Origin of the sequence: Mucilaginibacter sp. P19 (assembly GCF_050632265.1) — a bacterium.
GTDB classification, from domain to species: domain Bacteria; phylum Bacteroidota; class Bacteroidia; order Sphingobacteriales; family Sphingobacteriaceae; genus Mucilaginibacter; species Mucilaginibacter gossypii.
The window spans coordinates 1038090-1153432 of record NZ_CP192586.1; the positions used below are offsets into that span (position 1 = coordinate 1038090).

Annotated in this window: 112 protein-coding genes and 2 pseudogenes (2 of these 114 cut by a window edge); 70 read left to right on the forward strand and 44 right to left on the reverse strand. The window is 42.6% G+C overall.

What is annotated here, in order from left to right:
- From ACQ86K_RS05010 to ACQ86K_RS05060, 11 genes and pseudogenes are all read left to right on the forward strand, one after another.
- Positions 1 to 488: pseudogene (locus tag ACQ86K_RS05010) on the forward strand (NADH-quinone oxidoreductase subunit N) (it extends 896 nt beyond the left edge of the window).
- Positions 489 to 543: 55 nt separating this feature from the next.
- Entirely contained in the window at positions 544 to 1149 is a 606-nt protein-coding gene (locus ACQ86K_RS05015; protein ID WP_431199918.1) for a DedA family protein, read from the forward strand.
- 70 nt (positions 1150 to 1219) lie between these two features.
- Positions 1220 to 1768: an inorganic diphosphatase gene (locus ACQ86K_RS05020; protein WP_091175807.1), complete on the forward strand. Its 549-nt coding sequence runs from the start codon at positions 1220 to 1222 to the stop codon at positions 1766 to 1768.
- Between the two features lie 4 nt (positions 1769 to 1772).
- A complete protein-coding gene (locus ACQ86K_RS05025; protein ID WP_091175810.1) occupies positions 1773 to 3113 on the forward strand; it encodes a hemolysin family protein in 1341 nt (446 codons plus the stop codon).
- 14 nt (positions 3114 to 3127) lie between these two features.
- Complete coding sequence (locus ACQ86K_RS05030; protein WP_431199919.1) at positions 3128 to 3721, forward strand: RsmE family RNA methyltransferase; 594 nt, start codon at positions 3128 to 3130, stop codon at positions 3719 to 3721.
- Entirely contained in the window at positions 3687 to 3836 is a 150-nt protein-coding gene (locus tag ACQ86K_RS05035) for a 16S rRNA (uracil(1498)-N(3))-methyltransferase (RefSeq protein ID WP_431199920.1), read from the forward strand. Before ACQ86K_RS05030 ends, ACQ86K_RS05035 begins: the two co-directional genes overlap by 35 nt.
- Positions 3836 to 4498, forward strand: a complete 663-nt coding sequence (locus tag ACQ86K_RS05040) for a DUF4159 domain-containing protein (RefSeq protein WP_176844586.1) — start codon at positions 3836 to 3838, stop codon at positions 4496 to 4498. Before ACQ86K_RS05035 ends, ACQ86K_RS05040 begins: the two co-directional genes overlap by 1 nt.
- A gap of 244 nt (positions 4499 to 4742) precedes the next feature.
- Positions 4743 to 5243, forward strand: a complete 501-nt coding sequence (locus ACQ86K_RS05045) for a biotin/lipoyl-containing protein (protein WP_091175814.1) — start codon at positions 4743 to 4745, stop codon at positions 5241 to 5243.
- A gap of 152 nt (positions 5244 to 5395) precedes the next feature.
- On the forward strand, positions 5396 to 8425 hold the full coding sequence (locus ACQ86K_RS05050) for a SusC/RagA family TonB-linked outer membrane protein (protein ID WP_223266284.1): 3030 nt from the start codon (positions 5396 to 5398) through the stop codon (positions 8423 to 8425).
- 16 nt (positions 8426 to 8441) lie between these two features.
- Complete coding sequence (locus tag ACQ86K_RS05055; RefSeq protein ID WP_091175817.1) at positions 8442 to 9848, forward strand: RagB/SusD family nutrient uptake outer membrane protein; 1407 nt, start codon at positions 8442 to 8444, stop codon at positions 9846 to 9848.
- A 3-nt stretch (positions 9849 to 9851) separates the two neighbouring features.
- Positions 9852 to 10211: a hypothetical protein gene (locus tag ACQ86K_RS05060; RefSeq protein WP_431199921.1), complete on the forward strand. Its 360-nt coding sequence runs from the start codon at positions 9852 to 9854 to the stop codon at positions 10209 to 10211.
- A 220-nt stretch (positions 10212 to 10431) separates the two neighbouring features.
- On the opposite strand, the gene ACQ86K_RS05065 is transcribed toward ACQ86K_RS05060, so the two are convergent.
- On the reverse strand, positions 10432 to 11853 hold the full coding sequence (locus ACQ86K_RS05065; RefSeq protein WP_431199922.1) for an SUMF1/EgtB/PvdO family nonheme iron enzyme: 1422 nt from the start codon (positions 11851 to 11853) through the stop codon (positions 10432 to 10434).
- The gene (locus ACQ86K_RS05070; protein ID WP_431199923.1) at positions 11780 to 12094 is read right to left on the reverse strand and encodes a hypothetical protein; all 315 of its coding nucleotides are present in this window, start codon (positions 12092 to 12094) and stop codon (positions 11780 to 11782) included. Before ACQ86K_RS05070 ends, ACQ86K_RS05065 begins: the two co-directional genes overlap by 74 nt.
- 242 nt (positions 12095 to 12336) lie before the next feature.
- On the opposite strand from ACQ86K_RS05070, the gene porV reads away from it, so the two are divergent.
- Positions 12337 to 13506 (forward strand): type IX secretion system outer membrane channel protein PorV, encoded by a 1170-nt coding sequence (porV, locus tag ACQ86K_RS05075; RefSeq protein ID WP_091175822.1) that lies wholly within the window; start codon positions 12337 to 12339, stop codon positions 13504 to 13506.
- Complete coding sequence (gene ispF, locus ACQ86K_RS05080; RefSeq protein ID WP_091175825.1) at positions 13506 to 13988, forward strand: 2-C-methyl-D-erythritol 2,4-cyclodiphosphate synthase; 483 nt, start codon at positions 13506 to 13508, stop codon at positions 13986 to 13988. Before porV ends, ispF begins: the two co-directional genes overlap by 1 nt.
- Before the next feature lie 327 nt (positions 13989 to 14315).
- Here ispF and ACQ86K_RS05085 read toward each other — a convergent pair whose 3' ends face one another.
- From ACQ86K_RS05085 to ACQ86K_RS05130, 10 genes are all read right to left on the reverse strand, one after another.
- Positions 14316 to 17771 carry a glycosyltransferase gene (locus ACQ86K_RS05085; protein ID WP_091175827.1) on the reverse strand — a complete coding sequence of 1152 codons (3456 nt, stop codon included), beginning with the start codon at positions 17769 to 17771 and terminating at the stop codon, positions 14316 to 14318.
- A 66-nt stretch (positions 17772 to 17837) separates the two neighbouring features.
- Positions 17838 to 18017, reverse strand: coding sequence for a FeoB-associated Cys-rich membrane protein (locus ACQ86K_RS05090; protein ID WP_243770706.1), 180 nt, complete (start codon positions 18015 to 18017; stop codon positions 17838 to 17840).
- A gap of 41 nt (positions 18018 to 18058) precedes the next feature.
- Positions 18059 to 19252 (reverse strand): hypothetical protein, encoded by a 1194-nt coding sequence (locus tag ACQ86K_RS05095; RefSeq protein ID WP_091175832.1) that lies wholly within the window; start codon positions 19250 to 19252, stop codon positions 18059 to 18061.
- Between the two features lie 63 nt (positions 19253 to 19315).
- Positions 19316 to 19453: a hypothetical protein gene (locus ACQ86K_RS05100; RefSeq protein WP_431199924.1), complete on the reverse strand. Its 138-nt coding sequence runs from the start codon at positions 19451 to 19453 to the stop codon at positions 19316 to 19318.
- Between the two features lie 10 nt (positions 19454 to 19463).
- Positions 19464 to 19841, reverse strand: a complete 378-nt coding sequence (locus ACQ86K_RS05105) for a glutamine amidotransferase-related protein (protein WP_431199925.1) — start codon at positions 19839 to 19841, stop codon at positions 19464 to 19466.
- Positions 19841 to 20179: a hypothetical protein gene (locus tag ACQ86K_RS05110; RefSeq protein ID WP_431199926.1), complete on the reverse strand. Its 339-nt coding sequence runs from the start codon at positions 20177 to 20179 to the stop codon at positions 19841 to 19843. The genes ACQ86K_RS05105 and ACQ86K_RS05110 overlap by 1 nt, the downstream gene beginning before the upstream one ends.
- Positions 20180 to 20414: 235 nt before the next feature.
- Positions 20415 to 21512 (reverse strand): carboxylate-amine ligase, encoded by a 1098-nt coding sequence (locus ACQ86K_RS05115; protein ID WP_090533867.1) that lies wholly within the window; start codon positions 21510 to 21512, stop codon positions 20415 to 20417.
- 126 nt (positions 21513 to 21638) lie between these two features.
- Entirely contained in the window at positions 21639 to 22559 is a 921-nt protein-coding gene (locus tag ACQ86K_RS05120; protein WP_431199927.1) for an ATP-grasp domain-containing protein, read from the reverse strand.
- A gap of 68 nt (positions 22560 to 22627) precedes the next feature.
- Positions 22628 to 22855 carry a hypothetical protein gene (locus tag ACQ86K_RS05125; RefSeq protein WP_431199928.1) on the reverse strand — a complete coding sequence of 76 codons (228 nt, stop codon included), beginning with the start codon at positions 22853 to 22855 and terminating at the stop codon, positions 22628 to 22630.
- Between the two features lie 138 nt (positions 22856 to 22993).
- Positions 22994 to 23701, reverse strand: a complete 708-nt coding sequence (locus tag ACQ86K_RS05130; RefSeq protein WP_091175839.1) for an alpha/beta fold hydrolase — start codon at positions 23699 to 23701, stop codon at positions 22994 to 22996.
- 165 nt (positions 23702 to 23866) lie between these two features.
- Between ACQ86K_RS05130 and ACQ86K_RS05135 the strand changes: the two genes are divergently transcribed.
- From ACQ86K_RS05135 to typA, 4 genes are all read left to right on the forward strand, one after another.
- Complete coding sequence (locus ACQ86K_RS05135) at positions 23867 to 24655, forward strand: alpha/beta hydrolase (RefSeq protein ID WP_431199929.1); 789 nt, start codon at positions 23867 to 23869, stop codon at positions 24653 to 24655.
- Positions 24656 to 24695: 40 nt separating this feature from the next.
- On the forward strand, positions 24696 to 24911 hold the full coding sequence (vapB, locus tag ACQ86K_RS05140) for a type II toxin-antitoxin system VapB family antitoxin (protein ID WP_091175845.1): 216 nt from the start codon (positions 24696 to 24698) through the stop codon (positions 24909 to 24911).
- 113 nt (positions 24912 to 25024) lie between these two features.
- The gene (locus ACQ86K_RS05145; protein ID WP_091175848.1) at positions 25025 to 25294 is read left to right on the forward strand and encodes a type II toxin-antitoxin system VapC family toxin; all 270 of its coding nucleotides are present in this window, start codon (positions 25025 to 25027) and stop codon (positions 25292 to 25294) included.
- Between the two features lie 91 nt (positions 25295 to 25385).
- A complete protein-coding gene (gene typA / locus ACQ86K_RS05150) occupies positions 25386 to 27197 on the forward strand; it encodes a translational GTPase TypA (RefSeq protein ID WP_091175853.1) in 1812 nt (603 codons plus the stop codon).
- A gap of 32 nt (positions 27198 to 27229) precedes the next feature.
- Here the strand turns inward: typA and ACQ86K_RS05155 are convergent, their stop codons facing one another.
- From ACQ86K_RS05155 to ACQ86K_RS05215, 13 genes are all read right to left on the reverse strand, one after another.
- Positions 27230 to 30040 (reverse strand): S8 family peptidase, encoded by a 2811-nt coding sequence (locus tag ACQ86K_RS05155; RefSeq protein ID WP_176844587.1) that lies wholly within the window; start codon positions 30038 to 30040, stop codon positions 27230 to 27232.
- A gap of 96 nt (positions 30041 to 30136) precedes the next feature.
- Positions 30137 to 30967, reverse strand: a complete 831-nt coding sequence (locus ACQ86K_RS05160) for a M57 family metalloprotease (RefSeq protein WP_091175858.1) — start codon at positions 30965 to 30967, stop codon at positions 30137 to 30139.
- Between the two features lie 248 nt (positions 30968 to 31215).
- Positions 31216 to 31689, reverse strand: a complete 474-nt coding sequence (locus ACQ86K_RS05165) for an aspartyl protease family protein (RefSeq protein ID WP_431199930.1) — start codon at positions 31687 to 31689, stop codon at positions 31216 to 31218.
- Positions 31690 to 31947: 258 nt separating this feature from the next.
- Positions 31948 to 32460 (reverse strand): LuxR C-terminal-related transcriptional regulator, encoded by a 513-nt coding sequence (locus tag ACQ86K_RS05170; RefSeq protein ID WP_431200793.1) that lies wholly within the window; start codon positions 32458 to 32460, stop codon positions 31948 to 31950.
- 189 nt (positions 32461 to 32649) lie between these two features.
- Entirely contained in the window at positions 32650 to 33447 is a 798-nt protein-coding gene (locus ACQ86K_RS05175) for a sensor histidine kinase (RefSeq protein ID WP_431199931.1), read from the reverse strand.
- Positions 33448 to 33452: 5 nt separating this feature from the next.
- Positions 33453 to 34775, reverse strand: coding sequence for a two-component regulator propeller domain-containing protein (locus tag ACQ86K_RS05180; RefSeq protein WP_431199932.1), 1323 nt, complete (start codon positions 34773 to 34775; stop codon positions 33453 to 33455).
- A gap of 5 nt (positions 34776 to 34780) precedes the next feature.
- Positions 34781 to 35029 (reverse strand): hypothetical protein, encoded by a 249-nt coding sequence (locus ACQ86K_RS05185; RefSeq protein ID WP_431199933.1) that lies wholly within the window; start codon positions 35027 to 35029, stop codon positions 34781 to 34783.
- Positions 35030 to 35216: 187 nt separating this feature from the next.
- Positions 35217 to 35402: a two-component regulator propeller domain-containing protein gene (locus ACQ86K_RS05190; protein ID WP_431199934.1), complete on the reverse strand. Its 186-nt coding sequence runs from the start codon at positions 35400 to 35402 to the stop codon at positions 35217 to 35219.
- A gap of 394 nt (positions 35403 to 35796) precedes the next feature.
- Entirely contained in the window at positions 35797 to 37926 is a 2130-nt protein-coding gene (locus ACQ86K_RS05195; RefSeq protein WP_431199935.1) for a BamA/TamA family outer membrane protein, read from the reverse strand.
- Positions 37919 to 38077, reverse strand: a complete 159-nt coding sequence (locus ACQ86K_RS05200; RefSeq protein WP_431199936.1) for a hypothetical protein — start codon at positions 38075 to 38077, stop codon at positions 37919 to 37921. Before ACQ86K_RS05200 ends, ACQ86K_RS05195 begins: the two co-directional genes overlap by 8 nt.
- Before the next feature lie 4 nt (positions 38078 to 38081).
- Positions 38082 to 40373, reverse strand: a complete 2292-nt coding sequence (locus ACQ86K_RS05205) for a translocation/assembly module TamB domain-containing protein (protein WP_431199937.1) — start codon at positions 40371 to 40373, stop codon at positions 38082 to 38084.
- Between the two features lie 17 nt (positions 40374 to 40390).
- On the reverse strand, positions 40391 to 42802 hold the full coding sequence (locus ACQ86K_RS05210; RefSeq protein WP_431199938.1) for a hypothetical protein: 2412 nt from the start codon (positions 42800 to 42802) through the stop codon (positions 40391 to 40393).
- Positions 42803 to 42825: 23 nt separating this feature from the next.
- Positions 42826 to 43251 carry an AsmA family protein gene (locus ACQ86K_RS05215; RefSeq protein ID WP_431199939.1) on the reverse strand — a complete coding sequence of 142 codons (426 nt, stop codon included), beginning with the start codon at positions 43249 to 43251 and terminating at the stop codon, positions 42826 to 42828.
- A 206-nt stretch (positions 43252 to 43457) separates the two neighbouring features.
- On the opposite strand from ACQ86K_RS05215, the gene dnaE reads away from it, so the two are divergent.
- From dnaE to ACQ86K_RS05230, 3 genes are all read left to right on the forward strand, one after another.
- Complete coding sequence (gene dnaE / locus ACQ86K_RS05220; protein WP_091172660.1) at positions 43458 to 47042, forward strand: DNA polymerase III subunit alpha; 3585 nt, start codon at positions 43458 to 43460, stop codon at positions 47040 to 47042.
- Between the two features lie 65 nt (positions 47043 to 47107).
- Complete coding sequence (locus ACQ86K_RS05225; protein WP_091172657.1) at positions 47108 to 47338, forward strand: addiction module protein; 231 nt, start codon at positions 47108 to 47110, stop codon at positions 47336 to 47338.
- A 41-nt stretch (positions 47339 to 47379) separates the two neighbouring features.
- Positions 47380 to 47649 carry a type II toxin-antitoxin system RelE/ParE family toxin gene (locus tag ACQ86K_RS05230; RefSeq protein ID WP_091172655.1) on the forward strand — a complete coding sequence of 90 codons (270 nt, stop codon included), beginning with the start codon at positions 47380 to 47382 and terminating at the stop codon, positions 47647 to 47649.
- A 26-nt stretch (positions 47650 to 47675) separates the two neighbouring features.
- Here the strand turns inward: ACQ86K_RS05230 and ACQ86K_RS05235 are convergent, their stop codons facing one another.
- Positions 47676 to 48086: a winged helix-turn-helix transcriptional regulator gene (locus ACQ86K_RS05235; RefSeq protein WP_091172653.1), complete on the reverse strand. Its 411-nt coding sequence runs from the start codon at positions 48084 to 48086 to the stop codon at positions 47676 to 47678.
- Positions 48087 to 48218: 132 nt separating this feature from the next.
- Here ACQ86K_RS05235 and ACQ86K_RS05240 point away from each other — a divergent pair, with 132 nt between their 5' ends.
- The gene (locus ACQ86K_RS05240) at positions 48219 to 48983 is read left to right on the forward strand and encodes an SDR family oxidoreductase (RefSeq protein ID WP_091172651.1); all 765 of its coding nucleotides are present in this window, start codon (positions 48219 to 48221) and stop codon (positions 48981 to 48983) included.
- A 95-nt stretch (positions 48984 to 49078) separates the two neighbouring features.
- Here the strand turns inward: ACQ86K_RS05240 and ACQ86K_RS05245 are convergent, their stop codons facing one another.
- Positions 49079 to 49420, reverse strand: a complete 342-nt coding sequence (locus ACQ86K_RS05245; protein WP_091172648.1) for a hypothetical protein — start codon at positions 49418 to 49420, stop codon at positions 49079 to 49081.
- 597 nt (positions 49421 to 50017) lie between these two features.
- On the opposite strand from ACQ86K_RS05245, the gene trxA reads away from it, so the two are divergent.
- Both trxA and ACQ86K_RS05255 read left to right on the forward strand, forming a co-directional pair.
- A complete protein-coding gene (gene trxA, locus ACQ86K_RS05250; protein WP_090531998.1) occupies positions 50018 to 50338 on the forward strand; it encodes a thioredoxin in 321 nt (106 codons plus the stop codon).
- Positions 50339 to 50440: 102 nt separating this feature from the next.
- Complete coding sequence (locus tag ACQ86K_RS05255) at positions 50441 to 51361, forward strand: DUF58 domain-containing protein (protein WP_091172645.1); 921 nt, start codon at positions 50441 to 50443, stop codon at positions 51359 to 51361.
- 177 nt (positions 51362 to 51538) lie between these two features.
- On the opposite strand, the gene ACQ86K_RS05260 is transcribed toward ACQ86K_RS05255, so the two are convergent.
- Together ACQ86K_RS05260 and ACQ86K_RS05265 are read right to left on the reverse strand one after the other, a co-directional pair.
- Positions 51539 to 52870 (reverse strand): sensor histidine kinase, encoded by a 1332-nt coding sequence (locus ACQ86K_RS05260; protein ID WP_091172642.1) that lies wholly within the window; start codon positions 52868 to 52870, stop codon positions 51539 to 51541.
- A 13-nt stretch (positions 52871 to 52883) separates the two neighbouring features.
- The gene (locus ACQ86K_RS05265; protein ID WP_091172639.1) at positions 52884 to 53561 is read right to left on the reverse strand and encodes a response regulator transcription factor; all 678 of its coding nucleotides are present in this window, start codon (positions 53559 to 53561) and stop codon (positions 52884 to 52886) included.
- A gap of 325 nt (positions 53562 to 53886) precedes the next feature.
- Between ACQ86K_RS05265 and ACQ86K_RS05270 the strand changes: the two genes are divergently transcribed.
- The 3 genes from ACQ86K_RS05270 to ACQ86K_RS05280 all read left to right on the forward strand — a co-directional run bounded on the left by ACQ86K_RS05270 (position 53887) and on the right by ACQ86K_RS05280 (position 56077).
- A complete protein-coding gene (locus tag ACQ86K_RS05270) occupies positions 53887 to 54372 on the forward strand; it encodes a hypothetical protein (RefSeq protein ID WP_431199940.1) in 486 nt (161 codons plus the stop codon).
- 59 nt (positions 54373 to 54431) lie between these two features.
- The gene (locus ACQ86K_RS05275) at positions 54432 to 55235 is read left to right on the forward strand and encodes a hypothetical protein (protein WP_431199941.1); all 804 of its coding nucleotides are present in this window, start codon (positions 54432 to 54434) and stop codon (positions 55233 to 55235) included.
- A 173-nt stretch (positions 55236 to 55408) separates the two neighbouring features.
- A complete protein-coding gene (locus ACQ86K_RS05280) occupies positions 55409 to 56077 on the forward strand; it encodes a hypothetical protein (protein ID WP_091172635.1) in 669 nt (222 codons plus the stop codon).
- On the opposite strand, the gene ACQ86K_RS05285 is transcribed toward ACQ86K_RS05280, so the two are convergent.
- Entirely contained in the window at positions 56074 to 56757 is a 684-nt protein-coding gene (locus tag ACQ86K_RS05285) for a phosphatase PAP2 family protein (protein ID WP_091172633.1), read from the reverse strand. The two genes, ACQ86K_RS05280 and ACQ86K_RS05285, sit on opposite strands and share 4 nt — an antisense overlap.
- An 80-nt stretch (positions 56758 to 56837) precedes the next feature.
- Between ACQ86K_RS05285 and ACQ86K_RS05290 the strand changes: the two are divergent.
- Together ACQ86K_RS05290 and ACQ86K_RS05295 are read left to right on the forward strand one after the other, a co-directional pair.
- Positions 56838 to 58771 (forward strand): annotated as a pseudogene (locus ACQ86K_RS05290) (amino acid permease).
- A gap of 5 nt (positions 58772 to 58776) precedes the next feature.
- Positions 58777 to 59190 (forward strand): DUF5655 domain-containing protein, encoded by a 414-nt coding sequence (locus ACQ86K_RS05295; protein WP_256337512.1) that lies wholly within the window; start codon positions 58777 to 58779, stop codon positions 59188 to 59190.
- Between the two features lie 139 nt (positions 59191 to 59329).
- On the opposite strand, the gene ACQ86K_RS05300 is transcribed toward ACQ86K_RS05295, so the two are convergent.
- A complete protein-coding gene (locus ACQ86K_RS05300) occupies positions 59330 to 61279 on the reverse strand; it encodes a KUP/HAK/KT family potassium transporter (protein WP_091172629.1) in 1950 nt (649 codons plus the stop codon).
- Positions 61280 to 61548: 269 nt separating this feature from the next.
- Here ACQ86K_RS05300 and ACQ86K_RS05305 point away from each other — a divergent pair, with 269 nt between their 5' ends.
- The 14 genes from ACQ86K_RS05305 (at position 61549) to ACQ86K_RS05370 (ending at position 74181) form a co-directional block, all read left to right on the forward strand.
- Positions 61549 to 61992, forward strand: coding sequence for a T9SS type A sorting domain-containing protein (locus tag ACQ86K_RS05305; protein ID WP_431199942.1), 444 nt, complete (start codon positions 61549 to 61551; stop codon positions 61990 to 61992).
- A gap of 207 nt (positions 61993 to 62199) precedes the next feature.
- A complete protein-coding gene (locus ACQ86K_RS05310; RefSeq protein ID WP_091172625.1) occupies positions 62200 to 62811 on the forward strand; it encodes a fumarylacetoacetate hydrolase family protein in 612 nt (203 codons plus the stop codon).
- Positions 62812 to 62842: 31 nt separating this feature from the next.
- Positions 62843 to 64531, forward strand: coding sequence for a M23 family metallopeptidase (locus ACQ86K_RS05315; RefSeq protein WP_431199943.1), 1689 nt, complete (start codon positions 62843 to 62845; stop codon positions 64529 to 64531).
- A 15-nt stretch (positions 64532 to 64546) separates the two neighbouring features.
- On the forward strand, positions 64547 to 65008 hold the full coding sequence (gene bcp, locus ACQ86K_RS05320) for a thioredoxin-dependent thiol peroxidase (protein WP_090531973.1): 462 nt from the start codon (positions 64547 to 64549) through the stop codon (positions 65006 to 65008).
- A 52-nt stretch (positions 65009 to 65060) separates the two neighbouring features.
- Positions 65061 to 65906 (forward strand): transketolase, encoded by an 846-nt coding sequence (locus ACQ86K_RS05325; RefSeq protein WP_090531971.1) that lies wholly within the window; start codon positions 65061 to 65063, stop codon positions 65904 to 65906.
- A 101-nt stretch (positions 65907 to 66007) separates the two neighbouring features.
- Entirely contained in the window at positions 66008 to 66973 is a 966-nt protein-coding gene (locus ACQ86K_RS05330; protein WP_090531969.1) for a transketolase family protein, read from the forward strand.
- Between the two features lie 31 nt (positions 66974 to 67004).
- The gene (locus ACQ86K_RS05335; protein ID WP_090531966.1) at positions 67005 to 67559 is read left to right on the forward strand and encodes an RNA polymerase sigma factor; all 555 of its coding nucleotides are present in this window, start codon (positions 67005 to 67007) and stop codon (positions 67557 to 67559) included.
- A 51-nt stretch (positions 67560 to 67610) separates the two neighbouring features.
- Positions 67611 to 68654 carry a hypothetical protein gene (locus tag ACQ86K_RS05340; RefSeq protein WP_091172621.1) on the forward strand — a complete coding sequence of 348 codons (1044 nt, stop codon included), beginning with the start codon at positions 67611 to 67613 and terminating at the stop codon, positions 68652 to 68654.
- 17 nt (positions 68655 to 68671) lie between these two features.
- Positions 68672 to 69178, forward strand: a complete 507-nt coding sequence (locus tag ACQ86K_RS05345) for a hypothetical protein (RefSeq protein WP_091172619.1) — start codon at positions 68672 to 68674, stop codon at positions 69176 to 69178.
- Between the two features lie 193 nt (positions 69179 to 69371).
- Positions 69372 to 70505, forward strand: coding sequence for an aspartate aminotransferase family protein (locus ACQ86K_RS05350; protein ID WP_431199944.1), 1134 nt, complete (start codon positions 69372 to 69374; stop codon positions 70503 to 70505).
- A 464-nt stretch (positions 70506 to 70969) separates the two neighbouring features.
- On the forward strand, positions 70970 to 72541 hold the full coding sequence (locus tag ACQ86K_RS05355) for a glycosyltransferase (RefSeq protein WP_431199945.1): 1572 nt from the start codon (positions 70970 to 70972) through the stop codon (positions 72539 to 72541).
- Positions 72526 to 73176 (forward strand): hypothetical protein, encoded by a 651-nt coding sequence (locus tag ACQ86K_RS05360; RefSeq protein ID WP_431199946.1) that lies wholly within the window; start codon positions 72526 to 72528, stop codon positions 73174 to 73176. The genes ACQ86K_RS05355 and ACQ86K_RS05360 overlap by 16 nt, the downstream gene beginning before the upstream one ends.
- A complete protein-coding gene (locus tag ACQ86K_RS05365; RefSeq protein ID WP_431199947.1) occupies positions 73177 to 73770 on the forward strand; it encodes a hypothetical protein in 594 nt (197 codons plus the stop codon).
- Between the two features lie 123 nt (positions 73771 to 73893).
- The gene (locus ACQ86K_RS05370) at positions 73894 to 74181 is read left to right on the forward strand and encodes a glycosyltransferase (RefSeq protein ID WP_431199948.1); all 288 of its coding nucleotides are present in this window, start codon (positions 73894 to 73896) and stop codon (positions 74179 to 74181) included.
- A 77-nt stretch (positions 74182 to 74258) separates the two neighbouring features.
- Here ACQ86K_RS05370 and ACQ86K_RS05375 read toward each other — a convergent pair whose 3' ends face one another.
- From ACQ86K_RS05375 to yihA, 6 genes are all read right to left on the reverse strand, one after another.
- Positions 74259 to 75962 carry a M3 family oligoendopeptidase gene (locus ACQ86K_RS05375; RefSeq protein ID WP_091172610.1) on the reverse strand — a complete coding sequence of 568 codons (1704 nt, stop codon included), beginning with the start codon at positions 75960 to 75962 and terminating at the stop codon, positions 74259 to 74261.
- Between the two features lie 179 nt (positions 75963 to 76141).
- Positions 76142 to 77068, reverse strand: a complete 927-nt coding sequence (locus tag ACQ86K_RS05380; protein ID WP_091172607.1) for an NAD-dependent epimerase/dehydratase family protein — start codon at positions 77066 to 77068, stop codon at positions 76142 to 76144.
- A gap of 161 nt (positions 77069 to 77229) precedes the next feature.
- Positions 77230 to 77835 (reverse strand): Crp/Fnr family transcriptional regulator, encoded by a 606-nt coding sequence (locus ACQ86K_RS05385; protein ID WP_091172604.1) that lies wholly within the window; start codon positions 77833 to 77835, stop codon positions 77230 to 77232.
- The gene (locus ACQ86K_RS05390) at positions 77823 to 78677 is read right to left on the reverse strand and encodes a UbiA-like polyprenyltransferase (RefSeq protein ID WP_091172602.1); all 855 of its coding nucleotides are present in this window, start codon (positions 78675 to 78677) and stop codon (positions 77823 to 77825) included. Before ACQ86K_RS05390 ends, ACQ86K_RS05385 begins: the two co-directional genes overlap by 13 nt.
- Before the next feature lie 41 nt (positions 78678 to 78718).
- The gene (locus ACQ86K_RS05395; RefSeq protein WP_091172600.1) at positions 78719 to 79069 is read right to left on the reverse strand and encodes a hypothetical protein; all 351 of its coding nucleotides are present in this window, start codon (positions 79067 to 79069) and stop codon (positions 78719 to 78721) included.
- Between the two features lie 9 nt (positions 79070 to 79078).
- Positions 79079 to 79711 carry a ribosome biogenesis GTP-binding protein YihA/YsxC gene (gene yihA / locus ACQ86K_RS05400; protein WP_431199949.1) on the reverse strand — a complete coding sequence of 211 codons (633 nt, stop codon included), beginning with the start codon at positions 79709 to 79711 and terminating at the stop codon, positions 79079 to 79081.
- A 148-nt stretch (positions 79712 to 79859) separates the two neighbouring features.
- On the opposite strand from yihA, the gene ACQ86K_RS05405 reads away from it, so the two are divergent.
- Complete coding sequence (locus ACQ86K_RS05405; protein ID WP_091172596.1) at positions 79860 to 80348, forward strand: VOC family protein; 489 nt, start codon at positions 79860 to 79862, stop codon at positions 80346 to 80348.
- Between the two features lie 224 nt (positions 80349 to 80572).
- Here ACQ86K_RS05405 and ACQ86K_RS05410 read toward each other — a convergent pair whose 3' ends face one another.
- The 4 genes from ACQ86K_RS05410 to ACQ86K_RS05425 form a co-directional block, all read right to left on the reverse strand.
- Positions 80573 to 80782, reverse strand: a complete 210-nt coding sequence (locus ACQ86K_RS05410; RefSeq protein WP_431200794.1) for a family 16 glycoside hydrolase — start codon at positions 80780 to 80782, stop codon at positions 80573 to 80575.
- 29 nt (positions 80783 to 80811) lie between these two features.
- Positions 80812 to 81309, reverse strand: a complete 498-nt coding sequence (locus ACQ86K_RS05415; RefSeq protein WP_431199950.1) for a 3-keto-disaccharide hydrolase — start codon at positions 81307 to 81309, stop codon at positions 80812 to 80814.
- Between the two features lie 23 nt (positions 81310 to 81332).
- Positions 81333 to 81731, reverse strand: coding sequence for a hypothetical protein (locus ACQ86K_RS05420; RefSeq protein ID WP_431199951.1), 399 nt, complete (start codon positions 81729 to 81731; stop codon positions 81333 to 81335).
- A 152-nt stretch (positions 81732 to 81883) separates the two neighbouring features.
- On the reverse strand, positions 81884 to 82702 hold the full coding sequence (locus ACQ86K_RS05425) for a Gfo/Idh/MocA family protein (protein ID WP_431199952.1): 819 nt from the start codon (positions 82700 to 82702) through the stop codon (positions 81884 to 81886).
- 310 nt (positions 82703 to 83012) lie between these two features.
- Between ACQ86K_RS05425 and ubiE the strand changes: the two genes are divergently transcribed.
- The 6 genes from ubiE (at position 83013) to ACQ86K_RS05455 (ending at position 87673) form a co-directional block, all read left to right on the forward strand.
- Entirely contained in the window at positions 83013 to 83744 is a 732-nt protein-coding gene (ubiE, locus tag ACQ86K_RS05430; protein ID WP_129568464.1) for a bifunctional demethylmenaquinone methyltransferase/2-methoxy-6-polyprenyl-1,4-benzoquinol methylase UbiE, read from the forward strand.
- Entirely contained in the window at positions 83741 to 84475 is a 735-nt protein-coding gene (locus ACQ86K_RS05435) for an outer membrane beta-barrel protein (RefSeq protein WP_129568465.1), read from the forward strand. Before ubiE ends, ACQ86K_RS05435 begins: the two co-directional genes overlap by 4 nt.
- A 175-nt stretch (positions 84476 to 84650) precedes the next feature.
- Entirely contained in the window at positions 84651 to 85409 is a 759-nt protein-coding gene (locus ACQ86K_RS05440) for an SDR family oxidoreductase (RefSeq protein ID WP_431199953.1), read from the forward strand.
- Positions 85410 to 85570: 161 nt separating this feature from the next.
- Positions 85571 to 86020: a GatB/YqeY domain-containing protein gene (locus ACQ86K_RS05445; RefSeq protein WP_091172583.1), complete on the forward strand. Its 450-nt coding sequence runs from the start codon at positions 85571 to 85573 to the stop codon at positions 86018 to 86020.
- Positions 86021 to 86236: 216 nt separating this feature from the next.
- Positions 86237 to 87010, forward strand: a complete 774-nt coding sequence (locus ACQ86K_RS05450) for an alpha/beta fold hydrolase (RefSeq protein WP_091172581.1) — start codon at positions 86237 to 86239, stop codon at positions 87008 to 87010.
- Complete coding sequence (locus ACQ86K_RS05455) at positions 87011 to 87673, forward strand: CBS domain-containing protein (protein ID WP_091172579.1); 663 nt, start codon at positions 87011 to 87013, stop codon at positions 87671 to 87673. It abuts the gene before it with no gap.
- A gap of 113 nt (positions 87674 to 87786) precedes the next feature.
- Here ACQ86K_RS05455 and ACQ86K_RS05460 read toward each other — a convergent pair whose 3' ends face one another.
- A complete protein-coding gene (locus tag ACQ86K_RS05460) occupies positions 87787 to 88449 on the reverse strand; it encodes a response regulator transcription factor (protein WP_091172576.1) in 663 nt (220 codons plus the stop codon).
- 259 nt (positions 88450 to 88708) lie between these two features.
- Here ACQ86K_RS05460 and ACQ86K_RS05465 point away from each other — a divergent pair, with 259 nt between their 5' ends.
- From ACQ86K_RS05465 to ACQ86K_RS05550, 18 genes are all read left to right on the forward strand, one after another.
- A complete protein-coding gene (locus ACQ86K_RS05465) occupies positions 88709 to 89590 on the forward strand; it encodes an NAD kinase (protein ID WP_091172573.1) in 882 nt (293 codons plus the stop codon).
- A gap of 9 nt (positions 89591 to 89599) precedes the next feature.
- Positions 89600 to 90385 (forward strand): DUF6089 family protein, encoded by a 786-nt coding sequence (locus tag ACQ86K_RS05470; protein ID WP_091172570.1) that lies wholly within the window; start codon positions 89600 to 89602, stop codon positions 90383 to 90385.
- A gap of 162 nt (positions 90386 to 90547) precedes the next feature.
- Positions 90548 to 91069, forward strand: coding sequence for an ExbD/TolR family protein (locus tag ACQ86K_RS05475; protein WP_091172568.1), 522 nt, complete (start codon positions 90548 to 90550; stop codon positions 91067 to 91069).
- Between the two features lie 380 nt (positions 91070 to 91449).
- A complete protein-coding gene (locus ACQ86K_RS05480) occupies positions 91450 to 92190 on the forward strand; it encodes an isoprenyl transferase (RefSeq protein ID WP_090531922.1) in 741 nt (246 codons plus the stop codon).
- Between the two features lie 63 nt (positions 92191 to 92253).
- The gene (gene bamA / locus ACQ86K_RS05485; RefSeq protein WP_091172566.1) at positions 92254 to 94806 is read left to right on the forward strand and encodes an outer membrane protein assembly factor BamA; all 2553 of its coding nucleotides are present in this window, start codon (positions 92254 to 92256) and stop codon (positions 94804 to 94806) included.
- Positions 94807 to 94822: 16 nt separating this feature from the next.
- Positions 94823 to 95353: an OmpH family outer membrane protein gene (locus ACQ86K_RS05490; RefSeq protein ID WP_090532069.1), complete on the forward strand. Its 531-nt coding sequence runs from the start codon at positions 94823 to 94825 to the stop codon at positions 95351 to 95353.
- 48 nt (positions 95354 to 95401) lie between these two features.
- Complete coding sequence (locus ACQ86K_RS05495; RefSeq protein ID WP_090531918.1) at positions 95402 to 95914, forward strand: OmpH family outer membrane protein; 513 nt, start codon at positions 95402 to 95404, stop codon at positions 95912 to 95914.
- A 224-nt stretch (positions 95915 to 96138) separates the two neighbouring features.
- Complete coding sequence (locus ACQ86K_RS05500) at positions 96139 to 96651, forward strand: OmpH family outer membrane protein (protein WP_090531916.1); 513 nt, start codon at positions 96139 to 96141, stop codon at positions 96649 to 96651.
- 66 nt (positions 96652 to 96717) lie between these two features.
- A complete protein-coding gene (murI, locus tag ACQ86K_RS05505) occupies positions 96718 to 97563 on the forward strand; it encodes a glutamate racemase (RefSeq protein ID WP_091172563.1) in 846 nt (281 codons plus the stop codon).
- Between the two features lie 172 nt (positions 97564 to 97735).
- On the forward strand, positions 97736 to 98806 hold the full coding sequence (locus ACQ86K_RS05510; RefSeq protein WP_091172560.1) for a complex I subunit 1/NuoH family protein: 1071 nt from the start codon (positions 97736 to 97738) through the stop codon (positions 98804 to 98806).
- A gap of 132 nt (positions 98807 to 98938) precedes the next feature.
- A complete protein-coding gene (locus tag ACQ86K_RS05515; protein ID WP_091172557.1) occupies positions 98939 to 99529 on the forward strand; it encodes a 4Fe-4S binding protein in 591 nt (196 codons plus the stop codon).
- A gap of 26 nt (positions 99530 to 99555) precedes the next feature.
- Positions 99556 to 100074 (forward strand): NADH-quinone oxidoreductase subunit J family protein, encoded by a 519-nt coding sequence (locus tag ACQ86K_RS05520; RefSeq protein ID WP_256337510.1) that lies wholly within the window; start codon positions 99556 to 99558, stop codon positions 100072 to 100074.
- Complete coding sequence (gene nuoK / locus ACQ86K_RS05525; protein WP_090531905.1) at positions 100071 to 100376, forward strand: NADH-quinone oxidoreductase subunit NuoK; 306 nt, start codon at positions 100071 to 100073, stop codon at positions 100374 to 100376. The genes ACQ86K_RS05520 and nuoK overlap by 4 nt, the downstream gene beginning before the upstream one ends.
- Positions 100377 to 100476: 100 nt before the next feature.
- A complete protein-coding gene (gene nuoL / locus ACQ86K_RS05530) occupies positions 100477 to 102585 on the forward strand; it encodes an NADH-quinone oxidoreductase subunit L (protein WP_091172551.1) in 2109 nt (702 codons plus the stop codon).
- A gap of 5 nt (positions 102586 to 102590) precedes the next feature.
- Complete coding sequence (locus tag ACQ86K_RS05535) at positions 102591 to 104195, forward strand: complex I subunit 4 family protein (RefSeq protein WP_091172548.1); 1605 nt, start codon at positions 102591 to 102593, stop codon at positions 104193 to 104195.
- Positions 104196 to 104202: 7 nt separating this feature from the next.
- Complete coding sequence (locus ACQ86K_RS05540; RefSeq protein WP_091172546.1) at positions 104203 to 106185, forward strand: mucoidy inhibitor MuiA family protein; 1983 nt, start codon at positions 104203 to 104205, stop codon at positions 106183 to 106185.
- Between the two features lie 7 nt (positions 106186 to 106192).
- A complete protein-coding gene (locus ACQ86K_RS05545) occupies positions 106193 to 107686 on the forward strand; it encodes an NADH-quinone oxidoreductase subunit N (protein WP_091172543.1) in 1494 nt (497 codons plus the stop codon).
- 148 nt (positions 107687 to 107834) lie between these two features.
- Entirely contained in the window at positions 107835 to 109088 is a 1254-nt protein-coding gene (locus ACQ86K_RS05550; RefSeq protein WP_431200795.1) for an ammonium transporter, read from the forward strand.
- A 231-nt stretch (positions 109089 to 109319) separates the two neighbouring features.
- Here the strand turns inward: ACQ86K_RS05550 and ACQ86K_RS05555 are convergent, their stop codons facing one another.
- Complete coding sequence (locus tag ACQ86K_RS05555; protein ID WP_431200796.1) at positions 109320 to 109583, reverse strand: dihydrofolate reductase family protein; 264 nt, start codon at positions 109581 to 109583, stop codon at positions 109320 to 109322.
- A gap of 40 nt (positions 109584 to 109623) precedes the next feature.
- The gene (locus ACQ86K_RS05560) at positions 109624 to 111633 is read right to left on the reverse strand and encodes a KUP/HAK/KT family potassium transporter (protein ID WP_091172535.1); all 2010 of its coding nucleotides are present in this window, start codon (positions 111631 to 111633) and stop codon (positions 109624 to 109626) included.
- 315 nt (positions 111634 to 111948) lie between these two features.
- Here ACQ86K_RS05560 and ACQ86K_RS05565 point away from each other — a divergent pair, with 315 nt between their 5' ends.
- From ACQ86K_RS05565 to ACQ86K_RS05575, 3 genes are all read left to right on the forward strand, one after another.
- On the forward strand, positions 111949 to 112557 hold the full coding sequence (locus ACQ86K_RS05565) for an alpha-ketoglutarate-dependent dioxygenase AlkB family protein (RefSeq protein WP_091172529.1): 609 nt from the start codon (positions 111949 to 111951) through the stop codon (positions 112555 to 112557).
- A 118-nt stretch (positions 112558 to 112675) separates the two neighbouring features.
- Positions 112676 to 114655, forward strand: coding sequence for an amidohydrolase family protein (locus tag ACQ86K_RS05570; protein WP_176844540.1), 1980 nt, complete (start codon positions 112676 to 112678; stop codon positions 114653 to 114655).
- A gap of 173 nt (positions 114656 to 114828) precedes the next feature.
- Positions 114829 to 115343: the 5' end (the start) of a class II glutamine amidotransferase gene (locus ACQ86K_RS05575; protein WP_091172525.1), read on the forward strand. The gene runs 1393 nt beyond the window's last position; only the first 515 of its 1908 coding nucleotides appear in the window; the start codon lies at positions 114829 to 114831; its stop codon lies beyond the right edge, outside the window.

Here is a 115343-nt window from a genome sequence, read left to right on the forward strand (position 1 = left end):
CTACCTATTATTTGCAATCGTGTCATTAGGCGCTGCCTCAGGTAATTCGGTATTTGTATATGCGACAGCATACTCGATAGCTTCAATCATTGCGTTTGGCGGTTTAATATTAGTACAGCAACAAGGTGGAAGTGATAACTTTGAAAGCTTTAATGGTTTGGGTAAGAAGAACCCGTTCCTTGCCTTTGTGTTAACTGTAGCCATGCTTTCATTGGCGGGGATTCCGCTTACTGCGGGCTTCATCGGTAAATTCTTCATGTTTTCGGGAGCGGTAAGCCGTTATCATATCGGTTTAGTTATTATAGCTGTGATTAACGCTATCATTAGTATCTTTTACTATTTCAGGGTCATCATCGCCATGTACTTCCGTACCGACGAGACGCGCAGAGCTTACTGTGCCGGTTTATTATAAAGTAGTATTCGCGCTTTCAGCTCTCGCCACAATCCTTATTGGTGTTTATCCCGATCTTATAGCCCGTTTCATATAATCGGTATTGATAACTGCAAATTGATATAATATTTGTAGTTTTACAGATATAGTGAATGGAAAGTTTCTGGGAATACCTTCAAAATTTAACTGACGCACAATCCATAATAAGCAGGGGTGGTTTTTATCTCTTGCTTATTGTTGTTTTTGCTGAAACCGGTTTATTCTTTGGTTTCTTTCTGCCCGGCGATTACCTGCTGTTTATGGCTGGTTTATTGTGTGCCGCTGGTAAAGTTGATGTTTCTATAACTACGCTGGTATTGTCATTGATAGGCGCCGGAGTATTAGGCAATTTTACAGGCTATTGGTTTGGTTACCGAACGGGGCCGGTATTATTCAATAAAAACGACTCACTATTTTTTAAGCGGCGCTACGTAGTACTGGCCAGTGAGTTTTACAACAAACATGGAGGGATGGCGCTTATTTTAGGGAGATTTTTCCCTATTGTTAGAACATTTGCTCCTATATTTGCAGGTGTTGTTAAGGTTGATGTAAAAAGATTTTCAGTTTATAACCTTATTGGCAGCGTAGCCTGGGTATGTGTATTTACGCTGGGCGGTTTTTTTAGGGCGAAGGTTCCCTCAACTGAAGGATTATCTGCAATACATTGTACTGGGACTGATTGTAATTACAACAATTCCGCTGGTTATTGCTTATGTTAAAAAGAAACTTCGTGAAAAAAACGAAAAAATAGATTAGTTAATAATTTTATATACTATATAATAAAGATAAATGAGTACTCTGCATCCATGGCACCAGGTTTCACCAGGTGATAATATCCCTGAAATAGTAAACGCTATTATTGAAATTCCAAAAGGATCAAAAGCGAAATATGAAATTGATAAAGAGTCAGGCTTACTGAAGCTCGATCGTGTATTATTTTCATCTGTAATGTACCCGGCTAACTACGGCTTTATCCCTCAAACCTATTGCGATGATAAAGATCCTTTGGATATCCTTGTACTTTGCTCAATTGACGTTTTCCCTATGTCTATCATTGAGGCTAAGGTAGTAGGTGTAATGCACATGGTTGATAATGGTGAGCAGGATGATAAGATCATTGCAGTGGCTAAAAATGACATGTCGGTAAATTATATTAACGACTTAAACGAATTGCCTCCACATGCCATGACCGAAATTGTTCGCTTTTTTAAAGACTACAAAAAATTGGAAGGCAAAAACGTAACCATCGAACATTTGTTAGGTGTACGTTATGCGCATAAAGTGATAACCGAGAGTTTGGAGCTGTACAAGTCTACGTTCCCTGTGTATCAATCATAAATAAATGGACCCCGCACATTACGAGATTAGTTTATTTTACATTTTCGCTACCATGTTTTTGGTTTTACTCAATGGCTTTTTTGTAGCCGCGGAGTTTGCCATGGTAAGGGTTCGGGGTTCGCAAATTGAAATTAGGGCCAAAGGCGGCAGTGGCGTAGCCAAAGTTGCCCGGGGCATATTGCATAATTTAGATGGTTACCTGGCTGCCACACAGCTGGGTATTACCATTGCTTCGCTGGCGCTCGGTGTTGTAGGTGAGGAGGTTGCCACTAACATCGTTATCCGCGCTTTCCTGAGCGTCGGCATAACCCTTTCTCCCGGTTATATCACGGCCAGTCATATCCTGGCTTTTAGCGTTATTACCATCATGCACATTGTTTTTGGTGAGCTTGCGCCTAAATCGTTAGCTATCCAAAAATCGGTACGTACAGTGATGGCTGTTTCATTGCCACTCAGGTTCTTCTTTGTAGTTTTCAGGCCATTTATATGGGTACTTAATAATTTTGCAAATTTCATTCTGAAATTATTGGGTATAAGCACCGTTGAAGGCAGTGAAACCCATCATAGTTCGGAAGAACTGCAATACTTGTTGGAGCAAGGTAAAGAGACCGGCGCACTTGACTCAAATGAGCACGAACTGATCCAGAACGTGTTTGATTTTAACGAGCGTGTGGTAAAAAACATCATGGTACCGCGTACCAAAATCTCGGGAGTCGATATCGCTTCAACCAAAGAAGAGCTGCTGGATATGATCATCAACGAAGGTTATTCGCGGATGCCGGTTTATGACGATGTGATAGATAAGATCATCGGTATTGTACACGCCAAAGATATTTTGCCACTACTGGCCCGTAATGAAGAGATCGTACTGAAAGATATTATCCGCAAACCGTATTTCATCCCCGAAACCAAAAAGATCAACGATCTGATGGCCGAATTGCAGCAAAAGCGTATCCAGATAGCTATTGTACTTGACGAGTTTGGCGGCACGGCAGGCATGGTTACATTGGAAGATATTGTTGAAGAACTGGTGGGAGAGATCCAGGATGAGTATGATGAAGAAAAGCCAATTGTTGAAAAGGTAAACGAACGTGAGTTTATAGTAAATGCACTTGCATCTATTTATGATGTAAATGAGCATTTACCGCATGATTTACCTGAAGATGGCGACTTTGATACCGTATCGGGCTGGCTTGGTGATATCTTCGGAAAGATCCCCGATGTTGGTGAGCAAAAAGAATCCAACGGGTACAATATCACCGTGTTGAAAAAATCTGACCAGAATATAGAATCAGTTAAACTCGAATTACTGATAAATGAAGAAGATGCAGTAGATTTACATTAATCTGCTTATTCATAATGCAACTTTTTTATACACCTGATATTGATGCCTCGCATCCCCAATATTTTCTGAGCGAAGAGGAAAGCAAACACGCCATACGTGTACTGCGCCTTGAAACAGGCAGCGAGGTACAATTGATTGACGGAAGAGGAGGCTTATATACAGCTCAGATCCATGATGCACACCCTAAGCGTACCATTCTAAAAATAACATCGGTAAACACCGAGTTTGAAAAACGTAACCATTACCTGCATCTTGCGGTAGCACCAACAAAAAATATCGAACGCCTGGAGTGGTTTTTAGAGAAAGCTACAGAAATAGGTATTGATGAGGTGTCATTAATTATCACCCAGCGGTCGGAACGTAAGGAAGCCAAAACAGAGCGTTTAAATAAAATTATTACGGCGGCTATCAAGCAATCCCTTAAGGCCTATCACCCCATATTAAATGAGCCTGTAACGCTAAATCAACTACTTGATAAACCTTTTAAGGGGCAAAAATTTATTGCTCATTGCGAGCCCGGAGAGAAATTTAATCTGAAAGACGAGAATAACCCCGCAGGGGCGTTATTTAATATTGATAGGCCCGGAAGGGGATTTTGCTCCGGCTGAGATTGATAAGGCTTTACAAAACGATTTTAAACCGATATCTTTAGGTACAAGTCGCCTGCGTACGGAAACGGCTGCGCTGGAGGCTTGCTTTGAGGTGAATTTTTTAAACAGGTGATGAAAAAAATAAGGTTAGCATTGGTTGTTTTATTTGCAGCTATAGCAATGAGCAGCTTTAATGCCCCTGCCTATAAAATTGCACGCCTCAAATACAGCGGTGGCGGTGATTGGTATGGCGACCGTACAGCGTTACCTAACCTGATCAAATTCTGTAACGAAAACCTCAAAACCAATTTTGATGATGATGATGAGGTGGTTGAAGTAGGCAGTGCTTCTTTATTTAATTATCCTTTCACTTTTATGACAGGGCATGGTAACGTGATCTTTTCCGATCAGGAAGCCCGTAACCTGCGTAAATACCTCACCGGCGGCGGCTTTTTGCATATCGATGATAATTACGGGCTCGACCAATATATTCGGCCGCAAATGAAAAAGGTGTTTCCTGAGCTCGATTTTGTTGAGTTGCCGGTAAATCACCCCATTTACCATCAAAAATATGCCTTCCCGAACGGCCTGCCCAAAATTCATGAACATGACGGCAAGCGCGCCCAGGGTTTTGGTTTGATATACAAGGGCAGACTGGTTTGCTTTTATACCTATGAGTGCGATTTAGGCAATGGCTGGGAGGATTATGGTACCTATGCCGGCGATACCCAGGAAGCCCGCCAAAAAGCTCTTAAAATGGGCGCAAATTTAATTCAGTATATTTTTACTCAATAGTAGCTGCTCTTACCTGAAGCTTTCATACGGTGATTCTTTTTAGCACTATCAGTTTAGGGTTTAATTTACTCGTTGCTGTATTGCAAGTGAAATTATACGGGATTTATTAAAGGTTTTATATAAAGCAATTGAATAATAATAAGCTTTTTGCATTTTGCTTTCAGCTTATATATAATATGTTTAGCTTTATACCAATCCCCTAAACAAATAATAAATAAACCGCTTATCCTCAAATCCAAATCCTATGTATAAATTGAGTATTAATGAACGCTACAGTATTGAAGCTGAAAGAACCGTTGCTGCAGGCTTACTTATTAACGGGTTTAAAAGTGAAGCCGATATTAAACAGTTAAGGCCGGGAATCTATCATGTTATTGAAAGCAACCGCTCATACAATGTCGAGATAGTTAATTTTAACGGTGACGAAAAAACTGCTGAAGTAAAGGTTAATAATCATATTTATCATATTACCGCTAAAGATCAGTTTGATATATTACTTGATAAGCTTGGATTTAGTGATTTAAACAGTGCCAGGATTAGTGAAATAAAAGCCCCCATGCCAGGTTTGGTTTTAAAAGTATTTGTAAATAAAGGAGATATCGTAAAAAAAGGTGATAATCTCTTTGTGCTTGAAGCCATGAAAATGGAAAATATTATTAAATCGCCGGCCGATGTTGTTGTAGAAAAGATATTAATAAAATCAGGAGATAAAGTTGAAAAAGGGCAAATCTTAATGTCGTTTTAACTAAGTGTTATCGCTTAAATATGCGATAATAACATTTTTGCAATGAACTGAACGTAATTTTAAGGCTTTTGTTGTTTCTGCACATTTTTTTTACGAACTTACTTTCTTAATTAACAATATTAACTTTTATGAAGAAACATCTACTAACAGTCATGTTACTGTTTTCTTGTATGGCTATGGTTTTTGCTCAAAACCGGGTTATTACAGGTAAAGTAACCGACCAGAAAGACGGCTCGCCCTTACCGGGAGTAAGCGTAACCGTAAAAGGCGTAACAGGAGTGGGCACCCAAACCGACATTAATGGAAGTTACAAATTAAGTGTACCTGCTACCGCCAAAGTTTTGGCTTTTAACTTTTTGGGATACCTCCCTCATGAAGTTTCAATAAATGGAGCCAACGTAAATGTGCAGTTAACCACCGATTCAAAAGTGCTTAACGAAGTTGTAGTTGTAGGATATGGTACACAAAGCAAGCGTTCGTTAACAGGCTCTGTTTCAAAAATTAAGGGCGGCGATATAGAGAATATTCCTGTACCAAGCCTTGAATCGGCTATACAAGGCCGGAGCCCTGGTGTGTATATCCAGGCCCAAAATGGTAAATTAGGGCAGGGCATCCAAGTCAGGGTACGTGGTGCATCTTCTGTATCAGCGGGCAGCCAGCCATTATACGTTGTTGATGGGTTACCGATCACCGTAGATGATTTTTCAAGTAACGGAGCATCCACCAATCCACTTGTGGATTTGAACCAAAATGATATTGAGTCTATTGATATCTTAAAAGATGCTTCTGCTGCAGCTATATATGGTTCCAGAGCATCAAACGGTGTTGTTTTGGTTACCACAAAAAAGGGTAAAGCAGGTTCAACAAAAATTACTTATAACCAATATTATGGTTTTAGTAAGCCGACCCGTGAGCGTGAATTTTTAAACTCAAAAGAATATCTAAATCTTGTTCAATCAGCTGCTGTTGCGGGTGGTTTGGAAAGTTATGCGAAGACCCGCTTAATCAGGTATGCAGCAGGAAATACAGATTATGCAAATACAAGTGTAAATACCAATTGGCAGGATCAGATTACCCAACATGCTCCCGTTCAAAACTATAACCTCGTGTTTTCGGGAGGAACTGAAAAAACAAAGTTTTACATATCTGGCACGTATAATGATCAAAAAGGCTGGATACTGAAAAACCAGATCAATCAATACAGCCTACGTACAAATATCGAGAACCAGGCTAACAACTGGTTGACAATTGGGGCTAATTTGAGTGTTTCGCGTACGCAAAACCATCGTTTGGATAATGACAATGCTTTTTCTACTCCTGAGCAAATCGTAGCCTTGTCGCCTATAACGCCAGTAATTGATCCGCGTACCGGTTTATTAAGTGGTCAACTTGACCCGGCTACGGGATTACCTAATAGTAATTTTCCGGTATATTTTAATCCGCTGTTAAATTCCGAGAATAGCTATTTCATTACTACTGACTACAGAAATCTCGGTAATGTTTTTGGAGAGATTAAAATATTACCGTCTTTGACTTTCAGGAGTGAAGTTGGAGTTGATATTTTAAATTCAACTGAGGATAATTATTCAGGTAGCTTGACAGCGCGTAATTCAGGTACTAATAATGGAGTAGGCTTTAACTCATCCATAACTTCTATTAATTTCAATACCAATAACTTTTTGCATTTCTTAAAAGATTTTGGAAAGAGCACTATTGACGCGGTTGGCGGTATGACTTACCAAAGACAGCAAAACGATCTGAATTCGTTAAATGGTGAACAATTTCCAAGTGATGCTTACAAGAAATTAACCAGTTCGGCAAGTATCACCAGCGCTTTGTCTTCTTCAACAGCTTATTCATTGCTATCTTATTTTGCAAGGGCTAATTATAAATACCATGATAGGTACCTGTTATCAGTAAGTGGTCGTATCGACGGATCTTCGAGGTTTGGCGCTGATCACCGATATGGTTTCTTTCCTGCAGGTTCTGTTGGGTGGATAGTTTCTGAAGAAGGTTTCATGAAAAAGCAGAGGCTGATATCCGATTTAAAATTAAGGGGTAGCTATGGTTTAACAGGTAATTCCGAAATAGGCAATTTCCCTGCACGGGGGCTGTATACAGAGTTTGGCTACGCTGGTGTTGCCGGTGCAAGGCCTACACAATTACCAAACCCCGATTTAAAGTGGGAAACTACTGCTCAAACGGATATAGGTTTGGATATAGCTTTCCTCGGAGGTCGTTTAGCAGGGCAGTTTGATGTTTATCTGAAGAAAACAAAAGATCTGCTGTTGAATGTACAGGTACCGGCAACTTCCGGATTTACTACCATTACACAAAACCTTGGCAAATTGCAGAACAAGGGGTTAGAAATCCAAATAGATTCAAAAAATCTTGTGGGTAAAGTAACCTGGAATACAAGCTTTAATATCTCATTCAACCGCAATAAAATTACAGACCTTAAAGGACAGATAATAACCGGTAGTGGTGATGCTGTTAACCGCGCTATGGAGGGTCAGCCTTTGGGCATATTTGTAGCGCCGGAGTTTGCCGGTGCTGATCCTGCAAATGGTGATGCCTTATATTACAAAAATGCCGATTTAGGCAACGGTAAACGAGACCGTACCAAAACTAATGATTATAACCAGGCGGTTCCTGTTGTAGTTGGTAATCCGAATCCTAAATATATCGCAGGCTTAAATAACAGTATCAGTTACATGGGTATAGATTTTAGTTTTCTGATACAATCAGTTAATGGGAACCAAATTTATAACGGCGGTGGCCAGTACATGTCAGTTGGTTTTAATAATGGTTTTGATAACCAAACCCGTGATCAGCTGCAGGCCTGGACTAAGCCCGGACAAATTACCAATGTACCCCAAGCTCGTTTGTTTGGTGGAAATGGTGTTAATCCGAGCTCAAGGTTCCTGGACGACGGTTCATATGTGCGTTTGAAAAATGTTGTGTTAGGGTATAACTTCCCGAAAGCTTGGATAAGCAAGATTAAATTATCGAGCTTAAGAGTTTACGCTCAAGCTACTAACCTGGCCACCTGGACAAAATACAAAGGCTGGGACCCGGAGCTGAATTCGGATGCATTTTCGGGAAATATTACCCAAGGGTATGATTTTTATGCAGCACCTCAGGCTAAAACTATAACTTTTGGTATAAACGTGGGATTTTAATTTAAGCTGAAGAACAATGAAAAAAACTAAATATACAATTATAGCATTGAGTACATTAGCAATGCTATATAGTTCCGGCTGCCAAAAGCAACTGGATATAAAACCCCAGGATTCTGTTGAGCAGGACCTTGCAATTAAAACTTCAAAAGATGTTCAGGGCGTACTTGTTGGTGCTTATACGGCCGCCGGCTTAAGGGGCCTATATGGAGGCCGGTTTCAATCAACCACCGACTTTTTAGCTGACGATGGCGACTTTTCATATTTCGGAACTTTTTCAGAATATACCGAACTGGCAAATAAAGCGATAACCGTTAATAATATTTTTGTTGAAGGTGTTTGGGATAGCGGGTATAATGCTATTAACGTGTGCAACAACGTTTTGACCAACTTAAATCTGGTTGATGCTGCCAATAAGGACAGAGTGGAGGGTGAAGCGAAGTTTTTGCGGGGGATGATCTATTTTGATTTGGCAAGGGTGTTTGCTAAAGCATGGAATGATGGGACGCCGGCTTCAAATCCGGCTGTACCAATAATATTAACTCCAACAACTTCAATCCCTGGTATTCAGAAGCCTTCACGCAACACAGTTGCTGAAGTTTATGCACAAGCCATAAAAGATCTTACAGACGCCGAAGCAAAACTGGATACGTATAAAACATCATTCGCTAACTCACCCGATGCTTCAGCGGTGCTCGCGCGGATATATCTCACACAGGAAAAATTTGAACTTGCCGAACAGGAAGCTACTAAGGTAATAAGTTCAGGTTTATACTCTTTGGTACCTGTTTTTAAGGACGAGTTCCAAAATTATGAACAGGCGACACGCGTATTCAACTCAAGCGAAGATGTGTTTGCTATCCAGATATCACCTCAATCAGGTTTCAATGCATTAAACGAGGTATTTGCAAGTGCTGATTTTGCAGGCAGGGGTGAAACCGTAATCAACGACCAGCACTTCGCCCGATATGAACCGGGGGACGCAAGGGCTGATGAGTTTTATAATGATGGGGATAATTACACCGCTAAATTTAACAATAAATTTGGCAACGTGATTGTGATGAGGCTTGCCGAAATGTATTTGATCAGATCAGAAGCCAGGTCGCAAAAAACTACCCCCGATTTTACAGGTGCTAAATCTGATTTGAATGTTGTAAGGAACCGGGCCGGATTAGCCAATACAACTGTTGCAAGCGGTAAGCAGGCGTTACGTGATGCAGTAGAGAATGAACGCCGTGTGGAACTCCCTTTTGAAGGTTTCAGGTTGTTTGATTTAAAACGCTACAAAGGGAGTACAGTTACTACAGATGAAGACGGAAATGTGGCAGATACTTTTGAGTGGAACTCGCCAAAACTGGTCTTCCCGATCCCAAAACGTGAGCGTGATGCTAACCCCAACTTAACACAAAACGAAGGGTATCAATAACAATTGTATTCTTTTAGATATTTATATCCCGGTGACTATCAATCATCGGGATTTTTTGTTAATCGAGATATCCAAAATCCAATACCATGGACAGAACAACAAATACCTGTCGCCCTGAATGCTCACTGGCAGGCATCGGCAGCCGGGGAGATACACGCAGAGCATGAAATCTACCATGATGATGTGATCTGTGATTATCCCCAGTCGGGCGAGCGGATTTTTGGGCGCATTAATTTACAGGCCTTGCGCGGGCATCATCCGGGTAAGCCATCGGGTTCCGTGTCAGGAGGATGCTGGGAAAAGGTGATACCTGGGTCACGGGATATACTATTAACTATCAGGAGCAGCTGGCTTACACGGTAAGCATTATGGAATTTCGTGAGGACAAGGTAATACGTGAAACACAGTATTTCGCGGATCCCTTCGAAGCCCCGGCCTGGCGAAGTCAATGGGTTGAGCCGATTGACGGATAGCCCATTGTTGAGCAAGATCTATACTGATTGGTGATAATGCATTTTGGTTAAACAAATAAGGCCTCTCATTACTGAAAGGCCTTATTTGTTTCAAATATCTGTTATAAAAATTATCGTGTTTTAAACGGCTTAGCTTTTTTAACCGGGTAATGTGGTTTGCCATTAGGGTTAATTTCAGGAGCGCCAACCAAGGTCATTGCACAGCGGAAACCAACCTCTGCACTCGCCTCGTCCTGATCCATAAAACGACGGGTAGCTGGATTTAGCCAAAACGCCATATCGTTCCATGATCCACCTTTGTATACTTTAGAATGGTCGTTAACCAGCGTGGTTGCACCGTAAAGAGCTTTATTAACTTCGTCTTTTTCGCCCCTCGCATCCGGATTGTAAGCTTTACCCGAGTTTTTAGGTAGCAATGAATCAGCCGGCAATGAACCTGTTTGAGGAGTAGTTGCAACCGGCGCGTTTGGATTGGCGCTTTGCGCGACGGTATTTTGTTGCTGTAAAGCTAAAAGTTCGCTGTATTTTAGCTTCTTATTAGCATGTGCCGGATCTTTAATTGGCTTGCCGTATTTATCTTTTGCATAAAGTCCTTTGCTTGGATCTGCAAGGCGTTTGTTTGAAAACTCATTACCGCGGAAAGGGTTAAAATCTTCAAACTCCTCAAATGATGTTTGGCGGTAAGTATCAGCAACCCATTCGTTAACATTACCCGCCATGTTATATAAGCCAAAATCATTAGGTGCATATGAACGTACAGGGGCGGTAATGTCTGCCTTATCGTTCAGGTAACCGCCAACACCGGCATTGTCACCGTTGCCGCGTTTAAAGTTTGCCATGATTAGGCCGCGTGTTTTCTTTTTTGCCGAACGTACACCCATACCGTTCCATGTATATATTTTGCCATCATCGATGTTTTCAAACTGGGTGTTTCCCGCAAGGGCCAATGCTGCATATTCCCATTCGGCTTCTGATGGTAGGCGATACGCTTGCTTAAGGATCCCGTCTTCCATACGTACAGGCCTAACGGCTTTGCCGCCCTTACCTGTACCTGCCTGGGCATTAGGGCTCAGGTTAGGCATCATTTTTTTGCCATCAATGCCTGCCCCGGTCATCTGGCCGTTCAGGTAAATATCAGTATTAAAAGGTTGTCCGTTTGCTGCAATGCCGGCGTCACCGCCACCACCTTTTTTGCCCATATCTTTCCACGCTACCATTTTTCCGGTTTCGCGTAAAATATTTTCGTTGGTACGGTCGGTGCGCCATGAGCAATAATCCTGTGCCTGGTCCCAGGTTACGCCTACAACAGGATAATCCTGAAAAGCAGGGTGACGCAGGTAGTTATCTACATATGGCTCATTATAAGATAAGGGATGGCGCCAAACCAATGTATCAGGCACCGCATTGTAATATAACTCGCGATCCTGCGGGAAAGTAATGTTTATCCAATGCAGGTAATCAAGCCAATCCTGATTTGATACTTCGGTTCTCGTCCATGTAAAAAGAGGGTACGGTAACCCTGCGGCGTACATTATTATAATCGTAAGTTATGTCCTGGTCGGCACTGCCTCCCATAACAAAAGTACCACCCTCAATAGGCACCAGTCCGGGGCCCGGAGATGGATGGCTTTGCCTGAAACGCTCATAACCGCCGTTGTTTTTATCGTTATAAGTTATACCCGTTTTTTGCGATTGCTCACGTTTACTGCAGCTACTCATCACGGCACCTAAAGCCAACAATCCCAGAGCAGTTTTAGTAAAAAGTATTTTCATATTTTTACAGTTATATTAAGTGGTAAATTTATAAAAAAATGGATACAGTGCTTATGCTAATGAACCATTATTTAGAAATAAATACTACAATTATCGGGGGTTTTAACGAAAAATTAATGAAATTAGTTGCGTTGATTTAAATTTTTGATTTAACTTACAGCAAAAGTGCAGACTTGAAAATGTGAAGCAAGTCATGGTCCTATATTTATAAAATACAAATTGTTAAAACCTAACTCCTACAAATGAAGTTTTTTACATTTCGAGGCCTTGCTATTATTACCCCATTTTTATTGCCACTTGCTGCAACTGCGCAAACAAATCCTAACGGAAGTAGTATCAATGCAATTCCCACCGAAGTGCCTTTTTTAAATATTTCACCTGATTCGCGTTCGGGGGCTATGGGGGATGCAGGCGTGGCTTTGTCGCCGGATGTAAATGCAAATTTTTGGAATCCGTCAAAGCTTGCATTTTTAGAAAGTAATGATGCGTTGTCTGTATCATACAGCCCCTGGTTAAGGCACCTTGTTCCTGATATCAGCTTATCATACCTGAGTTATGCCCATAAAATTGATGAGCGGAATACAATAGGCGCTTCGCTCAGGTATTTTAATTATGGTTCCATTCAGCTTACCGACGATAATACAAACGACCAGGGTACTTACACACCAAACGAGTATTCGTTAGATGTGTCATTTGCCCGTAAGTTTGGGGATAATTTTTCGTTAGGCCTTACTGCGAGATACATTCATTCTAATATATCAAGTATCTCATTCGCTACCGGCTCAAGCCAGGCAGCAAAGGCGGGGAATGCCTTTGCTGCAGATGTTTCATTGTACTATACAGCGCCTTATGGTGATGGCAATACTTTTGCATTTGGAACACACATTTCAAATATTGGTACAAAAATCAGCTACAGCGATGTGGGCAACAAGTATTTTTTGCCGGCCAACTTGAAATTAGGTGTGGCTAACACCTGGCAGTTAGATGATGTTAATGAGTTTACAGCAACCTTTGACATCAACAAACTGCTGGTACCAACCCCGCCGCTGCGCGATCAGGATGGTAAGATCATCAAAGGCAAGGATGATAATGTATCGGTGCCGGCGGGTCTTTTTCAATCGTTTGGCGATGCACCGGGTGGTTTCAGTGAAGAGCTGAAAGAGATCAGCTTTTCGCCGGGTGTTGAATATTGGTACAACAAACAGTTTGCTGTACGGGCAGGCTATTTTTATGAAAACCCCAACAAAGGCGACAGGCATTATGTTACCATGGGTATTGGGTTTAAGTACAGTGTTTTTGATTTTGACTTTTCATATCTGGCAGCCAGCCAGCAAAATAGTGCCCTGGCCAATACTTTGCGCTTCACTTTGTCGGCAAATTTTGGCGGTACAACAAATGCTTCTAAAAGATAATGGGTAAAATTAAGGTAGGTTTTGGGTTTGATGTGCACCAGTTAAAGGAAAATCACCCCTTCGTTTTAGGCGGGGTTAAACTTGAGCACCACGCTGGTGCTTATGGCCACTCAGACGCCGATGTATTGTTACACGCCATTTGCGATGCCCTGCTGGGGGCGGCAAACCTGCGCGATATAGGTTTTCACTTTTCAAATAAAGACGACCGTTGGAAAGGCATCAGCAGCCTGGTCCTTTTGCAGCATGTGGTTGCCCTAATCAAAGAAAAGGGTTTCACCATCGGCAATATTGATGCTATGGTATGTCTTGAAGCTCCGAAGATCAACCCGCATATCCCTGCAATGAAAACATACATAGCAGAAGCTGCGGCTATTAGCGAAGAAGATATTTCCATTAAAGCTACCACAAACGAGCAAATGGGTTTTATAGGTCGTGAAGAAGGTGTTGTGGCTTATGCGGTTTGTTTGATTGAAAAGGAGTAGGGCACTTAAATAAGGCATTAATGAAGCTGTTCTCCATGGCTATACCTTTATTATGGCTTTTTTTACTACTATATTGTGTTTTAGCTCTTCAAAAAAAATTCAACTCATTGACTTTATTCAGATTAACAATGTCTGATTTTTGATTGTCCGAGGCAATCAAAAATCAGATCGGTAAAATCGGTATAAGGTTTTAACTGTGTTATAATGTCTTTTCTCAGAGATATAAACAACTGGTAGCGAACTAAAGTTTTTAGTTGGTCACCAATTTTGATGAGTTTGCACGCAGCAAAACTCAGTCTATGTATTTGTAAGCCACAGGCTGTTTGTTTAACTGTAATGTTTATATAATAAATACACAATTGCCGCAATTATCGCTACGCCAATTACCATATATATCGGCTGTGCTTTTTTGCTTCCCGAGCCATCAACTTTCACATTACCGGTGCGCTTAAGCACTCCCCATCCGCTCAATTCGCCTTTCAATGCTTTTCGTAGCGATTTAAACAGCACGTAATACATTAACTGCCGCCACATAAAACGCTGCGGAATGATATAGATGAGTTTCTTGTAGTCTTCCTTTTCCATCCGGAAAGCGATGATACCCACTATAAAATCAACCACCACAAATGCTACGTAATAAAGCAGCATCTTTTCGGGTTTCTCACCGAACAGGGCGAATAGCATCATCAAGTCTGCCAGAGGGGAGAACAGCGGTAATATGATTTGGAAAATCAGGATGTTAGGCATCCCCACCATTCCAAAAAACTTGTACTTTTTGTTAAACAATGCATCCCGGTTTTTCCAGAAGCTTTGCATTACGCCAAAACTCCAGCGGAAACGCTGTTTCAGTAGCATATTTATTGTTTCGGGCGCTTCGGTATATGCAATGGCTTCGGCACAATTACGCACCACGTAGCCTTGTTTAAGTATGCGCATGGTAAGGTCGCAATCTTCGGCAAGGGTATCGTAAGTGAAGCCGCCCGCACGGAAAATGGCCGATTTACGGAATGCCCCAATGGCCCCGGGAACAACGGTAATACTGTTAATGAGGTCGAACGCACGGCGGTCCATATTTTGCGCAGTGATATACTCTATCGACTGCCAGCGCGTAATGATATTTGTTTCGTTTCCAACTTTAACGGTTCCGGCAACCGCGCCAATTTCCTCATCGGTAAAGTAGGTCATGAGCTGGTAAACCGCATCTGTTTTGAGTTGGGTATCGGCATCAATACAAACCACAAAATCATTTTGGGCATGGGTGATACCAAAGTTTAACGCTGATGCCTTACCTCCGTTTGGTTTGGTTAGGATCTTGATGAGCGGATTACCTTTATAGGCGGATTCTACAACCTCAAATGTTTTATCTTTTGATCCGTCATCAACAAAAATAATCTCGAATGATGGATAATCGGTTTTAAGCAAGCTTTGTATTGTTGCTACTGCGTTAACTTCCTCGTTGTAAGCAGGAACTATGATACTCACGGCAGGCATCACATCGGTATTGCGATCAAGCTTTTTGGATTTTTTATCCACGCTTCGCTGCCTTACAGCCAAAATGCCAATAAGCACAATGCGGCCAATAGCCAGGAATATGGCCGACAGGAATATATAGATCAGCGCCCAGTTTACATAGTAATAACCATGGATAAAAACATCATAGGCGGGCCCGAAAATGCCTGTGCTTGGATCTGGTTTAATCGGCGGCATCAGATCATCCTTAGTTTTGCCCAGTACATCGGCAATGGTGGTAAACTGGTATCCTTGCGATTTAAAGTAATGAATGATTGCAGGAAGGGCTTTAACGGTCTCTTCACGGGTATCACCTCCTGCGTCATGCAGTAATATCATTGATCCGTTATCTTTTTGCCTTATGGTGCGGGCAATAATGCTATCGGCAGTAACGCCGGGCTGCCAATCCCAGGGATCGATAGATTCGCCGATGGTAATATAGCTTTGACGGCGGCTTTCTGCAACCGGAATAACCTCGGCAAGGGTTTGCGGCTCGGCATCGGCATTAAATGGCGGGCGGAACAGGATAGTGCTTCGGCCGGTTACCGATTCAATAAGTTTGCGCGTGGAGTTAAGCTCCAGTATCACCCGTTTTAAGCTGATGGTTGAAATATCAGGATGAAAAAAGGTGTGGTTGCCTATTTCATAACCTTCTTCATATTCGCGCCGCAGCAACTGTATGTTTTTTTCGGCCATGGAACCCACAACAAAGAATGCTGCCGGTACCTTTTCGGCTTTAAGGATATCTAAAATACGTGGGGTAAAATCGGGGTCGGGGCCATCATCAAAAGTTAAAACTACTTTCTTGGGAGCATAACCATACCTGCGAATTACATATTTAGTGGGAAGTTTTATATAATGCTGATCGAGAATAGTAAATGTAGATGTATCCATTTTTACATCAATTACCCCGGTGGTAGGAGTGGTAATGAGGTCAAGCACCTCGCCATCACCATCGTAGTCAACATTTACACGGTTGTTTAAACCTACAGATGTAAGTTTCCGCATATCCACACCTGTTTTTTTCAATGAGTCTATCGACAGGTTTTTCTGGAAAAATGTCCACAAACGCGGATCTTCGGCACCTAAGCGCCATAAAGCCACGCCGCCGGTGGCCCAGTCGTCGGCCATGCGGATTACGTTAAAGTTTGTTGCCGCGTCTGTAAAGTAAATGGTATGGTCAAGGCTGTCCTTGTCCATATAAGTGAAGTGTAAATTTGCCGAATTTGGATCAAAGGTGATCTTGCTTTTTTGCTCTTCGGCGGTACTGATAGCCTGCTGATAACCTATAGTTTTACCTACACTGCCTTCGGGCCAGTCGTAGGCGCCGCCTGCGAATGTTAAAATTATTTTTTCTGACGGAACTTTCGAACATACATCATCGAGGATTTGCTCAACCCAGCGCTGATTTGAAAGATCGCCGGCATTGGTTGCTTCATAATGTTCATCAATAGCCATGATGAACAGGAAATCGTTTACATGCTGGAGCTTTGTGATATCAAAACTTTCATCCTCCGGCACTACGTTTTGAGTAACCAGGAAACCTTTGGCATGCAAGGTTGTATAAAGCTCTTTTTGAAAGGCTATGTAATTTTTACTGTTTCGGTCCCTTAGCTCATCAAAATCAACATTGACACCCTTCAACTTGTTTTTGGTAAGCGAGTTAGCTATGCTGTTAATAAAATTACTACGAAGTGTTTTATTGTTAACAATACGGTCTACATCTTTAGTATCATAGCCGCCATGTGTGTTGTTGTAGTTTACGTAGTTTGACAGTGATACAATAATCGGCTTGTTGTATTTTTTATTGAGGTTCATCAGCCCGGTATCGAGCTTGGTTACAACGGTATCAGTTTTAGGTAATATAGAAAAGCCTTCGCTCACTACCATATCCAGGTGGCCAATATTCACCACCAGCGAGTTATAAGCCTGAGGTTCCCACGCACGATAAAAAGCGGCGTTTATACGGTCTTTATTATTAGGTTGTTTAAGCTGGTGTAATTTTTTAGCCCTCTCAAGTGCTTCTATTTCAGATTTTTGAATTTTGAACGATTTGAATTTCGTTGACTTTTTTAATTGCTCAAGTTCCTCCCTGGTCATTTTTTTGGGAGCAGGGTTAAGGTTGGGAAGCTCGGGGTAATAGGTTGAGCGGATGGTAACAATAACGGCTATTATACCAATAATCAATGCAGCCAGTAGTACACGGCTCAACCATTTAAAACGGTTCCACCTACCGGGATTATCAGCCTGAAAAACTTGCTTGCTTGATGACATTAAGAAAAATTACTTTATTAAAAGTATAGGTTACTTATGAAGATTGTATGAAATAAGAATTGGGCATTATTTGGTGGTTTTTCCGGGTTCGATACCTGAAAAATCAACACCGCATTTGCAATTGCCGCCGCAGCTTTTTTTAGTAGTAAGCGCCCTGTACATCATACGGCCAATGTAAAAAACAGCGCCTGCAAAAAGTATCGCGATAATGATGATCTGCATATTCATAAAGACAAAATTAAGCATTATTTAATATATACGTACAGACAGGGTAATTAGTACAAAGTTTAACGGGGCATAAAAGCAACCGTGCCGCCAACCCAGTTGTAATCTTTATTATAACGTACGCCTATCATTTTTCCACGGCTTAACCGTGCAAGGTTTGTTGCAAGTGTGGGTTTTTTATCCCCATCGGGCCAGAGATAAAGCAACCTGATCTCGGCCTTTACGCCACCTTCCGGCGATTGCACAACAGGCTCGTAATTCACCTTTTCCTGTAAGATCCAGTTTTCAGGATCTGTAATGGTTTCTATGTCTTCCTTACTAATATCGATAATCACACCCTGACCTGCAAAGGAGAACAATGGTTTAAGCACATAGTTTTCCAAATTAGCAGGGATTTGCTTTAATTGGTGCAAAAACTGAGTTTTGGGAATGTAATTGCCTGTTAAAAAAGGCATGGTGAATTTACTGACCCGATAAAACCAGTTGGGGTGTGTGATCCATTCAACCTCAAGGGGCTGCCTGATATCTGCCACTTTGGTAAAAATATCCGGATCACCGGCTATTTCATCAAAAATAAGGCGATTGTAGATGCGCTTAATTAGCTTCTTTTGATCGCCTGCCATGTAATAAAGCTTTTTGCCATCCTGGATCAGGTCGCTCAACGATACAACCGGCGTACCAATGTATTTTTGTGTGAGATAAAAATCAACTGCTGTTTTTTGTTCTGGGGCGTTTACGTCCATTAATACAACTTCATCGGACTGGTAAGAGCCAAGAATAGTTTTTTTGAGCAGATCGAGGTAACTTTCCTCCTTCAGTCCCCCAAAAAAGATGGTTTCATCCGCGGGGATATCATAAACCTCCTGATAAGTATCTCCCAGATGCACCTGGAAACTGTAAAGTGAAGGAAATCCCTGCAATTCAATAAGTTTTGGCACGATATTACCCTGCTCATCTTTACAGATCCCAAAATCAAGTGCGATAAAATGAGGATGATCATTTTCATTGGATACCCGCCAAAAATCAGGTATGGCCCGCTCTGTAAGTTCTTTGAAATTGGGCTTGAGGATAGTATCAACAATATCATTGCCGGCGGAGATAAGCTTATCACGGAAATCAGCAGTTAAAAAAACGGGGGTTTCCGCAACACGGAAAGGAACGGGTTCTTTTAAGTCACTATTGAGTTTATCAAGAAACTGGCTGTACTTTCCTGTGCTAAACTTTTCGTTGAATACTTTTCTGATTGATGGAATCATGATTAGCCCCTCTAAATCTCCCTTTCATGGGAGATTTTCTTATTATAATTTATAATAAACTATTTATTCTTCTTTAACCTCTAAAAGCCCTCTGCTTTTAGGGGAGGGTTGGGTGGGGCTAACCGCCATATCCAAAAAATTAGGGATCAGTGTACGCTGAGTATACGTTATTTTATCCGGATCGTCGAGGCGTTCAAGCATCTCATGATATTTAACCTCTCCGTGCTCGCTGATCACTTCGTCTTTTTTCTTCGCGAAGCAACATCCCCTTCATCCCTCCGGCATCGGCTTCGGGGTGAAATTGTGTAGCAAAGAAATAATCATTATACCTGATGGCCATCATCGCCCTTGGCAAATCAACATGCGGCCGTTCTTTTTCTATAGCCACCAGTTGCATACCCAGCTCTTTAAAGCGTTTTTCATCCGGGTTGATGACCTGCCAACTGCGGGAATCAACCGCATAAAATGGTTCGCCTAAACCTTTAAATAATTGCTCGTTTAATCCAAGCCCGGTTTTATTTACCGGCAGTACGCCAAATGACGGGGAGCGCCGCATATTGATATCGCCCAGCTTGTAATGACGGCACATTAACTGAAACGAGTGGCACACAAAGAAAACATTTTTTTGTTGCTGTTGTTGGACAGGTTATAATCTTCCAGCTTATCAACCAGGTTAAAGTATTTCTTCTCCCATTCGGTACCTTCTGTTTCCAATGGGTTACCCGGGCCTCCGCTTGAAATATAAATATCAAAACCGGTGCCCGGCATCTCGCATTTACGGCGTACATCAAAGATCTGGTAACTTAAATTTAAATTGTGTTCAGCCCTGTAACGTTTTAAAATATCCTGGAAACCACGCATTCCCTCGTTCGCTATCCCATCATACAAGTCAAGTATGGCTACTTTTATTTCCGGTTTCTCAGTCATCTGCTGCATCTTTCTAATATTATCCTTGCTTTAGGATTCCGTATTTACCAATTTAAAATAATTGTCATTTCGACGAGACCAGTTGGGATTAAGCGTTGGTTGTGAGGAGAAATCTTATACAATATGCGCTGAGCAATTATGTATTTGTATGGTGTATAAGATTTCTCTTTTGCCCCATCGGCTCAGCCACGGTTGCTTTATCGAAATGACGTTGTTATATAGTCGCTGAGGGGGCTTACAACCCCTTCAATGTTTGTGAGGTGATATAATCCACCACGTCAGCAAAGTTATTGTTTTGCTGATAAATAGCCAGCTGCCTGTCGGCTCCGGTGCCATGCTCCAGGATATTGTGTACATATTGAAGGTCATCGCGTGAGCCAAGCTCATCAACTACGTCATCTACAAAATCAAGTAGCTCCAAAATCAGCGAACGGGTGTTTACCTCCATTTCCTTACCAAAATCTATCATTTTGCCGTCGATACCGTACCGGGCTGCACGCCATTTATTTTCGTTAATGAGCGCGCGCGAATAGTTAATAAACTTCATGTTTTGCGCCCTGAGCTTGTACAATTTGGCACATAAAGCCTGGAATAAAGCGGTAAACGCAATGGTTTCATCAACCAGCATAGGGCAGTCGCAAATGCGGAACTCAATAGTTTCAAAGAAAGGATGTACCCGGATATCCCACCAGATTTTTTTGGCGTTATCAATGCAATTGGTTTTTACGAGCAGCTTTATGTAGCGGTCATACTCCTCTATACTGCTAAAATAATCGGGGATACCGGTGCGCGGAAACTTATCAAAAACCTTGGTACGGAATGATTTGAAGCCCGTGTTCCGCCCTTCCCAAAATGGCGAATTGGTTGAAAGGGCATACACATGCGGCAAAAAATAGCGCACCTGATTGGCAATGTGAATAGCCATATCGCGCGACTGGATGCCAACATGCACATGCAAACCAAAAATGAGGTTGGAGCGGGCCGCCTCCTGCATCTCATCCACAATTTCAAAATACCTGGGGTTATCGGTAATCAATTGATGCTGCCAGTGCGAAAACGGGTGTGTACCCGCGGCGCCAATTCGCAGACCAATATCACCCGCCAGTTGCGCTACCGTGGTACGAAGCTTACTTACCTCCTTGCGGGCTTCCTGGGTATTGCGGCAAATATGGGTACCCACCTCAACCACGGCCTGGTGCATTTCGGCTTTTACCTGGTCTTCATGGATTTTTTGGGCTGCATCCACAATTTTTTGCTCATGCGATTTTAGCTCCCGCGATACCGGGTCAATCACCATAAATTCTTCTTCAACACCTAAGGTAAATTCGTTCATAATTGGTTAGGGTTATTACTTAAAAAAACGGTTGTCATTTCGACCGTAGGGAGAAATCTTATACGAATAGCTTATCGCGCGTACGAGATTTCTCCTCGTTCCTCGTTCGAAATGACAACCTTTTATTTATTTCTTAGCTGCCTTTTTAGGCTTAGGCGCTGCTTTTTCTTTTACGGCTGTAGCTTTGGCAACAGGCTCTTTTACCACAGCGGTTTTTACTGCCGTTTCTTTCACTGCGGCAGCTTTTACCGCCGGTTCTTTTGCCATAGCTGCTTTTGCTGCGGGTGCTTTGGTTGTTTTGGTTTTCTTCGGTTTGCCCTCGTCTTCAATAGCATGGTCAACCATAGCCACGGAAACATCTGCTTTAACGGCCGCTTTTTTTGCAACTGCTACCAACGGCATTTTTGCTGCCGAAGTTTTTACAAATTCGCCCCAGGTAAGGTTGTCAAAGCCGTCTTTTTGTTTTTTTGCGCGTTCAATGGCATAATCGGCGGCTGTTTCAACCACCCATTCAAAGTTTTCCTGGCCTACGCTGGTAACTTCGGCGTCGGGGGCGGGGTTACAAAAATCAATAGCGTAAGGTATGCCATCGCGTACAGCAAACTCCACTGTATTAAAATCGTAACCTAAATATTGGTTTAGTTTTATGACATAATCTTTAATGGTGTCCAATAGCTTTTTAGATGCAGGTGCTTTACCATGCTCATAGCGCAGGTGGTGAGGGTTGCGCGGCTCATACTGCATAATGCGCACATGCTTGCCGCCAATGCAATAGCAGCGAAAGTAATCGTCAAAAACAACCTCTTCCTGCAGCATCATTACATACTGTTTGGTTTTATCGTATTTGCTGAAAAAATCTTTCTCATTTTCCAGTTTATAAACTTCTTTCCAACCGCCGCCGTCAAAAGGTTTCATATAGGCTGGGAAACCTACATAGTTGAAAATGCCATTCCAATCTAACGGGTAGGCCAGGTTGCGGAATGATTTATTGGTGGTATCATCAGGAAGTTCCTTTGATGGCAGAATTACGGTTTTAGGTACAGGCACTCCAATTTTTACAGCAAGGGCGTTGTTAAAAAACTTTTCGTCGGCACTCCACCAAAAAGGGTTGTTGATTACCGCTGTACCGCAAATAGCCGCATTTTTAGGGCTGCGCGATAGTAAGGCACATCCTGCGAAATCCGGTCGATGATCACAGCATAGTCAAGCGGTTCGGCCTGCATTACTTTATCGAGCCGTACAAACTCGGCACTGATGCCTTTTTCTGCTTTTTGGTTTACACGGTCAACAAATGCCTGCGGAAACGAATCTTCCTGTCCGAATAAGATACCGATTTTTTTCATGATAGTAGGTGTTTATATGTTTGTTTTTCTTTGGGTTTCAGGTTGATGTAAGTCTTGCTCTTTATTTTTTCATTTTTTTCCTGTCTCTTAAACTCTTGCCTTTTATTTTCTTGTTTCTTGAATCCTGATCTCTTGTTTCTATTTAATCGTTGATAAATAATGCGGGAACATTTCGCGCCAGATGGGCCAGTCGTGATTGGCAAAGGGGCGGATATCCAGCCAGTGTTTAATATCTTTTTGTTTTAAAATGTTTGAGAGCTGGATGTTATATCCTTTGCATATGTCATACTCGGATGTGCCGAGAACAATATTCATTTGCCAAAGGTCATGATGGTTGCTGCCCGGCAAAAAATCGACCGGGTTGTTATAAAAAATGTTATCATCATAATAACCATCAGTAAACATTTTGATATCAAAAGCGCCGCCCATGGTAAACAAATGCCTAACCTTTTCAGGATGTTTGAATGCGAAATTGGCGGCATGATAGCCCCCAAAACTACAGCCGGCAAGAGCTACGTTGCCAACGCCTGTTTCGTGCATGGCCCAGGGGATGAGCTCGTTTACCAACATGCGATCGTACCCTGCATAAGTTTTGGCCCTGTCGGCCGGGTGAATGCTTTTGTTGTACCAACTGCGGTCGTCGATGGTATCGGGGCAATAGATCTTCACCAGGCCATTATCAACAAACCATTTTACACTCCCGATCAGGCCAAAATCTTTGTTTTGATAGTAGCGGCCTTTGGTAGTAGGGAAAACGATCACAGGATAACCGCGGTCGCCGAATACCAGCATTTCAAGGTCGGTATTGGTGTTGGGGGAGTGCCAGCGGTGAAATTTTTCGGTCAAAGCAGTGTGGTTTTTATAATGACTGTAAGTTAGGAGGTTTGTTTGAAATAGGCAACAGCCTGATAATATTAATCCTTAGCTGTCAAAAAGTAAAAAGTATAACTTATTTTTGCGCCCTTAATTTTAATTTAGAAAGAGATGTACCCGGGCTGGCTTGATACTGAAATGACGATAACCGAACATGAAATAAATATAACCTCTGCGCTGATTGAGCGGGAAGTGACCTTAACCATCCTAAAGCCGGAAGACAGTGATATCGCCGAACCGCTAAACCTGCTGCTGCTTAATGACGGACAGGAGCTTGAAAACCTCGGATTAAAAACCACGCTCGAAACATTATATAACACCAATCGCCTTAAGCCGGTGCTGATCGTAGCTATCCATGCCGGAGATAGCCGCCTGGATGAATATGGCATTGCCGGTAAACCCGATTTTAAAGGCCGGGGTGCTAAGGCTGGTTTATATACTCAATTTATAAAAGAAGAATTGCTGCCGCAATTACAAGCTTTGACAGGCTTTAATGAGTTTGATATAACAGCTTTTGCTGGTTTTTCGCTTGGTGGTTTATCTGCTTTTGATATTGTTTGGAATAACCCGGTGTTATTTGATAAAGCGGGCGTTTTTTCAGGTTCGTTTTGGTGGCGGGGAAAAGACCTGGCCAAAGGCTATACCGATGCCGACAGGCTGATGCACCAGGTGATCAGGGAAACCAAAACCAAGCCGGCTATCAATGCCTGGCTGCAAACCGGCACTAAAGATGAAACCAGTGATCGAAATAAAAACGGCATTATTGATGCCATTGACGATACCATCGACCTGATTAAAGAAATGGAGATTAAAGGCTTTAAACGTCCTGAAGAAATTCGATATGTTGAAGTAGTAGGAGGTACCCATGATACAGCTACCTGGCGAAAAGCGATGGCTAAGTTTTTGGTTTGGGCTTTTGGAAGATAACGTATAGTTTTTGTAAATCAGCTTAATTAAGTTTAAGAACATGGTTAGTGTTGCACCTATAAAAAAGCTTGATCAATTGCCCCCTGATTTACAAACTCAGATAGAGAAAGATGTGGATAGGCTTTTGAAAAAAATTACTAATGCTGAATTGGTAAACAGCGATCAAACTATAAGAGGATATGGAAGTTTAAAAGGGAAAATTTGGGTGTCGGAAGACTTTGACGAACCGCTTGAGGATTTTAAAGATTATATGTAATGCAATTGCTTATAGATACACAAGCAATTCTTTGGTGTCAAGCTTCTGATGACAGACTATCTAATACAGTCAAGCAATCAATTGAAAACCCCGATAACCAATGATATATAAGCATGGCATCACTATGGGAGATGGCTATCAATGTTGCTTTAAAAAAGCTTAATATCGAAATTGGTTATGGGAATTTTTATAGCTATTTGATAGGGAAGCAATTTGAGGTTCTTGATATAGCATCTTATCATTTAAGTAAATTAATATCTCTGCCTCATCATCACGGAGATCCTTTTGACCGCCTTGTTATCTCGCAGGCTATCTCTGAAAATCTTACGATCATTTCCGCTGATCAACCCTTCAAAGCCTGCCCTGCAAGCTTACTTTGGTAAACTCAATGTTAATTGTAAACAATAACCGCTAAATGCTTTATAATCTCATAATTTAACCTTACCTTTGCGCCAAATTTAGAGAGGCATTTTCATGCAAAAAATCAGAAATATTGCGATCATCGCGCACGTTGACCACGGTAAAACTACTTTGGTTGATAAAATCCTGCACAGCTGTGCCATTTTCAGGGACAATGAGCAAACCGGAGAGTTAATCCTTGACAACAATGACCTTGAACGTGAGCGTGGTATTACCATCGTTTCAAAAAACGTATCTGTAAGGTATAAAGATGTTAAGATCAACATTATTGATACCCCTGGTCACGCCGATTTTGGTGGCGAGGTTGAGCGTGTATTGAAAATGGCCGATGGTGTATTATTACTTTGCGACGCTTTTGAAGGTGCCATGCCTCAAACTCGTTTCGTAACTCAAAAAGCTTTGGCTTTAGGCCTTAAGCCAATTGTGGTTGTAAACAAAGTTGATAAAGAGAACTGCCGCCCTGAAGAAGTTTACGAACAGATTTTTGAATTATTCTTCAACCTTGAAGCTACCGAAGAGCAGCTGGATTTCCCGGTTATCTACGGTTCATCAAAACAAGGCTGGATGAGCACAGATTGGAAAAAACCAACGGAAGATATATTCCCGTTGATGGATGCTATCCTGGAAAACATTCCGCCTGCACCTATCGCTGAAGGAACACTGCAAATGCAGATCACTTCGTTAGATTATTCATCTTTCGTAGGTCGTATTGCTATCGGCCGTGTTGCCCGCGGTACTATCAAAGAAAACATGCCGGTGTCGTTGGTAAAACGTGATGGCACTATCCAGAAATCAAGGATCAAAGAACTTTACACTTTCGAAGGTTTGGGTAAAGTAAAAGCTACCGAAGTAAAATCGGGCGATATCTGTGCTGTAGTTGGTATTGACGGTTTTGATATCGGTGATACCATTGCTGATTTTGAAAACCCTGAGCAATTAGAGGTGATCAAAATTGATGAGCCAACCATGAACATGTTGTTCACCATCAATAACTCACCTTTCTTTGGTAAAGAAGGTAAATTTGTTACCTCACGCCACGTACGCGACCGTCTGTACAAAGAGATGGAGAAAAACCTGGCACTTAAGGTTGTTGAAACTGAATCGCCTGATTCATACCTGGTTTATGGCCGTGGCATCCTTCACTTGTCGGTATTGATCGAAACTATGCGCCGTGAAGGTTACGAGTTACAGGTAGGTCAGCCGCAGGTTATCGTTAAACACATTGACGGCGTTAAATGTGAGCCGGTTGAAACCCTGATAGTTGACGTACCTGGCGAAGTTGCCGGTAAAGTAATTGAACTGGTAACACAACGTAAAGGTGACCTGTTGATCATGGAGCCAAAAGGTGATTTACAACACTTAGAGTTTGAAATTCCTTCACGCGGTATCATCGGTTTACGTAACAACGTATTAACTGCTACTGCCGGTGAAGCTATCATGGCGCACCGCTTTAAAGCTTACGAGCCATGGAAAGGGCCAATCCCTGGCCGTTCAAACGGTGTATTGATCTCGATGGAAAAAGGCAACACAACTGCTTATGCAATTGACAAACTGCAGGACCGTGGCCGTTTCTTCGTTGATCCGGGTGTTGATATTTACGAAGGTCAGATCCTTGGTGAGCACATCCGCGATAACGATTTGGTGATCAACGTTGTTAAAGGTAAACAGTTAACCAACATGCGTGCATCAGGTAGTGATGACAACGTTCGTATTGCACCGGCTATCAAATTCTCGTTAGAAGAATCGATGGAGTATATCCAGGCTGACGAATACATCGAAGTTACGCCGCAAAGCATGCGTTTACGTAAAATCTACTTAACCGAAAACGAGCGTAAAGTAAACGCTAAAAGGTTTGTTAATCAATAATTTTCAATAAACAAGTATATAAAGCCCTCCGGTTAACCGGAGGGCTTTTTACTTATCAGCTTACCGTTATAAACTACTTTGCCATTTAGTTCGATGGTATAAACATACACGCCTGCCACGAGATTTACGGGGATGGTGTTTTGTAATTCATTGATGCTTTTAACCAGGGTTAACTTACCGTCGATGCTGTATAGTTTAAATTCGTAATTATTGATATCGCCGCTGATGATATTGATTTGGCCGGCAACAGGGTTGGGGTATATAACAAATTGGTTGGGCTGTAAATAAACAGCATCGGCTATGTTGGAGTAAATGATATCGCCGTTAATTGTGGTGAGTTTTGCCCGGTAATATTGTTTGCCCCGTCGGGGATTATTGTCGGCGTATATGTAATCCACCGCTGTACTAAGCGGGATTGTATTTAAAGTAACGTATTGGCCCGCAGCTGTTGTTTTTTCCCAGGTGATGGATTTAAGATTATAAACGCTGCCCAACTGCAGGTTGAGCACAATGGTATTGTTAACCACGTTTGCAAGTAGTGTTTTTACATAGCAGCCAACTCCCTGCGTGGTAGCATTAATGGTATAACTTTTTAGGCCTTCAAAGCTATTACCTGTGGCGCTCACCGCAAAATAAGTTGAAGTTTGTTGTTGCGCGGGTATAATGATGCTGGTATCGGCTGTTGATACAAGTTTTTGAAGCAGGTTATCTTTAATTGTATAAATGTTGTAGCCTATGCTTCCTGGCTGGGGTTTCCATTGCAGGAGTGTGCCACTGACGCAATTATACCCTATATCAAGTGTTAAAGGCTTTGAAATGCTGAACTCCGCGCTGGTAAAAGTTTGCCCCCCGATATCCATTTTAAGCATGGTTTTGGTAAAAACATCGGGCGTTGTCCAGGTATAATAGCGGTTTTCAAGGGTGGCATTATTAATGGCCTGCCAGGTTTGGCCATGATCGTAGCTAACGCTTATTGTGCCCGATGTGGTATTGAAAGAGCTTTGCCATCTCAGGTAATTATCCTCGCCGGCAAAAAGCTGGTCGCCAACCGAGGGGTAGATCCATTCGAACAGGTTTGATATGGTCTCCTGATGAGCAATATGAAATTTTTGAGCACTGTTAGTAATCCTTCTGCCTTTAACATGCACTATGTATGTGCCGGCTGCCGGGTTTTGTAAAATTACCTGTTCTGCATTGTTTAAGGTATCTGTTCGTCTTTTTGCCGGGGCAGATAACGAATCGGCAGAGGGGAAGCTGCTGAGCACCCATGGTAAAATTTGCTGCCCGGATGGTGTGGTGACAGTAAGATCGAGATCATTTACCAATGCCCATGGTGCATTAACGGCTGCTGCGGGGTCATTCCAGGCTAACGAAACTTTAAGCTCCCTGCAATTTACTGGGACAGTTATGGAATAGTCTGTTTGTGTAGCATTGCTAACCGAACCGGTAAAAATGCGTTTTTCATTGATGGTGCGTAATGCTTCCAATGCATTCAACGAACCATAGCCTGTTTTATGGTTGGGGCCGGATGAGCCTGTTTCATCGGCCGAGTTGATGAGTACACTTTTTATAAGCGCGGCAGATGGCATCTGTTTGTATTGCGTTCTATAAGCTTGTTGCAGCAAAGCTACCGTGCCTGATACCAGGGCTGCCGCGCCAGACGTGCCATCTTCACCATCCGCGATCAATTCGGGTTTGATGCGGCCATCGTATGCTGGGCCGGCCGAGCTTAAGGATTCGGGGACACCCGTCCTGCCGGTACCGCCAACCACCAATACATTTTTAGCCTGCTTAAAGTCGCCGGAGAGATTGGCTACCCCGCTTATACCGCTGTAAACTCCGCTTTCAGGTGCCGAATTGCCGATATTGCCCGATGAAAATACATGCACCAGCGAATCATTTTCAAAAATCTGCTGATCGTAAGCGGCACTTTCGGCCCCATAATAATTTTCAATGCCGGTACCGTACGAGTGGTTTTGTACCGAAATTCTGAATGATTTAAAAATGGTAGTGCTGTCGGGCATTAATTGCGCAAAAGATGATGAGGTGAAATTTACCTTAGGAGCAACTCCCAGGCCTTTGATATATGAGTTGCCGTTGCCGCCTATGAGTGTTGCCATGGTGGTAGCATGGCCCGATGTGATATCAGAGGCTTTAAAGGATGTAAAGCTACGGCCTAACAGGTCGAGATCATTATCATAGCGGTCTTCTTTTACCGAAATGTTAATGCCGGAGCCGGTTATGCCCGGAAAATTAGCCACTATGGCCGACATGGTATTTAAACCAAGATCAATATCGCTAATGGCAAGTTCTGCATGAGGTTGGCGCACCTCATTGGCAAATAATATATAGTCCTGCTGAAGTAAGGCAGGCAGGTTTTCTAATTTGATGTTAAGACGTATTAGGTTGCCGGTTTGACCTGTAATGGCTCCGGATTGTTGGATGTGGTTGATAACCGTGTCATTGACAGCGGTAACGGCAACCTCAACGGCTTGTGTGCGTGCCGGATGCTGCTTCCAGTTCTTCGCAAGGTTATCCGAAGCTTTCCAGATGGGGGAAGCGGCGCTGTTATTTATAATATTAGCATCGCTTTTGATAGCCGAGGCTGATGATACTACATAATAGTTATAGGAAACCCGTTTGATGATATTGTATTTCCGGTTATCGATATGTGCTGGATCTTTAAATTTTACAAGGTAATACTGGTTGGAATTTTTTTGCGGAGATAAAGATGTTGCATTATAAAGTGAAACAATTGCCTCGTCGCTCATGTGTTTTTGTGACCATGACACTTTAAAGCATAAAAAAAGGAGTAATACGGTAACAGGTATTCTTTTTGTCATAGGCGGTAATGTGATCAAACCAATAAAGGGGAGCTGCAGCATCCCCTTTATTGATAAAGCTATTTAGTTGAAATGTAAAAACAACTATAGGCGTTATTAGTATAAATAATTTAAAGCTATCTGATCGTTGGCATTAAACGTACGGTCGGTACCGCTTGAGCAGGCTAACATCCAAGAGCCGGCATCCGCCTTGGTTGGTGTGCCCGGAATGTTGATAGCGCCTATGCCTGCCGAACCTTCGTTTACATGTCGGCCGCCGCAGCTGAACGCGCGGTTCATATAGTCGGTATGACGGAAACCGATACAATGGCCCAACTCGTGTTGAATAACTGATGTTACATAACCCAGATCAGGGTTTGTGCCATAAGCTTGTTCGTTGGTGTTCATCTGGATCTGGTTATACGGGTCGCCCGATGAAGTCGGGAAGCCTGATGAACCTAAGGTGATATAACCACCGCTTGGCCCCTCGTTAAAGCCGATGATGTCGATTGTGCCGCCGCTGCTAACCATTTGAAATTTAAGCGTGAGGTTTAAAGCATTGTAACGTGCAACTGCCGCGGTAGCCGCGTTAAGGTAAACAGTAGGCAGGTTTGTAACTGAGACGGTTACTGTTCTGGGCAGATTTTTAACCAGGTTTGTGGTACGGTACTGCTCAACATCGGCAATTCTTAAAGTAGGGCTGGTGCTTGCTTCGGCTAAATTGGCTTTAGTGAGCAGGATATCACCTTCAACAAGATAGCCATCGCCCTGCCTGCGCACTTCATCTGTGCTGAACCCTAAGTTTGTAATGCTTTTCAGTACATCATCCGGGATAGCGGTTGGGCTGGTAGTTGTAGTTTTTGCAGCCTTGTCTTTTGAACAGGAGAATAGTACAGAGATTCCGACAAGCACGCTTAGTCCGATCCCTAATAATAGTTTTCTTTTCATTGTTTTCGTTACGTTTTAGATGTAAAAGAAGAATTAATTTCAGCAGCCGGCCAGCGCTTTTAACTTATACGCAATATATAAATAAAATGTTATGGATTTAATAATAGAAAATAACAAAAAAATATTCTTTTTAGGAATTATTATCTTTTTATTTGATTAATATCGAAATTATAATTGTCATTTTGACTATTATGGCAATTATAGCTTTGTTTTAACCGAGCGGGTGTTTTGGGAACAAACCCTGTTGATCAATTAAAATTTACCTTCGGATAGATAAGGTACCGCGTTTGCTTGACAGATTTTTTTAGTTTTAGCACCCGTTTCCCATAATCAATAACGGCTTTATATTTCATTAAAATATCTCCGCCCAAAACACCCAGTACCTGCGGGTGCCCCATTTGGCCGTATGCGGCATTAATAGTGGAAAGATCAAGTACAGCTACTTCAAATTCGGCTATAGGCAAGTCGCCGATGTGGAGGTCACTTACTGTTGCGGTAAAAGATTCCATGGTATTGGTGCCGAGGCCCGTGGAGAGTTTATCGCTGGCTAAGATGTTCATGGTTTCATTGGCTTCGGAAAGCACCGTTTGATCAAAAGCAGTTTTTGACGCGCCGGTGTCCAGCACCATGATAAAAGTTTTTTCAAACAATACGACTTCAACCAGTGGGTGGAAACCGTCGTCATGCAGGTCGATAATACGGAGCGGGACAGATATAATCATTGCAGGTATGCCAATTACAGATGTGCAAATGTGCAGATTAAAGCAGTGATAATTATTGGTCCTGTTAGAAAAAAATCCGGCAGTAGTTTTAGGATTTAATTAGATGACATCTTTCACGGTGTGATCTTTCAATTGTGATAAGGTTTAGGCTTTAAAGATCACCAACAGGGAAGTTAATTTTAACAAGGCCTTTTAGTTTCTTTATAGCGCTAAATTAGCATTAACCATTAAGCCCTGCAATACTGAAAAAGTGGTATATCAGATTGCGCGAAATTTATTAATAGCTTCTACTTTATTTTGTACCTGCAGTTTGATGTAGGTATTGCGGATGTGTTTTTTAACGGTTCCGGTAGAGATATCAAGGCGGTCGGCGATTTCCTTGTACTGGAGGCCGCGGGCTAGGTGGTTAAGTACTTCAACCTCGCGGTCCGTAAGGCTTTCGGCAGCAGGGGCAGGCGGTTTATCGGCGTCGGCATTGAATGATGCTATGACCCTTCTCGAGATATAGGCGCTCATGGGCGAACCGCCGGCCGCGATTTCGATAATGGCATTCCTGATCTCATCGGCCGAAGATTCTTTGAGCATATAGCCGGTTGCGCCGCTCTTTAAGGATTCAAAAATATTGGTGTTGTCGTCGTTGATGGTGCACATCAAAAATTCGGCATCCGGGACAAAGGGCTTGGCCCGCCGTATAAATTCAATGCCCGACATGCCTTCGAGGTTTATATCCACTATAAAGATATCCGGTTTAAGCAGATCAATTTTTTTAATACGGCTTCGGCATTGGGATAAGAACCAATTAAAGTTACGCCGCTCATATCATGAATAATCTGTTCCAGCCCACGCCGGTAGTGTAAATTATCCTCTAACAAAATTATCTGGAGCATGCTTTGCAGTAAATATAAAATGCTAATTTCCTAAATTATCCCGGGTTTCTTAATACCTATTATGGGGTATACGCTAAAGGTTTAGTTTAAGGCTGATGGAGGTGCCTTTACCGTGGGCGGTATCAATTTTGAGTTCGGCGTTCAATCTTTTTGCCCGGGCGTAAATATTCCGGATGCCCATGGTTTCGTGTTTGCGCACATCAGGGTCAAATCCGCGCCCGTCATCACGGATGTTGATCTGCAGCCGGTTTTTGTAAAGGTTGATTTCCAGAAACGCATTTTGTGCCTCCGAATGTTTGACAATATTGTTTAATACTTCCTTAACAAGGAGGTATATCTGGCGCCTTTTTTCGCCGCTGATGGTAACCGGGGTTTCGCTAACGGAGGTATTTACATGAAGGTCAATATTGCTGTATTCAAATATTTTAATGGCTTGTTTATGAATAAAGCCTGCCAGGTTGCTTACTTCGTCGTTTTCGGCATCAAGACTCCAGATAATTAACCTTACCTGGGTAGATATATCGGTGATGGCTTCATGAATAGCGTCTATCTCCTTAAAAGCGGGCTGATCGGCCGTTTTGCGGCTGAGCAATTCGGTCCTGAGCTTAATGCCGGAGATGCTTGCCCCTAAATCATCATGCACCTCACTGCTGATCCGCTGTCGTTCGCGCTGCAGGGCAAGTGCATTTTCATAGTCCTTTTTTTGTAAGCCGATGATGGATTGATAATATTTCCGTACCAGCAGGAAAGCGATGATTATGGCACTTAATACAGCCACCACCTGCAGCCATAACTGTTGATACCATAAAGGCATAACGTCAAATTTAAAAATGAGCGGCTGGCTTAACTGGTTAAAACGGTCGGCAGCCACGGCTTCTAACTCATAGTTTCCGGGGGCAGCAGGTCGAACCGTTTTTCGCCGGAAGGCGCGACGCTCCAATTTTTATCAACCCCCTTAAGCCTGAAGCGGTATTGTATTTTACCCATGCTTTTGTAGGATAGGGCAACGCAGTTAAATATAACAGGCCTGCCGTAAGTAAAGCTGCTTTGAGTTCCGGGTATCCCGTCGTTAATCAACACCGGTTTAGGCAGGCTCGTATTTCCTAAATTTTGAGTAACGGCTATGCCCTGATCGGTGGCTATGTAATAATCATGCCCGTTCTGCACTACATCGGCAACGTTATCAGAGGGGAGCCCGTTACTGGTATTGAGCAAACTTATGCGGTAATTTTGATAATGATTATGGAAGCTGATAATGCTTACACCGTTTGCGGTACAGACCCATAAAGTATTGTCATCTGTCCATACCAGTTTACGGATATCGCCTGAAAAAATAGCAGGAGATCTAAACTGAACAATTTTTTCGCCGGCCAGCAAAAACATCCCCTGAGCTTCGGTACCTATGGCGCATACATCATTATTTGATGCCAGGCTCTTAACAACATTTATTCCTTTATCGGCCAATATCCGCACATAGGTAATATCATCAGTAGTGGGCATTAACTGGTATAACCCATAAAGTGAACCTATCAGCAGCCTGTTTTTATACCAGGTAAGAGATGTCATGCGTATAGGCTTGAATCTATAACCTTTTAGACGTTTGAACTGATTTGATATTACAACAACGGCATTTTGTGAAATAAAATACACTGTACCATGTTGATGGGTGATCCCTTTTATAGGGCCATCAAATTTTACAGGGCCATCAAAATAACTTTCTGGATGCCATGATAACGGGTTCTTATTGGAAATATCTAATCTGAATATGCCATTATCGGTACCTATGACGAGAGTGTTGCCCGGGATTGTAAGCAGATTGGTTATCCGGTTAAAGTCAGACCTGTCTTGATTTATAGTTATAGTGCCTATCGACGGCGTTTGATTTGCGCCAAGTTTCATATAGCTGAGGGTGCTTAAAACATGCCCCGTAAAAAGGTAGCCTCCCGCAATGGCCAGTTTTAAAACATCTTCATTGGCCAGCCCGCTTTCTTTGTTAATGATTTTTATTTCGGGGTTAGTACTTAAAAAGAAGCCTTTGTCATAGCTGCCAAACCATAAATTATTTTCCCGGTCAATAACCGTAGCGGTAGTGATGTTATTATTAAGGTAATTTTTCCGTTCGCCGGTAAGATAGTTAATAATGTAGGTGCCCTGTTTTACCGTTGTAACGGCAAACGTATTTTTGCCGGTAAGATACACTGAAGTTACATTCCCGGTAAAAAGATTTTACTGAGCGGGATGATCCCGCTTTTTTGATACCGATAAACATGTACCCAGTCTTTAGTTATCAATAGTAAATAATTTTGATGTAAAGCCAACCGGTAGGGTTTGATATTGGTATTGGCGGTTTGAAAGTTTAACTGGCCGGCCTTAAGCTCTTCTTCGAGGATGTCAAGGTCGTTTTCAGATAGGATGATTTCTTCTCCGTCAGAACCATAAATGTACCCGTTCAAATGCCGGATGGCATGTCTTTTCGATTTTAACTCTTCAAAATGGTATACTTTGGTACTAAGCCTGTAATTTACACAGAGCTCATTATAGCGGTTAAAAAAGAAATTGGCGAAGGGTAAAACGATTACTTTTTGAGATGAATTAAGCTTATGTATAAGCCCGTTTTCATAATAACAGACCCTGTAGTTATTACAGTAAAAAAATCCGGTGATAATTATCCTCGGCAATCCGGAAACACTCGTTGTTTTCCAGCCCGTCGGCCGATGTGAAGTTTTTAAAGTGCTGGCCGTCAAACCTGCTCACGCCTTTATCGGTGGCCAGCCAGATAAAACCCTTGCTGTCCTGCATTAAATAGTTAACCCTTGAACTGGGCAAGCCATCAGGCGAGCTATAATTTTTCAGGTAAACTAACTGATATGGAATGTCGGCATATCCCCGGCCCGGGAATAGAAACAGTGCTATTATTAAAAGTTTAAAAAAAGGCTTTTTAGCGGCATTCTATAATTTGTATACATCGCTGCTTTTATCAATATGCAATGATACGGTGTATGGCTTTGTTTTGTTGTATCACCGATAAATTTAAAAAGAAATGATTTGTATTTAAATACAGTTTGAAAACGGCGAGGGAGCCGATCCAGTGTAAAACAGACGCGTATATGTATGATTGATTGTCTATTAAAGCAAACAGCACAATAGCTTTTGGCTAATTGTGCTGTTTGACGCTATGCTATATGCTAAGCTTAACTTTCGTTATATTTAGACTGTAAAATTAAAACGGATACCCGATTGCCAGGTTAAACACACTCCGGTTAAAGTTGAAATCCCAGCGTGGCTCATTAACACGTACATATGGTGTACGAAGAGGGATACCTAAATCTGTACGTAATACCAGTACGGTTAAATCAAACCTTAAACCAAAGCCGGCATCAACGGCAAAATCATTTAAGAAGCTTTTGGTAAACACGGCGCCCGGCTGTGATCCGTTGGAGTGCAGTAGCCAGATGTTACCCGCATCAACAAATAAAGCTCCGCGTACTATGCTGAATAGCTTTGGCCTGTACTCAATGTTAGCTTCTATCTTGATATCACCAGATTCATCGGCAAGGAAGCCGCCTGTGCCTACACCGCTGCTTGGGTCAAATGAACCCGGCCCTATGGCCCTTGCCCTGAAACCCCGTAAGCTGTTAGGGCCACCAATAAAGAATTGCTGGCTATAAGGTAACTGTGTTGAGTTGCCATAGGGTAAACCTACACCCACAATAAGCCTGCTGGCTATAGTGCTGTTTTGCCCTGTTTTATGAAAATACCTGATCTCGTTTTCGAGTTTCACAAACTGGTTAAATATGGCGCCGAACAATTTTTTAGGTTTTCCACCGGCACTATCTGCACCGGTAACTAAGCCGTAAATATTGTTTGAAAGGCTGATCTTTCCATTATAATAAAGCGTATTGGTACGATAATCCTCGTTGGTATTGGTATAAGTGAAGCTATAGCTTGGGCCCAGGATGAACTGTTTATCGATAACATGCTTTAAGGCTGGGTTTACCGGAACGTCTTTCCTGTCGATACTGTCTTTATATTTCTGCGACACGCTCAGCGGATTTACAAACTGAAAATTGATGAGGTTAAGCTCATGTGACCGGTGTTCTGTTTCGCGCCACTGATAACCGAATGATAAGTTATATGAATTTAAGTTATAGAGTTTTTGACGGTTTACTATTGAATATCCCAAGCTCAGATTAGTATGTGGGATATAGGCATCGGCCGCTTTTGGGTAGATAGGTCCGATAAAGCGCGGCCATGAAAGCGTTGTCTGGATACCGGCCTGATACACATTATAGCCTGCATTTTGGCCCCCCACCTGAACATCGGTACTCCCAAAAAGTGTTACCTTTAAAGCCTCGGCACCTTTAAAGGCGTTACGATTAAGCCAGTTTAAATTTACCTGTGTACCAGTGTAGTTAGCCGATGTGGTGCGGCCTAAAATATCAAGCGACAGCGATTTCTTTTTGTATTGGGTTAAAAAATAATAAACATCCAGCTTCGATGAATCGGCAGATACATCTTCAAACCTGTTTTTAACAAATTTATACGGACCCAGATTAATGAAGCGGTTAAGCGAGTTGTTATGTGCAGTACGGTTGTAAACCTGGCCCGGGCGCATCAGCACCGTATTGGCAAAAGTATAGGTATGTACGGTGTTACGACGCTCAACAATATTATACCATTTATAAAAAACAGCTTTATCCTTCATCAGCGAGGTGTCCCTTAACGAGTAACTCGGATACACATAAATATTGTTGATGGTATAAATGTTTTGGGCGCGGCCAGGTGTTTCATTTTTAACAGCCACAAAAATATCAACCTGATGCCCGGCTATAGTGCTATCTACGTGCATGATCAAATGTTCGGGTGAGAAATAATAAAAGCCTTCTTCTTTCAACCGGGCATCAATACGCAGGCGTTCGGTTTTAATAACATCAAGGTTATATTTATTGCCGACTTTTAGCAGCGTTTTTGCCGATGTTCCGGCTACTGCGGTATCGATAGTGCGGGTACCCCGCGGAAATACCACCTTCCTGATCTTATAGCCAGGCCCGGTTACTGCTGTATAAACCGCCTTGGCAACTTTTGATGTTGGCTTTTTGCTCACCGTATCGCCGCTTACCTGCGCCTGAAAATAGCTTTCGTTTTGCAGCCTGTTTTGCAGGATCTTGCTGTTTTGCTCAAGGTTAACAGAACTAATAAGCACAGGAGGCTCACCCTTTTTATTAAGCCAGTGGGCAAGGCCTTTGCTTTTATTGGTTTTTGTTTTAAAGTACAGCCACAATTTAAAACGCATACCTAATATGGTACTGTTGGGTATAGGTCTTAATAAAGCGCCAAGTTCCTCACTCAAGGCTTTTTTTCGCTTTTTTCAAAACCGAGTCTTTGATTACTACCTCGCCGCCGGTGTATAACTTTTGGCCCGGCGCCAAAAACTTGGTGGTACTGCAGGCACTCAGTAAAACACATGATGAAAGCAGTATATATTTTAAATGTTTGGTCATGGGCTTAGTTTGAAGTAGTTTGCGGTTTGTTTTCCTGTTGCTGCTGCATATTCTTTTGCTCCAACGCTTTATCCGCCTCGTCCTGTTTTTCTTTTTTCTCTTTTTGTTCCTGCTGATATTGGCGGCGTAACCTGCGTTCTTCAGGGGTACGCTTGCGGAAGATCTCGCGGAAACGGTTATAATCAACAGTTAGGGTAAAGCCTACGCCAGTTTCAATGATCTGTCCCTGTATCACAATAAATTCGTCGCGGCGGTAAGCACGCAGGGTGTAGCGGCCGTCTTTACTTAGTTTATAGGCTATGGATACGTCGCCCGCGATGTTCGATGCTTTTTGACCGGGTTGATTACCTTCCAGGTTAAAATTATTGCCAACACTTACGGTAAGCCTGTCATTCAGGAAGCGCTTGGACAGGCCAACGTTGAGGTCGGTACGATTGGTGGCCGTGCCCGATGAGTAATCCTCACCTGAGGTTAAACCGAAATTCAGATCAACTCCTGATATTAAACTTCCTGCAAGCCTGTTTAACTGGTCAGATAACAGGCTGCTTACGCTGTTACGGATGGTGCCCTCTACGGTAGTACCCGCACCCTGGCTTTGCAGCGGATTATCGCCAATAAAGTGCCCCAGTACAAGTACACCTAATACCTGCTTGTTTAGTTCGTTAGGGTCCTGGCGTATCTGGGTAAGGCGGGTATTAACCGTACTTACCACTTCGGATGACACAGAATAAGAACTGTCTGGCAGTACAATGTCAAAGCTGATAGTTGGTGTGAGCAGCTGATCTTTCAGGTTAAGGTTAACATTGAAAGGTAGCTTTTGCTTATACATCGTACTATTTTGCGCATCCGAAAGCTGGTTTGAAACCAGGTCAATTGGTGGTACATTGGCTACGTAAATAGCGGTAAGATCAATATTGGCACTGGTTGGGTCTCCAGTCCAAACAATAGTACTGCCTTTTTTAAAGTTAAAAGTGCGCTTAACAGTTGCATAGGCCAGGTTGTACGAGCCTGAGTTAACCACATAAGTACCGGTAAGGTTTATTTTGCCGCTTGGGTCAATGCCGCCATTCAGGCTGGCCTCGCCTTTAAGGTGTACGATATCGCCGTTTCGCTCATCAACTACAATAGTAAACGCAGCATTTTTATTTACGTTGATAGTTGCAGAAACATCCAACCCTGTAACATCCGATTTTTTGAGCGAATCCAGTTGCCTGGCCAGCAGGATGGAATCCATTTTAGGGGCATTTTTATCAATAAAGTCAACCACTCCCTTCCGGTCTTCCAGCGCCGGGTCATTGGTAGGCAGCACAAAAGTCATATCGGTTTTGTCGTTAACAGTAAGGTTGGCATCAACCACCGGCTTAGTCATATTGCCGCGGACCTTGATGCGGGTATCCACATACAGTTTGCCGTAGTAAAGTTTGTTATCGGCCTGGGTTGAGTTAGTAACTCTGAAGTTATTGGCATTAATATCCATGCCGAAGGCAAAATCGGTGTAAGTTTTGGTGTAGATACTGCCGCTTACTATGGCCTTGTTGCCAGTTGAATCAACCAACGTAAAATCATTAAAGCGGATCCCTTCGTTGTTGAAAGTAATGCTTTCCTGCGGCATCCTGAAATAGGAGTTAAGCATAGCCACGTTAAAGCCTACTTTGTTAAAGTTGATATCTCCCCGTACAGAAGGCGCATCTGTAGTGCCTGATATTTTAAGTGCTCCGGTAATATTACCTGTGGCATTACGCAGGCTACCAAAGCTAAATCCCTCGATGCTCTTCATGCTCAGGTTCACGATATTCAGGTCGAGATCAAAACGGCTTTCGGGCGTGGTGTAATACGTTCCATTCAAATCAACCTGATTGCCTTTGCCGGTAATGCTCATTTGAGCGGCGTAGGCATTCTGCGTTTGGTTATTTACTTTGAGGGCTATATTGCCCACCGTATCTCCTTTAAAATTAAAATTATCAACGTTTATGGCAGCGGTAAATACAGGACTGGTTTGGAAGTTGCTTACGGTAGCATCACCATTAATGATACCACCCACCTGTAACGAGTCCTGTTTGGCCATTTTAGTAAGCGCCTCAATATGGAAATTATTGAACTTGATATTCAGCGGGCTGTTAAACTCTTGTGTGCTGCTGTTAACGCTAAGGATCTGGTTGTTGTTGCTAATAGTGAAGTTATGCGCCAGGATTCCTTTTGGCCCGTATTGTAAAAAGTTATCATCACTAACCGCCCATGGCAAATAATCCAGCAATAAGCCATCTTTATTAAAGCTAAACTGGTATTCATTTGGCAACAGACTGAAAGTACCCGCTATACGGAAACGTTCTTTTTTGCTGCGTCGCGGATTTGAACGCTCAAGCCTGCTTTGTTATCCTGTGCGGCACCTGAGATGCTGGTATACAACAGATCGACAGAACTTCCCACCTTCACTTCATCAACAGAAAAATTATAATTGAGCGCATTATTAGCAGTGTTAATGTTAAGCGATGCTTTGTTAACTGTGTTGGTGCCGTAAACAACTTTTGGTATGGAGCCTTTAACAACAAGTTCGCCGGTTTGACTATTAAAGCTGCCGTTCAGCAAAACCGGGTCAAGCTGTTTCAGGTCGGGGGCAAACTGGGTAAGCAATGGCGTTTTAACCAGTTTGGCTTCAAACGTAAACTGCTGCGGAGAATATTTAACCACAGGTGCGGGTTTGGCTTTTATCGTTTTGCCGCCTTTAGTTTTAACAGCTACCTGCTGCCCGCCTGCAATAGCGGTGTTGAAATATTTATTGATCACATCCTGCAGGGCCGGGGCTATCTGGGTAAGTTTATACTTGCCGGCCATGTGGGCAGACATGACAGGAGTTTTCAAGCGTAATGTACTGCTATCGGCGCTGGCTGTCGAGATGAGGCTGATAGTGTCCATCCGGATGCGCTGGCCTTTGTTTACTACCAACAGGTCGGTTGCTTTAATATCGGCGTTCAGGTAATCGGGATCGGCAGTTGGTACATCAGCCACAATCTTGCCATGAAAACGCATATCGTCCTTGACAAAATTCAGGTTTTTGAGGTTGATGCTATCCACACTTAACGTGGCCTTAACTGCCGGGTATTTTTTGTTGAGATTGGCTTTAGCATCCAGGCTGAAATTAATGTTAGGATCTTTCATGGTAGCAACTGCTGTATAGGCCCCATTGCTTGATGTACCTTTCATTACCAGGTTTTGGTAAGTGTAGCCTTTAACATAAGCTTTTGCAATATTGCCGTTAAAAGCTATGCTTGCCTTTTTAGGATCGAGGCTGGCACCTTTTAAATTAGCATTCATGGTAATGCGGCCAACCATTTGTGGTTGTTTGGTAAGCGCGCCAAGGTTAAGCTCGTTAACTTTAATATTGGCTGTATAAGTTGCCGTGTTTTTGTTTTGCCCATTCTTCAAAGTCGCAATCAGATCAACAGCGCCATAGCTCGAGCGCAGGCTCATTTTGGTATTAAAGCTGTACATGCTTCCTTTAAAATTACCTTTCAAGCTCATTTTTTCGGGGATGCTCACATTTGGCGGAATACTACCTGCTGGAGCAAGCTTGGCTATATCACTGTGACTGGTACTGAAATCGGCAATACTAATATCAAATGTAGCTTTGTTTACATCGGGCAGGCCTTTCATTTTTGCCGAGGCCTTGATATGCGTACTGCTTAAGCCGGTTACTTCCAGGTTAGGGATCTCGAGGTTGTTTACCTGCCCACTCACCCGGCCGTTGATTTTGAATACCGTACCCGGTGACGATTTAAAGGGTTCTATGCTGGCCATGCTTGGCATCAGCAGTAAAACATCCTTTAGACCCAAACGGATGCCATCTAAATTGGCATTGATACCCAGCGCGCCAATGTTTTTGGTGATGGCATCAATAGAAGGGTAACGTACCTGTACCGACTTTTGTAGTGTGGTATTCGGCGTTTCCAGCAACAGGTCATTCATATAAGCATTAGTTGGCCCGTACAGGAATGCCGTATGAAACTTATTGATCTTTAAACCGCTTTTTTCGGCAAAGGTAAAGGAGTTAATTTTGCCCGAAATGGTATCAGGGCTATAGGAAATATTTTCAGCTTCGGCATTAAGACTTCGGATGTCCATATGGCCAAAATCGAGACCTTTAAGGATAGCCTTCTGCGCTTCATTATCGAACTTAATATTATCGTTAGTAAAAGTTACTTTTCTAATTGTTGCCCGCCAGGCAGATTTGGTAGGAGAGGATACCAGCGTATCCAGTTTTTTAATGGTTTTAACAACTTCTTTAACCACAGTTTTAGGCTTGGCTAAACTAAGGCCTGCTTTGGTATCACTCAGTTCGATGCTTTTGATGCCTACCTTTTGATTCTTTAAGTCTATCTTGTCCATCTCCACCAAAAACTTGCTTAGGTCCACCTTGGCACCCATTTCGGCACTTCGATAATCAACCTTAATTTTAGAGATATCGATCACCCCTAAATTCAAATCCATATTCAAAGGTGTGGTAGCGGTATCAGGTGGTGGGATGGCGTTGGTCGGCGATTGGATGATCTTAGCATTTACATCGCTCAGGGTAATTTTCGGTATGGTGAACTTCATCTTATCCATATCAAAATCCTTAACGCGGGTGTCAAAATGGCCAAGCAAAAACTTTACATCGTTGCCTGTAATGGCATCCTTGTATTTTATGTTGATCTTATCGAGAACGATCTTATCAACAGAAAACTTCATGGTTGATGTAGTATCGGTAGGTTCTACTTCTTTTTTTGTTCGCCAACAAAAGCCTTGATAATGTAATCGAAGTTAAACACACTGTCGGCCCCACGGTTTACATTGGCCGTAATGCCCTGCAGGTTTACTTCGTTTACTTCAACCTGGCTGTGCAGCAGCTTGAGCATGCTGATATCAACCTTTAATCTTTCGCCGGCTATGAGGGTGTCTTTTTTCTGATCTTCAAAATACACGTCCTCCAAAACTAACAGTTTAGGCAGGCCAAGGCTGATATGGCCAATCTTAACTTTGGTGTGGATTTTATTCTGTAAAAAAGTTACGGCTTTGTCTTTCGCGAAGTTTTGAACAGCAGGAACCTGTATCAAAATTACTACAAGGATAACCAGCAGAACTACACTTACCAGTATCCAAAGTATCGTTTTAAGGGTTATTCGTAGTATTTTTTTCAATTGTATTTGTATTTCAAAGGTGAAGATGCTGTTGATCAATATAAACAAATAACATGCTAAGTATAGCAGTTTGCTGTGTGTTGTTGTATAATTTACAAAATGGGGCGGCTTTAATTAAATTTCCACAGCGCTACTTTTTAACAGTCTACATCCCTAACTTGTTTTAACTTTGTACCTCATAAAGATTTTGTTGAAACGGATTTACTATGCCTGATTTTTCACACCTCCACGTACATACCCAATTCTCCCTGCTTGATGGGGCAGCCGATATTTCCAAGCTGTATAAAAAAGCCGCTAAGGATGGGATGAAGGCCCTTGCTATTACCGACCACGGCAACATGTTCGGCGTATTTAAGTTTGTAGCCGAAGCCGGTAAACACAATGTAAAACCCATTGTAGGTTGCGAGTTTTACGTGGTTGAAGACAGGCATAAAAAGCAATTTACCAAAGAAAATAAGGATGTTCGCCGCCATCAACTGATGCTGGCTAAAAACCCTACGGGCTACAAAAACCTGGTTAAGCTATGCTCATTGGGATATATGGAAGGGCTGTATAGCAAATGGCCTCGTATTGATAAGGAACTGATCTTAAAATACCACGAAGGTATCATTGCTACTACCTGTTGTATTGGGGCTTCGGTACCACAAGCCATTTTAAGGGATACGCCCGAAAATGCCGAAAAGGAGTTTAAATGGTGGCTGGATTTGTTTGGTGAGGACTTTTATATCGAGTTACAGCGTCACGAAATCCCGGAGCAGCAAATTATCAATAATGTGCTGCTCACTTATGCTAAAAAGTATAACGTAAAAGTGATTTGTTCAAACGATTCGCATTACGTGGATCAGCAAGACTCAAACGCGCACGATATTTTGCTTTGCGTAAACACAGGCGATATGCAAAGCACCCCAATAGCTACCGACGAGGAAGGTGGTAAAGGCTATCGTTTCGGTTTCCCTAACGATCAGTTTTACTTTAAAACACAGGAGGAAATGGGCAAGCTGTTCCATGACCTGCCCGAGTCACTGGATAATACCAATGAAATTGTTGACAAGGTGGAGGTGTTAAAGCTAAAACGCGATATCCTGCTGCCTAATTATGTAATTCCTGAAGAGTTTAAGATCCACAAAACACCCGATGCCGATACTTTAAATCAATGGGAATACCTGAAGCACCTTACCTTTATGGGCGCCAAGGAGCGTTATCGTGATATTAGTCCGGAAACCGAAGAACGCATCAATTTTGAGTTGTTCACCATTCGTACTATGGGTTTTGCAGGGTACTTCCTCATCGTGGCAGACTTTATAAAGGCTGGCCGCGATATGGGCGTGTTCATTGGCCCGGGACGTGGTTCGGCGGCGGGATCGGTAGTGGCTTACTGTACCGGGATCACGAATATTGATCCGATGAAGTACAACCTCCTGTTTGAGAGGTTCCTAAACCCCGACCGTAAATCGATGCCCGATATTGATACGGACTTTGATGATGCCGGTCGCCAGCGGGTTATTGACTATGTGGTTGATAAATATGGCAAAAACCAGGTAGCGCAGATCATTACCTATGGCTCGATGGCTGCCCGCACCAGTATCCAGGACGTGGGCCGTGTATTGGATATGCCACTGGCCGATGTAAGTGCCATGAAGAAACTGGTGCCTGAAACCCTGGGTATCACCCTCAAAGATGCCATTGAACAGGTGCCGGAACTAAAAGAGATCCTGAACGGTAACGACCTAAAAGCACAGGTATTGCGTGAAGCCGAAAAACTGGAAGGATCGGTACGTAATACCGGTGTACACGCCGCAGGTATCATCATTGCCCCTTATGACCTTACCGAGATTGTACCGGTAGCGACAGCAAAAGATTCGGACTTACTGGTTACCCAATATGATGGCCGCGTAATTGAGGATGCGGGTGTAATTAAGATGGATTTTTTGGGTTTAAAAACCCTTACCATTATTAAGGATGCCCTGCGCATGATCAGGCAAAATCATGGTGTGGTGATCGATATCGACTACATCCCGCTTGATGATATTAAAACTTATGAGCTTTATCAGCGCGGCGATACCAACGGTACTTTCCAGTTTGAAAGTGATGGTATGCAAATGTACCTGCGCGAGCTTAAGCCCGATAAGTTTGAGGATTTAATTGCCATGAACGCCCTTTACCGTCCGGGCCCGATAGAGTATATCCCAAACTTTATTGCCCGTAAGCATGGCCGCGAACCGATAGTGTTCGATTTACCTGACATGGAGGAATACCTGGGTGAGACCTATGGTATTACTGTGTACCAGGAACAGGTGATGCTTCTGTCGCAAAAGTTAGCAGGCTTTAGTAAAGGTGATGCCGACGTTTTGCGTAAGGCGATGGGTAAAAAGCAGATTGAGGTACTGAACAAGATGGAAGCCCAGTTCATGGACGGGGCGATAGCTAAAGGCCATCCAAAAGATAAGCTTACCAAAATCTGGACCGACTGGAAAGCATTTGCCCAGTACGCGTTCAACAAATCGCACTCTACATGTTATGCTTTCGTGGCATACCAAACAGCTTACTTAAAAGCACACTATCCGTCAGAGTACATGGCGGCGGTTTTGAATAACCAGAACAATATTGAAAAAATTACCTTCTTCATGGAGGAGTGCCGCCGTATGGGCGTTGAGGTATTAGGGCCGGATATCAACGAGTCGGACATGGCGTTTGCGGTGAACAAGCGTGGCCAGGTACGTTTCGGGTTAACCGGCGTAAAAGGTGTGGGTGATAAAGCGGTGGAAAGTATCATTGAAGAACGTAATGCCAACGGCCCGTTTGAAACAGTATATGATTTTGCAAGGCGTTCCAATACCCGTAGTGTCAACCGTAAATCTTACGAGAACCTTGTTTATGGTGGTGCGTTTGATGGCTTTGGAATTCCGCGTGCACAGTTTTTTGCCAAAACCGAGTTGGGTACATTAACAGGTGTTGAACGCCTGATCAAATATGCTAACGATTATCAGAATGTACAAAGCAGTTCGCAATCGTCATTATTTGGCGGTTCGGTGGCATCTTATGTACCAGAGCCTGCTATGCCTGATGTTGAAGAATGGCCGCTGATAGAAAAGCTGAAGTACGAAAAAATGGTTATCGGAATTTATTTGACCGGTCACCCCTTGGATAATTATAAGGTTGAACTTAAACGTTTTTGTAACGCAAACATCAGCGATTTGAAACTGATGCAAAAAGCCCGGTCAGGTGAAGGCGGCGAAGATGTAACTGCGGCGTTCAATGAACTACGCCGTCGCGGTGAGTTAAGGATAGGTGGCCTGGTATCAAGCGTTCAGCATAAAATGACTAAAACGGGTAAGCCATTCGGCACATTTGTGTTTGAGGATTACAATGAATCGTATGAGTTTGCGTTGTTTGGTGATGATTATGTAAAATTCCGTAATATGATGATGGAAGGCTACTTCCTGCATATTAAAGGAAACATTGAAGAAAAGTTCCGCCAGAAAGATAACTGGGATTTGCGCATCATGGTGATGGACCTGCTATCAGAAATGCGGGATAAACTTACCAAATCATTAACTGTTTGCATTGATGTACAAATGCTCAACAGTAAACTGCTGGATGATATCCAGCACATGATAGATGATAACAATCAAAAGTATCCAGTTAAAAATTGTAAGCTCCGTTTCCAAATCAAGGATAGGGAAGAGGTTATGCTTGTTGAACTGTCATCTAAATCATTCAAGGTAAATCCAAGCGATGATTTTATGGCGGGGATACATAGTTTGACTAATGAGGAGCCGGTGCTGAGTTAAGGTAGTTATGAAGCTTGATATAGTTAAATTTATAGGTTAAATTTGTTTAACAAGTGATCGTTATTATGGAAACAGAAGTTATTAGGGAAAGACTGCAAGAGTATATCCGTTTTGCTGACGATAAAAAAGTAGCCGCGATATATACCATGGTTGAGAGTGAGATACAAGATGAGCTTGATTTATGGGAGGATCAGGATTTTTTAAATGAAATGAAAAGCCGCGTAGATGATTATGAAAGTGGCAGAGTTGTTGGAATTCCCTGGGAGCAGGTTAAGAAAAATGCAAGAGCACGGTAGTTCTGATGAGATATAACATTTAATTACTTCCGAAAGCCGAAATAGAATATCAGAAAGCATACAGGTGGTATGAGGAGCAATTAACCGGATTGGGAGATCGTTTTGAAACCTCTGTTGAGCGAAAATTAAATAGTATAAGTAATAATCCTCTTTTTTATCCTAATAAAAGCGGGAAAATACGGGAATGTAAAGTGGATGACTTCCCTTTTTTGATCATTTTTAGAGTTTACTCTGAAAAGGGTCTCATCTTTGTTTATTCAATATTCCATACCAGTCGCCGTCCTGGTAAAAAATACAAGAAAAGCCTGTAGAGATATCGTTTTACAACATCTACATTTTACACTTCCACTTTCACCACCTCATCATCCTGTTTCACTAAAGTATAACAAGTATAATCAGGCTTAATTACTTCGCCATTAGCATTAGTTACAGTCATGTAATGGCTTCCCCATCTTTCGAGGGTGTAAAATATAGATGATAGTTCTTCGCCGATAGGGGTGAGGGAATATTCAACCCTTGGCGGTACTTCGGGAAAAATATGGCGGGATACTATGCCGTCTTCTTCCAGTTCGCGGATCTGTTGCGAAAGCATCTTTTCGGTCATGCCGGGGATGGCCCGGTTTATCTCGCTGTAACGCTTCTGACCGCTTAATAATTGGTTTATTATACTCAGTTTCCACTTACCACTAATCACGCTTAGGGCTGCTGCCATAGCGCAGGAGTGATCGGAATGTCTGTTTTTTGTCATAATGAAAAAGGCGATATGTCGATTGCATCAAACCGGTCCATAACCTACCAAAAAGTATGTTGCACACAAAATGGTGCATTCTTGTGGGTAGCTATAACTCACTGTACCTTTGATGTATCAATAACAAAGATAATGAAAAAGTTACAAGGAAAAACAGCAGTAATAACAGGCGGCAACAGTGGTATAGGCCTGGCCACAGCACAAGAATTCATCGCACAAGGTGCAAAAGTGATCATCACCGGCAGGAACCAAAAATCAATCAACGAAGCAATTGAAACACTTGGTGCTGATGCTCAAGGTGTAATTGCAGATAGCGGCGACATCAACCAGGTTAAGCAATTGGGTGAAAAGGTAAAAGCTATTGCCGAAAAAATTGACATCGTATTTGCTAATGCAGGTATTGGCCAGTTCAATTCAACTGAGCAAATGAGCGAGCAGATGTTTGATGATATCATGAACATCAACTTTAAAGGTGCCTACTTCAGTATTCAGCAATTGTTGCCTTTAATTAATGATGGCGGCTCTATCATCCTGAATACATCAATTAACGCACATATTGGTATGGCCGGAGCAACTGTTTATGCAGCAAGTAAAGCAGCATTGCTTTCATTAGCTAAAAACATTTCGGCCGAGTTGTTGCCACGTCGCATCAGGGTTAACTCTGTAAGCCCTGGTCCGGTTGTAACACCTTTACACACTGCCGATAAATTAGGCTTAACCCAGGAACAATTGGAAGGCATGGGTTCCGAACTGATCAAACAGATCCCAATGGGCCGTTTTGGTTTGGCCGAAGAAATTGCCAAAACAGTTACCTTCTTCGCTTCTGACGATTCAACATTTATAACCGGTGCCGAATTGATTGCTGACGGCGGTATGGCTACTTTGAAAGGTGCATAAACCCCTCTAAATCTCCCCTGAAGGGGAGACTTTTAAAAACCTATCTTCCGTGAAAATTTGATCAAGATATAATTCATGGAGGCATGATAAATTTATTAACTGATGACCGGCGGCTGTGGCTTCCGGTCATTTTTTGTTTTGATGAGGTAAATAATATAACTGAAGATACCAATAGATAAGGCGACTACCCCATCAATGAAAATGCCGCCGAAAAGTACGGCCATCTCGGGCATACCACATCGCCCGGCCGGGTGAGAGGATGAGGGTGGTGGTGGCGGAACAAGATACGGAAGGGCTGCAACTGTTAACGCTATGCCCAATCCCCATGACAATACGGTACTGCCTATTATAGGTAATATGATCCGACCCTTTATCCTTAATGATGAAAGGATCATTTGTACAACCGGGGCAATAAGCCAAATTAAAAAGATAAGCATTTCGATATAATTATATTGCTGCCTTTTCTTACATTAATTTATAGTACGTTATAAAACTACAAACTCCAATAACCGGAACTATAAAGCCTACATTTAAGATACCTATTGATATAAATATAGTGCATCCTATAGCACATTTGATATCGGCAGGTACGCTATATAGCGAAATCATAAAAGAAAGGGTGGCTAAGCCTGCTGCCAGCAAAAGCGACAAAAATATAATTATGGATAAAGGCAATTTGATTTGACCGTTTATCCTGCGTGATGATAGCTTAAACTGGAGTATCGGCGTAAAGAAGTTAAGTAACAGCGGGATAATAATCGTAAACATAATTCTATAGCTATGTGTTAATTAATACCCCCAATGTTAAAAAGTAACCCGCCGCTATAGTTGTAAATATGCTTTGGAAATAGGTAATTTGTGTTAATACGTCATGTCGCAAGGAGGTATTTAAGGGTGTAAATGCGACAAATGGTCATGCCTGCGTTAAGGCTGCGTATTATAATAATATAATTGTCACATTGTCAGTAGTACACTTGTGGCAAGCAATTTGAATAGCATATATTTGTAAGTACAAAATTTAAAAAATAGAAATCATGGCTTTAGAAATAACTGATGCAAACTTTGACGAGCTTGTCCTGAAATCAGACAAACCGGTATTAATTGACTTTTGGGCAGAATGGTGCGGTCCGTGTAGGATGGTAGGTCCGGTAGTTGAAGATATTGCTAAAGAATATGAAGGCAAAGCTGTTGTTGGTAAAGTAGACGTTGACAACAACCCAGGTATATCTGTAAAATATGGTATCCGTAACATCCCTGCCTTATTGTTCTTCAAAAATGGCGAAATTGTGGATAAACAAATCGGTGCTGTGCCAAAATCAGTATTAACTGATAAACTGGTAAAACAGTTAGCATAACCCTTAAGCTTATTTAATGCTACACATTGTAGCATTAACACAACATACTTTTTGAAAGAGCGTTGCAATTTTGCAGCGCTTTTTTTATGCCTATATTAGCCTATGACCAAATTAAACGATGATCAGCAAATAAGGCAGCTGGCGAATCTTGAATTGCTGGCCCGGCAGGTGGTTGAAGGTTTTATTACTGGTTTGCACCAAAGTCCCTTTCATGGCTTTTCGGTTGAGTTTGCCGAACACCGATTGTATAACAACGGCGAATCGGTAAAAAATATCGACTGGAAGCTGCTGGCCCGTACCGATAAATTGTTTGTAAAGCAGTTTGAGGAAGAAACCAATCTTCGCTGTTTTTTGCTGCTGGATACTTCATCATCCATGAACTTTCCTGAAACGGGTACCAATAAACTCCAGTTTTCTGTTTATGCCATAGCATCGCTCATGTACCTGTTTAAAAAACAACGCGACGCTTTTGGACTTTGTCTTTTTTCGGATAAAATAGACTGGATCAGCGCGGCGAAATCAACCACTACACACCTGTTTTATTTATATGCCGAGCTGGAAAAAATGTACGCCAGTCCAAAAGTAAATACGCAAACCAATATTACCAATGTGCTGCATCATATAGCCCAGGAAATCCATCAGCGTTCGTTGGTGATCATTTTTAGCGATATGCTGGAAAATAATCTGGATGCCGAAAAACAGCAGGCTTTGTTTGCTGCTATCCAACATTTGAAATTCAATAAACATGAAGTGGTGATTTTCAACGTTACCGATAAGCAAAAAGAGCTTGAGTTTAATTTTGATAACCGCCCTCATCATTTTATTGATATCGAAAACGGTGACGAACTGAAAGTGAACCCGGCCCGCATCCGCGACGCCTACAAGGCATCGTTAAAGGAGTATCGCCATCAGCTGGAGTTAAAATGCGCACAGTATCATATTGATCTGGTTGATGCCGATATCCATGAAGGCTATCATCATATCCTGAACACTTACCTGGTTAAGCGGAATAAGATGATATAAGAGATTATTTTGTAAAAAAGGCGTCATTGCTTCGTACCTCGCAACGACGGTAGTTTTTTGATTGGGTTTTCTTGAAAACAAAAAAAGGCCATTCCCATCTGGAAAACGGCCTCTATAGTTAAATAGGGGATCTACTTACAAAATAAACTTTGTAAATGTATTGATACAATGTGAAGATTAAGTGAAGTCAAGCTCGCGGTTAAATATGAGATAGATACTGGTACCCCTGTCTTTTACCGAATCTATTTTTACCCGGATGCCATGAAAAGCGGTAATACTTTTCACAATAGCTAAACCAAGGCCGTAGCTTTCTTTTTCTTCAGTCTCAAATTTTTCAAAACGGTTAAAAGCGTTTTCTATTTGTTGTTGGTTCATCCCCGCACCTGTGTCTGTAATTTCCAGTATATAAACATCTTCCTTCAATTCATCGGCAACGGTAATACTGCCTTTGGGTTTATTGTATTTAATTGCATTGTTTATCAAATTGAACAATAGGGTATGCATTAGGGGGCGGTTACCCATAATGGAGTAGATGTATTTAATGTTATTGTTGAAGGTGAGATGCTTTTCTTCCAAACGGTCTTCCAGTTCTTCCTGTATCTCCATAATTACGCCTGCTATCATCACCACATCGGTCTTGGCATACTGGTTATTTTCAACTTTTGATATTAGCAGCAGGCTATTGATGATAGATTTAAGCCGGTTTAATGTTTTCAGCGAGGCGTGCATTTTGTTTTCGCTGGCTTCGCTGAGTTCTTCCTGCAATAAAATATTCTCCAACCGCGAGCTGATAATTGATATGGGCGTAAGTAACTCATGCGATACATTGGCAATAAACTGTTTTTCCAGAGCAAACAGGTTACTGATCTTTTTCATGAGTGTGCTGATACTGTCATCAAGCAGTTCGAAATCCTGTGTGGTGGTCTGGATCTTTTCATAATCAAAGTTCATAGGATCATTTACTTTGATCAGCTTGCGGTCGATGATCTTATAAAAGGGCGCAAGCAAAAATTTGGTAAACACCAGGTCGCTTACCAGCGTGAGGGCGAGTGCTATTATCAATGTCAAAAGGGTAAACCTTTTAATGATGGATTTTAATTCCTCAACAGAGGTAACCGCTACGCCAATTTCAAGTAAATAGGTATGGTTATTAAAATTAAACTGATGAGTAAGTATGCGATAAGTTTGCGTTACACTTTCATTAGTTCGGATTTCTGTAGTAAACTTTGCATCTTCGGTAACTGTGGGTTCAAACTTAACCGGTTTTATAATAATAAATTCCTCTTTTAAAATATTGTAGTCCTTATACGTTCTTTGAGTTGATAGATAGCCATTGATCTCTTTTGAACTTAGGTTTTTGAGTATTTCCTTTTCATCATCCTCCAATCTAAGCTCAACATGGTCATAAGAAATTTTTTCGATAGAAAGCAGGATAAGCAGGCCAGTGAAAAGTATAATGGCTAATTTGGTTAATGTATTATAAAGGGCCAGTTTTACCTGTAATTTCATGAGGCTGTCAATTTCAGATGTTGATACGGTAGCCGATGCTCCTTACGGTTTCAAACCAATCTATAGGAATATATGCCGATAGCTTTTTACGCAGGTTTTTAACGTGCACATCCACAAAGTTAGAGTCGGAATTTATTTCCAATACATCGCCCCAAACATGTTCGGTGAGGTTGGTGCGCGATATTACCCTGTTTTTGTTAAGCACCAGGTAGTTGAAGATCTCGAACTCTTTTTTGGTGAGGGTTATGCGCTCATCGTTGTAAGTAACGGTACGGTTTTGTATGTTGATCTTTAAGCCTTTAACATTGATATCATTACTCTCCAGGCGGTGTTTGCGTCGGGTGATGGCGTGCATGCGGGCTAATAGCTCGTTTAATGAAAACGGCTTTGCCAGGTAATCGTCGGCACCCTGTTCAAGGCCCGATACCCGGTCGTCAACAGCGCCGCGTGCGGTGAGGATAATTACAGCATCTTCGCGCTCGTTCATGCCTTTCAGCATTTTAAGCAGGTCAAAGCCGTCACCGTCGGGCAATCCCAGGTCAAGCAGGATAAAGTCATAATTGTTTACGAAGATTTTTTCCGATGCCGATTTTTTAGTGCGGGCATGTTCAACCGTAAAACCTTCGTGGCTTAAAAATTCATCAACCTCAAGCGCAAGGCCTTTTTCGTCTTCAACAATTAGTACGTTCATAATTGTGCATTTACAGGAACTATCAATAAGGGTTACAGGATCAAGATTATTCACGGCGGGCAAAATACCGTACCGAAGATTAATAAAGTATGAAGATAGGCTTTTATAGCGTCCTGTAAAGTGCCATTTTTTTAAATCTTGCGTTTAAATTAAAAAAGCTCAAATCAATTTGCGCCGATTGGTGTTACAAACTAAAAGCTACCACTTCATTGTATGAGACTTTCTATCGAACGCAAACCCATCCGGGTAAATCCAGATCCGAAACGTGTAATAGCAAGATTTTTTTAATGGGAACGATCGCGCCAAAGAGGTTATTGAGCGTGTAATGTTAATCAGCGAAGATGATGCTTTTGGCATTGTATCGCCCTTGCTGCAGGAATATTCCAAAAGGCACCGTAATATTACCCGGGTGCTCAACAGGCATTGCAGCAAGCTTAAGCCTTTGTTTTTAGAGCTCAATATTGATTTTGATACGCTTACCGTTTACCGCAAGCTGCTCATTGGGTCTTATTTTACGCATGAGTATTCTATTGAATCGGCCGCCTTCTTTAATCCCTCGATAGTTGAAGATCCCGACCAAACTGAGCTTGAAGACGGCCAGCGCAGGGTGATCATCAGTTTCCGGGCGGTAGGCGAAGGGCATATCTCTTCCATAACTTTTCGCCGGGCCTTGATAGATAAGGATAACAACATCAGCATACAACCTGCGGGCAGTTACATTGATGAGGCCGAAATTGTGAGAAATGCCGTTTATAATAAAAAGCTTTTTTTGAAAAAGCTGCCATCACCCAAATTAATATTGATGTTATAAGTGAGCTGGAATCAAAACTCGATCATCATTTTGAGTACGCCAACCTGCGCCGGATCATTATGGATTCGCAAAAACTGCAGGAAGACGATATGAAGCGGCTGGAGTATGACAAGGTACTTTGGCTTGCAGATTCCTATTATGAAATTGTTTTTTCACTGGATACCGATATTTCCGACAGGGTGATCTTCCCGATATCCGAATATGAACGTAAGGGTATTGAGGATGCCCGTTTTGTACAGTTTACCAACGATGACGGCAGCAAACTGTACTATGCTACTTATACCGCCTACGATGGCTCCCTGATTATGCCTAAGCTGCTGCAAACAACCGACTTTTATAATTTTAAGATCATGCCTTTGTACGGTGCGGGTGCACAGAATAAAAACCTGGCCTTGTTTCCACGCAAAGTGAACGGCAAGTATGTGATGATATCGCGGATAGACGGCTGCAATAACTATATCATGTATTCGGATAAGATCAATATTTGGGAAAAGCCGGTGATGCTGCAACAGCCTAAATTTAGCTGGGAGTTTGTGCAGATAGGTAATTGCGGCTCGCCCATTGAAACACCCGATGGATGGATCATGATAACCCATGGCGTTGGTCCCATGCGCCGTTATGTGCTGGGTGCAAGTCTGCTTAAACTGGATGACCCAACGGTTGAAATTGGCCGCCTGCGCGAGCCTTTGCTGATCCCCAACAGTGATGAGCGGGAAGGCTATGTACCTAACGTGCTTTATTCATGCGGGGTAATTGTACACAACAATAAACTCATTATTCCATACGGTGTTTCAGACTCATCAACTGCCTTTGCCGAAGTATGCCTGGATGAGCTTTTGAATAAACTTAAAGCCTTTATTTAAGCGCAAAGCCGAAGGCTGAAAGCGAAAAGCTTTGTGTTTGAAAAGCTTTCAGCCTTAAGCTTTCAGCTTTTAGCTTGTATTTATATTGTTGATTATAAGTCATTTAACTTTCATATAAATCTCATAATGTATTATTAGTTAAAACTTATTCTTCTTTTTCAAGTTAAATAAATATGAAAAAGATAATTTTAAGCTTAAGCATAATACTGTTTTCGCTTACAGGTTTTAGCCAGGCACTTAAACCTGTAAAGATAGATAGCCTTGTCACGGTTTCATTACCCGAAGGCTTTACTAAAAAGGATACATTAGGCCAGCAGATATACCAGGGTAGTGCATCATTAGGTAATATTCTTGTTTTACGCGTGCCAAACGCTAATACAAAACCTTTAAACAAGGAGAGCGACTTGAAAGATGTATTTAAAACCTACATCAAAGGTATTCAAAAACAATCTGTTAATGGCAGTGTAATGTATCCGCGTGATACCACTATCGGTAAACTGGAAGGAAAGGTATTCACCCTCAGGATTGATAACAGCGGTTCAACCGGCGAATCTCCGGAGTTAAGAAATTTTATCCTGCTGTATACCCAGGACGTAACCTATACTTTTGAATATAACTATCCGGAGCAGAGACTTGATCTGGCAAAGGCCGAACTGAAACAATTTTCCAGTTCTATCAAAATCGCACCTACTTTGGATCGCCGCGATCAGTATTTGTCTGACGCAAAAGGCATGTCCGCCCCGGCCAAAATAGGTATTTATGGCGGCGGCGCCGTTATAATATTGATTATCGTATTAACCGTGATCAAACGTAAAAACAGTCAGTTGGAAGCTGGAGTTTAATTAGCGACAGGGGCTTTTTTGAATACGTTATCGAGCAGGCCCCGGTTCCATTTGGCCGAATTGATGAACTGCTTACCATCAAGCCATGTTAGCCAAAATATAGTAACAAACACACCAATAGCCGAGCCGGCAAGCACGTCTTCATAAAAGTGCTCGGTTAAATAAATTCTTGAATAGCCAACCATTATGGCAACAAACAAGGCTGGGATTCCCCAGCCTTTGTTTTTACAGAGGTACGTTATGACCAGCGCGGCAGAAAAAGCACTCACCGTATGTCCGGACGGAAAACTGTATTTCTCCAATATATAAACACCTTCTACGGTATGTACCCTGCTCCACTGGCTGGCAAAGTATAGCTTTGGCCGGGGGGCGATATAAATGTATTTAAGGATTTGTGCCGCGACGGATGTTATGGCATAGCTGGAGGCCATTAACAGCCAGCTGCGGTAACTGAATAAAAGCATAGCAAGTGATACTATCACGGCTGTGGTGCCGTCGCCGATATCTGTAACATAAGGCTCAATGGTATCAAGCCAGGGGTGGTGCCAACCATTAACCGTAAAAAAAATAGCTTCACGGGTAAATAGCAGTTTGATAGTCAGGCAGGTGGCTAAAAGGATAAGGTAAAGGATAAAAAAAGGGCGGATCCTGTGCAACACGTCTTTTATTCCTATCTTCATGTTGCAAAGTAAGCATATACTTATTCAATGCAAAAAAATGATTAATTTTGAGATTGGTTAGCACTTATTAATTAAACTACATGTCGAAAAGTATCTTTCGTAAAAAGTCGGTAGCAAAAATTTTAAATGATGTTGAATGTGGTTTTAGTGATAGTGAGCATCCCGGTACAACGTCATCCCAACTCAAAAAAGAACTTAACGTAAAAGACCTCACCCTCATGGGCATAGCCGCCGTTGTGGGGGCAGGTATATTTTCGACAATTGGCGAAGCCTCTTTCCACGGCGGCCCTGCGGTTTCCATCCTGTTTATTTTAACCGCTGTTACCTGCGGCTTTTCGGCTCTTTGTTATGCCGAGTTTGCCTCGCGTATCCCGGTTGCGGGCAGTGCGTATACCTACGCTTATGCCTCTTTTGGTGAATTGATAGCATGGATCATTGGCTGGGACTTGTTAATGGAATACGCCATTGGCAACATCGCAGTAGCCATTTCCTGGAGCGAATACTTTGTAAACCTGCTGGAGGGCTTTCATATCCATATGCCCAAGTTTCTGACTATGGACTATGTTTCGGCCCTGCGTGGGCATGAGCAGGTTCAGGCAGCAGGTACAAACCTGGCTGATATCAGTGATAAAGTAAAAGCAGAAGCACTGGCCTGGGATCAGGCGCCGGGCATAGGCGGTTTTAAGCTCATTGCCAATTTACCGGCCCTTTTAATTGTTATCATCATCACCTACCTTGTTTATATTGGTATCCGCGAAACAAAAAAGGCCACCAATGCCATGGTGGTTTTAAAGATAGTGATTGTTATAGCGGTTATAGTGGTGGGTTTTTTTACGTAACACCTGCCAACTGGCACCCGTTTATGCCTAACGGTTTCAGTGGTGTTATGAAAGGGGTATCAGGGGTGTTTTTTGCTTATATCGGCTTTGACGCCATCTCAACCACAGCCGAAGAATGTGAAAGGCCCCAGCGCGACCTGCCCCGCGGCATGATCTATTCGCTGGTGATTTGTACAGTATTGTATATCCTGATAGCATTGGTGCTTACCGGCATGGTAAGTTATAAAGACCTGCAGGTTGGTGACCCACTGGCCTTTGTTTTTGCAAAGGTGGGCTTAAATAAGATTAGCTATGTGATCTCCATCAGTGCAGTTGTTGCTACAGCGAGTGTATTGCTGATATTCCAGTTAGGCCAGCCCAGGATCTGGATGAGCATGAGCCGCGATGGTTTATTGCCTAAAGCATTTTCACGTATCCACCCAAAATATCAAACACCTGCTTTTGCCACGGTAGTAACCGGTTTTGTGGTGGCTATACCGGCTCTGTTCATGAATCTTACCGAGGTGACCGATTTGACCAGTATAGGTACCCTGTTTGCATTTGTACTGGTTTGCGGCGGTGTGCTGTTGCTGCCGCGTGAAGAGGCTGTTAAAGGCAAATTCCATTTACCATATGTGAATGGTAAATTTATTATACCAATTATCACACTGGTGATTTTAGGCTCGGTTGCCTGGTTTAAACCGGCCGCGCAGGTTGAAATGATGCAGTTTAAGAAGCTAAAAGACCGTAGCGATATCATTGATAACATGGACAACAATGACAAGCTGAGCCTGCTTAAAACTACCAATCAGCTTTATAACGCTAATGTAACTGTCCAGCCCGACTCGGCTAAAAAATATTTTAAGGATATAGAAGAGGATAAATTCAATACCGCACTAAGGCAAACGAACGATATCAGCGATGCTAAGAAGTATTATTTAGGTTTTGACGGCTTCCTGTATAATTTCCCTAACTATCTTTTCTTTATACTAATCATTATTATAGCGGTTTATAGCTTTATTAAAAACTTCTCGCTCATCCCTGTTTTGGGGCTGATGAGCTGCTTTTACCTCATGACCGAGCTTGGCTATACCAACTGGCTCAGGTTTTTGATATGGCTGGTGATTGGCTTAGTGATTTATGCCACCTACAGTTATAAAAACAGCGTACTGGGGAAAGAACCCAAAACCGCTTAAAACCTATGTGGAACTGCCCCTTATGCGAACGTGAATTTACCGCTACCAACCAGGTGCATTCATGCTGCGACAGGGAGCTATCGGAAGCGCTAAGCGGCAAAACGGCCCATACCATAGCGCTGTTTGATCATTTGGTTGACGAGTACCTGCAAATTGCCGAAATTAAAGTTTATCCTACCAAAAGCATGATCGCATTGGGAGCAAGGATAAACTTTGCTTATGTTGCCCAATTAGGTAAAAACTTTATTGATGTGGTATTTCCGTTTAAACAGGTTTATGACGATAACCTGTGCTTCAGTAAAATAAAACAAGTGCCCGGCACCGATCAGTATAATCACTACTTCAGGATGTATTTTAAGGAAGATATTAATGATGAGGTGCGGAAATATATGCGGATGGCCTGGGAGAAAAGCAAGTGACTATATAACTACCGCAGGCTTTCAGACTGTGGGTGGCATAGTGTAAGCTTTCAGCTTACACACTTGAGCTGAAAGCCCGTAGTAGATTGAAAAACAAAAGCCTCCCGTTTCCGGAAGGCTTTCAATATTAAAGGGGAATTTAATTAACCCGGTGAATTTCAATCGCCTCAGGTATAGCAAGCACCAGCGGCACTTTCTCTACCGTTACAAAGCTCAGGTCGAGGCCAAAACCGCGCTCTTCGGATAAGCTCACTTTTTTAAGCTGCTTGTAGTAATCCATTATAAATCTTTCGATGAATGACAGGTTGTGTGAGCGTGAGAAGATCTTTTCGATCACCACAAAACGGAAATCGCCGACAATTTTATGCCTGTTCAGTGACTTGTAGGTACTGGTAATATCAACCTCGCCTTTTTTAACAAGATCTTCTACCACTTTCCTGAATAGCAGGTTTATTTGCTGTTCAACGCGGAAACCGAGCTTAAAGTCAATCCGGATGAGTTTGTTTGGCACTAAATGGTCAACTTCGTATTCGCGTTTGTAAGGTTCGTCCACTACGTCAACGTGTACAAGCCAATAAACATCTGCACGTTTAGGCTGTTTTTGCAGTATGGAATAAACAATTTTTGATTCAATTTCTGAATTGAAGTTGGCGCTGGTTAAATAAACCAACTGCGAAGCATATTTAGGCACACTTTCATCAGAGCTTAGCTCCTTTATTATATCAAAATAGTCTTCTATCTCAACAAACTTCACATAGCGGTTCCTGATCTTGCGGGCGGTATGCCATGTCCACATTACGGTGAACAGCACAAAACCGATGGAGAGGGTAAACCAACCACCATCTAAAAACTTGTGCAGGTTACCGGTAAGGAAGGTTCCTTCAATAAGCAGGTAAACCGCCAAAAACGTATTGATGATATAGTTAGGTACTTTTTTGCGTTTCAGGAATTTGGATACCAGTATGGTGGTCATGAGCATGGCTACGGTGATACTTAAACCGTAAGCAGCCTCCATTTTATCCGAGTGTTTGAATATTAGCACCACACCTAAACAACCGGCCCAAAGGAGCCAGTTAACACTGGGTACATATAACTGTCCTTTTTGCTCTGATGGATAGTTGATCCTAACTTTTGGCCAAAGATTAAGCCTTACAGCTTCGGCAATGAGCGTAAACGAACCTGATATCAGCGCCTGGCTGGCAATGATAGCCGCTACTGTAGCTATGCCGATGCCATATATCAGGAACCATGTTGGCATGATTTGGTAAAAGGGGTTTTGAGCATTAAGGTCCATAACGTGGCCGTTACGCTGTAGCAACCAAACTGCCTGGCCTAAATAGTTTAGGATAAGACAAATTTTTACATACACCCAGCTTACGCGGATATTGGCTTTACCGCAGTGGCCAAGATCGGAGTACAATGCTTCGGCACCTGTGGTACACAGAAACACGGCACCCAATATAATGAAGGCGCCATCGCTTGAACTCGACGTAAGCAATTTAATGGCATAGTACGGGTTTAACGAGCGGATGATCCATGGATCATGTACGATATAGGTAACACCTAAAAAGCCCATCATCGTAAACCAGACGAACATGATAGGCCCGAATGCCTTACCTACCAGTGACGTACCGAATTGCTGTATGATAAATAAAGCGGTAATAATGGCCATTACCACATATACAGTAGGCAAGTTAGGGTAATAGGTTTGCAAACCTTCAATAGCCGATGATATGGTAATTGGCGGGGTAATAATGCCATCGGCCAAAAGGGCGCAGCCTCCTACAACCGCCGGTACAATAAGCCATTTTGCTTTACGCCGTACTAATGAAAACAGCGAGAAAATGCCGCCTTCGCCCTTGTTATCCGCCCTTAGGGTTATCACCACATACTTTAAAGTGGTTTGCAGGGTTAATGTCCAAAAAATGAGCGAAACACCTCCAAGAATTAATGTTTCTGAAATTTGACGCTGGCCAACTATAGCCTTGAATACGTATAATGGGGAGGTACCAATATCACCGTAAATTATTCCTAAACTGATTAGAAAGCCCGCGGCTGACAGTTTATGCAGATCTTTATGATTTGACACTTTTATGATTTAGAGATGGCAAAAATATTAATTTTTTTGGTTAAACCATTACAATGATTAAACGTATAAGGAAATTATGTGTCTATTATACAATAAGGCTGTGCATTTTGTTAAAATTTGTTAAAAAGTTTTACAAAAACACTAATATTTAATGGGATGAAGGCATTATTTATACTTTTGTAGAATCATACTAAATAATGAGGCGAAATTTTACATATTCTTATGTTTATACCTACACATGGGTCGTGATAATTGCGATGGCAATTTTCGTGAACTTCGCCTTTGTTGCCGATGGTCATTCGCTAAAGTCTGATACCGTGTATCTTAGGGGTAAAACTAAAGCTGCCAAAACCTCTTATTTGAAGAATGGCTTGCACCTCTCGCTTCCTCCATTAAAACCCGCTGTTACTTCAAGTGTAAAATTGAATGTATCCCGGCCCGATGATAAACTACTAAGCGATGTGCAATTGTACCCTAACCCGGTAACCGACCAGATCAATCTTAAATATTCCATTTCGCGCAATGCCAACGTAACCATTAAAATAATGGATGTGCTGGGCAACGATATTTCTACCCTGTTTTCTCAAAGGGTTGAATCCGGCGATCATAATCTGAATTACCCGATCAGCAATAAGCTGGTCCGTGGTTTTTACTTTGTCCGCGTTGTTGCCGGTACCGAATCCGTTATCAAAAGGATTTCGGTTATTAATTAAATTCGATTAAAATTAATTTTTTCACTTTTGACTGCCCCAGCGGGGCAAAAGGTTTGTAGCAATTGAATGAACCCTATTTGGGTGTGCCAGAGGTACTTGCCTGCGTAAGTTTTACTTGAGGGGAACGTCAAATTATTAATACAACATTATAAACCTTCTCCTCAAACCCATCAAATTTTTTAGCTTTGGCGATTATAGCGTTCATTTATGAAAATTATTGCCATTGGCCGCAACTACGCCGAACACGCCAAAGAACTCAATAACCCGGTACCCACAACGCCGGTTATCTTCATGAAGCCCGATACGGCCTTATTAAAAGAGAACAAGCCTTTTTATCATCCCGATTTTTCGGAAGATGTACACCATGAAATTGAATTGGTTTTGAAGATCAGCAAAGAGGGCAAGCACATCAGCGAAAAGTTTGCCGCTAATTACTATGAAGAAATTGGCTTAGGTATTGACTTTACTGCACGCGATGTTCAGGCACGCCACAAAGAAAAAGGCCTTCCCTGGGAACTGGCTAAAGCCTTTGATGGCTCGGCGCCCGTCAGCACTTTTGTGCCTAAAACCAAGTTTGAATCTGTTTATGATATCAACTTTAAGCTGGATATTAACGGTGAAACCCGTCAGCAGGGCAACACCCGCGATTTGCTTTTTTCGTTTGAGAGCATCATTGCCTTTGTTTCAAAATACATCACCCTAAAAAAGGGCGACCTAATATTTACCGGCACCCCACCAGGTGTATCAAAAGTAAAAATCGGCGACAGACTTGAGGGATACCTCGAAGATGAGAAAATGCTCGATTTTTACGTTAAGTAAGCATGATAAAAAAATATTGGTTACAGGGGCAATGTGTTTAGCGCTTTATTCAAACGCATTTGCTCAAAATATTATACAAAGCAGGGCTTACCCGCAAAACTATTTCAGGTATCCGCTTGATCTTACGCCGCCCACTACAGCCGGTTCATTTGGCGAGTTAAGGCCGTCACATTTCCACTCCGGGCTCGATTTTAAAACCAACCAGCGGACAGGCTACCCTGTACATGCCGCTGCCGAAGGTTACATATCAAGGGTACGTGTACAGTTTGGTGGGTTTGGGAGGGCTATTTATATTACCCATCCCAATGGGTATACTACGGTTTACGGCCATTTGCAAAGCTTTAGCCCGGCGGTTATTGATCTGGTAAAGAAATACCAGTACGAGCACCAAACCTTTGAGGCTGATTTTAATCTTACACCAACACAGGTGCCGGTAAAAAAGGATGAGGTTGTAGCTATTTCAGGAAATGCCGGTGCATCGGCCGGGCCGCATGTGCACTTTGAGATCAGGGACAGTAAAACAGAGGAAACTATCAATGCACAGCTATTTGGTTTAACCATTCCTGATAAAGTGCCGCCTACAATTACCGCTATTGGTATCTATCACCTCAACGGAAAACCGTTCAGCGAAAAAACACCTAAAGAGTTTTTAGGCGTTACGGGCTCAGCAGGTAATTATCATCTCCTTAAACCACAAACGCTGGAACTAAGCGGTAATATCGGATTCGGGATTAATACCAGCGATATGAACAGCACGTCGTTTAATCATAACGGCGTTTATTCAATAGAGCTAAAACTGGATGGCAAAACCGTGTATACCTTTGCGGTTGAACGTTTCGCGTTTGATCAGACCCATGCTATCAATGCATATATAGATTACCCTGCATTTGAATCATTCCGCAGGTGGATGCAGAAATGTTTCATTCTGCCCGGCAGCCGGATTTCATTGTATCCGCAATCGGTAAATAACGGCATCATTACGTTTGATGATAACGCGACGCATGATGTGGAGTATATTGTAAAGGATGTGGCTGGCAATACAGCATCGCTTAACCTGAAGGTTAAATCATCGCCGTTTACAAACCCACAGCCTGTGAAACCTATCGGTACTATGTTTTACTATGACAAGCGGAGTGAGTTTAGCAACGACAAAGTGAAAGTGGTCATTATGCCAGGTAACCTTTATGATGACCTTGATTTCCAATATTCAGCATCAGCCAAACCCGTGGGGGCTTATTCGGCCATGCACCATATCCATAACCGGCTTACACCCATTCATGATAGCTATGAGATCTGGATTAAGCCCGATGTTGACCTGGGTAAGTACACTGATAAGGCGGTTATTGTAAGTTCTTGGGGCGGCTGCCAGGGTGGTTACTTTAAAGATGGCTATGTGATATCGCAGGTGAGCGCCTTTGGCGACTATTGTATCAAAGTAGACACTGTGCCGCCCGTTATCCATCCGCTTAATATTAAAAATGGCAGTAATATGAGGGCTGCGCGCAGTATTAACTTCAGGATGAGTGATAATTTATCAGGAATTAAGAGTTATACCGGTACCATTGATGGCAAATGGGTGCTGATGGAGCACGATTATAAAAGTAAAATATTAAGTTACACCTTTAATAGCGATATTGCACCCGGTAAACACGTGTTTAAGTTGACTTTAGTTGATAACAAGAATAATTTTTCGGAATTTTCCGCCGATTTTTCCAGATAAGTACCTAAATAAGCCATGACAACATTAAAAGAAGGCGATAAAGCTCCTGCTTTTACCGCTAAAGATCAAAACGGCAAAGAAGTATCCCTTGCCGATTACAAAGGGAAAAATGTGATCCTTTACTTTTATCCTAAAGATGATACCCCCGGCTGTACTGCCGAATCATGCGATTTCAGGGATAACTATCAATCACTTTTAAGCAAAGGTTTTGAGGTGATAGGGGTAAGCACCGACGACGAAAAATCGCACAAAAAATTTGAAACCAAATATAGCCTGCCATTTACCCTGATAGCCGATAATGAGCTTAAAATTGTAGAAGCTTACGGCGTATGGGTTGAAAAAAACATGTACGGCAAAAAATATATGGGTACAGCCCGTACCACATTTATAATTGATGCAGAAGGGGTTATTACGCATGTGATCAGTAAGGTTGATACTAAGGCCTCGTCACAACAGGTGCTCGATCTTATAAAATAAGTGTTAAAAACACAATCAAAATAGCTACTTTAGCAGTTCCTAAATTCCATTAATGAAAGCAGACTTACAAACATTAGAAAAAACCGCGTCACAAATCAGGCGCGACATTGTACGCATGGTACATGGCTGTCAATCAGGCCACCCGGGCGGCTCATTGGGCTGTACCGATTTCTTTACCGCATTGTATTTTTCGGTAATGAACCACGATCCTAAATTTAATATGGATGCAGTTGGCGAAGATATTTTCTTCCTGTCAAACGGCCATATTTCCCCCGTGTTTTACAGCACATTGGCACATGCCGGTTATTTTGATAAAGCCGAACTGGCAACTTTCCGTAAACTGAATGCGCGTTTACAAGGTCACCCAACCACACATGAGCATCTTCCGGGTATCCGTATTGCTTCGGGTTCATTGGGACAGGGTTTATCGGTAGCTATCGGCGCTGCATTGGCAAAAAAATTAAACGGTGATAAATCATTGGTGTTTACCCTGCATGGCGATGGCGAAATCCAGGAAGGCCAGATTTGGGAAGCTGCGATGTTTGCCCCGCACAATCATGTTGATAACCTGATCTCAACTATCGATGTTAACGGTCAGCAAATTGATGGTCCAACCAAACAGGTACTTTCATTAGGCGATCTTCGAGCGAAATGGGAAGCTTTTGGCTGGGATGTATTGGATATGAAAGGTAACGATATGGCGGATGTGGTTAGGGTGCTTGAAGAAGCAAAAAGCCGCACAGGTCAGGGTAAACCGATCATGATCCTGATGCATACCGAAATGGGCTACGGTGTCGATTTTATGGTAGGCAGCCACAAATGGCACGGTGTTGCGCCAAATGATGAGCAGCTTAAACTGGCGTTAGATCAGTTAGAGGAAACACTGGGCGATTATTAATTCACCTCCTCCGGCTCCCCCAAAGGGGGAGAGTTAAAGACATCAATTTTATTATTACGATTTAATGCCAATCCCTCTCGATTGCAGGGGGAATTTGAACAATGAAAAAATACACTTACACAGATAAAAAAGATACCCGCTCGGGCTTTGGCGCCGGGTTGCTGGAAGCAGGCCAGAAAAATGACCAGGTTGTTGCACTTTGCGCCGACCTTATTGGTTCGTTAAAAATGAACGATTTTATTAAAGCATTCCCTGAGCGTTTTGTACAGGTAGGTATTGCCGAAGCTAACATGATCGGTATTGCTGCGGGTATGACCATCGGCGGTAAAATCCCTTTTACCGGTACTTTTGCCAACTTTTCAACTGGCAGGGTTTATGATCAGATCCGCCAGTCGGTAGCTTATTCAAACAAAAACGTTAAAATTTGCGCTTCACACGCCGGTTTAACTTTGGGCGAAGACGGTGCTACCCACCAGATTTTGGAAGATATAGGCCTGATGAAAATGTTACCAGGCATGACTGTTATCAACACCTGCGATTACAACCAAACCAAAGCCGCTACTGTTGCTATTGCTGAGTATGATGGCCCGGTTTACTTACGTTTCGGCCGCCCGGTTGTTCCGATCTTTACCGATCCCGATCAGAAATTTGAAATTGGTAAAGCGTGGATGGTGAACGAAGGCGCCGATGTAAGTATCTTTGCTACAGGTCACCTGGTATGGCAGGCTATCCTTGCAGGCGAAATTTTAGCTGAGCAGGGTATCGATGCCGAGATCATCAACATCCACACCATTAAACCGTTGGATGAAGAGGCTATTTTGAAATCGGTTGCCAAAACAGGCTGCGTAGTTACTGCCGAAGAGCATAACCGTTTGGGTGGCTTAGGCGATAGCGTTGCCCAGGTGCTTGCAGTGCACAATCCATCACCACAGGAGTACGTAGCTGTAAATGACAGCTTTGGCGAAAGCGGTACACCTGAACAGCTGATGACCAAGTACGGCCTGGATGCAGATCATATTGTGGCAGCGGTGAAAAAGGTGATAGAAAGAAAAAACAAAAAAGGTTAATTAAACCTTTAACATTAATAAAATTCTAAAAATGTCGGTACAGGTTGAAGATTCAGAGATATTAAGCAAGTTTCAGGACGAAAAAACCCGGAATGAGGCATTTAACCTGTTGTTGAAAAAGTACCAGCAAAAAATATACTGGCACATCAGGCGCATGGTTGTTGATCATGACGATGCTGATGATCTGGTTCAGGATGTTTTTGTAAAGGTTTGGAAAAACCTGGCTGGTTTCAGAAACGACGCGCAACTGTACACCTGGATGTACAGGATAGCATCCAACGAGTGCATTACTTTTTTGAATAAGAAAAAACAAAAAAATAATGTTTCGTTGGATGATGTTGCTTATGAGCTGGCCGATACGCTGGCCGACTCAACCTATTTTAACGGCGATGCAGCGCAGCGGAAGCTACAGGAAGCACTGCTTACCCTGCCCGAAAAACAACGGCTTGTTTTCAATATGAAATATTATGAAGACATGAAGTATGAAGAAATGTCGCAGGTTTTGGGTACCAGTGTGGGGGCTTTAAAGGCTTCGTTTCACCTGGCAGTCAAGAAGATAGAAGCTCATTTGCTTGGCAGGGATTAATTTTTTAATTTACGTTAAACCTTTTAGCACTATACCAATCTATAGTTGTGTATGAAAAGCGATATGGACAATAGGGAATGGCTGGATGATTTCATCGCACTGAAACAGGTTAGCAAAACTAACCCGTTTACAGTGCCTGAAGGCTATTTCCATGAGTTAGCGCAGCACATTACAACACGTATAAGGCTTGAGGGATTAAAAAACTATCCATCTGCAGGGTATACCATACCCGAAAATTACTTTGACGAGCTAAGCAGCAACATCCGAAGCCGTATAAATATTGAGCGTGCTTTTAGCGCCGGTGATTCGGGGTTTACCGTTCCCGAAAATTATTTTGATGAGCTGAGCAGCAATATTCAAAGCCGTATTGTGGTGGATGAAGCCATGAATGCGGGAGAGGGCTTCACGGTGCCCGAAAACTATTTTGACGAGTTAAGCAGCAATATCCAAAGCCGTGTAGCGGTGGAGGAGGTCATGAACCTGGCTGATGAAGGCTTCACAGTACCCGAAAATTACTTTGATGAACTGAGCAGCAACATCCAAAGCCGTATAGCGATTGAGGAAGCCATGGGCGATGAAGGGTTTACTGTTCCTGAAAATTATTTTGAGGAGCTAAGCGTCAATATTCAAAGCCGCATAGCAGTTGAGGAAGTAGTGAATGCCGAGCACGAAGGCTTTGTTGTACCGATAGATTACTTTAATAAGCTTAACCAGCGAATCCTGGATAAAACAGTTAATGCTGAAGTTGTAGAAGAGCAGGAGTTTGATAATGTTATAAGCATTAACAAAACTAAACCTGTACAGAAAAAAGGAATGGTGAGGAGGCTTTGGTTGTCGCCAACCATCAGGTATGCTACAGCGGCCTGCTTTGCTCTGATATTAGGTGTGGGTGTTATTTTCAGGGGAGATATCCAGGCGCCGGATCATAACCATTCTTACTTGCATGAGCAGGTATCATCGGTACCGGTTGATGAAATAAAAAGCTATCTTCAGTTACATATGGATGCAAGCGATACCCGTACACTGATAGATGCAAACCAAAAAAGCAACACAAGTAATGCAGACGAAGATCTGTCGGATTATATAGATAATTAAACAGAGGAAAAAATTTAATGAGTAAATTGATCAGGCATATTTGTATTGTGTTATTTGTTATGGCAATAGGCTATGAAGCTGTGGGGCAGGTTAACCGCTTTGTTCCGGCTCAAACGCCCTCAAGGCCCCAACTTAACCCGGTACGCCCTAATGGCAACAAAAAGGGCGCTATGGGTAAAAGACTTGAGGCTGCCCGTAACAGGTATATCAGCCGCCAGCTTGATCTTACTGATGAAGAGGCTAACAAATTTTGGCCGCTTTATAATCAGTACCAGCAGGAGCTTACTGCTGTACGCATTCTGAAGCGTTTAAATAACTCCACTTCATCAACCAACGGCACCGAGCAAATAGATAAGGAGATCTATTACGAAAGCCAGCTGGTTGGGATTCGTAAACGCTACCGCGATTCCTTTGCCAAGATCCTTCCGCCCGAAAAGGTGAGTGTCTTGTACAAAAGCGAACAGGAATTTAACGATGAGCTCATCAAACAACTCAGCGAACGCAGCGAGAGAGCGGGGAATTAATTAGTGATTTAGTGAATTATTGAATTAGCGAATTTTAAGTTCGCTTTTTTATTTGTGGCTTATTGAACGAAATGTTGAATTTTGCGACGATTAGGCAATCACTAATTCACTAACTCATTAATTCACTAATTGCTATGTCTACTCTTCGCCAGCTTTTTTAGCCAATAACGCGCAAACCACTAATTTTCCTTTATTGCTTGAATTTGAGCGGGCCGAAGGTATTTATATGTACAATGCGGAGGGTAAACCCTATATCGATCTGATCTCAGGCATCGGTGTAAGTAGCTTAGGCCACAGCAACCCTTATGTTATTAATGCAATAAAGGAGCAGGTTGATAAATACATGCACCTGATGGTTTACGGCGAATATGTGCAAACGCCGCAGGTATGCTTTGCCGAAAAGCTGGTTTCTGTGCTGCCAGATAACCTGCAGTCGGTATATTTTACCAACTCAGGCGCTGAAGCCGTTGAGGGGGCATTAAAGCTTGCCAAGCGTTTTACAGGTAGGCAGCAGATTGTGGCTTGTCTTAACTCATATCATGGCAGCACACATGGTGCATTGAGTGTTATGGGCAATGAGGAGTTTAAACAGGCTTATCGTCCTTTATTACCGGGCGTAAATTTCATCCGTTTTAACAACCCGGAAGATCTTATGCTGATAACTGAAGAAACCGCCTGTGTGATTATCGAAACCATCCAGGGTGAGGCTGGCATCCGTGTGCCGGATCTTACCTATATACAGGCTTTACGTGCCCGTTGTACCGAAACTGGTACGCTGCTGATCCTGGATGAGATTCAGGCCGCATTCGGGCGCACAGGCAAGCTTTTCGCGTTTGAGCATTTTGATATCGTACCAGATATCCTGTTACTGGCAAAAGCTTTAGGCGGTGGAATGCCGATAGGGGCGTTCATTTCATCAAACCAGATCATGGATGCGTTAAAGGAAAATCCGATCCTTGGTCATATCACTACCTTTGGCGGGCACCCTGTATGCTGCGCGGCGGGCTTGGCTGCGCTGGAGTTTCTGCTGGATAACAATTTGGCAGCTACCGTGGCCGAAAAGGAAGCTTTGTTTCGGGATTTGCTTGTACACCCCGCCATACAACAGGTACGCGGCAAAGGCCTTATGATGGCTATCGAACTGGAAAACTTCGACCTTAATAAAAAAATAATTGATCGCTGTATCGAAAACGGTGTAATAACCGACTGGTTTTTACATTGCAGCAACTCCATGCGTTTGGCGCCTCCTTTGATCATAACACATGACGAGATCAGGAAAGCTTGCGATGTGATTATAAAAGCGATTGATTTCTACACCAATAAATAAAAAATTCACCGCCTCTTTGTCATTTCGAACGAGGAACGAGGAGAAATCTTATACGAGCTGTCTGCGGATATACAGAGTCGTTTTGCATGTCGTATAAGATTTCTCTTTCGCCCAGACTCGCAAGCCCATCGCCGCTCTATCGAAATGACAACTTTTATAACAACTTGTTCTTCCTTGTAAATTGCCTGTTACAACCCCTTCATAATTCATAAGGATTATAGTTTGAGTTAAATTGGTATGGTTTGTGTATTTATAGCAATGCCTATAAAAACAATGCTTTAGGTGTCCTAAAGGCAATAAGTAAGGTCACTGATGCATCTTTTTAAGGTCACCCTGCTTTTACAATTAATTAAATGTTGTAAAACGACTATCAAAGCATCTATACACAATCAACATATGAAAATAGCATATATATCAACCTATCCCCCCGCGAATGCGGTCTTGCAACATTTAATAATAATTTGATGCGTGCCATCAGTTCAAATTTTCCTGAAAGGCACACCTTAGCACAAAATGGCTTTGTCGTGGCACTTAATGATTCGGAAAACCTGCAGGAATATGAATACCCGGAGGAAGTTAAATATATCATTCGCCAAAATCACCAGAAAGATTATATCCGTGCGGCCAATTATATCAATACCAGTAATGCCGATGTATGTATTATGGAGCATGAGTTTGGCATTTACGGCGGCGAAAGCGGCATTTATATTTTACCGCTGATCAATCGTCTCGAAAAACCGCTGATCTCAATTTTGCATACGGTATTGAAAGACCCGAGTTATGTGCAGCGCATCATTATCCGCGAAATTGCCGAGCAATCATCAAAGGTTGTGGTGATGAGCAAACGTGCTGTAGATTTCCTGACCAATATTTATGAGATCCCTGCCGATAAGATCCAGATTATAGAGCATGGCGTACCTGATGTGGAAGCCCCTGACGAAAACCCGGTGAAAAGCTTGTCGGCTTTTAAAAACAAAAGGGTGATGTTAACCTTCGGTTTGCTAAGCCGTAACAAAGGTTTGGAAACCGTAATAAAAGCATTGCCTAAAATAGTAGCGAAGCATCCTGATGTGATGTACGTGGTATTGGGTAATACACATCCCGGGGTTATCAAAAGTTCGGGCGAGGAGTATCGCGATCACTTGAAATCGCTTGCGGCGCAGTTAGGCGTTTCGAAGAACCTGGCATTTATCGCCAAGTTTGTTTCCGAAGAGGAATTGGTAAACTACTTAACTGCCTGCGAAATTTACGTAACACCATATTTAAACGAAGCACAGATTACCAGCGGTACGCTATCATACGCTGTTGGTGCAGGTGCAGCAGTAGTTTCAACTCCGTACTGGCATGCTACAGAATTGCTGGCCGAAAAGCGCGGCAGGTTATTTGATTTTAAAAATTCGGAAGCGCTGGCCGATACCGTTATTGAATTGCTTGATCAGGACCGTGTGCTGAACGAGCTGAAAGAAAACGCTTACCAATATGGTCTGCATTTACGCTGGCCGGTTATTGGTGCCGAATTTATTAGGGTGGCGCAGGAATCAATGGTTCGCTATGACTTTAGTGACAAGATTCTGCGTAATAGCATTGTTGATCCGGAGATCCTGCCAAAGTTTAGCTTGACCCACGTATTGCGGCTAACCGATGATACAGGGATTGTACAACATGCCAAGTATGGGATCCCGAATTTAAAAGAAGGTTATTGTTTGGATGATAACGCCCGTGCGCTCATTATGGCACTAATGGCTTATCAGCGTAACGGGAGCCGGGAAGCATTTGAGCTGCTGCCTATTTACCTGAGCTATATCCACTACATGCAAACTGATGATGGCAACTTCCGCAACTTCCTGAGTTTTGACAGGCGCTACCTGGACGAGGTTGGGTCGGAAGATTCATTTGGCCGTACCATTTGGGCTCTTGGTCATTTGATTGGCTGTGCGGCCAGCAATTCATACCGTGAATTCGCCCTGGAGATCTTCCATAAATCGGTGCCGCATTTTTCAGCGCTGAAACATTTAAGGGGGTGGCCAATACTATAATTGGTATCAGTCTTTACCTGCAGGTTTACCCTACAGACGAGGGTATGGTTAAAATATTGGCCAACCTTACCCAGCCGTTAATTGATGCCTATAACAACACCCAGGCTGATGATTGGCAATGGTTTGAGGAAAAGATGACTTACGATAACGCCATCCTGCCGCTGGCCTTACTGCACTCATGCGAGATCACTGGCAATGAAGAGGCCAGGAAAATAGCTTTGGCAACTATGGCTTTCCTTGATCAGCTTACTTTATCAAACGGATATTTAAGTCCTGTTGGTAATGATGGCTGGTATTACCGTGGCGGCACATTCCCTACATTTGATCAGCAGGCTATTGAAACCATGGCTATGGTGCTGATGCATTTCCAGGCATACCAAATCTTCAGGATACCGCAATACATTGAAAAAATGTTCCTGAGCTATAAGTGGTTCCTGGGCGAAAATACTTTGCGGGCACCGTTGTATGACCATGAAACCAAAGGCTGCTGCGATGGTTTGCTGCCCGGCGGCATTAACCGTAACCAGGGAGCTGAAAGTACGCTGGCTTATCTGATATCGCACCTTACGGTGTTGAAAGCCTTTGAGCTGGAATATGAGTACAATAAATACGGCCAAAAAATGCAGATCTGTTAAATGAAGGTAGCTGTATTATCTCCTGTTGCCTGGCGTACGCCGCCCAGGCACTACGGGCCCTGGGAGCAAATAGCATCAAACATAACCGAAGGGATCATCAAAATGGGGGCGGAGGTAACACTCTTCGCCACGGGCGATTCGATAACCGCGGGTAAACTTGATGCCATTTGCGAGACGGGTTACGAGGAAGACAGAACACAGGATGCCAAAGTGCTGGAATGCCTGCATATCAGTAACCTGATGGAAAAGGCCGGACAGTTCGACATTATTCATAATAACTTTGACTTTTTGCCGCTTACATATTCAGGCTTGATTAAAACGCCGCTACTTACTACCATTCACGGCTTTTCATCATCAAAGATCATCCCTGTTTATAAAAAATATAATAGCCAGGGGCATTACGTTTCTATCAGCAATGCTGATCGCAGCCCTGAGCTTGATTATTTAGCCACGGTATACAACGGCCTCGATACCCGTGATTTTCAGTTTTATGAACAGCCGGATGGTTACCTGTTGTACTTCGGCCGCATCCATCCCGATAAAGGAACTGCCGAAGCTATCGATATCGCCAAAAAAGTAAACGGAAATTACTGATAGGCGGTATAGTTCAGGATACCAACTACTTTAAGGAAAAGATAGAGCCATTGCTTTGTGCCGATGTGGAGTATATAGGCCATGCCGGGCCTGATAAGCGCCGGGAGCTTTTAGGCAGAGCTTGTGCACTGTTGCATCCCATCAGCTTTGACAGAACCTTTTGGCCTGAGTGTGGCTGAAGCAATGCTGTGTGGTACGCCGGTCATAGCTTTTAACCGCGGCTCGATGCCAGAATTAATCAAAAACGCACAGACCGGCTTTTTGGTTAATACGGTTGATGAAGCCGCCGAAGCAGTTGGCTGGCTCCGTCAGATTAGCAGGGCTGATTGTTATGACTGGGCAAATTCGCAGTTTTCGAGTGATAAAATGGTGAAGGATTATTGGGAGTTGTATAATAGGGTATTGAATTAAAAGCAAAAACTGCCGCGGCAGACAGGTATAAACAACAAAAGCGCCAGTAGCGCTTTTGTTGTTTATGAGAGAAAATTTTAATTTAATTTATCCAACTCTGATTTAACAAACTCAGCCAGTTCTTTTACATAGGCCGCGCTAAAGTCAAACTTGATCCCTGCGGTTTCGTAAATCTCTTTAATAGTTTTAGTGTAACCGAGTTTAAGGGCGTCTAAATATTGTTGCAAACCCTTTTCCGGATTTTCTTTGTAGTTTTTCCACACAGCTATAGCTCCTAACTGGGCCATGCCATATTCGATATAGTAAAATGGCACCTCGAAGATGTGCAGCTGTTTTTGCCAAAGATTTGCTAATGCTTCGCGATGTTCGCTCCAATCGGCAAAACCCGCGCCGAATGGTTCAAAGATCTCGATCCAGGCGGTTGTACGGTCGGCATCGGTATGGTCGGGGTTGGTATAGATCCAATGCTGAAACTGATCGACAACGGCTACCCAGGGCAGGGTTTTCAAAACATCAACTAACTGATCACGTTTGGCGCGTTTAAGATCTTCCTCGTTATCAAAATACACATTCCAGTTATCCATCGAGATCAGCTCCATCGACATGGAGGCTAATTCGGCAACTTCGGATGGGCAATGTTTAAAATCATTCAGTTCCAGATCGGCAGTAAGGAAAGTGTGTACCGCGTGACCACCCTCATGTACCATGGTGGTTAAATCGCGGAAGGTATTGGCCGAATTCATGAAGATGAAAGGTGCGCCGGTTTCGGCCAGCGGATAGTTGTAACCACCCGGAGCTTTGCCTTTACGGCTTTCCACATCAAACAGGCCGTTATCTTTCATGATCTCCAAACGTTCGCCTAAATAACGATTGATGTTGCTGAAGCACTGGATAGATTTCTCGATCAGGTCTTCGCCATTTTGGAATGGTTTAAGGGCTGGTTTGCCAGAAATATCCACATCCATATCCCATGGCTTAAGCGTAGGTAAGCCCAAAGCCTCGCGGCGCTTTTCGGCCTGGGTTTTTAGAATAGGCACTATTTCGGTTTCGATAGCTGCATGAAAAGCATAACAATCCTGCGGGGTATAATCGAAACGGCCTAAAGCCTGGAACATATAATCGCGGAAGTTTTCAAAATTGGCGTTTGTTGCTACTGTGTGACGAAGCTTACGCAAATGGTCGAAAAGTTCATCGAGTTTGTCTTTATCCTGTAAACGGCGGCTGGTGATCTTTTCCCAAACTTCCTGGCGTTTAGCACGATCAGTGCCTTTTAAAAATACGGAAGCTTGTTCTAACGTAAATTCCTTATCATCAACATGAACAGACATGGAACCGGTTATGGATTGGTACTTCTGCTGTTCCACCTGGATTTCGGTTTGTACCGGGATATTTTCTTCGCGGAAAAGTTCCAATGCTTTTTTTACGGCCCGTAAAAAAATAAAATATTTTTCGCCGTCCAGTTTATCAACAAACGCGCTGGCAACCAGCTTTTTGTTCAGTTCGTTACTATATGGAGCAATTTTGGGCTCAATTTCGGTAGCAAAGTACTGGAACTTTTGAAGCAGGTCTTCGCTGGTGGTGTCGCAGGTCATGCGGATATAGCGCCATGCGAAATCTTCTTCCAAAGCTGCTTCCAGCTCACTTTTATCGCGCAGCCATTTCTCCAGTTCTTCAACTGAGTGGATTGGACGATCTAATAATTCTTTATAAAAAGGCTCAAGGGTTTCCCATTTAATATCAAGGGAAGCCGGGATATATGTTCTTGTTTTTTTGTGGATCATGATTTTTAGATGTGCAGATATGCGTATGTGCAAATGTGCAGATTATGGTTGGAGAAGTGCAAATAATACACGTTTAAATGTGTTTTATTTGATAAAAGAAAAGTAAAAAGTCCGCAAGGAGCAACAGCAACTTGCGGACTTTAATAAATTAAAAAAACTTAAGACTAAAGGCTTTTGACTTAAGACTTATGAAGCGTTTTCGATATCTCAGTTATCGCATCCTCGTAGCTTGTTGGTTTAAAGTTGAACGCTTTCTCAAATTTGCTGCTGTCGAAAATATAATCGTGATCGTACTGGTAATACATCTCCACTGTACCCATTACCACCTTTTTAAATAAACCGAACAGCCACAGCATTACTTTATTAACGCGTGTATATTTTGGTTCAACTTTATAAATCTTGGCGGCAATATCCAAAAACTGTTTACCGGTGATGGCCGGCGGAGTAGGGAGGTGCCAGATCTGATTGCCGCTATTGGGATTTTGACCAAGCATAAACATAGCTTTACCTGCATCGGGCACGTAAATAAAATTGTGTTTACAATCCGGATTGCCTATCCATTGCGCGTTTTGTTTTTTGGCGTAATTGCTCAGCACCATCATATCAATAAAGCTGTTGACCGGGGCGCCATAAAAATCAGGTGCGCGGGCTATGGTTGCGTTGATATTGCCGGCTTTAACTTCATTCATGAGCATTTCGGCGATGCCCGCTCTTATTTCGCCTTTAACGCTGCTGGGTTTATACGGGGTATCTTCGGTCATGGAGCCGTTAACCAGTCCGTACATGTAAACGTTATCAAAAAATATTAAACGGGCACCGGTGGCTTTGGTAACATTGATCACATTTTGCATGATCACCGGCCATTGCGCCCGCCAGATGTCTTTATCATAAACCAGGCCGGCAACGAGATAAATTACTGTCGATCCTTTTGCTGCCGACAGTACTTCATCGTAATTGAGCAGGTCGGCTTTTTGCCAGGTTACTTTATCATTATTATTTGTGTTAACCGGTTTGCGGCTAACTAAACGGATGGTTTCGTTATGGTTGATTAATTCTTTGGTGAGGATGTTTGCTACCGGACCGCCGGCTCCTAATATAGTATGCATGATCTTTTTTCGTTTTGTGTATTACAAAGGTAGGCCGCCTTTGTAAATCAAAACGTTAACAAAAGATAAGGAATTTCACCTCTCCTAAATCCTCTCCAAAGGAGAGGACTTTAAAATGTATGCTTTTTCTCCCTCTCCTTTGGAGAGGGTTGGGGTGAGGTTTAAGCGCTTATCTTCATGATCCTTCTCCTGATCCGCGAGAGCGAAACCGGAGTGATCCCTAAATAGTTGGCAATATAATGCTGGGGGATGCGGTACAAGGTTTCGCCACCTGTTTGTAAAAGATCGGCATAACGTTCTTCGGGCGATTGAATGATAAAGGAAGTAATACGTTTTTCGTAACAGATGAGATAGTGTTCGGCTGTTAATCTCCCAAAACGTTCCATCTTAAAACCAAGAAGCTCATTCATGCACGCTTGTTGTAAGTTTTTGTGGCTTAAATTTACGATTACCGAATCTTCAAGTGCCTGGATATAGTTTGCAGCCGGGGTGCGGGTGAGGAAACTTTTGTATGAGCTTAACATCTCATCTTCAAAGCTGAAATAGCCTGTTATTTCCTCGCCGTCTTTAACATGATAATAGCGTACGGATCCTTTTACCACCAGGCCGATATGATCGCATACTTTACCGGCCTCTACATAAAACCTTTTCTTTTTTAAGGCATCTACCGTTAGGTATTGCGATAAAGCCTGCCACTCTTCATCAGTAAGCGGAACATATCTTTCAAAATACTGCCGAAACTTTTGGAGGGCGGTTAGTGAATCCATATCCTGTCGAGCAAAAACAATACAGCAAATACTACGCTGGCAATGCCATTGGTAGTCATAAAAGCAAAGTTAACGCGGCTCAGGTCGTTTGGTTTTACAAGCAGGTGCTGGTAAACAAGCATGGCGCAAAAAAACGCGATACCAATGTAGTACAGGAAGCCCACCTGAGTTTCAAATGCCGGCATCATAATGAAAACGGCCGAAAGCACATGTAAAAAGGTAGATAGTCTTAAGGCGTTCACTTTACCTAAGTACGCCGGCATAGAGTGCAGGTTTTGGCTTCGGTCAAAATCTTCATCCTGCAGGGCGTAAATAATATCAAAGCCGCTTACCCAGCAAAGTACGGATAGTGAAAAGAATATAGGTGTAAGGGCAAACTGACCGGTAACCACTAAGTAAGCGCCGATAGGAGCAAGCGATAAGCCCAATCCCAATACCAAATGGCAGAGCGCGGTAAAACGTTTGGTTGCGCTGTAGCCCATTACCACAAATAAAGCTACCGGCGATAAAAAGAAACAAAGCCTGTTGATGAACCAGGTAGCTGTAATAAACAGCAGGCAGTTGATAATAACAAATGTTAAAGCAGCTTTTGGGCTGATCCGGCCGGCTGGGATATCGCGCTGTTTGGTACGTGGGTTTTGAATGTCGATATCCCTGTCAAGGTAGCGGTTAAAGGCCATTGCCGAATTACGGGCAAATACCATACATAAAACCATCAAAACCAGCTTTAGCCAGTCGAAATGATACTGGGTTGTAGTTACTGCCAAAAAGAAGCCGATAAATGCAAACGGCATGGCAAAAATGGTATGGGCGAAGGTTACTAAGGATAAGTATTTTTTCATTTTACTTTATAAAAATATCTAACTTCGATGAGGAAGCTTAATTACCAAGAGGCATAAAATACGCTTTCTCCATCTACAAAATTGTCAACAAAATCTTTTTTGAAATTTAATCCAAATGGATCGTTAGGTTTTAAATAGAGCATGGCTTTTTCTACTGATTTTTTATCAAAATATGGTTTGCAATTTTCAAAGGCGCTGTAAAACTCTTTATTCATGCCGCTCCTTTGATAGCCTATTTCGTTAAAAAATAAAACGACTTCTCCTTCATATTCTTTAAACATTTGAATATACCGCCTAACAAATTCCGGGTTCGAATTTAATTCTTCCACAGTGAAGTATTCAAACGTTTCACCGGCATCTGTGGGCACAATATGTGATAGATCCAAACCCATAACGTTATATTAATCCCGATCCTGCGGTAGCTGATAATGCGGCACTTCAAAATTTTGATTTACTGCATCAATAAACTCAAGTATCTCTTCGCGGCCTTGCTGTGTTTCTGACGATGTGATAAAAAACTGTGGCATTTCATCAAATGTAGCCAACAGGGCTTTTTTAAACCGGGCAATAGTTTGATCGGTTTTAATGCTCGATTGTTTATCGGCCTTGGTGAATACCAGCACAAATGAAAGACCTTTTTCGCCAAGCCAGTTGCAAAATTCAAGGTCGATCTTTTGTGGCTCGAGACGACTGTCTATCAACACCATTACACATTGCAGGCTTTCGCGCTTGTCCAGGTAAGTATGGATGAACTTATCCCATTTGGCTTTTTCCGTTTTTGATGCGCGGGCATAGCCATAACCGGGTAAATCAACAATGTACCAGCTTTCGTTGATCAGGAAATGATTGATCAGCTGCGTTTTGCCGGGAGTTTGCGACGTTTTAGCAAGACCCTTTTTACCAATTAATGTATTGATAAGGGATGATTTGCCCACATTTGAGCGCCCGATGAAAGCGTACTCCGCTTTAACGGGTGGAGGTAACTTGCTTACCTGGCTGTTGCTGCAAATAAATTCGGCCGATTTTACGATCATTCTGCAAAGGTAGTATTTTTACTTAATGCGTTCATTGTAGTAATAGTATGGAGTAAATAGCCATTGCTTATTTATAAGCTTGTTTTACAATAGGAAAACAAAAAGTAGCGCAATAATAATTAAATTTGATGTTTAAACATGTAATTATATGAACGATTATAAAATACCCGCCCAAACCCGCATTGGTCACGTACACTTAAAAGTAAGCGACCTGCAAAAATCTCTTGATTTTTACTGTGGTTTGTTAGGCTTTGAAAAAATGGTGATGTACGGCGATCAGGCTGCATTTATATCTGCAGGTGGTTATCACCATCATATTGGCTTAAATACCTGGCATAGCAAAGGCGCTTCACCAGCCCCGGAATACGCACCGGGCTTATACCATACTGCCATCTTATATCCCGAAAGAAAAGACCTGGCCATTATACTTAAAAGGCTGATTGATGCCCGTTACAATATTACAGGAGCATCTGATCATGGTGTATCTGAAGCCATCTATCTTAACGATCCCGATCAAAACGGGGTTGAGCTCTACTGGGATCGCCCCAAAGAACAATGGCCTGTAGATCAGGAAGGGAATTTGACCATGTTTACCCGCAGGCTGGATATAGAAAATTTACTGCAACTGGCTAATTAACAGATAAGAAGCAAACAAAAAAACTCATTGTGGGTTATATATTCAACGGGGGATTAAAAAGATAATTCATCTTTCCCGGTCATTGGGAGGCGGAACGGCGAAGCAGTCCTCTGCCGGCGATATTGCATGGTTGCCTGCTGTTAAGGATTGCTTCGTACCCCCAATGAGTTTTTTGATAAAGATAAAACTGTTGCGCGAAGGTACGAAGCAAAAAATTATAAATATTATAATTCCTTTATTTTAATGCTCCTGAAATAAGCTTTATGCCCATGGTCCTGTAGTGCAATCAACCCGGTTTTGGCGTTGCCATAGTCGGGGTAATCTTTCCATTTACCTTCGGCTTTTTTCCTTTTCCAGTCGCTGGTCCAGGCTTCAAAAGCTAAAATCTTTTTGCCGTTTAGCCAGTGTTCAACATGTCCGTTGTTGAAAATAATTTTACTGGTGTTCCAGGTGCCAACCGGGGCTACCTTTTTGAAGCGTTTGGCAGGTACATGGCATAATCACAGCCAGTTTTTTGCCAGTCTTCCAGTTTTTCGGGCCAGCCTGTATCGTCAATGATCTGGTATTCGGGGCCGGTTTCATAGGGGCCATGGTATTTCGGATCTTCAACCACATGGTATATTACACCGCTGTTACTGCCTTTTTCTATCTTCCATTCCCATGAAAGCTCAAAATTGGTGTAAGCTTTATCGGTTACTATATCACCGCCGGTATCGCCCTGCGCTGCACCAAGACAAACTAGGGCACCATCAATAATAGTCCAGTTTTTTACCGGACCCTTTTTGTTGAACCCATGCCAGCCCTTCAGGGTTTTGCCATCGAAGAGATTTACCCAGCCACCTTTTACCGGAGTGCCTTGTTTAGCAGGTTTGTGATTATTAACAGGGATGCCTGAAGTGTGCACACAAACCAAGCCTGCGGCAGCCAGTACCAAACCCAATTTTTTAAACTGTTGTTTCATAATAAGGTATTTGCGGTGAACTATTATTTCTTGATAACCTGCATTTTTTCCGGATCCCAGAACATGGGCGTATTGTTATAATAGCTATCGTTACATAACAGGGCAGGGGCTGCCGCGCGATAGCCAAAAATTGCGTCTTCGGTTACCTTGCCTTTATTGCGGATAGCGGTAAAAAAGTTCACCATATGATCATACGGCCCACCTTTGTATCCTTTTTCGGCATCATATGTGATTTCTTCGGGCGGTAGCATTTTTTTGCGTTCGGCATAACCGCTGCCTGCTTTTTTGAGTTTATCAAGATAGAATGGATCATCAGAATCCATCACTTTATTGCGTTTAAGCGTCACTTTATCCCATGTTATATCCATTGAGCCTTCGCTGCCCACCAGTTTAAGGTAAGTTGTGCCGCTGGTGCCATCCACAAAGTTACACCGTAACGAAAGGTTAAAGGCCGGGTGTGCCTGTGTTTTACCATAATCAAAAGTGCCTAAAAGTACATCAGGTACTTCGCGGCCATCATTCCAGAAACGTAAGCCGCCGGATGCATAAATTTTATTAGGGCCAACTGAATCGGTTATAAAATGCAGGCTTGAAAAAGGTGAACAAAAAGGTCGCCCGCCATGCCTGTACCATAGTCGGTATAATTTCTCCAGCGGAAAAAGCGTTTTTCATCAAACGGACGCTTTTTGGTATTGCTGATATAAGTTTCCCAATCAACAGTTTGAGGTGAGGCATCTTCAGGGATCGGGTATTGCCAAACCTCAAGCGGCGCGCGGCGGGCCCAGAAACCTTCGGCGTAGTTTAATTCGCCAATAGCTCCGCTTTTTAATAGCTCATGTGCCTTTTCGTTGCCTAATGATGATACCCCCTGGCTGCCTACCTGGAATATCATTCCTGTTTCTTTTTGCGATTTGATCACCGCCGGCCCTTCGGTAATGGCATGAACCATCGGTTTTTCGCAATACACATGTTTACCGGCGTGCATCGCATCAACAGAAATTTGCTGGTGCCAGTGATCGGGTGTAGCAATGATTACGGCGTCAATGTCTTTACGGTTCAGGATCTCTTTGTAAACCCGGGTAGTAAAAATGTCGGCTCCCCAGCGGGTCTTGGCATCTTTTAAGCGACCGTCATACAAATCGCATACGGCTACCAGTTTAACACCGGGCACCTGCAGGGCGGTGATGGTGTCCTGGGTACCCATACCACCGGCGCCAATGAGGGCGATGTTTACCTGGTCGTTAGGGCTGTTGCCGATGAGGCGTTTTTGGATGGAAAAAGATTTGGCCTGGCTTTGGCTGGCTAAAAGGCCCGATCCGGCAGCTACGGCCGCGGTTGCTGTGGTTAGTTTTTTAATAAAACTGCGGCGCGAGGGTTCTTGTTCGTCTTTCATAAGGATAAGGAAACAAATTTTAAATGTGATTTGCCGGGACTACCGGCCGAAATTGGTTTCTAAAAATAGTGAATTGACTTAACATTTACATAATTAGCGCAACTTAATATCGATTTAGTAACAGCGAGGAGCATAGGCAACTAAGCTGGTCTACACTTAGCTGAAGAACGAAAACCCCGCTTTGCGAAGCAGAGAGGAGTGACGGGCGCAGCGAAGTAGGGATGAGTTAACTTGTCAGCCCTGTTTCAGTATTCACTTTCAGCTTTCTTAATATTAAAGCATTCACTATACAATCATTATCTTTGCTGCGATGAGCAAAACCATAACACCGTACCATGACGAGCAGGCTACCAAAAAAGAACAGGTAGCAGATATGTTCAACAATATATCAAAAACCTATGATTTCCTTAACCATTTCCTGTCACTTGGTATTGACATCATTTGGCGTAAAAAAGCCATCAACGAATTAAAAAAGGATAAACCAAAGCTGATACTGGACGTTGCTACCGGCACCGGCGATTTTGCTTTTGAGGCTTTATCTATCCTGAAACCTGAAAAAATTATTGGTGTTGATATTTCAAGGGGGATGCTTGACATCGCGGAGCAAAAAATAGCGAAACGGGGTTTGAGCGATAAATTTGCTGTAAAACTGGGCGATTCGGAAAAACTGCCGTTTGAGGGCGCGGAGTTTGACGCTGTTACGGTTGCCTACGGTGTACGTAATTTTGAAAACCTGGAAAAAGGCCTTGCTGATATAATTCGGGTGCTAAAACCCGGAGGAAAGGTGGTGGTGCTTGAGTTTTCAAAGCCTAAAGTATTTCCGGTAAAGCAGTTATATAATTTTTACTTCAGCTATATTACCCCGGGTATTGGTAAATTGTTCAGCAAAGATGCAAGAGCATACAGCTATTTACCGGAGTCGGTAGCTGCTTTTCCGGATGGGCAGGCTTTTGTGGGTTTGATGGATAAAGTAGGCTTTAAGAATACCAAATGCAGGCCTTTAACGTTTGGTATCTGTTCAATATACACCGGTATTAAATGATTATAAACCGTTACCTGCTTGTAGTTGTACTTATTTTTAGCAGCAATTTATTGTTTGCGCAGCATGTACCGGCCTGGGGTGGCGGCGCCGATCAGCAGGATCTGAGCTTTGGTTTCAGTTTTACTTACGTAAGCACCGATTTTAAAATTGTTAACCAGCCCAATTTTCGCAACGCGTTTTTAGATGAAAACGGTGTGCAGGTTAAAGGGCCGCTTAACAGCATCAGCTCAAAAAGTTCACCGGCTTTCGGAGTAGGTTTTTTGACCCGGTACAGGATCACCGAGCACCTTGAGGTACGCACCACACCATCATTAATTTTTGCCGACAGGGCTTTGCATTATTCTTATGTCGATCCGTCGGAAGATGTGGATAAGAAAATACAAACCACTTCGGTCGACGTTCCCCTGCAATTGAAATTAAAATCAGACAGGTTGGGCGATTTCAGGGCTTATGTTGTAGGCGGCCTGAAATACACCCAGGCCATAGGATCTAAGAAAAACGCGGATGCCAATCTTGACCTTTCGGAGAAGCTGGTTAAAAACGTAGGTGGCTTTGCCTCGTATGAGGCGGGCGTGGGTTGTGATATTTATTTTGAATTTTTTAAGCTTTCGCCCGAGATTAAGATCTCCAATTCGTTAGGCAACGTGTTGATGCGCGAGTATAACCCCTACTCGGCGCCCCTCAGCAGGTTGGGCTTACACACCATTATGTTTAGCTTGATTTTTGAGTAGAATGTAATTTTCCTAAATCTCGTGCTCATTTATAATGAGAGCGTAAAATAGACTTGCGTTTTCAACCCGATATTGGGGTGGGTAAAATCCTCCCTTTCAAAAAACATCCTTACTCCCAACCGACAATATTTTAAAGTAAAAAACATAATTTCGCTGTTTATAGTTATCAATATCTATGAGTAAGATTGCCTTAATTACAGGAGCTACCGCCGGCATTGGCGAGGCATGTGCACACGTTTTTGCCCGCGAAGGCTATGACCTTGTATTAACCGGTCGCCGGTTAGATAGGTTGGAGAAACTGGCCAAACACCTGAATGATAAGTATAACGTAGAAGTTGCGGTTTCGTCATTTGATGTGCGTAACCGCGAAGATACCATTAACAACCTGGAAGCTTTGCCGGCCCAATGGAGGAAAGTGATGGTATTGGTTAACAACGCCGGTTTAAGCCAGGGGCTTGATCCTATTCAAAAAGGCAGTATTGATGATTGGGAAACCATGATTGATACCAATATCAAGGGCCTGCTGTATGTAAGCCGGGTGGTATCAAACTGGATGATAGAAAATGGTAAGGGGCACATTATAAACCTTGGCTCGATTGCCGGTAAGGAAGTTTATGCTAACGGAAATGTATATTGCGCTACCAAACATGCAGTTGATGCTTTAAATAAAGGTATGCGGATTGATCTTTTACCCCATGGTATTAAGGTAACGGCGATACATCCGGGAGCTGTGGAAACCGAGTTTTCGGAGGTGCGCTTTAAGGGTGATAAGGAAAGGGCCAAAAAAGTTTATGATGGTTTTAAACCATTGGTGGCCGAAGATGTGGCCGAAACCATCTGGTTCATTGCATCACGACCGGCACATGTTAACATTAACGACCTGGTTATCATGCCTACAGCACAAGCCAACGCAGGTACGATATTCAGAGGGTAGGAGGGAAGTCTGAAGTCGGAAAGTCAGTAAAGTCCGAAAGTAAGACAAGGCTGCTTTATTAACCAAACAAATCCTTCGGACTTCCGGACATCGGATTTCCGGACTAAAAAGAAAAACTTTCGGACTTTCCGACATCGGAATTCCGGACTAACATAAAACATATGTCGTTAATTACACAAATAGACCAGGACATTAAACTGGCCATGCTTGCCAAGCAGGCAGATCGTTTACAGGGGTTGCGTGCCATCAAATCGGCGTTGCTTTTGGCTAAAACCGAAAAAGGCGCTGCAGATGAACTAACCGAGGATGCTGAAATTAAAGTATTGCAAAAGCTGGTAAAACAGCGTAAGGAATCGGCCGATATTTATAAGGAGCAAAACCGCGACGACCTGTACCAGGTGGAAATAGCCGAAATGCTGGTTATTGAAGAATACCTTCCGCAACAAATGAGCAAGTTTGAAATTGAAGGCTACCTTGAAGAGCTTATTGGCAGGATAGGCGCTACATCAGTAAAAGATATGGGCCGCGTAATGGGTATGGCCAGTAAAGAGCTTGCAGGCAAGGCCGATGGTAAAACAATATCAGAGGTGGTTAAACAGTTATTAGGTTAAGTTTTTACCATTTAATAGTACAGCGTTTTTTTGTGCAATGTTGTGTTAATGTTAATCTTATTAATAAAAGCTTAACATTACTACATTGGTAAATAATTACTATACTTGCTAAATGTCGTTCGTAATAAACTAATTTTACAGCGGAATAACAGGAATTTGTACTGAAAGCAATTTTGGTATAAGATAAGTTTGAAAAATTAATTTTTAATATTTTATATGGAGTTCGTGCTTAAAGAGGAACACGGTTTTAGTTACATCGATGAGGGCGAAGGAGAGGTGCTGTTACTGCTGCATGGTTTAATGGGGGCGTTGAGCAATTGGGATGGTGTTATTAATGAGTTTAAATCAAAGTACAGGGTTATTATCCCCATGCTGCCTGTTTATGACATGCCGCTGATTAGTACCGGGGTAAAAAGTTTATCGAAATTTGTACATAAGTTTATAAAGTTTAAAAAGCTTAGCAATATTACCTTATTGGGTAACTCGCTTGGTGGGCATGTGGCATTAGTTTATTTAACCACGCATCCCGAAAACATCAAGGCTCTTGTTTTAACTGGTAGCTCGGGCTTATATGAAAATGCTTTCGGCGGCTCTTTTCCGCGCAGGGAGAGTATTGATTTTGTACGCGAAAAAGTGCAATTTACATTTTACGATCCGGCTATTGCCACCGATGAGTTGGTGCTTGATGTTTTTCAGACCATTAACGACAGGCATAAGGTGATCCGCTTGCTGGCCATGGCAAAATCTGCCATCAGGCATAATATGAAAAAAGATCTGCATAAGATTACTATCCCGGTATCTTTGATATGGGGCCGTAATGATAAGATCACCCCGCCCGAGGTAGCTGTTGAATTTCATGAGCTGCTGCCCGATTCGGAACTTCATTGGATTGATAAATGCGGCCATGCACCTATGATGGAACACCCGGAAGAATTTAATACTTTACTTAAACAGTTTTTAGCTAAATTAGAGACCAAAGTAAATGCATAGATGATAGCACTTGACCTGATAGCTGACTCGATACCGCCGGTACACACTTCTGATACCATTCAGAAAGTGCTTGACCGTATGATTGAGTTTCGCCTCAGGCATTTGCCTATTGTAAATGAAGAGCAGTTTTTAGGTTTGCTTGCCGAGGATGACCTGATAGCCGAAAGTGATTATCAAACACCCATAGGTGCGCTGGCCCTTTCGTTGGTTAATCCCTACGTGCTGGAGGATCAGCATATTTATGATGTTATCCGCCTGTTTTATGAGCAGCAGCTTACCATTGTACCGGTGCTTGATGCAAAAAGCAACTATCTTGGGTTGATATCTATTAACGCCATTACAGAATATTTCGCAAAAATAACTTCAGTATCGCAACCGGGAGGCATTATTGTGCTGGAGATCAATAATAAAAATAATTCGCTTGCGCACATGGCGCAGATAGTTGAGTCAGACAACGCGCAGGTCCTGAGCTCCTATGTTCAGTCCTTTCCCGATTCAACCCGGATGGAAGTTACCCTTAAGGTTAACAAGCAGGATATTTCGGCCATAACTGCCAGCTTCCTTCGGTATGAGTATGATATCAAAGCTACCTTTAATCATACCGATATCAACGATACCACCCGCGACAGGTATGATTCGCTCATGAATTACCTTAATTTGTAGTATTAAGTCCGAAGTCTTAAATCATTAGTCCGAAGTATTGAGTCCGCTATGTATGACTTTCGGACAATTTAAACTACTGACTTAAGACCCGGAACTTCCGACTTATTATGATTTCAGACCAAATTATAAGCCTGCGCAAACATCACTGCATCATAATTATTTTTCAGGTGCAGTTTGTTTTTGATGTTTTTACGGTGCGTTTCGGCAGTAGCCGGGGCAATGAACAGCTTCGCGCTGATCTCGGCCGAGCTCATACCCATGGCAATATATTTCAGAATCTCTTTTTCGCGCCGCGTGAGCGTTAAAAATAACAGGTTATTATGGCGTAAAAAAGCGATCTCATGCATAAGCCTGTTTACCTTGGTGGTAATATGATGCACAGGATCAAGCCTGCTGGCAATAGTTAACAAATATGCAGCATCGCCTGCTTCATTGCGTGCAAAAACTTTGGTATTGCTCACAAATAATTGCCATTCGGGGTTATCAGGTACACGTACCTGCTGAAAATAGGATACCTGCTCCTGTGTTTTGCTTTTTATCAGGTGCAAAATTTTGGGTACGTATTCGTTGCTGTCTTCGGTGTTAAAATATTTAACGTGATATGTTTCAGGGCCCATGGCCTGCAGTTCATCAAGTGTGGTACCCAGTATATCGAGACCTACGCTGTTCATATACACTATCTGCAGCGTTTCAACCTCATGAATTATTAATGCAGAAGGAAGGTCATCAGCTATTGACTGTATATCCGATAGTTTTTGGGTAAAAGTTTTATCCATCAATAAAATAACCGTTGTTTAAATATTGGTAAGGTAGGCCAAAATAGTTAAACTTAATTATTTTACCTTGAAGTTATTTATCTGTTAAAGCAATTAAAATGGCTTTATTAGGAAATATAAGCAAACAATAGTGCAAAATTTACCATTATAAGAAAAATGTATGATGGGTGGATTGTAGTGTTTAATTTATGCGGTATTAATTATTTACGCCTTGCTGCATTAATGTACTTTCAAAGTTCGATATTCGCTTTTTTAAAAAATGAAAATAGCAGTTTACGGCAGGCCGTTTAATGAGCCATCTGTTTTACCTTTTATACAGCAGGTTTTTGATAACCTTGCACAGCATGGTGTCGATATTTATGTACACCAGCAACTCCACGAATATTTGCAGGATAAACTAACCACAGTGCAATATAAAGTGTTGCGCCCCGCCGAAACCTTAAAAGGCTTTATTGATATTTTTATAACGCTTGGAGGCGATGGTACCCTGCTTGATACGGTTACCTTGATTCGCGATTCGGGGATCCCTGTTATCGGTATAAACTTTGGCCGCCTGGGCTTTTTGGCCAGTGTTAATAAAAGTGATATTACGGCAGCCATTCATGCCGTGGTGAACAGACAATTTACCTGCGATTGCCGTGAATTGCTTACCGTCGACTCGGACCCTAATGTTTTTGGCAGCAATAATTTTGCCCTTAATGATGTAACCATCCATAAGCGTGATGATGCCGCCATGATCATAACCCATGTATTTTTGAACGATGAGTTTTTAAATTCATATTGGGGTGATGGTATTATCATCTCAACATCAACCGGCTCAACAGCTTATTCATTAAGCTGCGGAGGGCCTATTATTTTTCCGCAATCAAATAGCATAGTAGTAACCCCGGTATCTCCCCATAATCTCAACGTGCGGCCTATAGTGCTCCCTGATACCAGCAAACTTTGTTTTGAGGTGGAAAGCCGCAGTGCCAATTATATCATCTCCTGCGATTCGCGGACGGAAGTTTTAGATCAAACAGTTAAGTTTCATGTTCAAAAAGCCAGTTTTCAGTTAAATTTAATTCGCCTTAGTAATGAAAGCTATTTAACTACGTTAAGGAATAAACTGCTTTGGGGCCTTGATGCCCGTAATTACTAAATTTGATTAATGCCTAAATTTTTACTTTTTGCCATATTCTTGTTTTTAACTTATCAGCTGCAGGCCCAAACCTGGGAAATAGGCGGATCGATAGGCGGTGCGGGGTACATAGGTGATCTTAACCCCAATAACCCTGTTAAAATAAGCGGCGTTTCGGCGGGTATCTTTGGTAAAAGAAATTTTAATGGCTATTTTTCAGCTAAACTGAATATTGGTGTTGGTAATATATCGGCTTATGACAATCGGTCCGGCTATCAACAGTTTCGTGATCGTAACCTCAATTTTAAAGATCAATTGCGGGAGGTAAGTGTTATCGGCGAGTTTAACTTTATGAACTATATCCCCGATGCCGGACGAAACAAATACACCCCTTATATATTTACAGGTATAGGTATTACATCTTACGCGCCGCGTGCACAGGATTTTAACGGGCACGAGGTTGGCTTAAGGCAGCTAAAAACCGAAGGCCAGGCTAAGCCTTATGGCAATAACACCGTCGTAATCCCGTATGGTTTAGGTATCAAGTATAATTTATCCGGTAAGTTTACAGTTATGGCCGATATGGGTTACCGCTATGCATTTACAGATTACCTGGATGATGTAAGCGGTGTATATGCCGATAAAAGCAAAATGACCACGACCGGCGCTTTACTTTCTGATCGTTCGGGCGAAAAAACCGGCAATTATATTGGCACCGTTGGTTCTCAGCGCGGCGACTTTAAATCGCATGATACCTACTTCTTCCTTAACTTTACAATCTCATTTACTTTTGTAACAGCAAACTGCTACTTCTAATTACATCAGGCCTAACAAGTGTTGTGGATTTATTGCGTCTCTTTAGATAATAATTCAATATTTAATTCTTTTTAAATTTAAAATATAATATTTAATTCTGTTTTTATATTGAATTTTGTAATTTAGTATTGTACTGATTATTAACCTAAAATCTTTAAAGTCATGGCCGAATTAAACTCATCTCCCCAAAATGGCGGCGGAAAGCACAAACGCAAAAAAATAAACGCCCGCGTTGATCTTACTGCAATGGTCGATCTTGCATTCCTGCTTATTACCTTTTTTATCATGACCACCACGCTGGCTAAACCAAAAGCTATGGATTTGGCTATGCCAGATGACGGCGGCGACGGAATGCCGGTTCCGGCAAGCCGAACACTGACTGTTGTTTTGGGCAAAAATAATAAGGCCATGTATTTTCTGGGCGAGCTTAAAAATCCGATCATTGCACCTTCGGTAACCGATTTTTCAGCCAATGGCATTCGCAGGGCTATCATCGAAGCCAATAAAAAAGTACACGACGGCTCGGGCAAAAGCATGATAGTATTGGTAAAACCAAGCGATAAATCGCAATACAGCAATTTGGTGAGTACGCTTGATGAGCTGGCTATTACCGGCATTCAGCAATACGCTATAGTTGATATTATGCCCGCCGATGTTGACGCGCTTAAACAAAAAGGAATATAAAAGTGTAACGCAATTGTAAGCAAATTTACAGGTGGTTTTTTGAGGTCGGCAGCTTTCATTATCAGGCAGATAATGGCTGCCGGCTTTTTTATTTTTTGAGCTTTAAACCAAAAATTATGAAAAATCATGGTTTTGATAGCTGTTTAGGCAGTTTTAATATATTATTCGCAATAACATTTTCTTTTAGCGAGGGATACTAAAAAAATACAAAGTAAGTTTTACCTTTGTACCCTGAAAAATCCGTCAATTTGCGTGGCAAAACGGCGGATGCAGGTAATTAATAATTGATTAATCTAACAACCGAATATCGCAGACCATAGTATTGATGAAAAATTTTACACAAGTGTGTTTGTACAGGGTGGCTTTTGATAAGGAGTAATATGGATTATTTGGATCAGATTGATTTGTCGAGACTACCACAGCACGTAGCTATTATTATGGATGGCAACGGGCGCTGGGCGAAAGGGAAAGGCAAATTAAGGATATTTGGCCATCACAACGGTGTAACATCTGTTAGGGATGTTGTTGAGGGGGCCGATAAATTGGGTATTAAATATATCACCTTATATACATTTTCGTCCGAAAACTGGAACCGCCCCAAGCTGGAGGTTATGGCTATTATGGAGTTAATGGTAACCACTATTCATAAAGAGGTTCCCGGCTTTATGAAAAACAACATCAGGCTAAATGCCATTGGCGATCTGGACACACTGCCCGAAAAATGCCTTCGTGAACTTAATAATGCTATTGAAACAACAGCAGGCAATACCGGTGTTGTGCTTACGCTGGCTTTAAGCTATAGCTCGCGCCGCGAAATTGTACGGGCTGCAAAAAATATAGCCATAAAGGTAAAAAACGGCGAGTTGAATGCGGAAGATATTAATGAAGAGGTTTTTGAACAAAACCTTTTTACAGGCGATATGCCAAACCCCGAACTGCTGATCAGAACCAGCGGTGAATACCGTATAAGTAATTATTTATTATGGCAAATTGCTTACGCCGAGTTGTATTTTACAACCAAATTATGGCCCGATTTCAGGAAAGAAGACCTGTATGAAGCAGTGATTGATTTTCAGAAACGTGAGCGCCGTTTTGGCTTAACAAGTGAGCAGGTGAACTAAATTTTTACTTTTAACAAATTTTAACAACTGTATAAATTATTTTTAGCCCACTAAAATATTCGAATGTATAAATTTCTTTTTGCTATTCTTTTCTCGGTTTTGGCTACTACGGCTTTCGCCCAGATATCCAATGGGCCGAGGCCTTCGCTTACAAAATCGATACCTGCTGATAGTTTAAGTTATCTTAATCCTAAAGATTATATTATTGGTGGTATTTCTGTTAGTGGCGCAAAATATCTTGATAAAGACATCCTGATCCAGCTATCCAAATTAACCAAAGGCGATCGTATCAACCTGCCGGGCGAACGTAATGCCGAGGTAATTAAAACCTTATATCAACAAGGCTTATTTGATGATGTGCAATTAAACATCACCAAAATTAATATGGATACCATTTACCTGGAGATTGCCGTGTTGGAGCGTCCGCGTTTATCACGCATGCACTTAACCGGTATTCGCAAAGGCGAAATTGAAGATGTTCAGAAAAAATTGAACGACCGTGTAGGCAAGATCGTAAATGAAAACCTCATCAGCACAACAACTGCTATCATAAAAAAGCATTTTAACGAGAAAGGTTTCTTAAACACTACCGTTACCATTACCCAGCGTAAAGACCAGGGTGATGTTAACAGCGTTATACTGGATGTTGCCATTGATAAAAAGACCAAGGTTAAAATCAACGATGTTATTTTTGAGGGCAACAAGGCATTTAGCACCGGAACCCTGCGTGGTTTTCTAAGTAAAACCCGTAAACGTAAATGGTATAACCTGTTTGGCTCAAAGAAATTTAAACAGGACAAATACGAAGAGGATAAACAAAACCTGGTTGAAAAAATGCAGGCCAGGGGATACCGTGATGCCGAGATCCTGAGCGATTCTGTATGGAAACATGACGATGAAACCGTAAACGTAAAGCTGAAAGTATATGAAGGCCCTAAATATTACTTCGGTAATGTTAAGTTTTCGGGTAATGCCAAGTATACCACCGATTTGTTAAACAGGATCCTTCACGTTAAAAAAGGTGACGTATTTAGCGAAGATGAGCTGAACAAGCGTTTAAGCGGCCCGACTCCGGGTAACGATGATATTTCATCGCTTTACCTTAATGATGGCTATTTAACCTTTAATGCCGATCCGGTACAAACAAGGGTTTATAACGATACTGTAGATGTTGATGTGAGGATTTATGAAGGCCCTCAGTATACGATTAACCGCGTTATGTTAAAAGGTAACGACGTTACCAACGATAAAGTGGTAATGCGTGAGATCCAGACAAAACCGGGTCAAAAATTCAATAAAGACCTGCTGATCCGCAGTGCGCGTGAAATTGGCCAGCTGGGCAACTTCGACGAGCAAAAAACCGAACCTAAACCAACCAACATCAATCCGCAGGATGGTACGGTTGACTTGGTTTATAACGTAGTTGAAAAACCTTCAGACCAGATCGAGCTTTCAGGTGGTTTTGGTGGTGGCCAGTTGGTAGGCACATTGGGTTTAACCTTTAATAACTTCTCTATCCGTAATATCTTCCACCTTAAAGCTTACAAGCCACTGCCAAAAGGCGATGGTCAGAAACTGAGCTTAAGGGGGCAGTCGAGCGGCCGTACCTATCAAAACTTCTCGTTCACATTCTCCGAGCCATGGTTAGGTGGAAAAAAACCAATTTACTTTGCATTGTCTGCTTATACACAGGGAAGTTCAACAGGGCAGTATTATCCAAAAACAAGCCCATACTATAACAAATTGCGTATTAACGGTTTGGGCGTTACATTGGGTAAACGTTTAAAATGGCCTGATAACTATTTCCAGTTAAACTACTCACTTAACTTTGATCATTACAGCCTTGACAACTATACCGGTTACCTGTTTACCAACGGTACCTCTTATAACATTAAGTTAACCCAGGAGTTGACACGTAACTCAATAGATGCGCCTATTTTCCCAACCCAGGGTTCAAATATTAAATTTACGATACAGGCTACACCGCCTTACTCATTATTTAATAACATCAATTATAAAATAGCCACCCCCGAAGATCGTTACCATTTTGTTGAGTACTATAAGTTTAAATACGATGCACAGTGGTTCTCGAAACTGGTAGGCAAATTTGTATTGATGTCGCAGGTTAGGTTTGGTTTCCTTGGCCAGTACAATCACCAGGTTGGCCCATCACCGTTTGAACGCTTTAAATTAGGTGGCGACGGTATGCAGAGCTACCAGTTTTTACAGGGTAGTGAGATCATCGGCTTACGTGGTTACCAAAACTTCTCGATTGTACCCGAGGGCTCAAACGAAACTCAAAATACAAACACCGGTAGCGCTATTTATAATAAATACACGCTGGAGCTTCGCCACCCGGTTATTGCAAGCCAGTCGGCAACAATTTTCTTGCTGGCCTTTGCCGAAGGCGGTAACGCGTGGAACCAGTTTAGCCAGTTTAATCCGTTTAATGTAAGGCGTTCGGTAGGTGTGGGCGCAAGGATATTTTTGCCTATATTTGGCTTACTGGGGTTAGATTATGGTTATGGCTTTGATAAAATACCGGGGCAACCGGATGCAAATAAAGGCCAGTTCCATTTTACAATTTCTCAGAGTTTATCCGGCGGATTTAATTAATTTGCGTACCGAATATATGAAGAAGATAATTTTAGTAGCCTTTTTAACGTTAACTGCTTTTGCAGGCGCTTACGCGCAACGTTTTGCTTATGTTGATTCGGAGTATATATTAAAGCACATGCCCGAGTATGCCTCATCTCAAAAGCAATTAGCTGCATTATCTGATCAGTGGCAGAAGGAAGTTGACGGCCGTTTTCAGGAAATCGACCGCCTGTATAAAGCTTATCAGGCCGATCAGGTGCTGATGACCCCTGATATGAAAAAACGCCGTGAGGCCGAAATTGTTGACAAAGAAAAGGCCGCGAAAGATTTTCAACGCCAGAAGTTTGGTCCGGATGGTGAGCTTTCACAAAGAAGCACAGCGCTGATTAAACCAATTCAGGATAGGGTGTCTAAAGCTGTACAAGCAATTGCCGAAGGCGATAACCTGGATATGATTTTTGATAAAAACAGCGAGGTTATTATGTTATATGCTAACCCGCGGTATGATAAAAGCGCGGATGTTATAACCAGATTAGGACTAAAACCCGGTGTATTTGCTAAATAATTTGAATTAAAATAAATCGAACTATTATTTAAACACAGAAAAAGGAAAATGAAAAAACTATTTAAAGTTGCCTTAGTTGCAGTAGGTTTGTTATTTGCGGGCAGCTTTGCAAATGCTCAGACTAAGATCGGCCACATCAACTTCAATCAATTGATTGATATGATGCCCGAAACTAAAACTGTAACTGCTTCGATCCAGGCTTATCAAAAAACATTTATTGATCAGCTTACTACAATGAATAATGAGTACCAGACAAAAGGCCAGGACTACCAGTCAAAAAGGGCAAGTATGACCGATGCTGTACGTACTGCTAAAGAAAACGAGCTTACCGATATTCAAAAACGTATGAATGATTACCAAAACAATGCCCAGCAACAGGTTGATGCAAAAAGGCAGGAATTAGGTAAACCGCTTATTGATAAAGCTACCCAGGCAGTACAGGCTGTAGCTAAAGAAAAAGGCTATGCTTATGTATTAGATTCATCACAGATCACCTTATTGGTATCTCCTGATGCTGATGACCTGATGGCAGCTGTAAAATTAAAATTAGGTTTGAAATAAGAATACAAAAGACATTAAAAAAGCGCCCTGATTAAACGGGACGCTTTTTTTATGTTTGCCATTTAAATTACCCCATTGTTATTTTAGCCGGGTAAGGATAGCTGTCAAATGTTCCTGTTCATTGTAAGCTCTCCCGAGGTTAGTTCATGAGCAATTTGCTGATACACGTTATAAAAACAAACAGATAATTATTATCCATTATTAAACACAGGACACAAAACAAAATGAAAAAACTATTTAAAGTCGCCTTAGTTGCAGCAGGTATGTTGTTCGTGGGTAGTTTTGCTAAAGCGCAAACAAAAATAGGTTATGTTAATTTTAGCCAGGTTATTGACCAGATGCCTGAAACTAAAACTGTTTCTACAACATTACAGGCCTATCAAAAAACATTCATTGATCAGTTAACCACTATGAACAATGAGTTACAAACCAAGGGTGCCGATTTGGAAAAAAACGGTTCAACTTTGACAGATGCTGCCCGTTCAGCAAAAACTTCTGAATTGCAGGATATTCAGAAACGCATGAACGATTACCAAAACAATGCTCAGCAACAAGTTGATGCTAAAAAACAAGAATTAGGCAAACCCATTATTGATAAAGTTAGCCAGGCTGTACAAGCGGTAGCTAAAGAAAAAGGTTACGCTTATGTATTGGATTCATCACAGGTTAGTATGATCGTATCGCCTGCAGGCGACGATCTGATGGCTGCCGTGAAATTGAAATTGGGTTTAAAATAAAATCACCTTTAAGTAAATTATACAAAAGCGCCCCGTAATTACGGGGCGCTTTTTTTATGTTTGTATATGTCAAATCAACCAATTGGTATTTTTGATTCGGGTTATGGCGGGCTAACTGTGTTCCGTTCTATCATTGAACAATTGCCCGGCTATGATTATATTTATATGGGCGATAATGCCCGTGCTCCCTATGGTAACCGCTCATTCAGCACCATACACCAGTATACCTGGGAATGCGTGCAGTGGATGTTTGACCAGGGATGCCCCTTAGTGATCCTGGCGTGTAATACGGCATCGGCCAAGGCGTTACGTACCATTCAGCAGCAGGACCTTAAACAGATAGATGACCCGTGGAAAAGGGTATTGGGCGTTATCCGCCCTACTGCCGAGGTTATTGGCGATTATACTAAAACCAAAGAGATTGGGGTGCTTGGTACAAAGGGCACGGTACAATCTGGCTCATACCTGCTCGAGATCCAGAATTTTTTCCCCGATATAAAAGTTTACCAGCAGGCCTGTCCGCTTTGGGTGCCGTTAATTGAAAACGGGGAATATGATAAACCCGGTGCAGATTTTTTTGTGCAGTTGTACCTGGATCAAATCATGGCGCAATCGCCCAACATCGACACCATTTTACTGGCTTGCACGCATTATCCTATTATCCAGGACAAAATAAAAGCACATTTGCCCGAACGCATTAATGTTATAGGGCAGGGCGATATCGTGGCTAAAAGCCTTGTTAGTTATTTAAACCGCCACCCCGAAATTGAACAAAAGCTTAGCCGGAACGGCGAAAATAAGTTTTATACCACTACCGATGATACTGCCGATTTTGACCATCATGCCTCGCTGTTTTTCTCGGCCCCGGTAAAATCAACGTTTATATCGGCAAATGATTTGGTGAAGTGTTGAACCTTGATTTTTATGATTATAGGATGATCATGATACAGAGCTTTAGGCGTTGATATATCTGGCAATCCTTAAATCAGGTAAATCATGGTTCTCCTATCAACTTAATATATAATTTAATCATTCTAAATAACTCAACATTTAGTAAGTTTGCACCCTTAAGCAAAAATTCCTGTTGAACTATTATTTTACATATTTTATTGCAGCAATTGGGTTGTTCAGTTTTTCGGCCTTCTTCGCTTTATTCGGTGTATATGCCGAGCGTAAAATATCAGCGTTTATACAAGACAGGCTTGGCCCAACGGAAACAGGAAAATATGGTTCGCTGCAAACGCTGGCCGATATTTTAAAAATGCTTCAGAAAGAGCTGATCGTCCCGGCAGCGGCAGATAAGTGGTTGTTTATGTTGGCGCCGGCGGTAATATTCATTGCTGTATACCTCGGTTTCGCCGCGCTACCCTGGGCCCCCGGGCTTATCCCTTCAAAGACTAATATCGGTCTCTACTATATTTTTGCCATTATTTCTATCGAAACGTTAGGAATTTTGATGGCAGGATGGGGATCAAACAATAAGTATTCTATCCTTGGTGCTATGCGTTCGGCGGCTCAGATCATTTCGTACGAAATCCCCGCGGGCTTTGCCATCATATCTGTTGTAATGATTGCTCAAACGCTCGACTTGCAGGTGATCTCTGCTCAGCAGGGTATTTTGGCTGCTGAAAAGATAAAATTTGCCGGTTTTTGGGATGTATCTCAGATAGGTGGTTTATTTAGCTGGAATGTATTCCGAGCGCCACATTTACTCATCGCATTTGTGATCTATTTTATAGCTTCACTGGCCGAAAGTAACCGTGCTCCTTTTGACATTCCAGAAGCAGAATCGGAACTGGTAGCCGGTTTTCATACCGAGTTTACGGGCATCCGCTTTGCGCTTGTGTTTTTGGCTGAGTACTCGATGATGTTCCTGGTATCCATGATAGCAGTGATCTTGTTTTTAGGGGCCTGGAATACACCGTTGCCTAATATCGGCGGTGTTAAACTGGCAACCTGGACAACCGGGGTGGCTTGGGGGATATTATGGGTGGTAATAAAAACATTGGGCCTGGTGGGTGTTCAGATGTGGATCAGGTGGACATTGCCCCGCTTGCGGGTTGACCAGCTCATGAACCTTTGCTGGAAAGTATTGACCCCGGTGGCTTTCGCTTGTATGCTGATATCGGGTGTATGGAGGTTGTGGCTGATGTGATTTTTAATTTCGGATGTCGGATATTCGATTTCGGAATTAAAAGAATTAAGATTTGTAATTAATTGAATAATAAGAAACAAGGATTAGCAGTAGTAAAGGAAATATCCTGAGCATCCTAAAATCCTAAAAATCATGGTTCAGAAAGTAATTAACGCGTTTACAACGGCATGGAAAGGTTTAAGCCTTACCATCCGGCATCTCTTTGCGGGTAACGGCAAAAGGGAGATTGTAACCGTGAGCGATAGCAATTATTTTAAGCAACTGGAGCATGGCACCAACACTATTCAATATCCTAAGCAGCAACTGCCGGTACCTGAAGTGGGCCGCTACCAGTTGGATGTGGAAATGGATGACTGTATCGTATGTGATCTGTGCGCCAAGGTTTGCCCCGTTAATTGTATCGATATTGAATCGATCAAGGCTACGGAAGCTATCGGCCAAACATCCGACGGTACTACCAAACGTTTGTATGCAGCCAAGTTTGATATTGATATGGCCAAGTGTATGTATTGTGGTTTGTGTACTATTGTGTGCCCAACTGAATGCATTACCATGACCAACCAGTACGATAAAACAGTTTTTCAGCTAAGCGATCTGGTTTACCAGTTTTCGGATATGACGCCCGAAGATGCCGCCGAAAAGCGTGCCCTTTTTGACAAACAACAGGCCGAAAAACAGGCTGCCAAATTAGCCGCCATGAAACAAAAGGAGGGTGGGGCATGACCTTGGTCCGCTTACTGTTTTATACAATGAGTTTTATTGCTATTGGCTCGGCGCTATATGCTGCTTTAAGTAAAAACCTGGTCAGGAGTATTTTTATATTTTTTGTGACCTTGTTTGCATTAGCTGGCTTGTATGTAATTGCCCTTGCCGATTTTGTTGCCGTAACGCAAGTGGTAATTTATGTGGGAGGCATTTTGGTGTTAATCCTTTTTGCATTTATGCTTTCTGGTCGTGAAACGCTAAATGTGATAGAGCAACACAAAGGAAAATTCATTAACATGGCTAAAGTACCGGCTGTTATACTGGCTGCGCTGTTTTTAGCGGTGATTGTAAACATTATCCTTAAAGCCGATGCTGATAAGCTGCCATGGGTAAAACAGGCCATCGCACAAAAAAATGAGATAACGCCAACCTCTTCAACTATAGATAATATAGGCGTTAACCTCATGACCACCTACCTGCTGCCTTTTGAAGCCATTTCTGTTTTATTGCTGATGGCTTTGGTAGGTGCGGCACATTTATCACGTAAGGAGGGCAGGGCATGATCACGTTAACCGATTTTTTACTGGTAGGCGCGTTATTGTTTTGCACAGGCATGTACATGATTGTATCCAAACGTAACTCGATACAAGTATTGATAGGAATTGAACTAATGCTGAACGCCGCCATTTTAAACCTGGTAGCTTTTGGTAAATATGATAAGCTAAATAACGGCGGACAGGTGTTCGCCTTGTTTGCTATTGTGCTGGCCGCGGCAACAACAGCGGTTGCGCTGGCCATCGTCCTGAATGTTTACCGGCGATATAAAACCATTGACCCGGATGAGATTAAAAATTTGAGGGATTAAAATATTGTAGAGACGCATAATTGCGTCTCCCGCAGGACAAGCGGAAATGTACATTCGGAGACGCAATTATGCGTCTCTACAGAGAAGATAAAAAAACTAATTGGGCACCGCGCTTTTACATACCGATCAAACCATCATCAGCTACACCATTGCAGCTGTGGCTTTACCGTTGGCGGCCTCGATCATCAACTTTTGCCTGCCGGTAAAAAGTAAAGCAGCGGGCTGGATTTCAACACTGGCCATTTTGGTGGGTTGCGTATTATCAGCCATTGTGTTTGCAAGGGTGTGGAACCAGCAACCGCTGCACACCCAAAAACTATGGTTTACCATTGGCAACACCAAAGTCTTCGCAGGCATCCTGCTTAATAATCTGTCGGCGCTGCTGCTGCTGTTGGTATCGCTGATTGCCTTGCCTGTTCACATCTATTCCACTGCTTACATGAAGCATGACGATAGGTACAGTCGTTATTTTACCTACTTAAGTTTCTTTTGTTTCAGCATGCTGGCTTTGGTGGTGGCGGATAGCATGGTGCTGTTCTATGCTTTCTGGGAGCTAGTGGGCTTTTCATCATACCTGCTTATCGGTTTCTGGTTCACTAAGGATAAAGCCGTACAGGCCAATAAAAAAGCCTTTATCATGAACCGTATCGGCGATATCGGTTTGCTAAGTGCTATCATTATCATTTTTGCCCAGTTTCATACGTTTGATATTGATGCCTTATTTGGACAACATGGACTTGTTAAGTTTATGGGGCCTGATAACGGGCAATGGGCTTTTGCTCCTGATAGGATGCCTTCTAATTATGGCTCTGTTTGGACACGGGGGGCAATGACTACATTACCCGCGATATGGCAGTATATAGCCTGCGCCGGGATCTTCCTTGCTGTGGCCGCAAAATCGGCACAATTCCCTTTGCATACCTGGCTACCTGATGCCATGGAAGGGCCGACGTCAGTTTCGGCGCTGATCCACGCGGCTACTATGGTGGCTGCCGGTGTATTTCTGCTGGGCAGGGTTTATCCTTTGTTTACCGATACGGAGTTAACGGTTCTTGCTGTAATAGGTTGCTTTACCGCTTTTATGGCCGCCACAATCGCGCTTACGCAAAACGATTTAAAACGGGTGCTTGCTTACTCAACCATATCGCAACTGGGTTACATGATCCTTGCGATGGGGGTTGGAGCTTATGGCTCTTCGCTATTCCATTTGGCTACGCACGCTTTCTTTAAATGTTTATTGTTTTTGGTGGCCGGGGTTGTGATTCACGAAATGCAACATATCAAGGAGGAAAATAACCTGGATATCGACCCGCAAAATATTCAGTACATGGGTGGCTTGCGTAAAAAGCTGCCATTAACTTTTATTGTGGCAATTGTTGGTTCACTGGCGCTTATAGGTATTCCGCTTACTTCTGGCTATCTGTCAAAAGATGGCATCCTGATCCAGGCGTTTGAATGGAGCGAGGGTAGAAGCGCATGGCTTAAACTGATCCCGGCAGGTGCATTATTTACCAGTTGGCTTACTGCCTTTTACGTATCAAGGTTAATAGTGAAAATATTTTTCGGAGAGTTTCGCTTGTTGAAACATCACCCTGACATTAAACTACATATCAGCGATGGTGGTTGGCAATATCGTGTGCCATTGATCCTGCTGGCGGTTTGCAGTTTGTTCCCCTTATTTTCGCTTAATCCTTTCTTTTATGAAAAAGCCTGGCTATTCGAAAGCTTAAAACCTGCCGAATTCATGGCCCGCGAAAATATCTACCATACCATTATTCCGATAGGGGTGAATATCTTAAGCGTTTTTGTAATGTACGCGGCCTATGCTATCTACGTAAAAAGAAATACGTTCTCGTTTCCGCAAACCGGCTTCTTTTACCGCTTATCCTATAATCAATGGTATTTGGATAAGATCTATAAAAAAGTAATCGTAAAACCTATACTTGGCCTGGGTAAAACCTGCTTCTGGTTCGACAGGAATATTATTAACGGACTCATCCATTCAATTGAACGGCTGAGCAGGGCGGTGGCAGACCTTACCGCCTGGTGTGATAAATATATTGTCGACGGATTTTTGCATTCAATGGCTGCATTAGTGCAAAGTATTGGCAATTTTGCACGTAAATTTCAAAATGGAAAAGTGCAGTACTACCTGTACAGTATGCTGCTCATTGTGTTGGTACTCTTTATTTTAAAAATACTGATCTGAATTTAATGAACCTACTAACCCTACTCATATTTATACCTGTACTGTTTGCGTTGGTGATCGTATTGCTGCCATCGTCGGTTCGGGGGAGTTTTAAATATATTACCCTGCTGGCTACGCTTTTGCAGCTGGGTATCAGCATCGCAATCTACCTTAACTTTAAAACAGGTGCGGCAACAGCAGGTATTAACCATGAAGACCAGTTTCAGTTTGTACAGAAACTGCCATGGATTGCCCTTAACCTGGGCAGCATGGGCAAAATGCAGATAGATTATTTTGTAGGGATAGATGGCATTTCGGTAACCCTATTGGTAATGTCGGCACTGGTGATGGTGGTTGCTACGCTGGCCTCCTGGGAAATCAAGAGCAATCTCAAAGGTTTCTTCCTTTTGTTTTTGCTGTTGGATATGGCCGTGATGGGTGTATTCTGCGCTTTGGATTTCTTCCTGTTTTACCTGTTTTATGAGCTCATGTTACTGCCGCTCTATTTCCTGATCGGGATGTGGGGCGGTGTACGCCGGGAGTATGCGGCCATCAAGTTTTTCTTGTATACCCTGTTTGGTTCGGTGTTTATGCTGCTGGTGATGGTTGGTTTATACCTTTCTGTAAGCGATCCGGCAACAGGAAGTCATACTTTTAATATTATCCAGATGATGAATCCGGCTAATTATGCCCAGGGTTCGGTATTCTCGGCTGCCGCGCATCAAACCATATTGGGGATGCCCGCACGCACGGTTGGCTTTGTAGTGCTGTTTATTGCCTTTGCTATCAAGGTACCCGTTGTACCGCTGCATACCTGGCTGCCCGATGCGCACGTTGAAGCGCCTACACCGGTATCTATCATTCTTGCTGGGGTATTGCTTAAAATTGGTGGTTACGGCATTATCCGTATCTGCCTCGGGATTTTCCCGGAGATAGCTTCTTCCGGCGCTTTTTGGCTTGGGTTGATTGGGGTTGTTTCGATATTATATGGCGCCTGCAATGCGCTGGCCCAGCGCGATCTGAAAAGGATGATCGCTTACTCATCGGTATCGCACATGGGTTTTGTGTTACTGGGCATTGCCTCGCAAACTGCCGAAGGTGTAAGCGGTGCGGTAATGCAGATGGTAAGCCATGGCTTTTTATCGTCGATGCTGTTCTTTTTGGTGGGCGTGGTTTACAACCGTGTGCACGACAGGGATATTTATCATTTCCGCGGATTGGGCACCCAGATGCCTCAATATACGGCCTTTGTTATGGTAGCATTCTTTGCTTCCTTAGGCTTGCCGGGCTTTTCGGCATTTGTGGCCGAAGCATTTACACTGGCGGGTACATTTAAATCGCCAACGGTTAACGGTTTGCTGCCATACTGGATGGCTGTTTGCGGTTCGGTTGGTATCCTGTTGGGAGCAGCTTATTTTCTGTGGACACTGCAGCGCATGTTCTTCGGAAAAGTATCACTTAAAGGCGGCGAGGTTTGGAAAATAGCACTTACCGATGTAAGCATCCGCGAAAAGCTGGCATTGATACCAATGGCTGTTGCTGCGCTTGCTTTAGGTTTGATGCCATCGTTGGTATTTGGAAAAATCAATGATTCGGTACTGGCATTGATACAGTTTTTACAGGCTAAATAAAAAAATAGTGTTTCAACATAAATTCATTTATGGAAAAGTGCATACACCTGCATCTTTTATTTACGTTGTCCCCGGCAACCCGGGCATAAGCGAAATAACAGATGGTATGTATTTAACCGAAGGAATTATGTTTAAAAAATTATCCATTGCCGCAGCATTACTTTTTATCACTGCGGCAACCAGGGCCGATGAAGGCCAGAAAGTAGCCTCCAAAGTTCAAAAAGTAACCGTGTTTTTGAACGGAGCACAGGTAAGTCGCACCGCATTGGTCAATATCAGCCCCGGCACATCAACGCTGGTGTTTGAAAACCTGTCGCCTGGAATTGATGTGCAGAGTATCCAGGTAAATGCAGGCGGCGATTTTACCATTCTTTCGGTTAATCACGAACTTGATTTTGCCGATAATGACATCAGGCAGAAAAATATACAGACTATCGAGGCGAATGTAAAACTGGTAAGAAACAAAATAGCCTTGCAAAATAACATGCTCTCTATTTACCAGGAAGAAGCTAACACGCTGGCTAAAAACCCGGTGAGCAATGGTACTAATGTTGCGCTGGATCCGATTAGACTGAAACAGACACTCGACTTTCAGACAGCTCGCTTAAATGAGATCAAAAAGAATCAGCAAGCCGTAAATGATCAGATAGATTTGTTTAACGACCAGCTGGAAGATTATAACAAACAAATTGCAGAGATTAACAAAGTAAGTGTTAAAACTACCAGCAATGTTTTGGTGACAGTATCGTCAAAAGTTCCGTTACAGGCAAATTTTACTTTAAGTTATCTGGTGCGAAACGCCAGCTGGTTCCCTACCTACGATATCCGTGCTAAAAATGTGAACAGTCCAATAACTATCGTTTACAAAGCCAACGTGTCGCAAAAAACGGGTGAGGACTGGAAAAGCGCAAAGCTTACCTTATCAACCGGTAACCCAAGCGTAAATGGGGCGAAGCCCGAGCTTACGCCTACCTATCTTAACTTTGGTATGTACTATTCAGGTACTGGTGTTTCAATAACTAAAGTAATGGGTAGAGTAGTGAGTAGGGATGATAACAGCCCCATCCCTGGTGTAAGCGTCCGGGTAAAAGGTACATCAATAGGGGCCGTAAGTGATGCCGGTGGAAATTACAGCATCCAGATACCTAACGCCAATGCTGTGCTTACTTACAGTTTTATTGGATATGAGACATTAGAAAGGCAGGCCAATGCGCCAATGATCAACGTGTCGCTAAAGTCAGCTTCAAACCAATTGAATGAAGTTGTTGTAGTTGGTTATGGTGAAGTTGAACATAAAAGGGATTTGACTGGTGCTGTTGCGAAAATACAAGATAAAAATATAATTAACACGGTTCCTATCGAAGTAAAAAAAGAAGAAAACCAAACCAATATTGAGTTTAATATCGCCAACCCTTATACGGTGCCAAGCGATGGCAAACAATATGCCGTTGAAATTAGCCAATATAATATTGATGCTACTTATCAGTATTATGTAGCGCCTAAACTGAGTACTGATGTGTATCTGACAGCGCAGCTTACCAACTGGAATAAATACAGTTTCCTATCTGGCGAGGCCAACTTGTTTTTTGAAGGAACATACATTGGCAAGTCGCTGATTAATACCGATGCTACCACCGATACGCTGAACCTATCGTTAGGAACAGATAAAAATATTGTAGTTACCCGTACACTGGAGAAAGGTTTGGCTATGCGCCAGTCATCAGGCTCCAACCAAAAGGAAACCCGCAATTGGCTTATCGACGTAAAAAACAGGAAAAGCCAATCGGTTAATTTATTGGTGGAAGACCAGGTACCGGTTTCGCAAAATAAAGATATCGAAGTAGAGGCGCAGGAAACATCTGGCGCAAAACCTGATGCAACAACAGGTAGGGTTTCATGGAATTTCATGTTAAATTCGCTCGATGAAAAGAAGGTGAAACTAAAATATCAGGTTAAATACCCCAAAAATCAATCAGTAATAGTACAATAAAATATAAATGCACGATCTGCTCCCCCATATATCAGCTCAGTTAACCAATGTTTTTGGCAGTATACCCTATTTCATGCCCGAAATTTATTTAACCGGGCTGTTTTTGGTAGTGCTGATAACCGACCTGATATTTGGGCGCAGATCTGTAAAGCTTTGTAAAATTATAGCCTGTACGGGCTTGTTACTGGTGCTGTTTAAAGACCTGCAGCAGGTAGCCCTGATCCTTGACGGCGATCATGTTATTTTCGGCAGTATGTTACTGCTGCGTAGGTCGGCGGTATTTTTCAAGATCATTATCGATCTGCTATCGTTTATCCTGCTATTGAATTTTACCTGGGATGATAAGCTGAAGGCGCATCCAAAAGGCTTATCAGACCTGTATACCATTTCCATAGCATCTATTTTAGGTCTGCATTTAATGGCCATGGCTATTAACCTGCTTTCTGTTTATCTTGCCATCGAGATGGTATCCATAGCGTCATACCTGATGGTGGCTTACCGGTCTGAAACTGCTTTGAGTACCGAAGCTGGTTTAAAGTACGTACTTTTCGGCGCGGCATCATCGGCTGTCATGCTATACGGGATCTCGTTACTGTACGGCTTCAGCGGCTCGCTCGATCTGCTGGGTATTGTAGCCCGGTTGCCTAATGTAAATCCGGTGAGTGCTTCATTTGCTTTAGTACTGGTGCTGATTGGCATAGGGTTTAAATTATCATTTATGCCGATGCATTTTTGGGTACCCGATGTTTACCAGGGAGCGCCCACGCCGGTTACTGCATACCTGTCAACCGTACCCAAGATAGCAGCTTTTGCATTGCTGGTAAATGTGATGCCTTTGTTCCTTTTTTCGGCCGACTGGAAGGGGATTGATTTTAGTATTGTTTTATCAGCCATTGGTATCGTTACCATGATAGCCGGAAATTTTGCGGCCGTTTTGCAAAGCAACGTGAAAAGGATGCTGGCCTATTCAAGCATCGGCCATACCGGCTTTGCTTTAATGGCGGTAGTTACCTTTAATTTACAGGGCTTATCATCATTAACCTATTACCTGGCCGTTTACGCGCTGGCCAATATCGGGGCGCTGGCACTGGCATCATACTTCAGCAATATTGTGGACGCTGAAGAGGTGGAGGCTTATAAGGGCCTGGGCTTAAAATACCCTGTAGCCTCGGTTTGTTTTGTTATTATCCTCATTTCTTTAACAGGGATCCCGGTTACTGCTGGGTTTACGGGTAAACTATTTGTGTTTTCGGCGGCTTACAGCGCCTATGAGCAAACACACAGTATCTGGCTGTTGTCGCTGATGATAACGGGCGCTATAACCACGGTGGTATCGTTGTTTTATTACCTTAAAATTCCTTTGTATTTATTTCTGAAAAGAACAGAAAATGCTGAAGTTGCCAGTGAAAGATCTTATAATTTACTTGTTTTAGCTATTATTATTAGTTTTCTGCTCGTTTTATTGGGGATTTTCCCGAATTCTATCCTGAAATATCTGTAGTAGTTGTTTTTTTTAACAAAAGTCAATTATTTTCTTTTGTTTTTAGAAAAAACACTAACTTTCATGCCGATTTAAAACATATTTTTTCTGAATAAATGAAGAGGTATTTCCCTTTTTCCTGATCTTAATTATACTTTCCCTTACTTTCATTTTTCCGTCGGTTGATTTTAAGGATTCCGGTCATCCCAATTTTAATACGGGCGATATAGCCTGGATGCTGATGTCGACGGCGCTGGTTTTGATCATGACACCCGGTCTTGCGTTTTTTTACGGGGGAATGGTTAATAAGAAGAATGTGATCTCCACCATGCTGCAAAGTATTATTTGTATGGTGATCATTACGGTAATGTGGGGGATCTTTGGTTTCAGCCTGGCCTTCGGCGATAGCTTTTATGGCCTTATCGGTAACCCCGGAACTTATTTCATGATGAAGGGCATGTTAGGTAACGCCACCTGGAAAGCCGCTCCAACCATTCCGTTGTTATTATTTGCCATGTACCAGTTAAAATTCGCCATTATTACCCCGGCGCTTATTACTGGTGCATTTGCCGAGCGCATCCGTTTTAACTCGTATATTATTTTCCTGGTACTGTTTTCTATTTTCATATTCTCGCCGCTGGCGCATTGCACCTGGCACCCTGATGGCATATTGGCCAAATTTGGTGTGCTTGACTTTGCAGGTGGTACGGTAGTGCATATGTCGGCCGGATGGGCTGCCCTGGCATCGGCCTTATATTTAAAACGCCGTAACGAGGCTAATCATTCTCCGGCACGGATTACCTACGTAATGATAGGTACGGGCTTGTTGTGGTTCGGTTGGTTTGGTTTCAATGCCGGTTCGGCTTTTGGCGCAAACGCTTTGGCGGTTACCGCTTTGGCAACCAGTACCACTGCTTCGGCAGCTGCAGGTGTTACCTGGATCTTTTTTGATATGCTGCTTGGCCGCAAACCATCTGCAATGGGTACCTGTATTGGCGCTGTTGTAGGTTTGGTGGCTATTACACCTGCCGCCGGCTTTGTATCGGTGCCGCACTCGCTGGCTATCGGTATCATATCGGCTGTGGTGAGTAACCTGGTTGTGGAATGGCGTACCCGTACTTCTATTGATGACACGCTTGATGTATTCCCTTGTCACGGCGTTGGCGGTATGGTGGGGATGCTGTTAACCGGCGTATTTGCCAATCAGCATGTAAATGCTAATAATACAACAGGTAACGGTTTGTTTTTTGGCGAGACACACCTGTTCCTTGTACAGTTGGTAGCATTAGTGTGCGTATCGATATTCGCATTCTTTGGTTCATTATTATTGTTAAAGATCACCGACATGATCTCGCCGTTAAGGGTATCGGCCGAAGAAGAAGAACAAGGTCTTGATATCAGCCAGCACGGCGAAAAATTATAATCACGTATTTCCAACCAATCCAATAAATCTAATGAAATTCCCGGCCGCAAGGCCGGGTTTTTTTGTTTTAAAGGGTAGTGAAAAATATTAACGCGGGTTCAAGCGCCCATTATTGAATGGCTTTTTAACAGGAGCTTACACGCTCCCTGATATTATGGTAGGCGTGACGCCATTAGGGAGAAAAACTTAAAAACCTCCTCTCGAGAACGGGCGCGGAGGAGGGAGCCTTTTTTACGCCCTGGTATAATAAAGCAAAGCCGCACCACAGGCAAATGGTTCACAATTCACCAATTTTAACTCTAAATCATTTTTTAAAGGGTTAAAGGTTTGTTGTCCGTTACCAATCTCAGCAGGGTTTACAAGCAAATAAAACTCATCAACCAAATCATGTTGAATTAAAGATGATACAAACGAATCTCCTCCATAAACAAGGATGTCATGAGCGCAAAAGGGAGAAAAATAAAGCCCCTCTTTGCGAAGCAAAAGGGGCAACACGTACAGCGATGTAGGGGGAGTTAATACATAGCGGTTAGCGCTACGCAAAAACTTTCTTACCCATACCTTCAACCGCTTTATGCGTAACCGGGTCAACCCTTTTTATGTGGATATTATTAACCGGTTTTACCACCAGCGGAATCTTTTCAATTCGTGTTTCACTGGTATCAAGTCCAAAAGCTTTAGCTTCTGACTGGGCCAGTTTTTTAATGGCAAAATAGCTGTTGAGGATAAAGCTCTCCGATACGTTGAACACGTTATTGTACGACAGGAATTTCTCCATGATCACAAACCTGAAATCGGCAGCCATATTGTATTGTTTTAATGATGGGTAATTGCTGGAGATATCAATCTCGCCACGTTCAACCATATCTTCAACTACTTTACGGAACAATACGTTTACCCGCGGCTGGATCCTGAAGCCCAAACGGAATTCTACGCGGATGACTTTGCCCGGCTCAATTTGGTCAACACTGTACTCCATCGTGTATGGCTCGTCGGTACGTTCAATGTGCACAAACCAATAGGTGTCGGCACGTTTAGGACGGCGGCTCATGATGGAGTAGATGATCTTTTCTTCAATTTGTTTGCCATTATTGGCTTTGGTAAGATAGATCAGGTGCGTAGCGTATTTGTTTATGGTAGTATCATTGCTCAGTGCGTTTAGTAAAGGCAGTTTCTCCTTGATGTCGGTAAAATGAAGGAAGCGGTTATTGATTTTACGGGCTTTAAACCAGGTGTACATCGTAAAGATCAGACCAACTTCAAATCCCACAAAAAACAAACGTTTTAGTATTTTAACCGCGTTCGCTACAAAAAAGGAGAATTCGACGGTTACAAATAAGCACAGGATAATGGTAACCAGCCATACAGGCCAGTGCTTTACATAGCGCATAAAGTAATACATTAAAATGGTAGTGCTAAGCATAGCAATGGTGATGCTGAATCCGTAAGCAGCCGTCATTGCGCTTGAGGTACGGAAATAGAGCGATACCAGGATGCAGCCGATACACAGTATCCAGTTGATGCTTGGAATATAGATCTGCCCGCGGATATTTGACGGGTATTTGATGGTGATCCTTGGCCAAAAATTCATGCTTACCGCCTCACTGATTAGCGTAAATGAACCACTGATTAAAGCCTGGCTGGCAATAATGGTTGCCAGTGTAGCCAAAGCTATCGCAGGTAGCAGGAAGAAATGGGGAACGATTTCAAAGAAAGGGTTAACGCCGGTAAAGTTCTTACCCGGTGCTTGTGACAGCACCCAGGCGCCCTGCCCCAGGTAGTTTAATATCAGGGTTGTTTTCACAAAGATCCAGCTTACCTGGATATTGCGCCTGCCGCAATGGCCCAGGTCGGAGTATAGGGCTTCGGCGCCAGTGGTACATAAAAATACCGCGCCTAACAACCAGAAGCCTTTAGGATGGTCCATCAGTAAATGGGCGCCATAATAAGGATTGAGAGCTTTAAAGATAGATGGGAAATGTGTTATCTGTATAGTGCCTAATACGCCCAGCATAATAAACCACAGCAGCATAACCGGCCCGAATGCCGAACCGACCACCTTGGTGCCAAACTGCTGAAAAAAGAACAGCAATAAAATGATGCTAATTACAATAATGAGGATCAGGTTGTTGCCGGGGACAATAACGGTTGAAAATGCCGGTACTAAATTTAAACCTTCAATGGCCGAGGTTACAGAGATGGGTGGGGTAATGATACCATCGGCAAGCAAAGTACCTGCGCCAATTATAGCAGGAATAGCCAGCCATTTACCGTAACGTCTTACCAGTGCGTATAATGAAAAAATACCGCCCTCGCCTTTGTTATCAGCCTGCAGCGTAATAACGATATACTTGAAAGTGGTTTGCAGTGTGAGTGTCCAGAAGATACAGGAGATAGAGCCTAATACCAGCGCGGGGTTCACCTTACCGCCTTCAACCAACAGGGTTTGAAAAACATAAAGGGGAGAGGTACCGATATCGCCAAAAATAATGCCGAGGGTAACGATCATACCCGCGAAAGTGAGTTGCTTAACGTGCGAATTCATGAAATGTATAAATTGTTAGGGGAAAAAGAGGAGATGATACCAGCTGCAATGAAGGAACTTATTGTCCGTTTTGTAAATTTTGCTGTAGCAGCGATAAACAATGCCATCGTAAATTTATTTTGTATTGTGAGGCCGCATGGCCAATAAACATGCCACAACGTTTTTTGCTTTATTTACAGGCTTGTGTTATAGGAGTTTATCAAAATGAGAAAGATTTTCTCAATATGAGGAAAAGCTATCAAAATGATAGGTTTTATCATTCTGATAGCAGAGTGGCCCATCGTGTTTTATGGTATGTAATACAGATATTTGAACATGGATCTATTCAATAATGACCAGCTGAACCTGTTTGGTGCGCCAAAAAACTTATTGCCTTTTGATGGAGAGGTATTGCTTTATCCCCATTTTTATAAGGAAGATGTATTTACGCGGCTGGTTGAGGAAACACCATGGAAGCAGGATAAAATGAAGATCTACGGCAGGGAAGTGAACTTCCCACGGCTTACGGCCTGGTACGGAGAGCGCGATGAAGTATATGTATATTCAGGTGTGGTAAATGTGCCGGTTAAGTTTAGCCCGCTGCTTAATAGCATTAAGCAGGCGGCGGAGCAGCAATGCGGTCACCGGTTTAATACAGCGCTGCTTAATTATTACCGTGACGGCAGCAACAGTATGGGCTGGCATAGTGATGATGAAAGCGAGCTTGGCGGTAACCCTGTAATCGCTTCGGTATCATTTGGCGCTTCGCGGGTTTTTCAGTTTAAGCATAAGCGGCAAAAGAATGCTAAAGTATCTGTCGTACTTAACAACGGCGATCTGCTGATCATGCAGGGGCAAACGCAGCATCACTGGCTTCACCAGGTACCCAAAACAAGCAGGATGCTGGGGGCAAGGATTAATATAACGTTTAGAAGTATTGGGTGAAGATTTTTTGCTTTGATGATGTGGTTGGTCAGAAGGCGCAATTATGCGTCCCTGCACAAAAAAACTGTTTTGTAACATCCCAAACAAACCGTTATCTTACATTAACATTACTGACCTTATGAAAACATCTTTATTATTATTTGCCGCCTTTTCGGCCTTAATAACAAACGCCAATGCACAAACCGATTTGCCAACCGATAGCGGTACCTTTTTTCTGCATAAGTTTGAGCAACACATTGGTAAGGAAACCTATTACGTGCACAAGTATAAAGATGCTGTTCATTATAATATCGATTTTAAGTTTGTTGACCGCGGTTCGCCGGTGCCGCTTACTGCCGAGTTGAAGGTGAACCCCGTAGCCGATCCACTGGAATTGACTATAAAAGGCAATACTTCAAGATTTTCGACCATTGATGATAAAATAACTATTCGCGGAGGCGAAGCTGCAATCAGGGTTAACGATTCATCTTATACACAAAAAGTACTGTCGCCCAGCTTCCCGGTAGCGGGCTATTCGCCGGGCACTGTGCAGCAGGTGCTCATCCAGTATTGGAATAAACATAAACAACCTGCAAGCATCCATACACTGCCATTTGGCGCGGTACAGATCAAAAAAGCAGGTATTGATCAGCTTAAGTTTAACGGTAAACCGCTCACGCTTAACCGGCTCACCATAAGCGGACTGGTTTGGGGTAACGAACTGGTTTGGACTGATAATGAAGGTAAACTCATATGCCTGATAACTAATGACGCGGAGGGTGACAAACTGGAAATGATGCGGGTACCTTACGAAGAACTGTTACCGCAGCTCATCAGTAAGGCGGCTACTTATGGTATGGAGCTATTTGCGGAAGCGGCCGCACCAACAGGTAAAGCAGATAAGATAATAGCTATTACCGGTGGCAACCTAATTGATGTAAACACCGGTGTAAGCATCCCCAATGCCATTGTTTTGATAGAAAACGGCATTATTAAACAAACGGGCAAGGTTGGTGAGGTTAAAATACCGGCAGGGGCTAAGCTTATTGACGCCAAAGGGAAAACCATTTTACCAGGCTTGTGGGATATGCACTCGCACTTTGAACAGGCAGAGTGGGGGCCGGCCTATCTTGCAGCAGGTGTAACTACTGTGCGCGATTGTGGTAACGAATTTGGTTATATCAACGCTATAAAAACCGCTATTGATGGCGGCAAAGGCGTGGGCCCCAACATCATTAAAGCTGGAATTATTGACGGCAAAGGGCCTTATGCATTGGGGATTATCCAAGCGGATACTAAGGAAGATGCTATAAAGGCAGTAGACCGTTATAAAGAAAATGGCTTTCAGCAGATCAAGATCTATAGTTCGGTTAAACCGGCTATAGTTAAAGTTATTTGTGATGAGGCACACCGATTGGGTTTAACCGTAACAGGCCATATCCCGCAGGGCATGACCCTTCAGCAAGGCGTTGATTCGGGGATGAATATGGTTAACCACGTACAGTATGTGTATTCAATCATGAAACGGGATAAGGACAGGTCGGTTATTTTCGATGATTCGGTAAGTATTGCGGCTATTAAGTTTATAAAAGACCATCATGTGGTAATTGATCCCACCATAGGTGTTTTCGAGCTCGCCTTCCGTAATGTTAAGGATGATATAACCAAACTGGAGCCCAACTATTATACCCTGCCGCTGCCGCTCCAGGCATTGTTTAAAAACATGGGCGAAGAACCGGAAAAGGCCGCTAAGCTGAAACCTTTGTATGAAAGCATGAAGAAAACCGTTAAGGTATTGCATGATGCCGGAGTTACTATTGTTGCAGGCACAGATATGGGGTTCCCCGGCTATAGTCTTGACCGCGAACTTGAATTATATGTTGAAGCCGGTCTTACCCCGGCGCAGGCTATCAAAACAGCAACGATAACACCGGCAATGGTGATGGGGCTTGATAAAACAACAGGTTCGGTTGAAGCGGGAAAGCAAGCCGACCTTGTTATTATCGATGGTGATCCGCTGCGTAATATCAGGGAGATCAGGAAAGTATCGGTAGTAATAAAAGAAGGCCGGATCTATGACCCGGTTAAGCTGCATCAGATGGTTGGGTTTAAGAAATAGGTGTGTGGTTTATTGGGTTGATTATGTTAATGTCTGGTTTTCAGTGCGATAGCTACTCATTAAATCAATCATTCACCAAGTCAACCAGGCAATCAATAAACTACTAATTTATGACAATAGATTTTACCGATACTTCATTTTAAAATGATACCTTTGCAGCCTCATTCCGAATCATGAGCGATCAGATTAAACATGAATGCGGTGTGGCATTTATCCGCTTACTAAAGCCACTATCTTATTATCAGAAAAAGTACGGAACTGCACTGTACGGCCTGAACAAACTTTATCTCTTAATGGAAAAACAACACAACCGCGGCCAGGATGGCGCAGGTGTTGCTACCATTAAACTGGATATTGAACCGGGCAAAAGATACATTAGCCGTCACCGCTCAATGGCCTCAAATGCCGTTGCCGACATTTTTGAATATATCCAAAAGAAATTTGCGGACATTCAGAAAGAGACCCCCGAAAAAATGGCGGACGCTGAGTGGCTTAAAGAACATGTGAGCTTTACCGGCGAGGTTTTGTTAGGGCACCTGCGTTATGGTACCCACGGCAAAAACAGCATTGAAAGCTGCCACCCGTTTTTGAGGCAAAACAACTGGATGACCCGTAACCTGGTTATTGCCGGTAATTTTAACATGACCAATGTTGATGAATTACTGCAACAACTGTATGCATTAGGTCA

Bases quoted from the DNA above. Each gene is read 5' to 3' on its own strand.
- ACQ86K_RS05365 (WP_431199947.1), top strand. From the start codon at position 73,177: ATGAAGGTAGCTGTATTATCTCCTGTTGCCTGGCGTACGCCGCCCAGG.
- ACQ86K_RS05380 (WP_091172607.1), bottom strand. From the start codon at position 77,068: ATGCATACTATATTAGGAGCCGGCGGTCCGGTAGCAAACATCCTCACC.
- yihA (WP_431199949.1), bottom strand. From the start codon at position 79,711: ATGATCGTAAAATCGGCCGAATTTATTTGCAGCAACAGCCAGGTAAGC.
- ACQ86K_RS05145 (WP_091175848.1), top strand. From the start codon at position 25,025: ATGGCATCACTATGGGAGATGGCTATCAATGTTGCTTTAAAAAAGCTT.
- ACQ86K_RS05470 (WP_091172570.1), top strand. From the start codon at position 89,600: ATGCCTAAATTTTTACTTTTTGCCATATTCTTGTTTTTAACTTATCAG.
- ACQ86K_RS05025 (WP_091175810.1), top strand. From the start codon at position 1,773: ATGGACCCCGCACATTACGAGATTAGTTTATTTTACATTTTCGCTACC.
- ACQ86K_RS05335 (WP_090531966.1), top strand. From the start codon at position 67,005: ATGTCGGTACAGGTTGAAGATTCAGAGATATTAAGCAAGTTTCAGGAC.
- ACQ86K_RS05085 (WP_091175827.1), bottom strand. From the start codon at position 17,771: ATGTCATCAAGCAAGCAAGTTTTTCAGGCTGATAATCCCGGTAGGTGG.
- ACQ86K_RS05200 (WP_431199936.1), bottom strand. From the start codon at position 38,077: ATGACCAAACATTTAAAATATATACTGCTTTCATCATGTGTTTTACTG.
- ACQ86K_RS05090 (WP_243770706.1), bottom strand. From the start codon at position 18,017: ATGCTTAATTTTGTCTTTATGAATATGCAGATCATCATTATCGCGATA.
- ACQ86K_RS05460 (WP_091172576.1), bottom strand. From the start codon at position 88,449: ATGGATAAAACTTTTACCCAAAAACTATCGGATATACAGTCAATAGCT.
- ACQ86K_RS05310 (WP_091172625.1), top strand. From the start codon at position 62,200: ATGAAAATTATTGCCATTGGCCGCAACTACGCCGAACACGCCAAAGAA.
- ACQ86K_RS05295 (WP_256337512.1), top strand. From the start codon at position 58,777: ATGTGGAACTGCCCCTTATGCGAACGTGAATTTACCGCTACCAACCAG.
- ACQ86K_RS05050 (WP_223266284.1), top strand. From the start codon at position 5,396: ATGTTACTGTTTTCTTGTATGGCTATGGTTTTTGCTCAAAACCGGGTT.
- ACQ86K_RS05340 (WP_091172621.1), top strand. From the start codon at position 67,611: ATGAAAAGCGATATGGACAATAGGGAATGGCTGGATGATTTCATCGCA.
- ACQ86K_RS05395 (WP_091172600.1), bottom strand. From the start codon at position 79,069: ATGGGTTTGGATCTATCACATATTGTGCCCACAGATGCCGGTGAAACG.
- ACQ86K_RS05095 (WP_091175832.1), bottom strand. From the start codon at position 19,252: ATGATTCCATCAATCAGAAAAGTATTCAACGAAAAGTTTAGCACAGGA.
- ACQ86K_RS05105 (WP_431199925.1), bottom strand. From the start codon at position 19,841: ATGTGCCGTCATTACAAGCTGGGCGATATCAATATGCGGCGCTCCCCG.
- ACQ86K_RS05040 (WP_176844586.1), top strand. From the start codon at position 3,836: ATGAAAAAAATAAGGTTAGCATTGGTTGTTTTATTTGCAGCTATAGCA.
- ACQ86K_RS05390 (WP_091172602.1), bottom strand. From the start codon at position 78,677: ATGAAAAAATACTTATCCTTAGTAACCTTCGCCCATACCATTTTTGCC.
- ACQ86K_RS05570 (WP_176844540.1), top strand. From the start codon at position 112,676: ATGAAAACATCTTTATTATTATTTGCCGCCTTTTCGGCCTTAATAACA.
- ACQ86K_RS05160 (WP_091175858.1), bottom strand. From the start codon at position 30,967: ATGAAAAGAAAACTATTATTAGGGATCGGACTAAGCGTGCTTGTCGGA.
- dnaE (WP_091172660.1), top strand. From the start codon at position 43,458: ATGCCTGATTTTTCACACCTCCACGTACATACCCAATTCTCCCTGCTT.
- ACQ86K_RS05375 (WP_091172610.1), bottom strand. From the start codon at position 75,962: ATGATCCACAAAAAAACAAGAACATATATCCCGGCTTCCCTTGATATT.
- ACQ86K_RS05285 (WP_091172633.1), bottom strand. From the start codon at position 56,757: ATGAAGATAGGAATAAAAGACGTGTTGCACAGGATCCGCCCTTTTTTT.
- ACQ86K_RS05155 (WP_176844587.1), bottom strand. From the start codon at position 30,040: ATGACAAAAAGAATACCTGTTACCGTATTACTCCTTTTTTTATGCTTT.
- ACQ86K_RS05280 (WP_091172635.1), top strand. From the start codon at position 55,409: ATGAAAAAGATAATTTTAAGCTTAAGCATAATACTGTTTTCGCTTACA.
- ACQ86K_RS05490 (WP_090532069.1), top strand. From the start codon at position 94,823: ATGAAGAAGATAATTTTAGTAGCCTTTTTAACGTTAACTGCTTTTGCA.
- ACQ86K_RS05520 (WP_256337510.1), top strand. From the start codon at position 99,556: ATGAGTTTTATTGCTATTGGCTCGGCGCTATATGCTGCTTTAAGTAAA.
- ACQ86K_RS05330 (WP_090531969.1), top strand. From the start codon at position 66,008: ATGAAAAAATACACTTACACAGATAAAAAAGATACCCGCTCGGGCTTT.
- ACQ86K_RS05415 (WP_431199950.1), bottom strand. From the start codon at position 81,309: ATGAAACAACAGTTTAAAAAATTGGGTTTGGTACTGGCTGCCGCAGGC.
- nuoK (WP_090531905.1), top strand. From the start codon at position 100,071: ATGATCACGTTAACCGATTTTTTACTGGTAGGCGCGTTATTGTTTTGC.
- murI (WP_091172563.1), top strand. From the start codon at position 96,718: ATGTCAAATCAACCAATTGGTATTTTTGATTCGGGTTATGGCGGGCTA.
- ACQ86K_RS05030 (WP_431199919.1), top strand. From the start codon at position 3,128: ATGCAACTTTTTTATACACCTGATATTGATGCCTCGCATCCCCAATAT.
- ACQ86K_RS05015 (WP_431199918.1), top strand. From the start codon at position 544: ATGGAAAGTTTCTGGGAATACCTTCAAAATTTAACTGACGCACAATCC.
- ACQ86K_RS05345 (WP_091172619.1), top strand. From the start codon at position 68,672: ATGAGTAAATTGATCAGGCATATTTGTATTGTGTTATTTGTTATGGCA.
- ACQ86K_RS05495 (WP_090531918.1), top strand. From the start codon at position 95,402: ATGAAAAAACTATTTAAAGTTGCCTTAGTTGCAGTAGGTTTGTTATTT.
- ACQ86K_RS05070 (WP_431199923.1), bottom strand. From the start codon at position 12,094: ATGAAAATACTTTTTACTAAAACTGCTCTGGGATTGTTGGCTTTAGGT.
- ACQ86K_RS05115 (WP_090533867.1), bottom strand. From the start codon at position 21,512: ATGAACGAATTTACCTTAGGTGTTGAAGAAGAATTTATGGTGATTGAC.
- porV (WP_091175822.1), top strand. From the start codon at position 12,337: ATGAAGTTTTTTACATTTCGAGGCCTTGCTATTATTACCCCATTTTTA.
- ACQ86K_RS05055 (WP_091175817.1), top strand. From the start codon at position 8,442: ATGAAAAAAACTAAATATACAATTATAGCATTGAGTACATTAGCAATG.
- ACQ86K_RS05455 (WP_091172579.1), top strand. From the start codon at position 87,011: ATGATAGCACTTGACCTGATAGCTGACTCGATACCGCCGGTACACACT.
- ACQ86K_RS05265 (WP_091172639.1), bottom strand. From the start codon at position 53,561: ATGAACGTACTAATTGTTGAAGACGAAAAAGGCCTTGCGCTTGAGGTT.
- ACQ86K_RS05270 (WP_431199940.1), top strand. From the start codon at position 53,887: ATGTTAATCAGCGAAGATGATGCTTTTGGCATTGTATCGCCCTTGCTG.
- ACQ86K_RS05515 (WP_091172557.1), top strand. From the start codon at position 98,939: ATGGTTCAGAAAGTAATTAACGCGTTTACAACGGCATGGAAAGGTTTA.
- ACQ86K_RS05445 (WP_091172583.1), top strand. From the start codon at position 85,571: ATGTCGTTAATTACACAAATAGACCAGGACATTAAACTGGCCATGCTT.
- typA (WP_091175853.1), top strand. From the start codon at position 25,386: ATGCAAAAAATCAGAAATATTGCGATCATCGCGCACGTTGACCACGGT.
- ACQ86K_RS05425 (WP_431199952.1), bottom strand. From the start codon at position 82,702: ATGAAAGACGAACAAGAACCCTCGCGCCGCAGTTTTATTAAAAAACTA.
- ACQ86K_RS05165 (WP_431199930.1), bottom strand. From the start codon at position 31,689: ATGATTATATCTGTCCCGCTCCGTATTATCGACCTGCATGACGACGGT.
- ACQ86K_RS05235 (WP_091172653.1), bottom strand. From the start codon at position 48,086: ATGACAAAAAACAGACATTCCGATCACTCCTGCGCTATGGCAGCAGCC.
- ACQ86K_RS05225 (WP_091172657.1), top strand. From the start codon at position 47,108: ATGGAAACAGAAGTTATTAGGGAAAGACTGCAAGAGTATATCCGTTTT.
- ispF (WP_091175825.1), top strand. From the start codon at position 13,506: ATGGGTAAAATTAAGGTAGGTTTTGGGTTTGATGTGCACCAGTTAAAG.
- ACQ86K_RS05545 (WP_091172543.1), top strand. From the start codon at position 106,193: ATGCACGATCTGCTCCCCCATATATCAGCTCAGTTAACCAATGTTTTT.
- ACQ86K_RS05465 (WP_091172573.1), top strand. From the start codon at position 88,709: ATGAAAATAGCAGTTTACGGCAGGCCGTTTAATGAGCCATCTGTTTTA.
- ACQ86K_RS05355 (WP_431199945.1), top strand. From the start codon at position 70,970: ATGCGTGCCATCAGTTCAAATTTTCCTGAAAGGCACACCTTAGCACAA.
- vapB (WP_091175845.1), top strand. From the start codon at position 24,696: ATGGTTAGTGTTGCACCTATAAAAAAGCTTGATCAATTGCCCCCTGAT.
- ACQ86K_RS05435 (WP_129568465.1), top strand. From the start codon at position 83,741: ATGATTATAAACCGTTACCTGCTTGTAGTTGTACTTATTTTTAGCAGC.
- ACQ86K_RS05405 (WP_091172596.1), top strand. From the start codon at position 79,860: ATGAACGATTATAAAATACCCGCCCAAACCCGCATTGGTCACGTACAC.
- ACQ86K_RS05500 (WP_090531916.1), top strand. From the start codon at position 96,139: ATGAAAAAACTATTTAAAGTCGCCTTAGTTGCAGCAGGTATGTTGTTC.
- ACQ86K_RS05240 (WP_091172651.1), top strand. From the start codon at position 48,219: ATGAAAAAGTTACAAGGAAAAACAGCAGTAATAACAGGCGGCAACAGT.
- ACQ86K_RS05475 (WP_091172568.1), top strand. From the start codon at position 90,548: ATGGCCGAATTAAACTCATCTCCCCAAAATGGCGGCGGAAAGCACAAA.
- ACQ86K_RS05275 (WP_431199941.1), top strand. From the start codon at position 54,432: ATGGATTCGCAAAAACTGCAGGAAGACGATATGAAGCGGCTGGAGTAT.
- ACQ86K_RS05260 (WP_091172642.1), bottom strand. From the start codon at position 52,870: ATGAAATTACAGGTAAAACTGGCCCTTTATAATACATTAACCAAATTA.
- ACQ86K_RS05440 (WP_431199953.1), top strand. From the start codon at position 84,651: ATGAGTAAGATTGCCTTAATTACAGGAGCTACCGCCGGCATTGGCGAG.
- ACQ86K_RS05325 (WP_090531971.1), top strand. From the start codon at position 65,061: ATGAAAGCAGACTTACAAACATTAGAAAAAACCGCGTCACAAATCAGG.
- bamA (WP_091172566.1), top strand. From the start codon at position 92,254: ATGTATAAATTTCTTTTTGCTATTCTTTTCTCGGTTTTGGCTACTACG.
- ACQ86K_RS05385 (WP_091172604.1), bottom strand. From the start codon at position 77,835: ATGGATTCACTAACCGCCCTCCAAAAGTTTCGGCAGTATTTTGAAAGA.
- bcp (WP_090531973.1), top strand. From the start codon at position 64,547: ATGACAACATTAAAAGAAGGCGATAAAGCTCCTGCTTTTACCGCTAAA.
- ACQ86K_RS05020 (WP_091175807.1), top strand. From the start codon at position 1,220: ATGAGTACTCTGCATCCATGGCACCAGGTTTCACCAGGTGATAATATC.
- ACQ86K_RS05065 (WP_431199922.1), bottom strand. From the start codon at position 11,853: ATGTACGCCGCAGGGTTACCGTACCCTCTTTTTACATGGACGAGAACC.
- ACQ86K_RS05110 (WP_431199926.1), bottom strand. From the start codon at position 20,179: ATGACTGAGAAACCGGAAATAAAAGTAGCCATACTTGACTTGTATGAT.
- ACQ86K_RS05125 (WP_431199928.1), bottom strand. From the start codon at position 22,855: ATGAAAAAAATCGGTATCTTATTCGGACAGGAAGATTCGTTTCCGCAG.
- ACQ86K_RS05210 (WP_431199938.1), bottom strand. From the start codon at position 42,802: ATGAAGTTTTCTGTTGATAAGATCGTTCTCGATAAGATCAACATAAAA.
- ACQ86K_RS05135 (WP_431199929.1), top strand. From the start codon at position 23,867: ATGACGATAACCGAACATGAAATAAATATAACCTCTGCGCTGATTGAG.
- ubiE (WP_129568464.1), top strand. From the start codon at position 83,013: ATGAGCAAAACCATAACACCGTACCATGACGAGCAGGCTACCAAAAAA.
- ACQ86K_RS05565 (WP_091172529.1), top strand. From the start codon at position 111,949: ATGGATCTATTCAATAATGACCAGCTGAACCTGTTTGGTGCGCCAAAA.
- ACQ86K_RS05245 (WP_091172648.1), bottom strand. From the start codon at position 49,420: ATGCTTATCTTTTTAATTTGGCTTATTGCCCCGGTTGTACAAATGATC.
- ACQ86K_RS05315 (WP_431199943.1), top strand. From the start codon at position 62,843: ATGTGTTTAGCGCTTTATTCAAACGCATTTGCTCAAAATATTATACAA.
- trxA (WP_090531998.1), top strand. From the start codon at position 50,018: ATGGCTTTAGAAATAACTGATGCAAACTTTGACGAGCTTGTCCTGAAA.
- ACQ86K_RS05560 (WP_091172535.1), bottom strand. From the start codon at position 111,633: ATGAATTCGCACGTTAAGCAACTCACTTTCGCGGGTATGATCGTTACC.
- ACQ86K_RS05045 (WP_091175814.1), top strand. From the start codon at position 4,743: ATGTATAAATTGAGTATTAATGAACGCTACAGTATTGAAGCTGAAAGA.
- ACQ86K_RS05255 (WP_091172645.1), top strand. From the start codon at position 50,441: ATGACCAAATTAAACGATGATCAGCAAATAAGGCAGCTGGCGAATCTT.
- ACQ86K_RS05100 (WP_431199924.1), bottom strand. From the start codon at position 19,453: ATGCTTGAACGCCTCGACGATCCGGATAAAATAACGTATACTCAGCGT.
- ACQ86K_RS05480 (WP_090531922.1), top strand. From the start codon at position 91,450: ATGGATTATTTGGATCAGATTGATTTGTCGAGACTACCACAGCACGTA.
- ACQ86K_RS05450 (WP_091172581.1), top strand. From the start codon at position 86,237: ATGGAGTTCGTGCTTAAAGAGGAACACGGTTTTAGTTACATCGATGAG.
- ACQ86K_RS05535 (WP_091172548.1), top strand. From the start codon at position 102,591: ATGAACCTACTAACCCTACTCATATTTATACCTGTACTGTTTGCGTTG.